The organism is Cupriavidus sp. SIMBA_020, assembly GCF_046535395.1.
Classification (GTDB): Bacteria; Pseudomonadota; Gammaproteobacteria; order Burkholderiales; family Burkholderiaceae; genus Cupriavidus; species Cupriavidus campinensis.
The window spans coordinates 1-87,707 of record NZ_JAWRWU010000019.1; the positions used below are offsets into that span (position 1 = coordinate 1).

At 67.1% G+C, this 87,707-nt stretch carries 75 protein-coding genes; 38 read left to right on the plus strand and 37 right to left on the minus strand.

Going from position 1 to position 87,707, the window contains the following annotated elements:
- Window positions 1-154: 154 nt before the first annotated feature.
- The gene (locus tag SB751_RS25755) at window positions 155-958 is read right to left on the minus strand and encodes a response regulator transcription factor (protein ID WP_410748696.1); all 804 of its coding nucleotides are present in this window, start codon (window positions 956-958) and stop codon (window positions 155-157) included.
- Between the two features lie 176 nt (window positions 959-1,134).
- On the opposite strand from SB751_RS25755, the gene SB751_RS25760 reads away from it, so the two are divergent.
- A complete protein-coding gene (locus SB751_RS25760) occupies window positions 1,135-1,866 on the plus strand; it encodes a response regulator transcription factor (protein WP_144202763.1) in 732 nt (243 codons plus the stop codon).
- Between the two features lie 45 nt (window positions 1,867-1,911).
- On the opposite strand, the gene SB751_RS25765 is transcribed toward SB751_RS25760, so the two are convergent.
- Together SB751_RS25765 and SB751_RS25770 are read right to left on the minus strand one after the other, a co-directional pair.
- Window positions 1,912-2,913, minus strand: a complete 1,002-nt coding sequence (locus tag SB751_RS25765; protein WP_144202765.1) for a Bug family tripartite tricarboxylate transporter substrate binding protein — start codon at window positions 2,911-2,913, stop codon at window positions 1,912-1,914.
- A 126-nt stretch (window positions 2,914-3,039) separates the two neighbouring features.
- Window positions 3,040-3,303, minus strand: coding sequence for a hypothetical protein (locus tag SB751_RS25770; protein WP_177219853.1), 264 nt, complete (start codon window positions 3,301-3,303; stop codon window positions 3,040-3,042).
- Window positions 3,304-3,545: 242 nt separating this feature from the next.
- Between SB751_RS25770 and SB751_RS25775 the strand changes: the two genes are divergently transcribed.
- The gene (locus tag SB751_RS25775) at window positions 3,546-4,847 is read left to right on the plus strand and encodes a M20/M25/M40 family metallo-hydrolase (protein WP_211943540.1); all 1,302 of its coding nucleotides are present in this window, start codon (window positions 3,546-3,548) and stop codon (window positions 4,845-4,847) included.
- A gap of 91 nt (window positions 4,848-4,938) precedes the next feature.
- On the opposite strand, the gene SB751_RS25780 is transcribed toward SB751_RS25775, so the two are convergent.
- Window positions 4,939-6,174, minus strand: coding sequence for an MFS transporter (locus SB751_RS25780; RefSeq protein WP_144202775.1), 1,236 nt, complete (start codon window positions 6,172-6,174; stop codon window positions 4,939-4,941).
- Between the two features lie 192 nt (window positions 6,175-6,366).
- Here SB751_RS25780 and SB751_RS25785 point away from each other — a divergent pair, with 192 nt between their 5' ends.
- Window positions 6,367-7,185, plus strand: coding sequence for an AraC family transcriptional regulator (locus SB751_RS25785; RefSeq protein WP_144202895.1), 819 nt, complete (start codon window positions 6,367-6,369; stop codon window positions 7,183-7,185).
- A 45-nt stretch (window positions 7,186-7,230) separates the two neighbouring features.
- Here the strand turns inward: SB751_RS25785 and SB751_RS25790 are convergent, their stop codons facing one another.
- The 8 genes from SB751_RS25790 to SB751_RS25825 all read right to left on the minus strand — a co-directional run bounded on the left by SB751_RS25790 (window position 7,231) and on the right by SB751_RS25825 (window position 16,127).
- Window positions 7,231-8,490 carry a M20 aminoacylase family protein gene (locus SB751_RS25790; RefSeq protein WP_144202778.1) on the minus strand — a complete coding sequence of 420 codons (1,260 nt, stop codon included), beginning with the start codon at window positions 8,488-8,490 and terminating at the stop codon, window positions 7,231-7,233.
- Window positions 8,491-8,717: 227 nt separating this feature from the next.
- A complete protein-coding gene (locus tag SB751_RS25795; protein WP_092291174.1) occupies window positions 8,718-9,566 on the minus strand; it encodes a fumarylacetoacetate hydrolase family protein in 849 nt (282 codons plus the stop codon).
- Window positions 9,567-9,708: 142 nt separating this feature from the next.
- Complete coding sequence (locus SB751_RS25800) at window positions 9,709-10,494, minus strand: MBL fold metallo-hydrolase (protein WP_144202783.1); 786 nt, start codon at window positions 10,492-10,494, stop codon at window positions 9,709-9,711.
- A gap of 94 nt (window positions 10,495-10,588) precedes the next feature.
- Entirely contained in the window at window positions 10,589-11,254 is a 666-nt protein-coding gene (locus SB751_RS25805) for a glutathione peroxidase (RefSeq protein ID WP_377732642.1), read from the minus strand.
- A gap of 97 nt (window positions 11,255-11,351) precedes the next feature.
- Window positions 11,352-12,842, minus strand: a complete 1,491-nt coding sequence (locus tag SB751_RS25810) for an MDR family MFS transporter (RefSeq protein ID WP_410748708.1) — start codon at window positions 12,840-12,842, stop codon at window positions 11,352-11,354.
- A 251-nt stretch (window positions 12,843-13,093) separates the two neighbouring features.
- Window positions 13,094-13,534 carry a CBS domain-containing protein gene (locus SB751_RS25815; protein WP_144202789.1) on the minus strand — a complete coding sequence of 147 codons (441 nt, stop codon included), beginning with the start codon at window positions 13,532-13,534 and terminating at the stop codon, window positions 13,094-13,096.
- A gap of 210 nt (window positions 13,535-13,744) precedes the next feature.
- Window positions 13,745-15,187: an ATP-dependent RNA helicase DbpA gene (gene dbpA / locus SB751_RS25820; RefSeq protein WP_144202791.1), complete on the minus strand. Its 1,443-nt coding sequence runs from the start codon at window positions 15,185-15,187 to the stop codon at window positions 13,745-13,747.
- Between the two features lie 64 nt (window positions 15,188-15,251).
- Window positions 15,252-16,127, minus strand: coding sequence for a DUF72 domain-containing protein (locus tag SB751_RS25825; protein ID WP_144202794.1), 876 nt, complete (start codon window positions 16,125-16,127; stop codon window positions 15,252-15,254).
- A 192-nt stretch (window positions 16,128-16,319) separates the two neighbouring features.
- On the opposite strand from SB751_RS25825, the gene SB751_RS25830 reads away from it, so the two are divergent.
- Genes SB751_RS25830 through SB751_RS25840 form a run of 3 tightly spaced genes read left to right on the plus strand, consistent with a single transcriptional unit; the run spans window position 16,320 to window position 19,025 of the window.
- Window positions 16,320-16,772 carry a DUF3375 family protein gene (locus SB751_RS25830; protein WP_211943543.1) on the plus strand — a complete coding sequence of 151 codons (453 nt, stop codon included), beginning with the start codon at window positions 16,320-16,322 and terminating at the stop codon, window positions 16,770-16,772.
- Window positions 16,769-17,383 (plus strand): DUF4194 domain-containing protein, encoded by a 615-nt coding sequence (locus SB751_RS25835; protein ID WP_144202800.1) that lies wholly within the window; start codon window positions 16,769-16,771, stop codon window positions 17,381-17,383. The genes SB751_RS25830 and SB751_RS25835 overlap by 4 nt, the downstream gene beginning before the upstream one ends.
- A 10-nt stretch (window positions 17,384-17,393) precedes the next feature.
- On the plus strand, window positions 17,394-19,025 hold the full coding sequence (locus SB751_RS25840; RefSeq protein ID WP_186296980.1) for an ATP-binding protein: 1,632 nt from the start codon (window positions 17,394-17,396) through the stop codon (window positions 19,023-19,025).
- 20 nt (window positions 19,026-19,045) lie between these two features.
- Here SB751_RS25840 and SB751_RS25845 read toward each other — a convergent pair whose 3' ends face one another.
- The 4 genes from SB751_RS25845 to dnaA all read right to left on the minus strand — a co-directional run bounded on the left by SB751_RS25845 (window position 19,046) and on the right by dnaA (window position 25,459).
- Complete coding sequence (locus SB751_RS25845) at window positions 19,046-19,378, minus strand: nucleotide pyrophosphohydrolase (protein WP_144202805.1); 333 nt, start codon at window positions 19,376-19,378, stop codon at window positions 19,046-19,048.
- A gap of 100 nt (window positions 19,379-19,478) precedes the next feature.
- Window positions 19,479-22,004: a DNA topoisomerase (ATP-hydrolyzing) subunit B gene (gene gyrB, locus SB751_RS25850; protein WP_144202807.1), complete on the minus strand. Its 2,526-nt coding sequence runs from the start codon at window positions 22,002-22,004 to the stop codon at window positions 19,479-19,481.
- A gap of 212 nt (window positions 22,005-22,216) precedes the next feature.
- Window positions 22,217-23,332 (minus strand): DNA polymerase III subunit beta, encoded by a 1,116-nt coding sequence (gene dnaN / locus SB751_RS25855; RefSeq protein WP_092291124.1) that lies wholly within the window; start codon window positions 23,330-23,332, stop codon window positions 22,217-22,219.
- A 366-nt stretch (window positions 23,333-23,698) separates the two neighbouring features.
- Window positions 23,699-25,459 (minus strand): chromosomal replication initiator protein DnaA, encoded by a 1,761-nt coding sequence (dnaA, locus tag SB751_RS25860; protein WP_410748697.1) that lies wholly within the window; start codon window positions 25,457-25,459, stop codon window positions 23,699-23,701.
- A gap of 816 nt (window positions 25,460-26,275) precedes the next feature.
- Here dnaA and rpmH point away from each other — a divergent pair.
- The 10 genes from rpmH to SB751_RS25910 all read left to right on the plus strand — a co-directional run bounded on the left by rpmH (window position 26,276) and on the right by SB751_RS25910 (window position 34,345).
- Entirely contained in the window at window positions 26,276-26,410 is a 135-nt protein-coding gene (gene rpmH, locus SB751_RS25865; RefSeq protein WP_008650850.1) for a 50S ribosomal protein L34, read from the plus strand.
- Window positions 26,411-26,553: 143 nt separating this feature from the next.
- Complete coding sequence (gene rnpA / locus SB751_RS25870) at window positions 26,554-26,991, plus strand: ribonuclease P protein component (protein ID WP_144202816.1); 438 nt, start codon at window positions 26,554-26,556, stop codon at window positions 26,989-26,991.
- Window positions 26,992-26,999: 8 nt separating this feature from the next.
- A complete protein-coding gene (gene yidD, locus SB751_RS25875) occupies window positions 27,000-27,299 on the plus strand; it encodes a membrane protein insertion efficiency factor YidD (RefSeq protein ID WP_092291108.1) in 300 nt (99 codons plus the stop codon).
- A gap of 22 nt (window positions 27,300-27,321) precedes the next feature.
- Entirely contained in the window at window positions 27,322-29,001 is a 1,680-nt protein-coding gene (gene yidC / locus SB751_RS25880) for a membrane protein insertase YidC (RefSeq protein WP_144202820.1), read from the plus strand.
- A gap of 122 nt (window positions 29,002-29,123) precedes the next feature.
- Complete coding sequence (tam, locus tag SB751_RS25885; protein WP_144202823.1) at window positions 29,124-29,894, plus strand: trans-aconitate 2-methyltransferase; 771 nt, start codon at window positions 29,124-29,126, stop codon at window positions 29,892-29,894.
- Between the two features lie 115 nt (window positions 29,895-30,009).
- Window positions 30,010-30,807 carry a CHAD domain-containing protein gene (locus SB751_RS25890; protein ID WP_211943545.1) on the plus strand — a complete coding sequence of 266 codons (798 nt, stop codon included), beginning with the start codon at window positions 30,010-30,012 and terminating at the stop codon, window positions 30,805-30,807.
- Between the two features lie 46 nt (window positions 30,808-30,853).
- Window positions 30,854-32,281 carry a tRNA uridine-5-carboxymethylaminomethyl(34) synthesis GTPase MnmE gene (gene mnmE / locus SB751_RS25895; RefSeq protein WP_144202829.1) on the plus strand — a complete coding sequence of 476 codons (1,428 nt, stop codon included), beginning with the start codon at window positions 30,854-30,856 and terminating at the stop codon, window positions 32,279-32,281.
- A gap of 39 nt (window positions 32,282-32,320) precedes the next feature.
- Window positions 32,321-32,944, plus strand: coding sequence for a TetR/AcrR family transcriptional regulator (locus SB751_RS25900; protein WP_250024945.1), 624 nt, complete (start codon window positions 32,321-32,323; stop codon window positions 32,942-32,944).
- 33 nt (window positions 32,945-32,977) lie between these two features.
- Complete coding sequence (locus SB751_RS25905; protein WP_144202835.1) at window positions 32,978-33,544, plus strand: OB-fold putative lipoprotein; 567 nt, start codon at window positions 32,978-32,980, stop codon at window positions 33,542-33,544.
- A 195-nt stretch (window positions 33,545-33,739) separates the two neighbouring features.
- Complete coding sequence (locus tag SB751_RS25910) at window positions 33,740-34,345, plus strand: Sbal_3080 family lipoprotein (RefSeq protein WP_144202839.1); 606 nt, start codon at window positions 33,740-33,742, stop codon at window positions 34,343-34,345.
- Window positions 34,346-34,379: 34 nt separating this feature from the next.
- Here the strand turns inward: SB751_RS25910 and SB751_RS25915 are convergent, their stop codons facing one another.
- The 4 genes from SB751_RS25915 to SB751_RS25930 form a co-directional block, all read right to left on the minus strand.
- Window positions 34,380-36,392 carry a methyl-accepting chemotaxis protein gene (locus tag SB751_RS25915; RefSeq protein ID WP_244844846.1) on the minus strand — a complete coding sequence of 671 codons (2,013 nt, stop codon included), beginning with the start codon at window positions 36,390-36,392 and terminating at the stop codon, window positions 34,380-34,382.
- A gap of 184 nt (window positions 36,393-36,576) precedes the next feature.
- Window positions 36,577-37,551 (minus strand): M14 family metallopeptidase, encoded by a 975-nt coding sequence (locus SB751_RS25920; RefSeq protein WP_144202841.1) that lies wholly within the window; start codon window positions 37,549-37,551, stop codon window positions 36,577-36,579.
- A 24-nt stretch (window positions 37,552-37,575) separates the two neighbouring features.
- Window positions 37,576-38,556, minus strand: a complete 981-nt coding sequence (locus tag SB751_RS25925; RefSeq protein WP_144202844.1) for a Bug family tripartite tricarboxylate transporter substrate binding protein — start codon at window positions 38,554-38,556, stop codon at window positions 37,576-37,578.
- A gap of 198 nt (window positions 38,557-38,754) precedes the next feature.
- On the minus strand, window positions 38,755-39,699 hold the full coding sequence (locus SB751_RS25930) for a LysR family transcriptional regulator (RefSeq protein ID WP_144202847.1): 945 nt from the start codon (window positions 39,697-39,699) through the stop codon (window positions 38,755-38,757).
- A 76-nt stretch (window positions 39,700-39,775) separates the two neighbouring features.
- On the opposite strand from SB751_RS25930, the gene SB751_RS25935 reads away from it, so the two are divergent.
- Window positions 39,776-40,576 carry a MerR family transcriptional regulator gene (locus SB751_RS25935; RefSeq protein WP_144202850.1) on the plus strand — a complete coding sequence of 267 codons (801 nt, stop codon included), beginning with the start codon at window positions 39,776-39,778 and terminating at the stop codon, window positions 40,574-40,576.
- On the opposite strand, the gene SB751_RS25940 is transcribed toward SB751_RS25935, so the two are convergent.
- The 4 genes from SB751_RS25940 to SB751_RS25955 are packed head-to-tail and all read right to left on the minus strand — an operon-like array spanning window position 40,573 to window position 44,911.
- Window positions 40,573-41,445, minus strand: a complete 873-nt coding sequence (locus SB751_RS25940) for a metal-dependent hydrolase (protein WP_144202852.1) — start codon at window positions 41,443-41,445, stop codon at window positions 40,573-40,575. The two genes, SB751_RS25935 and SB751_RS25940, sit on opposite strands and share 4 nt — an antisense overlap.
- The gene (locus SB751_RS25945) at window positions 41,442-42,437 is read right to left on the minus strand and encodes an alpha/beta fold hydrolase (RefSeq protein WP_144202855.1); all 996 of its coding nucleotides are present in this window, start codon (window positions 42,435-42,437) and stop codon (window positions 41,442-41,444) included. Before SB751_RS25945 ends, SB751_RS25940 begins: the two co-directional genes overlap by 4 nt.
- Window positions 42,434-43,327: an SDR family NAD(P)-dependent oxidoreductase gene (locus SB751_RS25950; RefSeq protein WP_144202858.1), complete on the minus strand. Its 894-nt coding sequence runs from the start codon at window positions 43,325-43,327 to the stop codon at window positions 42,434-42,436. Before SB751_RS25950 ends, SB751_RS25945 begins: the two co-directional genes overlap by 4 nt.
- Before the next feature lie 30 nt (window positions 43,328-43,357).
- Complete coding sequence (locus SB751_RS25955) at window positions 43,358-44,911, minus strand: flavin-containing monooxygenase (protein WP_410748698.1); 1,554 nt, start codon at window positions 44,909-44,911, stop codon at window positions 43,358-43,360.
- A gap of 316 nt (window positions 44,912-45,227) precedes the next feature.
- On the opposite strand from SB751_RS25955, the gene SB751_RS25960 reads away from it, so the two are divergent.
- The 7 genes from SB751_RS25960 (at window position 45,228) to SB751_RS25990 (ending at window position 53,678) form a co-directional block, all read left to right on the plus strand.
- Complete coding sequence (locus SB751_RS25960; protein ID WP_313817790.1) at window positions 45,228-45,854, plus strand: hypothetical protein; 627 nt, start codon at window positions 45,228-45,230, stop codon at window positions 45,852-45,854.
- Window positions 45,855-45,865: 11 nt separating this feature from the next.
- The gene (locus SB751_RS25965) at window positions 45,866-47,461 is read left to right on the plus strand and encodes a GMC family oxidoreductase (RefSeq protein WP_144202864.1); all 1,596 of its coding nucleotides are present in this window, start codon (window positions 45,866-45,868) and stop codon (window positions 47,459-47,461) included.
- A 332-nt stretch (window positions 47,462-47,793) separates the two neighbouring features.
- Entirely contained in the window at window positions 47,794-48,735 is a 942-nt protein-coding gene (locus tag SB751_RS25970; protein ID WP_144202867.1) for a TetR/AcrR family transcriptional regulator, read from the plus strand.
- A 202-nt stretch (window positions 48,736-48,937) separates the two neighbouring features.
- On the plus strand, window positions 48,938-49,852 hold the full coding sequence (locus SB751_RS25975) for a DUF1571 domain-containing protein (protein ID WP_144202870.1): 915 nt from the start codon (window positions 48,938-48,940) through the stop codon (window positions 49,850-49,852).
- 228 nt (window positions 49,853-50,080) lie between these two features.
- Window positions 50,081-51,460 (plus strand): DUF2957 domain-containing protein, encoded by a 1,380-nt coding sequence (locus SB751_RS25980; protein WP_144202873.1) that lies wholly within the window; start codon window positions 50,081-50,083, stop codon window positions 51,458-51,460.
- Window positions 51,461-51,501: 41 nt separating this feature from the next.
- Window positions 51,502-52,806 carry a DUF2957 domain-containing protein gene (locus tag SB751_RS25985; RefSeq protein ID WP_410748699.1) on the plus strand — a complete coding sequence of 435 codons (1,305 nt, stop codon included), beginning with the start codon at window positions 51,502-51,504 and terminating at the stop codon, window positions 52,804-52,806.
- 38 nt (window positions 52,807-52,844) lie between these two features.
- The gene (locus SB751_RS25990) at window positions 52,845-53,678 is read left to right on the plus strand and encodes an OmpW/AlkL family protein (protein ID WP_377732640.1); all 834 of its coding nucleotides are present in this window, start codon (window positions 52,845-52,847) and stop codon (window positions 53,676-53,678) included.
- A 69-nt stretch (window positions 53,679-53,747) separates the two neighbouring features.
- Here the strand turns inward: SB751_RS25990 and SB751_RS25995 are convergent, their stop codons facing one another.
- The 3 genes from SB751_RS25995 to SB751_RS26005 are packed head-to-tail and all read right to left on the minus strand — an operon-like array spanning window position 53,748 to window position 59,596.
- Window positions 53,748-55,226 carry an efflux transporter outer membrane subunit gene (locus SB751_RS25995; protein ID WP_144202882.1) on the minus strand — a complete coding sequence of 493 codons (1,479 nt, stop codon included), beginning with the start codon at window positions 55,224-55,226 and terminating at the stop codon, window positions 53,748-53,750.
- A gap of 1 nt (window position 55,227) precedes the next feature.
- A complete protein-coding gene (locus tag SB751_RS26000; RefSeq protein ID WP_144202885.1) occupies window positions 55,228-58,383 on the minus strand; it encodes an efflux RND transporter permease subunit in 3,156 nt (1,051 codons plus the stop codon).
- A 46-nt stretch (window positions 58,384-58,429) separates the two neighbouring features.
- Window positions 58,430-59,596, minus strand: a complete 1,167-nt coding sequence (locus SB751_RS26005; protein WP_211943549.1) for an efflux RND transporter periplasmic adaptor subunit — start codon at window positions 59,594-59,596, stop codon at window positions 58,430-58,432.
- 502 nt (window positions 59,597-60,098) lie between these two features.
- On the opposite strand from SB751_RS26005, the gene SB751_RS26010 reads away from it, so the two are divergent.
- The gene (locus tag SB751_RS26010; protein WP_144202890.1) at window positions 60,099-60,815 is read left to right on the plus strand and encodes a TetR family transcriptional regulator; all 717 of its coding nucleotides are present in this window, start codon (window positions 60,099-60,101) and stop codon (window positions 60,813-60,815) included.
- Between the two features lie 15 nt (window positions 60,816-60,830).
- On the opposite strand, the gene SB751_RS26015 is transcribed toward SB751_RS26010, so the two are convergent.
- The gene (locus tag SB751_RS26015; protein WP_250025377.1) at window positions 60,831-61,952 is read right to left on the minus strand and encodes an ABC transporter substrate-binding protein; all 1,122 of its coding nucleotides are present in this window, start codon (window positions 61,950-61,952) and stop codon (window positions 60,831-60,833) included.
- A 189-nt stretch (window positions 61,953-62,141) separates the two neighbouring features.
- Between SB751_RS26015 and SB751_RS26020 the strand changes: the two genes are divergently transcribed.
- The 11 genes from SB751_RS26020 to SB751_RS26070 all read left to right on the plus strand — a co-directional run bounded on the left by SB751_RS26020 (window position 62,142) and on the right by SB751_RS26070 (window position 73,787).
- A complete protein-coding gene (locus SB751_RS26020; protein ID WP_092291052.1) occupies window positions 62,142-62,816 on the plus strand; it encodes a response regulator in 675 nt (224 codons plus the stop codon).
- A gap of 1 nt (window position 62,817) precedes the next feature.
- Complete coding sequence (locus SB751_RS26025; RefSeq protein ID WP_144202892.1) at window positions 62,818-64,293, plus strand: sensor histidine kinase; 1,476 nt, start codon at window positions 62,818-62,820, stop codon at window positions 64,291-64,293.
- Between the two features lie 113 nt (window positions 64,294-64,406).
- Window positions 64,407-66,854: a type VI secretion system Vgr family protein gene (locus SB751_RS26030; protein WP_410748700.1), complete on the plus strand. Its 2,448-nt coding sequence runs from the start codon at window positions 64,407-64,409 to the stop codon at window positions 66,852-66,854.
- A 10-nt stretch (window positions 66,855-66,864) separates the two neighbouring features.
- Entirely contained in the window at window positions 66,865-67,437 is a 573-nt protein-coding gene (locus tag SB751_RS26035; RefSeq protein WP_211943551.1) for a hypothetical protein, read from the plus strand.
- Between the two features lie 11 nt (window positions 67,438-67,448).
- Entirely contained in the window at window positions 67,449-69,341 is a 1,893-nt protein-coding gene (locus SB751_RS26040) for a DUF3274 domain-containing protein (protein ID WP_410748701.1), read from the plus strand.
- Entirely contained in the window at window positions 69,341-70,021 is a 681-nt protein-coding gene (locus SB751_RS26045) for a hypothetical protein (protein WP_410748702.1), read from the plus strand. Before SB751_RS26040 ends, SB751_RS26045 begins: the two co-directional genes overlap by 1 nt.
- Before the next feature lie 8 nt (window positions 70,022-70,029).
- Complete coding sequence (locus SB751_RS26050) at window positions 70,030-70,728, plus strand: hypothetical protein (RefSeq protein ID WP_211944322.1); 699 nt, start codon at window positions 70,030-70,032, stop codon at window positions 70,726-70,728.
- A gap of 8 nt (window positions 70,729-70,736) precedes the next feature.
- On the plus strand, window positions 70,737-71,432 hold the full coding sequence (locus tag SB751_RS26055) for a hypothetical protein (RefSeq protein WP_410748703.1): 696 nt from the start codon (window positions 70,737-70,739) through the stop codon (window positions 71,430-71,432).
- Window positions 71,433-71,440: 8 nt separating this feature from the next.
- On the plus strand, window positions 71,441-72,124 hold the full coding sequence (locus SB751_RS26060) for a hypothetical protein (RefSeq protein WP_211944150.1): 684 nt from the start codon (window positions 71,441-71,443) through the stop codon (window positions 72,122-72,124).
- Window positions 72,121-72,381 (plus strand): PAAR domain-containing protein, encoded by a 261-nt coding sequence (locus tag SB751_RS26065; RefSeq protein WP_250024935.1) that lies wholly within the window; start codon window positions 72,121-72,123, stop codon window positions 72,379-72,381. The genes SB751_RS26060 and SB751_RS26065 overlap by 4 nt, the downstream gene beginning before the upstream one ends.
- The gene (locus SB751_RS26070) at window positions 72,378-73,787 is read left to right on the plus strand and encodes a hypothetical protein (RefSeq protein ID WP_250024934.1); all 1,410 of its coding nucleotides are present in this window, start codon (window positions 72,378-72,380) and stop codon (window positions 73,785-73,787) included. The genes SB751_RS26065 and SB751_RS26070 overlap by 4 nt, the downstream gene beginning before the upstream one ends.
- An 18-nt stretch (window positions 73,788-73,805) precedes the next feature.
- Here the strand turns inward: SB751_RS26070 and SB751_RS26075 are convergent, their stop codons facing one another.
- The 4 genes from SB751_RS26075 to SB751_RS26090 all read right to left on the minus strand — a co-directional run bounded on the left by SB751_RS26075 (window position 73,806) and on the right by SB751_RS26090 (window position 76,381).
- Entirely contained in the window at window positions 73,806-74,633 is an 828-nt protein-coding gene (locus SB751_RS26075) for a ChaN family lipoprotein (RefSeq protein ID WP_410748704.1), read from the minus strand.
- Window positions 74,630-74,983: a DUF2149 domain-containing protein gene (locus tag SB751_RS26080; protein WP_211944153.1), complete on the minus strand. Its 354-nt coding sequence runs from the start codon at window positions 74,981-74,983 to the stop codon at window positions 74,630-74,632. Before SB751_RS26080 ends, SB751_RS26075 begins: the two co-directional genes overlap by 4 nt.
- Window positions 74,980-75,480: a MotA/TolQ/ExbB proton channel family protein gene (locus tag SB751_RS26085; RefSeq protein WP_410748705.1), complete on the minus strand. Its 501-nt coding sequence runs from the start codon at window positions 75,478-75,480 to the stop codon at window positions 74,980-74,982. Before SB751_RS26085 ends, SB751_RS26080 begins: the two co-directional genes overlap by 4 nt.
- 124 nt (window positions 75,481-75,604) lie before the next feature.
- Window positions 75,605-76,381, minus strand: a complete 777-nt coding sequence (locus SB751_RS26090; RefSeq protein ID WP_410748706.1) for an NAD(P)H-dependent oxidoreductase — start codon at window positions 76,379-76,381, stop codon at window positions 75,605-75,607.
- 98 nt (window positions 76,382-76,479) lie between these two features.
- Between SB751_RS26090 and SB751_RS26095 the strand changes: the two genes are divergently transcribed.
- Window positions 76,480-77,379, plus strand: a complete 900-nt coding sequence (locus tag SB751_RS26095) for a LysR family transcriptional regulator (RefSeq protein WP_410748707.1) — start codon at window positions 76,480-76,482, stop codon at window positions 77,377-77,379.
- A 5-nt stretch (window positions 77,380-77,384) separates the two neighbouring features.
- On the opposite strand, the gene SB751_RS26100 is transcribed toward SB751_RS26095, so the two are convergent.
- From SB751_RS26100 to SB751_RS26120, 5 genes are all read right to left on the minus strand, one after another.
- Complete coding sequence (locus tag SB751_RS26100) at window positions 77,385-80,618, minus strand: efflux RND transporter permease subunit (RefSeq protein ID WP_211944156.1); 3,234 nt, start codon at window positions 80,616-80,618, stop codon at window positions 77,385-77,387.
- Between the two features lie 3 nt (window positions 80,619-80,621).
- Entirely contained in the window at window positions 80,622-81,866 is a 1,245-nt protein-coding gene (locus SB751_RS26105) for an efflux RND transporter periplasmic adaptor subunit (protein ID WP_211944157.1), read from the minus strand.
- Between the two features lie 272 nt (window positions 81,867-82,138).
- Window positions 82,139-82,783, minus strand: coding sequence for an MOSC domain-containing protein (locus tag SB751_RS26110; RefSeq protein ID WP_211944158.1), 645 nt, complete (start codon window positions 82,781-82,783; stop codon window positions 82,139-82,141).
- Window positions 82,784-82,860: 77 nt separating this feature from the next.
- A complete protein-coding gene (locus SB751_RS26115; RefSeq protein ID WP_144203606.1) occupies window positions 82,861-84,021 on the minus strand; it encodes an MFS transporter in 1,161 nt (386 codons plus the stop codon).
- Window positions 84,022-84,157: 136 nt separating this feature from the next.
- Window positions 84,158-85,171, minus strand: coding sequence for a D-2-hydroxyacid dehydrogenase family protein (locus SB751_RS26120; RefSeq protein ID WP_092291026.1), 1,014 nt, complete (start codon window positions 85,169-85,171; stop codon window positions 84,158-84,160).
- A gap of 569 nt (window positions 85,172-85,740) precedes the next feature.
- Between SB751_RS26120 and SB751_RS26125 the strand changes: the two genes are divergently transcribed.
- Entirely contained in the window at window positions 85,741-87,597 is a 1,857-nt protein-coding gene (locus SB751_RS26125) for a phosphoenolpyruvate carboxykinase (GTP) (RefSeq protein ID WP_144203608.1), read from the plus strand.
- Window positions 87,598-87,707: the final 110 nt, after the last annotated feature.

Consider the following 87,707-nt stretch of genomic DNA (forward strand, 5'->3'; position numbering starts at 1 on the left):
CAGCCAGATACTGCCTTACCAGCTTGAGCTTGAACCGCTCATCGTACTTCGCCATGAAAAACACCCCAAAGGTTGGATGGGTGTCCAACTTTTGGGGTGCAGTTCATTCGGGTGCCTTTTTGTTTTTCAGGGCGGCGGGTAATGCCTGCCGTCATCAGGGATTGGGGCCCAGCGCCGGCTGCCGCCCCGCTGCACGGCGCCTGCGCGTGCCGCCAGTTGGCGCCGCATCGGGCTTGGGTGCCGGCCCCGCCGAGGCATCGCCGCCGAGCAACTCCAGCCGGTAGCCATGCGTGTACAGCGGGACGATGCGCACACCGTTGTCGGGCCAGAGCCCCAGCTTGTTCCGCACGCGCGAGATGTGGGTGTCGATGGTGCGGGACATCGGCGGGATGTCGCGCCCCCAGACTGCCACGACCATGTGTTCGCGCGGCACCACCCGGCCGGCGTTGCGGAACAGCAGCAGGGCGAGGTCGAATTCCTTGGGCGTCAGCGCCACCTTCTGGCCGTGGCACGTCGAGGCCCGGGTGGCCAGGTGGAAGGCGAAGCAGCCCCAGGCCATGCTGCCGTCGCGCGACTGACGCAGGTCCGGGTACGCGCGGCGCAGCAGCGCCTCGATCCGCGCGGCCAGTTCCTGCGGGCGGATCGGCTTGACCATGTAGTCGTCCGCGCCCGCTGCCAGCGTCGCCACGATGTCCCGCTCGTTGTCCAGCCCGGTCAGGAACATCACCGGCACGCGGGCGTCCAGATGGGCGCGCACCCACGCCAGTACCTCGCGCCCACTGACCTGGGGCGCGTGCCAGTCCAGCAGCAGCAGGTCGAACGTGACCTTGCGCAGCGTCAACAGCATGCGCCGGCCATCGTCGAACGTCACGCACTCGTGGCCGGCGGCCGTCACGATCTCCCGAATCCGCGCGGCGTGCCCGGCGTCTGGCTCCAGCGAAGCAATCCTCAATCCCATCGTCGTTGCGCGCCCCCGAGGCGCATCCGTTGTCTGCCATCCGAGCATTAGAGGCCGGGACGCGTCGCAACCCTATAAGACGATGCTCATTTTTAGTCGGCAACAAATGTTTACTTCGTGCCGGCGGGCGCGCGGCCTACCATGGCCGCATCGAGACAAGCCGAGGGAGGCCCATCGTGAAGATCGCCGCGCTGGCGGACAACCCGTCCCGCGCCGGGATGCTCAGGCACGCGCTGCACCGGGGCGGGCATGTCGTGCGCTGCTTCGGGTGTGGAAAGTCGATGACGGACGCGGTGCGGGATACCCGCTACGACGTGCTGCTGCTGGACCGCGCCAGTTCCATCGCCGCCGCGACGGCCGCGTGCGACGTGCTGAAATGGGTGCGCGACACGCTCGGGCAAGGCGTGCCGGTGATGATGCTGGGCCGGGGCGACGACGAGGCACAGGTGGCGGCCTGCCTGGCGGCCGGCGCCGATGCCTACGTGGGCGAGGCGGGGCGCGGGGCCGAGCTGCTGGCGCGCGTGGAGGCGCTGGCGCGGCGCGCGGCGGTGCCGGGGATGCTGGCTGGCACCGTGGCGCCGGCGGGCTTCGGCGACATGCCCGAGCAACTCGTCACCGGCGTGTACCGCTTCGTCACGGCCGAGCGCCAGGCCTGGGTGGGCGGCGTGCCGGTGGCGCTGGCGCCCAAGGAATTCGCGCTGGCCCTGCTGCTGTTCCGCAACCTGGGCACGCTGGTATTGCGCGAGGCAATGATCCGGCATGTCTGGCCGGATGCAGGGGTCCACACGCACGCGCGCACCGTGGACAGCCACCTCTCGCGCGTGCGGACCAAGCTGGCGCTATGGCCCCGCAACGGCGTGATGCTGCGGGCAATCCACCGGCTGGGCAGCCGGCTGGACCTGGTGTAGCCGATGATGGACCGCAGGGACTCCGGCGGCCAATCAGTCGGCCAATCAGTCGGCCTTGATCCCGGCTTCCTTGACGATACGCGCGTTGTCTTCCGATTCCGCGCGGATGGCGGTGGCGAACTGCGCGGCGGTGCCGCCGGTGGGCACCTCGCCGCCCTTGAGCAGGCGCTCGCGCACCTCCGGCTCGCCCAGCGCCTTGTTCAGCTCGGCATTGAGCCGGTTGATGATGGCCGGCGGCGTCTTGCCCGGGGCGAAGATGCCGAACGTCGAGGTCAGGTTGGCCTTGGGATAGCCGAGTTCGGCGAAGGTCGGCACGGCGGGCAGGCTCTCCAGGCGCTTGGGCGCGCCCACGGCCAGCGCGCGCAGGCGGCCCGCCTGCATGTGCTGGGTCAGCATGGGGCTGGCGTTGGTGCTCATCACCTCGAACTGCGCGCCGAGCGCGTCGTTCATCTGCTGGCCGGCGCCCTTGTAGGGGATCAGCGTGATGTCGGCCTTGGACTTCGCCTTGACCTGCTCGAGCATCACGTGGCCGACCGTGCCCAGGCCCGAGGTAGCCCAGCGGACCGAACCCGGCTTGGCCTTGGCCTGCGCGAGGAGGTCCGGGAAGGCCTTGCCGGCGAAGCCCGAGGTGGCCACCACGAGCACCGGCGAGTACATGACGCTCATGACCGGCGCCACATCGTGCTCCGGGTCGTAGTTGACGCGGCCCACGTGCGGGTTCAGCGTCAGCGGGCTGGTGGAAGCGAAGCCGATGGTGTAGCCATCCGGCGCGGCCTTGGCCACGGCGTCGATGCCGATGCTGCCGCCGGCGCCGGCCTTGTTCTCCACCACCACGGACGTGCCCATCTGCACGGACAGCTTCTCGCCCAGCGCACGGGCCACGGCATCGCTGATGCCGCCGGTCGGGTAGGCCACGATCACGCGGATCGGGCGGCTCGGGTAGGCGTCCGCGGCATGGGCGGAGGAAACGAAGGACGGGGCCGCAAGCGTGGCGACGGTGAAGACGGACAGGGCCGCCAGCAGCGGCTTGGAAATGGCAGGAACCATGGTGGGGATGGGGCGGGAGGGTTGCTGATGGATAGGCGCTATCTTAGCCGAACGGCCCCGGCGGCCGAACCTCCGGCTTGCCGTTCCATCCCTTCCGGGCCGTCCAACCAACGCGGCGAAGCTGTTTCAGCGCACGAGCGGGTGTTCCGGCACCCACGAAACGAACAGTTCGTTGGCGCGGTCGTACAGCCGCCACGCCGTACCGCACTCGCGGCAGGTGAAGGACAGCATGCTGAACGGCACGCCGGCCGCGCTGGCGCTGACGTGGGGCGCCGTGTTGCGCAGGGCCAGGCAGGCGTGCGGCTCGCGGCGGCGCGGGTCCTCGGCCAGGGCCAGACAATGGGCGCAGGCGGGGCGGGTGGGTACCGGCAGGGGCGGGGCGGCTGGCATGGCGGGATGACCGGAAAACGGGGGCACGGCGGACTTCATGCCCGCCATGATGCCGCAAAACGCCGGCGTTGGCCCCATCTGGCCGTGTTAGGGCGGCGGCTGGGCTATGTCGCGCCATGTCTGCTGCGTGCGCGCGACAGGCTGGCGTTTTCACGCGGCATCGCGTTTGGCGCACTTTACGCGGCGGCGCCATGCGCTCAAGATTTCCGATCCCACATTGCCATCACAAGGAACCTGACTGCATGCCATCCGTTCGTCGCCCCCGCTTCCCTGCCCTGCGCGCCCTCCCGTTCGCGCTGGCACTCGCCGCCGCCGGCGCCGCCACCGCCCACGCCGCCCCGGTGGAGCCGGCCTACCAGCTGGCCCAGCAGGAGAAGCCCGCGCTGATCGCCACGCTCAAGGACCTGGTGTCGATCGAATCCGGCAGCAAGGACATCGAGGGCCTCGACCGCATCGCCGCGCTGATCCGGGACCGGCTGGCCGCACTCGGCGGCGACGCCAAACTGGTCGAGCCGACCGAGATCTACCGGATGGAAGACACGCCGGAGAAGGTCGGCAAGATGGTCATGGCCCAGTTCAAGGGCACCGGACGCCGCAATATCATGCTGATCGCCCACATGGACACCGTGTACCTGCGCGGCATGCTCGCCCAGCAGCCGTTCCGCGTGGACGGCGACCGCGCCTACGGGCTGGGCATTGCCGACGACAAGAATGGCGTGGCCGTGATCCTCCACACGGTGGCCATCCTGCAAAAGATGAAGTTCAAGGACTACGGCACGTTGACGGTGCTGATCAACGGCGACGAGGAAATCAGCTCGCCGGGCGCCCGCGCCATGCTGACCAAGCTCGGGGCGCAGCAGGACGCCGTGTTCTCTTGCGAGGCCACGCGCGTCACGGGTGACCGCCTGTCGCTGGCGACGAGCGGCATCGGTGCGATTTCGCTGAAAGTCGAGGGCAAGGCGTCGCACGCGGGCAGCGCGCCGGAGCTGGGCCGCAACGCGTTGTACGAGCTGTCGCACCAGATCCTGCAGATGCGCGATCTGTCCAACCCGGACACCGGGCTCAAGGTCAACTGGACGATCTCCAGCGCGGGCACCAACCGCAACGTGATTCCGGCCGTGGCCACGGCGCAGGCCGATGTGCGCGTGCTCCGCACCGCCGACTACGACGGCCTGGAGCGCACGCTGCAGGAGCGGATCAAGCAGAAGCTGATTCCGGACACCAGGGTCGAGGTCAAGTTCGAGCGCCGCCGGCCGCCGCTGGAGGTCACCCAGGCAGCGCGCACGCTGGCAGCCCATGCGCAGGGTATTTATTCGGAAATCGGCGAGAAGCTGATGGTGTACGACACCGCCGAAGGCGGCGGCACCGACGCGGCGTTCGCGGCGGCGGGCACCAAGGCGCCGGTGATCGAGCGATTCGGGCTGCGCGGCTTTGGCGCGCATTCGAACGATGCCGAGTATGTGGACCTGAACTCGGTCACGCCACGTCTGTACCTGCTGACGCGGATGATCATGGATGTGTCGCAGGACAAGGCAGGGAAGTAGCCGTTCTACGAGGGGGCGGCAACTTTACGCGCCGACCCTCTCCCCCGGCCCCTCTCCCGCAGGCGGGCGAGGGGAGCAAATCCACGGCAGGCTAGGCCGCGGCAGTCACCGTCTTCTTCCCTCCGCCGAGGTCCGGCAGGAACACCGCCAGCAGGCCGAGCAGCGGCAGGAAGGCGCAGACGTCGTACACGGTCTTGATGCCGTGCGTATCGGCCAGGGTGCCGAGCACGGCGGCGCCGATGCCGCCCATGCCGAAGGCGAAGCCGAAGAACAGGCCGGACACCATGCCGACCTTGCCCGGAATCAGCTCCTGGGCGAACACGAGGATGGCCGAGAACGCCGAGGCCAGGATGAAGCCGATCACGAACGACAGCACGCCAGTCCAGAACAGGTTGGCGTGCGGCAGCATCAGCGTGAACGGCGCCACGCCGAGGATGGACGCCCAGATCACGCGCTTGCGGCCGATGCGGTCGCCAATCGGGCCGCCGAGGATGGTGCCGGCTGCCACGGCGAACAGGAACACGAACAGGTAGATCTGCGAGGTCTGGCGGGTCAGCCCGAACTTATCCATGAGATAGAACGTGTAGTACGTGTTCAGGCTCGCCATGTAGAAGTACTTCGAGAAGATCAGCAGCAGCAGCACCGCGATGGCGCGGACCACGGTGCGGGTCGGCAGCGGCTTGGCCGCCGTGCCGGCGCCCTTCTTCTTGGCCGCGCGCTCGGCCAGGTGGCGGCCGTACCAGCCGCCAATCTGCCAGAGCACGGCAATCGCCAGCAGCGCGGCCAGCGAGAACCACGCCACGCTGCCCTGCTGGTGGACGATCCACGCCGCCAGCAGCGGCCCCATGGCGCTACCGCCGTTGCCACCCACCTGGAAGATCGACTGGGCCAGCCCGTGCTGGCCGCCCGAGGCCATGCGCGCCACGCGCGACGACTCCGGATGGAAGATCGACGAGCCGGTACCCACCAGCGCCGCCGCCACCAGCAGCACGCCATAGGTTGGCGCCACGGACAGCAGCAGCAACCCACACAGCGTAAAGCCCATGCCGATGGCCAGCGAATGTGGCTTCGGATGCTTGTCTGTATACAGGCCGACGATTGGTTGCAGCAGCGACGCGGTGATCTGGTACGTCAGCGTCAGCAGGCCGATCTGGGTGAAGCTCAGGTTGAAGCCGCCCTTGAGCATCGGATAGATGGCCAGGATCAGCGACTGGATCATGTCGTTGAGGAAGTGCGCGAAGCTGATCGCGTACAGCACGCGGAAGCGCGTGCCTTCCTCGCGGTGCGCCACTTCGGCGGCGGGGGCGGAATTGACGGTTGTGCTCATCGTGCGGGGCGCATTGGCCGGTCGTCTGGTTAAAAGTATGACGATCGCATCGTAAATGGCAAATTTGCGCCTGTCCTGCGAGAATGGGGCCGGAACCTTGGAGAAAAGGACATGCCGCCCACCCCTCGCAGCCGGAAAGCGGCGCCGCCGCCGGTTGAGTGGATCGACCGCACCACGCCGGGCGCCCGGCGCCTGCCGGCCGATGCCCCGCACGACCCCGATGCCGACGCCCGCGCCGACACCTACGCGGCAGCGCCAGCCTACCTCCGCTTCGACCGCGGCCCGATGCCGGTGACCGCCATGGCCGCCGACTACGCCCCGGGCCACGTCACCAAGCCGCACCAGCATCCGCACGCGCAGTTGATCCACGCGATGCACGGCGTGATGGTGGTCTCCACGGCGGACGGCCAGTGGATCGTGCCGCCCACGCGCGGCATGTGGATGCCGGGCGGCACGGTGCACTGGATCCGCATGGTGGGCCGGGTTCAGATGCGCACCGCCTATATCCGCCCGGACGCCGCGCCGGACCTGCCCACCCGCTGCACGGTGCTCGGCGTCACGGCGCTGCTGCGCGAGCTGATCCTGGCCGCCATCGACATCCCCCTGCCCTATGCGCCGGATTCGCGCGACGGCCGGCTGATGCGGCTGCTGCTGGATGAGGTGCTGCTGGTGCCGACCCTGCCGCTGCACCTGCCGCGCCCCAGCGATGCCGGCCTGCGGCGGATCTGCGATGCGATTGTCGAAAGCCCGGATACCGACCTGACACTGGCCGACTGGGGACATTCTCTTGCGGTGGATCCGAAGACGATCCAGCGGCGGTTCGCGCGCGAGACCGGCATGACCTTCGGCCAATGGCGCCAGCAGGCACGGCTGCTGGCCGCGCTGGAGCGTCTGGCGGCGGGGGCGAAGGTGGTGGATGTGGCGCTGGACATGGGCTATGGCAGCCCGAGCGCCTTTGCGACGATGTTCCGGCGCCAGTTCGGCGTGCCGCCCAGCGCCTTCTTCCGATAACTGCCCGACGTCCGATTGGGGGCTCAGGCAGTGCTCAGGCCCCGCTCAGGCTCCGTCCAGGTAACGCTCGGCCAGTCGGGTCCAGTACGCCGCGCCCACGGTCAGATTCTGGTCGTTGAAGTCGTAGCCGGCGTTGTGCAGCAGCGGCTGGTTGGCGCCGTTGCCCATCCGCACGAAGCAGCCCGGGCGCTGTTGCAGGAAGTAGGCGAAGTCCTCGCTGCCCGCAATCCGGTGGAAATTCGGCACCGCGCGCTCCGGCCCCACCAGTTCCTCGGCCACCTGGCGCGCGAATTCGGTTTCGGCCTCGCTGTTCACCAGCACCGGGTAGCCGCGCACGTAGTCGATATCGACCGTGGCGCCGTAGCCCTCGGCATGCGACGCGGCCAGCTGGCGGATGCGCGCCTCCATCGACGCCCGCACCTCGGGGTTGAACGACCGCACGCTGATTTCCATGCGCGCGCTGTCCGGAATCACGTTCGGGGCGTGGCCGGCGTGCAGCGTGCCGATGGTGACCACGGCGGTCTCGTTCGGATCCACATTGCGCGCGACCACCGATTGCAGCGCCATCACCAGGCTGCCGGCCACCAGGATCGGGTCGATCGACTGGTGCGGGCGCGCCGCGTGGCCGCCCTTGCCCCGGATCGTGATGGCAACCGTGTCGCAGGCCGCCATGAACGGGCCAGACCGGAACATGAACGTGCCGGCTTCCACGCCCGGATGGTTGTGCAGGCCGAAGATGGCATCGCAGGGAAACCGCTCGAACAGGCCGTCGGCCAGCATCCGCTCCGCCCCGCCGCCCGCGCCGATTTCCTCGGCCGGCTGGAAGATCAGGTGGATGGTGCCGTTGAAGCGGCGGGTCCGCGCCAGCTGGCGGGCGGCGCCCAGCAGCATGGTGGTGTGGCCGTCGTGGCCGCACGCGTGCATCTTGCCCTCATGGACGCTGGCGTAGGGCAAACCCGAGCGCTCGTGGATGGGCAGCGCGTCCATATCGGCGCGAATGCCCACGCTCCGCTTGCCCGTGCCGGCGCGCAGCGTGCCCACCACCCCGGTGCCGCCCACCCCGCGCGTGACCTGATAGCCCCACCCCTCCAGGCGGGACGCCACCAGTTCGGCGGTGCGGATCTCGTTGAAGGCCAGTTCGGGGTGCTGGTGGATGCTGCGCCGGATGTCCTGCAGCTCGTCGTGACAGTCGAGCGTGTCGTGCAGCGTGCAGTAGGAGCGCGTGGGGGATTCGGTGGAGCCGTTCGCGAGCTTGACCGCGACGGTCTTCAATATCGATTCTATTTCGGGGGCATGTTCAGACATGGCGTTGCTCTTGTGGCTTGCATGTATGAACAGTATTTCACGCAGGGTCGAAGGGTAAAACCCAGATTGCGGATTTCGTGCGTATGCGCCCTAAACCGTGCCAAAACTGTTGCCCTTAGGGGACGCTTTGTGTGGAACTGCGACCCTTTGTATGAAGACGTTTCAGCGGGGAACCCGAAAGTCCCCCTTTTTCTGGCAACGATGTCGGACATGGGCCGACGCCCGACTCAGCGCTCGCCGTATGGCACGACCTGCTGGGTCTGCTCGCCGAGGCCGGCGATACCGAGGCGCATGGTGTCGCCCGCGCGCAGGTAGCGCGGCGGCTTGAACCCCATGCCCACACCCGGCGGCGTGCCGGTGGCGATCAGGTCGCCGGGCAGCAGGGTCATGAAGCGGCTGACATAGCTGACCACGGTGGCGACGTCGAAAACCATGGTCGCGGTGCTGCCTTTCTGCATGCGCTGGCCGTTCACGTCCAACCACATCGCCAGGTTCTGGGGTTCGGGCACCTCGTCGCGCGTGACCAGCCAGGGGCCGACCGGGCAGAAGGTGTCGCAGCCCTTGCCCTTGTCCCAGGTGCCGCCCCGCTCGATCTGGAACTCGCGCTCGGACACATCGTTGACCACGCAGTAGCCGGCCACGTGCTCGAGCGCCTGGGCCTTCGACACATTGCGCGCGGTGGTGCCGATGACCACGCCCAGTTCCACTTCCCAGTCGGATTTTTCCGAACCGAACGGCAGCATCACGGCGTCGTTGGGGCCGTTCAGCGAGGAATTGGCCTTCAGGAAGACGATCGGCTCCGCCGGCAGCGGCATGCCGGCTTCGGCGGCATGGTCGGCGTAGTTCAGGCCGATGGCGATGATCTTGCCGATGCCGGTCCAGGGCACACCGTGGCGGGCGCCCTCCACCAGCGGCAGCGTGGCGGGGTCGATCGCGGCCAGCCGGGCCAGCGCGGCGGGCGCCAGTTCATCCGGGCCGATGTTGCCGATCACGGCAGACAGGTCGCGCACGCGGCCATCACGATCCACGACGCCCGGGCGCTCTGCACCGGGCTGTCCTACGCGTACTAGTTTCATGGTGATTTCCTTGGTTTCTGGCCAGCCGTGGGAAGGGGGACGGCAAGGAAACCGAGGATAGCCGGAATTTGACCGGCGTGTCCTGTGCAGCAACGCAGACATCCACGGGCGGCGATGTACCGCCCGGGTCACCGGGCCTGCCCTACGCCAGCGCGCCGGCCGGCACGCGATAGTGCGAGCTGTCGAGCAGGTCGAGCCCGCATTCGAGCTGCCCCACCCAGTCGATGAAGCGCTTCACCATCGCCCGGCCCCGGAAGGACGGCCCGTGCTGCGGCACGATCCATTCGATATCCATGGTCCGCGCCATCTCGGCCCAGAGCCGGCACGCCCGGTTACCGCTCATATAGCGGCGATGGAACGGCAGCATGCGCGGGAGATGAGCGTCGAAATCCTCCACCACTGCGCCGGCCTCGGCCGACGTGGTCATGGCCGCGCCCAGATCGCCCGAGAACAGGATCTTGCTGATGGGATCGTAGAAGTGGAAATTGCCCTCCGAATGGAGGAAATGGGCCGGGACGGCAACCAGCTGGCTCGCCCCAAGCGGCACGACCATGCCGGCATCCGGAATGCCGACCACGCGGCCGGCCATCTTCCCGGCCTGGCAGATATGGGGCAGGAAGCGCGCCCAGACCTGCGAGATCAGCACCTTGCTGTCCGACGCCGTCAGCCAGCGGCCCACCGACGCCACGATGTCCGGGTCGGCATGCGAGGCCAGCACGTAGTCGAGCCGCTTGGGCGGAAAGTGGCGGCTGATCGCCATATACAGCTCGCCGTAGGTCAGCGGGCCGCCGGGGTCGATCAACGCCCCGTGGCCGTGGTTGACCACCAGGAACTGGTTGGACTGCACGACTTCCCCGTCGCCATCGTCCACCAGGTCGGTGAACACCATGCAGACATGCTCGCTCGATTCATATAGCGCGATAGCCATCGCGACCCCCTTTCGCTCGTTTTTGTTTTGAATCGGCGAAAGTACCAGCGGGGCCGGTTCGACCTTTGACGGGGATCAAAGGTCGGTCATGCGGTCAGCGCGTGCTGAGCAGCTTCTCGATCGTGGCGACGAACTGCTTGTCGTCCGGCTTGACCATGCTGTTGTAGCTGCCAACGACCTGACCCTTGCGGTCGATCAGGTATTTATAGAAGTTCCACTTCGGCGCCGTGCCGGTTTCCTTGGCCAGCAGTTCGTACATCGGGTTGGCATCGCTGCCGCGCACGTGGGACTTGCCCAGCATCGGGAATTTGACGCCGTAGGTGTTGTAGCAGAAGTCGGAAATTTCCTTGGAGGAACCGGGCTCCTGCGAGAAATCGTTCGACGGGAAGCCCAGCACGACCAGGCCGCGCTCCCGATACTTGGCGTAGAGCGCCTCAAGGCCCTCGTACTGCGGCGTGAACCCGCAGTAGCTGGCGGTATTGACCACCAGCACGACCTTGCCGGCGTACTGGCACAGGTTCTGGGGCGACTCGTCCTGCAGGCGCGGGAACTTGAAGTTGAGCGCCGCCGGGCAACTGCCGGCCTGACCGGTTGAAGCGGCGGCAGTGGGGGTCGACTTCTCGGCGGCGTGGGCTGCGCGCGGCAGCAGGCTGGCCGTGGCGGCGGCCATCGCGGACACCGCAAGGGCGGCGAGCAGCGCGCGGCGCTGGAGCGTCAGGGTGGCCGTGCGCGGGTGGCGCATCCGGGTCGGGGGGACCATGCGGGTCATGACGGGCGACTCCATATTGGGGCGTGAAAGGTAGCCTCCGCAGTCTACGCCTTCGTCGGGTTCACTGCACTCCGCGCTGCACGATGGGTCAGTCCATCACCGCCGTCGCGGCGTGCTCGGTCACGCTGGCGCGCAGCTCCAGGTCCGGCATGCGCCGCACGATCAGTAGCGCCACCACCGCCGCCACCGCGCCCGCCGCGAAAATCAGTTGGAAGCCCGACTCCACGCCGGCGGACAGCACCTGCCGCACGGCCGGCGACAGATGCGCCATCGCCTCGCTGCCGTGGCGCAGCGCGCCAAGGTCCAGCGCCTGGGTCACCCCGGCGCGGCCCATCGCCTCGCGGAACTCCAGGGCCAGCAGCGTGCCGGCCAGCGCGCCGCCAATCGCGCTGCCGAGCGAGCGCACCACCAGCAGCGCGCCGGTGCCTGCCCCCATGTCGCGGCGCTCGAGCGCGTTCTGTACCGAAATCAGCGTGCCGACCATCGCCATGCCCAGCCCCACGCCGCCCACCGTCATGGCGAGCAGGACGGCGGCCGTGGGCACGTCCGGCGTGGCAGCGGCCAGCGCGCTCAGGCCGATGGCGGCGGCCACGAAGCCGGCGCTGAGAATGCCGCGCATGCGTCCCATGCGCGGCGCCAGCCAGGCCACCACGAGGTTGCCGGCCACGGTAGACAGCAGGAACGGCACCACCAGCAGGCCGGACATCGACGCATCGGCGTTGCGCGCCAGCTGGAAATGCAGCGGCAGCGCGAAGATGCACAGGAAGATATTGAGCGCGGCCAGCGCCGAGGCGCCCACGCCCATCACATAGGCACGGTTGCGGAACAGGCGCGGGGGCAGCATCGGGTCCGCCGCGCGGCGCTCCTGCCAGGCCAGCAGCGCCAGCGCGCCGGCCGTGAGGGCCAGCAGCGCGCCGGTTTCCGGGGAAATCCAGTCGAAGGCATCGCCGGCCCAGCTCATGGCGAGCAGGAAGGCGATGATGGCCACCGCCAGCAGCAGCGCGCCCAGCCAGTCCACGCGTGGCCGGCCGCCGCGCGGGCGCAGCGTGGCCAGGCCCCGGTAGCACATCGCCATGGCCAGCGCGCCAACCGGCACGTTGATCCAGAACAGCCAGCGCCAGGACAGGTGATCGGACACCCAGCCGCCCACCAGCGGCCCGGCGATGGAGGCCATCGCCCAGACCATCGCCAGATAGCCCTGGTAGCGCCCGCGCTGGCGGGGGGCCACCACGTCCGCAATGGCCGCCTGGGCCAGCGACATCAGCCCGCCGCCGCCCACGCCCTGCAACGCCCGGAACAGGATCAGCTGCGTCAGGGACTGCGCCATCGCGCACGCCACGGAGGCGAGGATGAACAGCGTAATGGCCACCATCAGCAGGCGCCGCCGCCCGAAGCTATCGGACAGCTTGCCGTACAGCGGCGTGGTGACGGTGGAGACGATCAGGTAGGCGGTGACGATCCACGACAGGTGGCCGAATCCGTTGAGATCATTCGCAATGGCGGGCACGGCGGGGATGACCACGGTCTGGTCCAGCGCCGCGAGCAGGATACATAACACGATGCCGCCGATCACCCGCATGATGGCGCGGTGATCGTGGACGATGGGCGGATGTTCGGGAACGGAGGCGGTAGCCTCCACGGCGGATTGCGGCGAGGTGGGCGACGACATGTGGCTACGGCGGGATGGAGGCTGTGGGGACCATCCCTGCGTCGGAAATGGCCTAATTCAGTATCCGCATAATTATATGCGTAAGCCTTCGTTGACGTAGCAATGAATTTTGGCAGGAAGTGGCCACGGCGCCACATCGAGCGTCCGTGGCCTGTTGGTCGCTAGCGCGACCCGCCGGTGATGTAGTGTTCGAGTTGCTCGATCACGAAACGCTGTTCGCTGATGATGTTGTTCACGAGGTCGCCGATCGACAGCATGCCGAGCAGCTCGTCTCCTTCCATCACGGGCAGGTGGCGCAGGCGATGCCGCGTCATCAGGCTCATGCAATCGTCCGTGGTCTGGTCCGCCCGCACATAAATCACCGCCGTGGTCATGATCTCCCGCACCAGGGTTTCGCGCGACGTACGTTGCATCAGGATCACTTTTCGGGCGTAGTCGCGTTCGCTGAGGATGCCCTGGATCTTGCCGTGCTCCATCACCAGCAACGCGCCGACGCTTTTCTCCGCCATCAGTTGCAGCGCGGCGTAGACCGTCGCTGAAGGAGGAATGCTGAAGATCGCCTGATTTGGCTTCGCTTCCAGAACCTGCCGTGCGGTTTTCATAGACCGACTCCTTGTTGCTGCTGTCTGGGGAAATCGTTGCGCCCGCGCGGCTGCGCGTCTTTCACCCCCGAATGCGCCGCCGGCCTGCTCTTTCAGATTAGCAAAGGATAGTCGGCGCTTACAGGGTGACTTTCACGAATCTTTGTAAGCAATCCGACATCGCTGATTGTTATTTCCTGCGCACAATTCCCCCGATAACAAAGTCGCGCGTTACTCCGTCAGCATCCGCACCCGCACCTTGCGGTTCTTGACCTTGCCATCGTTGAGCCGTTTGACCGCCTCCTTGCCGATGGCGCGATCCACGGCGATGTACGTCGACATCTCCATCACGTTGATCTTGCCCACCTGATCCTTGGTGAAGCCGGCCTCGCCGGTCAGCGCGCCAAGGATGTCGCCGGCGCGGATCTTTTCCTTGCGGCCACCAAGCATCTGGAGCGTCACCATCGGCGGCAGCAGGCGCTCCTTGCTCGTGGGCACCAGCTCGGTCAGCGGGTGCCATTCGAACTCGCCGCCCTGATGCTGCTCCAGGTTCCCCACGCGCCCCATCTCATCCATGCTGACCAGGCTGAAGGCCCAGCCTTCGGCATCCGCGCGGCCCGTGCGGCCGATGCGGTGCACATGCACCTCGGGGTCTGGCGTAACGTCGACATTGATCACGGCTTCCAGCTGGGCGATGTCGAGCCCGCGCGCCGCCACGTCCGTGGCCACCAGGACCGAGCAGCTGCGGTTCGCAAACTGCACCAGCACCTGATCGCGGTCACGCTGTTCCAGATCGCCATGCAGCGCCAGTGCCTCGAAGCCCTGCGCGCGTAGTAATTCGACGAGATCGCGGCATCGTGCCTTGGTGTTGCAGAAGGCGAGCGTGCTGGCAGGCCGGAAGTGGTCCAGCAGGCGGCCCACGGCTTGCAGGCGGTCGCCCTCCTCCACCTCGTAAAAACGTTGGCGAATCTTGCTGGCGCCGTGCGTCTCGGCCAGCTTGATCTCGCGCGGCTTGTTCAGGAACTGCTGGCTCAGCTTGACGATGCCGGGCGGGTACGTGGCCGAGAACAGCAGCGTCTGGCGGTCTTTCGGGCAGTGATTGGCGACGAAGGCGATGTCGTCGAAGAAACCCATGTCGAGCATGCGGTCCGCTTCGTCCAGCACCAGCGTGTTGATGCCACGCAGGTCCAGGCTGCCGCGCTCGATGTGATCGAGAATGCGCCCCGGGGTGCCCACAACGATATGCGCGCCATGGATAAGGCTGTCGACTTGTGGCCGCATGGGCGAACCGCCGCACAGCGTCAGCACCTTGATGTTCTCTTCCGCGCGCGCCAGGCGGCGGATTTCCTGCGTCACCTGGTCGGCCAGTTCGCGCGTGGGGCAGAGCACCAGCGCCTGCACGTCGAAGCGGCGTGCGTCGAGCCGATGCAGCAGTGCCAGGCCGAAGGCAGCGGTCTTGCCGCTGCCGGTCTTGGCCTGCGCGATCAGGTCCTGGCCAGCCAGCGCCAGCGGCAGGCTGGCGGCCTGGATCGGCGTCATGGTGTCGTAGCCGAGCTGCGCCAGCGTGGCGAGCATTGCAGGCGACAGCGCCAGATCGGAGAACGGCGCGCCGGCCGGCGTCCTGGCGGGGGTGGCGGGGGCGGCGGCGGAGTTGGGGGTTGGGCTCGAAGTCATGCCGGATTATAGCGGTGGGGGTGCGGTGGGGGTGCGGCGGGGGTGGCGCGGAAACCGGGGTCGGTCAGGCGGCCTTGCGCGCGGCGGGCTTCTTCACCGGCACGTCCTCGGTGGGCGCCCATCCCAGCCGCTCGAGCAGGGCCTGCGCCGCCGCCGGCGCGTGCTCCTTGGCCCCGTTGATGAAGAACAGAAACAGTTCCTTGGGCTTCGGGCGGGCACCCGCCTGTTCATCCACGCGCGGCAGGTCGTCTGGCACGCTGCCGCCAGCCCAGGCGGTGGCGCGCGCGGCCCACACGTCGAGATCCTTCGGCGCATAGCCGGTCTTGAGCTTCGCCTGCGCGTTCATCAGCCGCGCATAGGCAAAGTCCGCGGTCGGGTCCGCGAACGACGGAAACTTTGGCGAATCTGTGAACACGGTCGCCGCCTTGAACTTGCGCGCGAGCTTCAGGTAGTCGTCGCACATAAAGCTCTCGTGCCGCACCTCAAGCACGTGCCGCAGTTTCACGCCTTCGACGGCATCGGGCAGCAGACTCAGGAATGCCTCGAAGTCATCGGCAACGAACTGCTTGGTTGGGGCGAATTGCCAGACGATGGGGCCGAGTTTCTCGCCCAATTCGGCAATGCCGCTATCAATGAAACGGGCGATGGAATCGCCCGACTCGGCCAGGATGCGCCGGTTGGTGGCGAAGCGCGACGCCTTGACCGAGAACACGAAGCCATCCGGCGTGGCATTGCGCCAGTTGGCAAATGACGTACGCTTTTGTGTCCCGTGATAGGTGCTGTTGATCTCGATGGCAGTCAGGTGACGGCTTGCATACTCAAGCTCGCGCACCTGCGCGAGACCGGGCGGGTAGAAATTGTCGCGCCACGGTGCAAAACTCCATCCGCCGATGCCGATGTGGATATTCCCCACCGCCTTGCCCTGCTTGCGCACCGCCATGACCACCTCCGCTCATCACGCAAAATGCGATGCATACCAGTCTAGCGCGCGGCTGCGTGTCCGGCCAACGCCACGTTTTCGTCGCATGACGATTCATGGCGGGAATGTTGCTTCCTGAATGTTGCGACCGAAGGCACACTAGAACCGATTCCAGCCCCGATTCCTGCCGCCTCACTACCCGGAGGGCCCGCCTTGCGCTTCGACCCCGACACGCTCCCGGCCATTCTGCAAAGCATCGAGGCGCGCGCGCGCGCACTGCGCGACACCCCGCCGGCCGGCCTGTTTTCGTCGATCGACGAGACGGCGGCCCGCATTGATCTGCCCATGGAACGGGTGCTGTATCAGCCGCCACCGGCCGCCGCCCTAAGTAAGAGCCTTCTCAAACGACGGGTGGAAGCCGCACTCCGCGGTCAGCCGCAAGTCTCGCTGCACGCCCTCTGCGGCGACCACCCGCTCGAGCACGGCCTCGCGGAGTTGCTGACCTATCTGCAATTGACTGGCGATACTTTCCATTGCGTCGTCGATAACGCGGCAATGGAGACCGTCACCTGGCATGCGCGCGGCATGGGCGGCGAGCCATTGACGCGCGGCGCGCAAATGCCGCGTGTCCTCTTTGTGAGAAATGGATCAGGAGCGGGATCATGAGCGCGCCCGATCCCCATGCGCTGTCGCCCCTTGTGGTGCCGTTGCTCAAAGGGGTGGTGTGCCGCGAGGACGCGCCCACCGTATGGCAGGCACTCTTGGCACAGCAGGCAGCCGTGCGGGCCTACGTGGCCGTGCTAGGCCTTGCCCTGTTCATCGACGAGGACGATGGATTCGCATTTCTACGAGTGCCATCGGCGCCAGCACCCGATGCCACGGTGCCCCCTTTGATCGCCAGACGCCCACTGTCCTATGCCGTCAGCCTCACGCTGGCGTTGTTGCGCAAGGTGCTCGCCGAGTTCGACGTGGCGGGCCTTCGCGGCCCACTGATTCTGACGCGCGAAGATATCGCTGAATTGCTACGCACGTTCCTGCCTTCGGGCAGCAATGAGGCCAAGCTCATCGACATGGTCGACTCGCATGTCAGCAAGATCGTCGAACTCGGCTTCCTCCGGCGCGTGGGGCAATCGGAAACCCCTTCGTACGAAGTCCGCCGCGTGCTGAAAGCCTTTGTCGATGCCCAATGGCTGGCCGATTTCGATGCGCGGCTGGCCACCTATCAGACACAACTGCGCGGCACCTCCACCGAGCGCACGCGAGGCGTCGATGGATAGGGCACCCACCATGGCACCGGAGACGGTGGCCCCGGACCTCGAGGCCACCACGACGGATGCGGGATTCCGCCTGATGCGGCTCGAAGTCCTGAACTGGGGGCCGTTTCGGCAGGGTGTGTCGTCGATGCGCCCCGACGGCCAACATGCCGTGTTGACGGGCGACCTCGGACCCGGCACGACCGCCCTGGTCGAAGCTTTGAGAATGCTCCTACTCCCGGAGCCGGACCCCGCCATCCCGCCGCGTACGGCAGATCGACCGGCGATGCTGCTCGGCGTATTCCACAATGCCGCGTTCGACAGAACGGTCACCCTTGCCCAGATATTCCCAAGCGCGGCGGATCACTCGCTGCCTGCGCGGCTGTTCGTCGCCGCGCCGCATGAATTGAGCATTGGCGGCGATCTTTCTCACTTCGACGGCGACCTCATCGCCCTCCGCAAAACGCTGCGCACAGTCGGCGCCGAATCATTCGACACCTTCGCCCGCTATCACGCATGGTTCCGGCGTTGCTTCGCCATCGGCGATCCGCTACCCGTGGACGCCCTGCGCGCCTGCCGTGACGCGCTGGACGGTTACTTTGCCGGCCTCAAGCTCGCGCTGCTGGAGGGGCGGCTCGGGCAACTGGCCGACGACTGGGCGCGACACGACCGCCGCGTGCTGGATGAGGTGGAACGCCACGCCGCGCTGCGCGCCCAGGCGCTGCACCTGCGGCATAGCATTTCCGCGAGCGGCGGCGAGCGGATCGCGCAGCTCGACTTCGATATCGAGCAACTCGAACGCGTACGCGACACTCGCCGGCAACGCGCCACGCTGTACGCAACGCTGATTGCGTCGATCAACGAGACACCCGCCGCCACCGACGCCGACTTCCTCGCCCAACGCGACCGGCTGGCCGCGCGCCGAGCCCATGCGCCGTCGGCGGCGCTCTCGCAACTCTCCGCTTTTTCGGACTTCCACGAGATCGACTGGCGCACGCCGGCGCGCGACGCCGCGCGGCTTGGGGAGGAGAAGCAACGACTCCAGAACGCGTCGGACATCCTCCAGCAACTGGCCGATGGATTGGAGGAATTACGAGGAACGATCCGGTCATGCGAGCAATCGCTCGATGCCTGCCGCGACGCCCGCACGGCGGCGCAGACGGCAATGGCCATCGCCGAAGCGGAGCGCCAGCAGGCCGAAGACTTGCTCGCCGCGTCCAAACTCGCCATGCAGTCGGCCAGCCTCGATATGCTCGACGCGCTGCGCGCCGAAGCGTTCGGGCAGCACGCCCCCACCGTGGAATCATGCGACCCCTGCCGCGAGAGCATGCGACGCTGGCTCCAGGCCCGTATCGACGCGGACGCAAGCGACTGGGCGCTTCTGGACGAACAGCTACGCGACGGTCCATCCGCGCTCATATCCACACAGGCCGCGCGGCCCCACCGCTTCCACCTCGCCGTGCTGGATGAATCATTTTGGCGAGGCGAAGACGCCACGGCCAAAGTCTGGCTTCAACGGCTAGGCGCCGCCAACATGCAGTGCCTGATCGTCACGCCGATGGAGAAGATTCCTATCGTCGAGCCGTTCGTGGCCAGCGTGACGTTTGTGCGGGATGAGGGAGACGCCACCGCGCGAGTCTGGCGCGTGGGAATTGAGAACCTGTAGGTCGCGGGCTCGATCAGCCGCTACGCCTCCCCCGCAGGCGGGGGATATTTCATCGCGTTCATTTCCATCTTCGCCCGCACGGCGGCATCCAGATCCACGCCCAGCGCTGTCACAAGCTGTGTGAGGTAAATCGTAATATCCGCCAGTTCCTGCTCCACGTGCGCCCGCTCCGCTGTCGCCATGACATTCCGGGATTCCTCTTCCGTGTGCCACTGGAAGATTTCCACGAGTTCGGACACCTCGACGCTCAGCGCCATGGCAAGGTTCTTGGGGCTGTGATACTTGCCCCAGCCACGCTGCTCGCCAAAGGCGGCGGCGGCCAGCTGGAGATTCTTGATGTCGATGAGAGGCATGGACAGTCTCACTTCAATGAAAAAGGGTTACGGCCTGGCAAGCCGTAACCCCATTTGATGACTAGCGTTTTTGCGATCTCGCTAGGAGCGGCGCACACCCTCAAACATCAATATTCCGCGCCACCAACGCATTCGATTCAATGAAATGACGACGCGGTTCCACTTCGTCGCCCATGAGCGTGGTGAAGATCTGGTCGGCCGCGATGGCGTCTTCGATCTGCACGCGCAGGAGGCGGCGCTGGGTCACGTCGAGCGTGGTTTCGAACAGCTGCTCGGGGTTCATCTCGCCCAGGCCCTTGTAGCGCTGGCGGGACACGCCGCGTTCCGCTTCGGAGAGCAGCCATTGCATGGCCTGGTGGAAGTCAGACACGGTCTGGTCGCGCAGGCGTTCGCCTTCGCCGCGCTTGACCTTGGTGCCTTCCGGGATCAGGCCCTGGAAGGTCGTGGCGGCGCGGGCGAGTGCGGCGTAGTCGGCGCCATGGACGAAGTCCGCGTCCAGGTGCGACAGCCGCACGTTGCCATGGTGCCGGCGCGCGATCATCAGGCGGTGCTTGTCGGTTTTTTCGTCGAATTGCGCATACACGTCCGCGGTGCCGTCGTCGTTCACGGCGGCGCCCAGCAGCGTCTTGGCGTGCATCTCGGCCAGCTTGGCCTTCAGCGCCACGGCCGAGGCTTCCGCCGCTGCCGCGTTGTCGAGGTCCAGCACCACGCCGTCGGCGATGGCGCGCAGCGCGTCCGGATCGACGATCCGGGACAGGCGGCCGATCACGCCTTCGGCCAGCTGGTACTGGCGTGCCAGCTCGGTCAGGGCGTCGCCCGTGATCTCGCTGCCGTCCGGGCGCGTCAGGGACGCCTTCTCCATCGCCAGCTTCAGCAGGTAGGCGTTGAGTTCGTTGTCGTCCTTGATGTACCGCTCTTCCTTGCCGTGCTTGATCTTGTACAGCGGCGGCTGGGCGATGTACACATAGCCGCGCTCGATGATGTCCGGCATCTGGCGATAGAAGAACGTCAGCAGCAGCGTGCGGATGTGCGAGCCGTCCACGTCCGCATCGGTCATGATGATGATGCGGTGGTAGCGCAGCTTTTCGAGGTTGTAGTCGTCCTTGCCGATGCCGGTGCCGAGCGCGGTGATCAGCGTCAGCACTTCCTGGCTGGACAGCATCTTGTCGAAGCGCGCGCGCTCCACGTTCAGGATCTTGCCCTTCAGCGGCAGGATTGCCTGGAACTTGCGGTCGCGGCCCTGCTTGGCCGAGCCGCCTGCGGAGTCACCCTCCACCAGGAACAGTTCGGACAGCGCCGGATCGCGCTCCTGGCAGTCAGCCAGCTTGCCCGGCAGGCCCATGCCGTCGAAGGCGCCCTTGCGGCGCGTCATCTCGCGGGCCTTGCGGGCCGCCTCGCGCGCGCGCGCGGCGTCCACGATCTTGCCGCAGATGATCTTGGCGTCGCTCGGCGTTTCCAGCAGGAAGTCGGTCAGCGCCTTGCTCACCAGCTCCTCCACGGGCAGGCGCACTTCGGACGACACCAGCTTGTCCTTGGTCTGCGAGCTGAACTTCGGCTCGGGCACCTTCACGGACAGCACGCAGGACAGGCCCTCGCGCATGTCGTCGCCGGACGTCTCGATCTTGGCCTTCTTGGCGATCTCGTTTTCTTCGATGTACTTGTTGATGACCCGCGTCATCGCCGCGCGCAGACCGGTCAGGTGGGTACCCCCATCGCGCTGCGGAATGTTATTCGTGAAGCACAATACCTGCTCGTTGTAGCCATCGTTCCATTGCATGGCCACTTCCACCGTGATGCCTTCCTTCTCGGCATTCGCGTAGAAGATGGTCGGATGCAGGACGGTCTTGGCGCGATTGATGTATTCGACGAAGCCCTTCACGCCGCCCGAGTAGGCAAAATCCTCTTCCTTGCCCGTGCGCTGGTCGGTCAGGCGGATATGTACGCCGTTGTTCAGGAACGAGAGTTCGCGGATGCGCTTGGACAGTACCTCGTAGTGGAACTCCACGTTGGTGAAGATTTCCTCGTCGGCCAGGAAGTGCACCTCGGTGCCGCGCTTGTCTGTCGCGCCGATGACCTTCATCGGCGAGACTTCCACGGGGTTGCCGTCCGGACCGGTCACGGTCTCCACCACGCGGTTCTGTACCGCGCCCTTGGCGAACTCGATCAGGTTGACCTGGCCGTCGCGGCGCACGGTCAGGCGCAGCCACTTGGACAGCGCGTTCACGCAAGACACGCCCACGCCGTGCAGGCCGCCGGATACCTTGTAGCTGTTCTGGTTGAACTTGCCGCCCGCATGCAGCTCGGTCATGGCGATTTCCGCCGCGCTGCGCTTCGGCTCGTGCTTGTCGTCGAACTTCACCGCGGGCGGAATGCCACGGCCGTTGTCGACGATCGAGATCGAGTTGTCGCTGTGGATCGTGACCTGGATTTCGGTGCAATAACCGGCCAGCGCTTCGTCGATGGAGTTGTCGAGCACCTCGAACACGAGGTGGTGCAGGCCAGTACCGTCGGAGGTGTCGCCGATATACATGCCCGGGCGCTTGCGTACCGCCTCCAGGCCTTCCAGGATCTGGATCGAAGAGGCTCCGTAAGAGTTTTCCTGCTGCGGATTTTGCTGGTCGGTCATGTTTTCCTACTCACGATACTCACGGCAAATGCGGAATCCGGTCCCGGCGCCGGGCTGGCGCGGGGTCTGGGGTCCGCAATGGCGGGTTACTTAAAAACGGCAAAAGGGGCGGATCGTTGGGATCCTGCCCCTGCTGCGGTGTGTGCCCGGTTTGTCTTCTGGACAGTCCACGGCCATCCCCGCGCGGGCGGGCATGGCCGGAGTCCCGGTCATCAGATCCGCATCGGCATGACGACGTACTTGAAGTTGTCGTCTTCCGGCACGGTAATCAGGGCGCTCGAATTGGAGTCGCCCAGGCTGACCTGCACCTGCTCGCTCTTCAGGTTGGCCAGCACGTCGAGCAGATAGGTCACGTTGAAGCCGATATCGAGCGCGTCGCCCGAGTAATCGAGTTCGAGTTCTTCCTGCGCCTCTTCCTGATCGGCGTTGGTCGAGCTGATCTTCAGCATGTGCGTATCGAGGATACAGCGCACGCCCTTGAACTTGTCCGTGGTCAGGATGGCGGTACGTTGCAGCGCCTGCTGCAGCTTCACGCGGTCGATCGCGAACGCGTTCTTGTAGCCCTTGGGGATCACGCGCTGGAAGTCCGGGAACTTGCCCTCCACCAGCTTGCTGATCAGTTCGATGTTCGCGAACGTGAACTTGACCTGGTTGGCGGCCAGTTGCACCTGCACGGGATCGTCGTTGTCTTCGAGCAGCCGCTGCAGTTCCAGGATGGTCTTGCGCGGGATGATCACTTCCTGCCGCGCGCCGCCGCCGGTGGCCTCGGTCTCGAGTTCCACGCCGCAGTACGCCAGGCGGTGCCCGTCGGTGGCCACGGCCATCACCTTCTTGCCATCCACCACGAGCAGCATGCCGTTCAGGTAATAGCGGATGTCCTGCTGCGCCATGGCGAAGTGGACCATCGCCAGCAGGTGCTTGAACGTCTTCTGCGGCAGGCTCACGCTCGCGTTGAACTCCGCGGCTTCGGCCACGGTCGGGAATTCCTCGGCGGCCAGCGTCTGGAGCGCGAAGCGGCTCTTGCCCGATTGCACCGTCATGCGCTTGTCGTTCAGCGACAGCGCCACGTCGCCGTCAGGCATCGCGCGCAGGATGTCCAGCAGCTTGCGCGCCGCCACGGTAGTGGCCACGCTGTCGCTGCCAACGCCGCATTCGGCGTGGGTGGTGATCTGGATCTCGATGTCCGTCGAGAGGAAGGAAACGTTCGAGCCGGACTTGCGAATCAGCAGGTTGGCCAGGATCGGGAGGGTGTGGCGGCGCTCCACGATGCCGCTCACGATTTGCAGCGGACGCAGCAGATTGTCTCGCGAGGTTTTGACCAATTGCATTGAATTTATCCTTCGTCGTTTGTCGTCAGCGACCGCAGGTTGCGCGCAACCCCAAATTCACTTAGGAATCAAGGAGTTAATTGTGCATTGTACCAAGGATAAGCCGCTGCGGTGAAGCGGGCCGGCTCCGGCGCGGAGGACGGTTGTGCCCAAAAAGCCACGCTCCGTCATTTCTTCCCGCCAAGCCGCCCCGACTCACCGCAAAGCCTTATCTGAGGCCGATTTCCCGCGATCCAAGCGTTTCGTTCAGTCGCCCGTTTGCCGCCGGGCGCGCACCCTGTAGTATGCCAGCCCGGCAAGGCTAACCTTCAAAATCATAAAACGGGGCCAGGCGGCGCAGGATTCACCTGCGTCACCTGCCAGGCATCATCCCTTGAGCGTCTGTTCCAGCACGTGCAGCTCGTGGTTCAGCTGCGCGTCCTTGCTCCGCTCGTCGGCGATCTTGCGCACGGCGTGCAGCACCGTGGTGTGGTCGCGTCCGCCGAACAGCTCGCCGATCTCCGGCAGGCTCTTCTGCGTCAGCTCCTTGGCCAGGTACATGGCGATCTGGCGCGGCCGGGCGATATTGGCGGGCCGCTTCTTCGAATACATGTCCGCGACCTTGATGTTGTAGAAGTCGGCACAGGTCTTCTGGATGTTCTCCACCGAGATCTGGCGGTTCTGCACGGTCAGCAGGTCCTTCAGCGCCTCACGCGTGACATCGATCGTGATGTCCTTGCCGTGGAAGTTGCTGAACGCCAGGATCTTGCGCAGCGCGCCTTCCAGCTCGCGCACGTTGGAGCGCAGGTGCTTGGCGACGAAGAACGCCACTTCCTCGGGCACGCTCACGTTCTCGGCGGCGGCCTTCTTCATCAGGATGGCCACGCGCATTTCGAGCTCGGGCGGCTCGATGGCCACGGTCAGCCCCGAGTCGAAGCGCGAGATCAGCCGGTCGTCAATGCCGGTGATTTCCTTCGGATACGTGTCGCTGGTGATGATCACCTGTGCGCGGTTGGCGATCAGGGCCTCGAACGCGTAGAAGAACTCTTCCTGCGTGCGGTTCTTGCCGGAGAAGAACTGGATATCGTCGATCAGCAGCAGGTCCAGCGAGTGGTAATACCGCTTGAACTCGTCGAACGCCTTGCGCTGGTACGCCTTCACCACATCGGACACGTACTGTTCCGCGTGGATGTAGCGGATCCGCGCGCGCGGGTTCTCCATCAGCATGAAATTGCCGATCGCATGGATCAAGTGGGTCTTGCCCAGGCCCACGCCGCCATAGAGATAGAGCGGGTTGTACGACTTGCCCGGGTTGTTGGCCACCTGGATCGCGGCGGCGCGCGCCAGCTGGTTGGCCTTGCCGGTGACGAAGTTGTCGAACGTCAGGATCGGGTTCAGGCGCGAGCGCTCGTGCACCGTGTCGCTGGGCTGGGCGCCGCCCATCGGCTGCGGCTGGCCCGGGTGGGACTGGTGCTGCGGGTGCTGTTGATGTTGTTGATGCTGCGGGTGCTGCTGGCCATGCTGCGGATGCTGGGGCTGCACGCGGTACGAACGCGCGCTGGCTTCGGACGGGTCCATCTGGGCCACGTCGATGTCAGCCATGTCCGCGCCGTGGCCGCCGGCATTGCCCTGCAGCGGATGGCCGGTGTGCGGCGCCTGCGGCCGCGCCGGGTAGCCGCCTTGCGGGTTCAGGGCGGCCATGCCGGGATAGCCGCTCGGTGCGCCGGGGTTCTGATAGTCGGGATAGCCTGCCGCCTGCGGCGCATGGGAAGCGCCGTGTTGCGCACCCGGATAGCCGGTGCCGGGCGCGCCCATCGGCGTACCCATTGCAGCGTGCGCGCCGGCGTTGTCGCCCATCTGGGCCGTGGCCTGCTGGGTATAGGCGGCCGCGCGCCCCGAGGCAGCGGGGTCAAGGACGAAGTGAACGCTAACCTGCGCTTCCCAGTACTCGCAGGCGAGGGCCGTGATGCGGCCCGAGAATTGGCTCTTGACCCAGTCGAGCTTGAAGCGGTTGGGCGCGGCAATCCGCAGCGCATGCGCCTCCTCGTCGAAGGCGACGGGCGCCAACGGCTTGATCCAGGTCTTGAACTGTTGCGGCGTCAGTTCGCGCTCGAGTTGCGCGGCTGCCGCCTGCCAGAAATCTTGCATGTGTTCTTGTTAAGTGATCGCGCCAGCCCGCAGCGCGTCACGAGTATCGGGGTGCCCGCCAATCCGTCCGGCTTCCCGCCACGCGGCCCCTCGGGGGCCAGCACGACGCGGCAATGCCACCCCATCGGCGTGCGGCAAGCATCGCCCGATCAAGCGGTATACCAAGGCAGGAAGTCCGGGTTGTGCGTGCGCCACGCGGCCCGTGTAGTGTTTGGACCGGGATTGTACCCCCCGCCTCAAGTTATCCACAAAGGATAACCCTGTGGACAAGTTGTGAAAATTCAGTGGATTGCTGTGCACAACCTATAAGGGACTGCGGCCCGGGAAGGGGCCTGGGCGGCTGATAATCCATCGGAAACAAAGAGTTGGACATCTTTGCTACTGCATATAGGTGACCCCGGATACCCACAGGCTTACCCACCGGGCTTTGTGGACAATGGGGCACCGCCGCATGCGCCTGCCATTGTGGCGGCGTCGGCGGCACTGGCCATCGGTTGCCTTGACAGTTCGCGCGAATATCGGTTAAATGGCGGGTTCTGCGATGCGGCAGGGGATCACGTATGCGCATCGCCGGGTCTGGCCCGTACCGCCACGTGTAAACATGTGCGGCATCAGGCAAGCGGCCTGATCCCCCGCCAGCGCCTCGGCCTCCGGCCAGGCCAGCGGCGGCCGGCAGCAAGACAGAACCAGAATCGTCGGCAGACCGCAGCAAACCCGATCGGAATTGCGGCGGCCCCATGCGAACCATACGCGGCGGCCAAGGCGCCCCGGCATCGGCCGGCGCCCGGAAAGCCCGGATCAACCAGAGAGTGCAACATGAAACGTACCTACCAACCTTCCGTTACCCGCCGCAAGCGTACCCATGGTTTCCGCGTGCGCATGAAGACCCGTGGCGGCCGCGCCGTCATCAACGCTCGCCGCGCCAAGGGCCGCAAGCGCCTGGCCATCTGAGCGCCGGGCGACCGGCCCGGACGGCAGAGCGCCGCGATGGCCCGCCATCGCACCGCCCACTGACCGTCCCCGCCACCGCCTCGCACTCAGGTCAGCCAGGGGCAGCCGCCGCAAGCCCAGCGATCCCGCTAGCTTTGCACAGCGTGTCTACCCATGCCTTTCCCAAAGCCGCGAGGCTCACAAAGACGGATGAATTTTCATCCGTTTTTGCTTTGCGGCCACGGCGTCGCAGCGCACACTTCGTGCTGTACGTGCGAGCCAACGGCCAGGCGCAGGCCCGGCTGGGCATCGTCGTCGGCAAGAAGTTCGCGCCGCGCGCCGCCGAGCGCAACCTCGTGAAGCGTATGGCGCGGGAACTGTTCCGGGGCCAGCAAGCCCAACTCGCGGGCCGCGACATCCTGTTGCGGCTGCAGGCCAAGTTTCCGCGCGCGGACTTCGCCAGCCGGACGGCCGTCCGGCGGGCGTGCCTTGCGGAGATTGCCGGCCTGCTCGAGGTGGCGGCCAGGCCCTTGCCCACCGCCCCGCCCGCCGTCGATACGGCCGGCCCGGCGGCGCCTGCCACGCCCAACGCGCCTGCCTGATATCCACCATGAAGCGAATCCTGCTTGCCCTGCTGCGCATCTACAAGATCGCATTGAGTCCATACCTGGGCTCGCGGTGCCGCTTCCTGCCCACCTGCTCCGAGTACGCCCGTGACGCCATCGTGCTGCACGGGCCGGCCCGGGGCAGCTGGATGGCCGCGTGCAGGCTCTGCCGCTGCCATCCTTTCACGCAGGGCGGGTATGATCCCGTGCCCGACCCCACGAAACACGGGAATGCCGCCGCGGCGACTCCTGCCTCCGCCGCGCCAGGCCGCCCGCCTGTCACGGTCCGGCTCCCGAGACCCTGATTTCCTCCGACCATAGCGAGACATGGATATCAAACGCACCATCCTGTGGGTCATCTTCTCGATGTCCCTCGTGCTGCTCTACGACAACTGGCAGCGCGCCAACGGCCACGCGTCGATGTTCTTCCCGAGCGCCAACACGCAGCAGGCCGCCCCGGCCGGCGGCGCGAGCGGCGCCGCGGCGCAGGGCGACGTGCCCAAGGCGAACGCATCGGCCACCCCGGGTGCCTCGGCGCCGGGCACGGTGCCGGCTGCCCCGCAGGCCGCCGCCCAGCCCACGGGCGAGAAGGTGGTGGTCACCACCGACGACCTGCGTGCCGAGATCGACACGGCCGGCGGCATCCTGTCCCGCCTGGAGATGCTCAAGCACCACGAGAAGGACGGCAAGCCGGTCGTGCTGTTCGAACGTGATGCCAACCGCACCTACATGGCGCGTTCGGGCCTGATCGGCGGCGACCTGCCCAACCACACCACGGTGTTCACGGTTGCGCCGGGTCCGCGTACGCTGGACGGCAAGGACAAGCTCGAAGTGGTGCTGACCGCCGAGAAGAACGGCGTGAAGTTCGTGAAGACTTACATCTTCCACAAGGGCAGCTATGTGGTGGATGCGCGCTTCGACGTGACCAACGCCGGCACGGCGCCTGTCTCGCCGACGCTGTACCTGGAACTGGCGCGCGACGGCAGCAAGGTCGAGCAGTCGCAGTTCTACAGCACCTTCACTGGCCCGGCCATCTACACCGATGCCGACAAGTATCACAAGCTGAGCTTCGAGGACATCGCCAAGGGCAAGGCCACCGTGCCGGCTGCCACCACCAACGGCTGGGTGGCGATGGTGCAGCATTACTTTGCCTCCGCCTGGATTCCGCAGGCCGGCAAGCAGCACAGCTTCTACGCCGAGCAGATCGATCCGAACCTGTACCGCGTGGGCATCCAGCAGCCGCTGGGCCAGATCGCGCCGGGCGCTTCGGTGACCACCGATGCCCGCCTGTTCGCCGGTCCGCAGGAAGAGCGCATGCTCGAGCAGATCACGCCGGGCCTGGAGCTGGTGAAGGACTACGGCTGGCTGACCATCCTCGCCAAGCCGCTGTTCTGGCTGCTCGAGAAGCTGCATGGCGTGCTGGCCAACTGGGGCTGGTCGATCATCGCGCTGACGGTGCTGATCAAGCTGGTGTTCTTCCCGCTGTCCGCGGCGAGCTACAAGTCCATGGGCAAGATGAAGGACCTGCAGCCGCGCATGACCGCCATCCGCGAGCGCCACAAGGGCGATCCGCAGAAGATGAACCAGGAAATGATGGCGCTGTACAAGACCGAGAAGGTCAATCCGCTGGGCGGCTGCCTGCCCATCGTGATCCAGATCCCGGTGTTCATCGCGCTGTACTGGGTGCTGCTCTCGTCCGTGGAAATGCGCGGCGCGCCGTGGCTGGGCTGGATCCACGACCTGTCGGTGCCGGATCCGTTCTACATCCTGCCGGTGGTGATGGCCGTGTCGATGTTCGTGCAGACCAAGCTGAACCCGACCCCGCCGGACCCCGTGCAGGCCAAGGTCATGATGATCATGCCGCTGGTGTTCTCGTTCATGTTCTTCTTCTTCCCGGCCGGCCTGGTGCTGTACTGGGTAGTGAACAACATCCTGTCGATCGCCCAGCAATGGCAGATCAACCGGATGCTCGGCAAGGGCAAGGCGGCGGCGGTGGCCAAGGGCTGATCGCGCTGACATTCGCCTGAGACGAATCTGAAAGTAAGCCCGGCCTCGCGCCGGGCTTCTTTTTTGGTGCGGCGGCGGCGTATGCTTGTGCCCTGATCCAGCCACGACGAAGAGGACGCGAGATGACATGGTCGGCCAGCCAGTACGTACAGTTCGAGGATGAACGCACGCGCCCGGTGCGTGACCTCGTGCAGGCGATTCCCACCCGTGAGGCGCGGCGCGTGGTCGACATCGGCTGCGGGCCGGGCAATTCGACCGAGGTGCTCGCGGCGCGCTATGCCGATGCCCAGGTCACCGGCCTGGACAGCGATGCCGACATGGTGACGGCCGCGCGCAAGCGCCTGCCGGACATCGACTTCGCCCTCGCCGACGCCACCACCTGGACCGACGCCGGCCCCTATGACGTGATCCTCGCCAACGCGGTGTTCCAGTGGGTGCCCGATCACGCCACGCTGTTTCCGTCGCTGGTGAGCAAGCTCGCGCCGGGCGGCAGCCTGGCCGTGCAGATGCCGGACAACCTCGACGAACCGCCGCACCTGCTGATGCGCGAGACGGCCTTGAACGGGCCGTGGTCGCCCAAGCTCACGGCGGCGGCCCAGGCGCGCACGCCGCTGGCGTCCGAGCGCTGGTATTACGAACTGCTCAAGCCGCATTGCTCGCGTGTGGATATCTGGCGCACCATCTACCAGCATCCGCTCAAGGGCGGCCCCGCCGCCGTGGTGGAGTGGTTCAAGGGCAGCGGCCTGCGGCCGTTCCTGGCGCCGCTGGACGCCGCCGAGCAGGCCGAATACCTGCGCCAGTACGAAGCCGCGCTGGCCAGGGTCTTCCCGGCGATGGCCGACGGCACGGTGCTGCTGCCGTTCCCGCGCGTGTTCATCGTCGCCACGCGCTAGCATTGCTCCCCCGAGCGCCCTTGTGCGGCGCAGCGGTCACAACGCCTGCAGCAACGCGTGCGCTGTCGCCTACACTGCAATGACCTGTCATTGTCGTGGAGGTCAGAGGTTGCCAATGCCTGCCGCTCCCGCCCTGCACCGGAACATGCGTCCGGCCCAGGCCTTCGTGGATCTGGCCACCCAGGGCCTCAGCGCCGTGGAGGATGGGCTGGAACTGGTCTTGCACCGCGATCAGGCGGAGGACGTCCACGCGCTGCGCGTGGCCTTGCGACACCTGCGCGCCGTCGCCTGGGCTTTCGGGCCGATCCAGCCCGCGCGCGTCAAGGCACGCTGGAAGCAGGCGCTGCGCGATGTGGCGGACGCCGCCAGCGACGTACGCGACTGGGACGTGTTCGTCACCGAGACGCTGGCCCCGGCACTGGCCGACCAGCCCGGCGATCCCGTGCTGGTGGCGCTGATCGAGACCGTGCAGGCACGCCGGGCGACCGCGCGGGAAGCCATGGTTACACGATTGTCACGGTATCGGCAGGCGCCGTTGCCTACACTCCACCGAGACCTGCTGCACCTTGCCGGGCGCAAGTCGCGCGGCAAGCTGGGCGCGTTCGCCCGCAAGCGCATCCGCAAGGCGCGCAACCGGGTGCGCGCCCTCACCCGCACGGCGCGCGACGGCCGAACCGACCACGTACACAAGCTCCGCATCGGCAACAAGCGGTTGCGCTATGCCATCGAGGCGCTGTCCGATGTCCTGCCGAAGCGCTATCGCAAGCGGCTGCGCAAGCAACTCGAGGCGCGGCAGGGGGAGTTGGGCGCCGTGATCGACGCCTCGGTGGCGCGCCGGCTGATGGCGGAATGCCTCGGGGTATCGACGGCCGACTCGATAACCGAAGCGACTGCCAACCCCACCCCGCCCTGACCGCAGGCATGCGCCGCGCCCATCCCGTTCTGCGACAATAGTGCCCATGACTGCTCCCCAGCTTCCTATCGCCGCCATCGCTACCGCACCGGGCCGGGGCGGCATTGGCGTCGTGCGCGTCTCCGGCCCCGATGTGGGCACCGTGATGCGCGCGGTCTGCGGCCAGACGCTCAAGCCGCGCCATGCCACTTACCTGCCCTTCCTCGATGCGCGCGGCGGCGTGATCGACCACGGCCTCGCGCTGTACTTCCCTGCGCCGAACTCGTACACCGGCGAAGAGGTGCTCGAGCTGCAGGGCCACGGCGGTCCGGTGGTCATGCAGATGCTGCTGTCGCGCTGCCTGGAATCCGGGCGCGAGATCGGCCTGCGCGTGGCCGAGCCCGGCGAGTTCACCCGGCGCGCCTTCCTGAACGACAAGCTCGACCTTGCCCAGGCCGAAGCGGTGGCCGACCTCATCGAGGCCAGCACCGAAGCCGCGGCGCGCTCCGCCGCACGCTCCATGGAAGGCGAATTCTCGAAGGCCATCCACGCGCTGGTCGAAAAGGTCATCCACCTGCGCATGCTGGTGGAGGCCACGCTGGACTTCCCCGAGGAGGAGATCGATTTCCTGGAAGCCTCCGACGCGCGCGGCCAGCTGGCCCGCATCCGCAGCGACCTCGCGGGCGTGCTGAAGCAGGCGCGCCAGGGCGCGCTGCTGCGCGAGGGGCTGTCGGTGGTGCTCGCCGGGCAGCCGAACGTCGGCAAGTCGTCGCTGCTCAACGCACTGGCCGGCGCCGAGCTGGCCATCGTCACGCCGATTGCCGGCACCACGCGCGACCGCGTGCGCGAGACGATCCAGATCGACGGCATTCCGCTCCACATCATCGACACCGCCGGCCTGCGCGAGGATGCCGCCGACGAGGTTGAGCGCATCGGCATCGAGCGCACCTGGGAGGCCATCGGGCGCGCCGACATCGTGCTGCATCTGGTGGATGCGCCCGACTACATCGAGCATGGCCTGTCCGAGGTTGACGATCACATCGACGACCAGCTCAGCGGCCGCCTGCCGCCGGGCGCGCCCATCGTGCGCGTGGTGAACAAGATCGACATGGCGCCCGCCGCCGGCGAGATGATGTTCGGCGGCAACCGCCCGCACGTGGTGGCCGCCAACGGGCCGAATCCGACCGAGATCTGGATTTCGGCGCGCACGGGCGCGGGCATCGACCTCATGCGCCGCGAGCTGCTGCGGCTGATCGGCTGGCAGTCCGGCAGCGAAGGCACCTTCCTCGCGCGCGAGCGGCACCTCACCGCGCTGCGCAGCGCCCAGTCCCACCTCGACGTGGCCACGGAGCGCGCGCAGCAGCAGGCCCAGGCGCTCGACCTGTTCGCCGAGGAACTGCGGCTGGCGCAGGACCACCTCAACAGCATCACCGGCGAGTTCACGAGCGACGACCTGCTGGGGACCATCTTCACGCGGTTTTGTATCGGGAAGTAGGCCCTGCCCGGCCCGCACATCCCTGAACCGGAGTTACACATGCCCCGCGTCTCCAAGGCGGAAGCCGAACGGCACCGCGCCACTATCGAGCAGGTCTCCTCGCGGCTGTTTCGCGAGCAGGGGTTTCATGGCATCAGCGTGGCGGACCTCATGGGTGCGGCCGGGCTGACGCATGGCGGGTTCTATGGCCATTTCGCGTCAAAGGACGCGCTGGCGGCCATCGCCTGCACGCGGGCGTTCGAGGAATCGGGCGCGCGCTGGCGCAAGCGGGTGGAGGAATCCCCCGACAAGGCCACGGCCCTCGCCGCGCTGATCGAGAACTACCTGTCGGCGCGCAACCGCAACGCCGCCGGCACCGGCTGCGCGGCGGCGGCGCTGGCCAATGACGTCGCCCGCGAAGGCGAGGAGAAGCCCGTGCGCGCGGCCTTTGTCGACGGTATCCGGGACCTGCTCGAGATCCTCGAGGGCGTGCAGCCGGGCGATGACCCGGCGGCGCGGCGCGCGGCGGCCATCGCGCAGATGTCGACGATGGTCGGCGCGCTCGTGCTGTCGCGTGCCACGCTGGGTACCGGGCTGTCCAACGAGGTGCTGGCGGCGGCCAAGGCGCAGCTGCTGGCGCAGGTTGGAGACGCCGATGGGGTGTCGCGCGGGCCGACGGGGTAAACTGCCGCTTTTCCTCCTCAGCCCCCCTCCAAGATGTCCCGTCTCCGGCAAACCCTTCTCATCATCGTCTTCGTGGCGATCATTGGCATCCTGTGGTTTGTCGGCAATGACACCGGCGAGATCGTGCCGACCGGGCCCGCTCCCACCGACACAGCCGAAGTGGCGCCGGCCAGCGTGCCGCGCGGCATTCCGCACGATGGCACGCTCGATCCGATCAGCATCGACGAGAACCGTCCCGCCGACCGGCTGCCCGAGTACGCGGCGGCCGCCCTGCTCGACGACTACCGCGACAACGCCGGGGCGGCCGACGACCGCTATCGGGGCAAATACTTCATCGTGGAAGGCGTGGCCAGCGGCATTCGCCGCGAAGGGGCGGAAGTGTTCCTGGAGATCCGCACCGATGCGCCGGGCCAGGTGGTCCGCGCCGTGCTGCTGCCGGAACAGATCTGCGGCCCGGCCGGGCGCCGGTGCGAGGTGGAAGCGCGCGCCACCATGGTCCGGCGCGGCCAGAAGGTGGCCGTGGAATGCACCGGCGCCGGGCTGGCCGAGGGCGGCACCCCGCTGCTGAACGAGTGCCTGGTACGTGGCGGCGCCAACTAGATCCCCACCGGGCGGCCCCCAAGGCCGCTTTTCCGCCCGACAGCACGGCTGGGCCGATTTTCCCCCTCTGTTCCCCGCATTGACCGCCGCGCCGCACGCCTACAGTACGCAGGCATGCTGCCGGCACTGCGCCCCTCGCTTGTTGTTGTGAGCCCGGGCGGCCGGCGCCCTCGCCGACGCGATCCAGGACACACCATGAAGAGAGCAACCCTTGCCGCCGCGCTGGCCCTGCTGGCCACCGGCTGTTCCACCTACCAGGCCGTCACCCCGGTCGACCGGCCGGTCATGAACGACCCCATCGCCGGCTACCAGTCCGGTGCCTTTGGCGGCCCGGCGGAATTCCGCGTCGATGGCAACCAGGTGATCGGCGCCGATGGCGCGCTGTTCTGCATCATCACCAACCAGGTGAACGGCAATGCCTATGTGGAAGACTTCGCGGCCTCGCTGCGCGCGCGCAACTTCGAGGTGAAGATGCTGCCGCCGTACGCGTCGATCGCCTCGTGCCCGATGACGGCCACCTACACGGCCCAGCGCCAGACCTACCTGACGCCGTTCCTGACCTCGGCGGACATCACCATCTACCGCAACGGCGAGCGCGTGGGCAAGGCGCTGTTCAACGCCAACCGCAGCGCGGGCGGCGTGAACCTGAGCCACCTGATCCCCCCGGCGTCCAAGATCGAGGAACTGGTCGACCAGCTCTTCCCCGGCCTGAAGCCCCAGCCGCAGCCGGCCCAGGCGGCTCCCGCCCCGGCACCGGCGCCGGCGCCCGAGGCAGCCCCGGCACCGGCACCCGCCGCCTGACCGTCCCCGGTCAGGCCAGCGTCCAGCCCAGCCATCAAGCCAGCCGGAACACCTCCACCGCCTGGCGCAGCTCCTGCGCCTGGTGATGCAGGCTCTCGGCGGCGGCGGCGGCCTCTTCCACCAGCGCGGCGTTCTGCTGCGTGGTGGTGTCCATCTCCGCCACGGCGCCGCTGACCTGCGCCAGCCCCTGCGCCTGCTCGCGGGAGGCCACGCTGATGTCGCTCATCAGCGCCGCCATGCCTTCCACGCGCCGCACCATGTCGTCGATGGCGGAGCCGGCCTGCTGCACGGCCTCGTTGCCGGACTTCAGGTCCGTCACGGTCCGCTCGATCAGTCCCTTGATTTCGCCTGCCGCGTTGGCGCTGCGCTGCGCCAGGCTGCGCACCTCGCCGGCCACCACGGCAAAGCCGCGCCCGTGCTCGCCCGCCCGGGCCGCTTCCACGGCGGCGTTCAGCGCCAGGATATTGGTCTGGAAGGCGATGCCGTCGATCATGCCGATGATGTCCACCACCTGCTGCGCGTTGCGGTGGATCTCGGCCATCGTATCCACCACCTTGCCCACCGTCATCCCGCCCGCGCGGGCCGCCTCGGCGGCGCTGGCCACAGCGGCGTTGGCGTCGTGCGCGTTGTCGGCGTTCTGCTTCACGGTGGCGGAGAGCTGTTCGATGCTGGCCACGGTGCGCTCCAGGCTGCCCGCCTGCGAGGCCGTGCGCGACGACAGGTCCGCGTTGCCGCTGGCGATCTGGCTCGTGCTGCCGGCGATGGCCGCCACGCTGCCGCGCACCTTGTCCACGATGCCGGTCAGCCCCTGCCCCACGCCGTCGATGGCGCGCATCAGCTGGCCGATCTCGTCATTGCGCGGGCTGTCCAGGCGGGCGGTCAGGTCACCCTCGGCCAGCCGGGAAGCCGCGCCGGCCGCGTGCGTCAGCGGCTGGCTGACCATGCGGCGCAGCAGCCACCAGAACGCAGCGGACACCGCCAGCGCCACCAGCAGGCCGGCGGCCAGGAAGCGGTTACGGCTCGCCACCAGTTCGCCGCGCAGGGAATCCATCGGCACCGTGCCGGCGATCACCCACTGCCACTCGGGGTAGGTCGCGAACGCGGTCAGGCGCTCGGCGGTGGCACCATTGCCGTCATTGCCCATGGCCACCGTGTGCACCATCGAGCCTTCCTTGGCGGCGATCATGTCGCGCACCCAGGGCTTGCCGTCCGCATCCTTGGCGTCGATCCGCACCGAGCCCTCGCCGCCAGCGCGGTCCACCAGCGCCTTGCCCTGGTCCGCGCCCGGCCGGGCATCGAACACCATGAAGTGGCCGTCGCTGCCGATGGCCTTGCGGCGGATGCGGTTCTTCAGCATCGCCAGTTCGGCCTCGACGTTCACGCCCACGTACAGCGCGCCGACGATTTTGCCGCCAGCGTCGCGCACCGGTTCGTACTTGCTCATATAGGGCTTGCCGAACAGCCAGGTCAGCGCGCGGTAGGACTTGCCCGCCGCCACGGCCGTGTAGGCGGCGCCGGCGCGGTCCAGCAGCGTGCCGATGGCGCGTTGGCCGTCCTGCTTCTTGAGCGAGGTGGTCACGCGGATGTAGTCGTCGCCGGTGCGCGCGAACACCGTCGCCACCACGCCGCCGGTGGTGGCGAGGAAGCGGTCGGGTACGTCGAAGCTGTTATTGAGCACGAGGTCGCCGCTGCGGAACGTCGGCGTGGCCTTGCCGGCCACTTCCACGGTCTGCGCCGGGTCCACGCTGTACGGGCCGGGCAGCACGGCCGCGAAGCTCAGCATGAAGCGGTCGGCTTCCTGGAGGATGGTGTCGTCGAGCTGGCCGACCAGTTCGCTGAGGGTCTGGCTTTCGGCATAGATGGCCTCGCGGGCCTGGTCCTCGAGCTGGCGCATGCTGCTCAGGGACAGCGCCAGCGCATAGGCGCCGAACGCGACGATCTGGACGACCAGCACCACCAGCGCGATGCGGGTGCCGATGCTCCAGCTGCCGGCCAGCGCGCGCGCGCGGCCGGCCGACGCGGGTCGGGAGAGTGAGAGAGAAGTCAAAGGGGGCGCTCCGTGGCTATTCCACGCACCTTTATGGCGCGCGGGCAACGCCCGCTCTGACGGCAGGTCGTCACAGCGTCAATAACGGATCGCGCACCCCCCGGCTTGAATGGACTGAACGCTTACTCTAATAGGTCACACTACGATGCAACGGGTTGCATAGGCTCGATGTGGACCTCTCTGCTCAAACGTCCAGTCGGCCAAGTCGTACAACGGTCACACCCGGCCGAAGCTGGCGCAGCGACGGCATTACCAGCACGCAATGATCGTACGGCGTGGTCACCGGCTCGCCATCGCGCCAGCCGATCACGGTGCCGGCACGGTCGAAGGTTTCCAGCCCGGTGTATGGGCCGGCGAAGCGGAAGTCCATGCTGGCCGCCACCACGGGCTCGGTCACGCGCACCACGCGCTGCGCTGCCGGCAGCGGGCGCAGCCAGCCGGCCGGCAGGTCCGCTTCCTCGACAATGCCCGCGTGCAGCAGGAAGCGCGCCGTGCAGTCGCGCGCCACATCCACGGCGGCGGCTTCCCAGTGCTGGCCGCACTCCACCAGCAGCGCGTTGCGCGCGCTGGCCGGGTCGCCGAAATCGGCGTAGTCGCGCATGCGGCGGCCCTCGGGGTGGCCTTCATCGACGATGATGTCCGCCGGGGCGCCAAGCGCCTTCGCCAGCGCGATGCCCTTGTCGAGCGGACCCGAGACGATCAGCGGCCGGCTTTTCTCGTGCATCGAGTGCAGGTCGAGCAGCAGGTCCACGGTGTCGATCACGGGGCGCATGGCGCGGGCGCGTCGCAATTCGCTGGAATCGCGCGTGGTGTCGTCGAGCACGGCGGCGGTCCAGACGCGGTTGAAGTCCTGGTCGACGAAGCGCGAGGCATCGGGCCGGGCGGCGTCGAAGGTGGCGTAGGCGTCCACATTGGCGAACGCCAGCGTCAGGCGCCCCCGGCGCGGACGCAGGCCGTGGTCGAGCAGGCCGGCCACGGCGATGGCGCCGCAGACCTCGTTGCCGTGCGTCAGCGCGTTGACCATCACATGCGGCCCCGGCAGGCCGGAATCGAAGGTGTGGACGTAGGCGATGCCGGTGTTGCCGGCGGCGTAGGGACGGATATCGGGAAAGCTGACCTCCACCGGATAGGCGGCGAAGGCGGGAGGCGTCTGCGTCATGGCAATAGTCTGATTTTTCGCGCGTTATTCGCGGATATCGGCGGTCTGCACGATGGTGCGGTAGCGGGCCGTCTCGCGCTTGATGAAGGTGCCGAACTGGGCCGGGTTGGCCGGCGCCACTTCCACGCCGGCTTCGGCCAGCTTCTTGCGGACGTCCGGCTGGGCCAGCACGGCCTGCATCTCGGTGTTCAGGCGGTCCACCACCGGGCGCGGTGTGGCGGCGGGCGCCATCAGACCGAACCAGACGCCCATGTCCACGCCCTTGAGCGACGGCGTCTCGGCCAGCGCCGGCACATTCGGCGCCACGCTGGCGCGCTTGCCCTCGGTCACCCCATAGGCGCGCACGCGGCCGGCCTGGATATGGGGCAGCGCCGACGACAGCACCATCACGGCGAGGTCGATCTGGCCGCCCAGCAGGTCCGTGGCCATTGCGGAGGCGCCCTTGTACGGCACGTGCGTGATGTTGACCTTGCCCTGCTGCTTGATCAGCTCGCCCGCCAGGTTCAGCGGCGTGCCCACGCCCGAGGAAGCGTAAGACAGCTTGCCCGGCTGCGACCTGGCCAGCGCCATCAGCTCGCCCGCGTCCTTGGCCGGCAGTTGCAGCTTGCCGACCAGCACCATCGGCTGCGTGCCGACGAAGGTGATCGGCGCGAGGTCGCGCTCGCCGTCATAGCGCACGGCCGCGTTGGTCAGGCGGGCGATGGAGACCTCGCTGCCCGAGCCCAGCAGCAGCGTGTAGCCGTCCGCCTCCGCCTTGACCACCTTCGACGCGCCGATCGTGCCGCCGGCGCCGCCGAGGTTCTCGATCACCACGCTCTGGCCGAGCCGCTTGCCCAGCTCCGGCGCCACGGTGCGCGCGACCAGATCGACGCTGCCCCCGGCGGTGTAGCCCACCACCAGCGTGATGGGCTTGGTGGGATAGGCACCCGCCGCATGGGCGACAGTGGTGGCCAGGGCACAACAGCTCAGGGAGGCGGCAGCGGCCGCGCGCAGCAGGGTCTTCATGGTGATTTCTCTTCCGGCAGGTGTGGGTGTTGTCCGGCGATGGTAGTGAGCGCCAGGCGCGCCGGCATGCGGCTTTGGCAATGCGGGTTGCCATTTCGGCAATGGGCCGGAATGGTGCAGGGAAGCGCACAAATGTGGGTCAAAAATCGGCCGGATTCGGTCCCGATTCTGCGCCCGAATCGGCGGCTAGTACGCGTCCTAATCCGCGCGCTGCGAGGCTGCCCGCCAGAACGCCTCCGCCAGCGCGCGCATCGGCGCCCGGGGCCGGTAGAGGCGGATGTCGAGGGCCAGGTCGGAGGCGTCGCCGCCGTCCAGATCGGCCCGCACCAGACGGCCCGTGTGGAGATCGTCGGCAATCAGCCGGGCAGGCAGCCAGGCCAGTCCCATCGACTGGCGCACCATCTCATGCACCGATTCGGCGAAATCGCTCACGGCGATCACATCGAGCCGCGCAGCCAGCTTCCGGCGGGCGATTTCCTGGTTGACCATGCGGCCCATGGTCAGCGTCTCGGCGTAGGCGATCATCGGCACGGGCGCGGGGCGCGTGGCGGTCTTGGTCCGATGCAGGCGATAGGCCGGGCCGCCGCGCGCGTCGGCGGCGGCCACGCAGACCAGCCGCTCCACGCCCACCGGGTGGAAGGTGTAGCGCGCGTCGTCCAGCATCACCGGCAGGTCGTGCGGGCTGTAGCAGAGCAGGAAATCGACGTCGCCTTCGGTGAACAGCGCCAGCGCATCGTGCGTAGCATGGGTGGAGATGCGCGTGCGGAAGCCGGCGCCGGCGGGGTCGTCGCGCAGCGCGTGGCGCAAGCCGGCCAGCCACGCCGGCACCATCGAGCGGGCCAGCGTCTTGCCGGTGGCGATGGTCAGCGTGCTGGCATCGGCGCGATGCGCGGCCCGCAGCGACAGGCGCGCTTCGTCGAGCGTGCGCAGCGCGGCTTCGGCGGCTTCGAGGAACTGGCGGCCCTCGGCGGTCAGCCGCACGGGAAACGCGCTGCGGTCGATCAGCGGCGCGCCGGCCCAGACCTCCAGCGCCTGCATGCGCCGGCCAAACGCCGGCGGCGTGACATTGCGCAACTCGGCCGCGCGCGCCAGGCTGCCGGCCTGCGCCAGGCAGACGAAGTCTTCGAGCCAACGGATGTGCATGGGGGGCGGCGGGCGGGGCAGGCGATGGCGCATTGTAGCGTCGCGCGGTTGGCCGACTCGGTTAGAATTTTCCCCCATGGCCACCGAACCGCGCGGCGCCAAGCCGCCCTATCCCGAATACACGATCGATGAACTGGCGCGCGCGGCCGGCACCACGGTGCGCAATATCCGCTCGTACCAGGATCGCGGCCTGATCGATCCGCCCGAGCGGCGCGGCCGGGTCGGCATCTACACGCAAACCCATCTCGGGCGCCTTCGCCTGATCCATCACCTGCTGGCGCGCGGCTACACGCTCGCCAACATCATGGAGCTGCTCAAGGCCATCGTCGAAGGCCACGACCTGCGCTCCATCCTCGGCCTGGAGACGGCCATCAGCAGCCCGTGGAACAGCGAGGCGCCGCACCACTATTCCTACCTCGCGCTGGCCCGGCTGTTCGGCCGCGCGGTGTCGCGCCCGGCGCTGGCCAAGGCCATCGCGCTGGGGCTGCTGGAGCCGGACGGCTTCGGCTACCTCGCGCGCAGCCCGCGCGCGCTGATGGCCGGGGCGGAGATCGCCCGGGCCGGCTTTGGGCTGGAAGACGTGCTGGACATCATCGAGCATTCCCGCAGCCACTTCCAGGCCGTGTCCGACCGCATCGTCGGCATGGTCGTGCGCGAGCTGGACCGCTTTGGCGAGGGACAGCTCCCGCCGCCGGCCGAGGTGCCCCGGCTGGTGGACATCCTCTGGCGCATCCGCCCGCTGGCGATGGTGGCCGTGGAGACCGAGATGATGCGTGCGCTGGAGATCTCGGCCAACAAGTACCTCGGGGACCGCGTCGCCGCGATCCTCGAACACCTGCACGATCCCGCCGAACCGCCCGACGAGCCCCGCGACTAGGCCGCGCTGCGGATCGACGGCGCGCGCGTGCTGGCCCCGGCCTGCAGCGCGGTCTGCTCGATTTCCTCGATCAGCGGCCCGATCCGGTTCAGCTCGGCCCGGTTGTCCTCGTCCCATGGATGGAAACCCGGCCGGAAGTAGTCGAACCATTCCGGGATCATCTTGCGCAGCACGCCCGGCGCGCCCCACAGGAAGTTGACCACCCCGCCGAAGCCGAGCAGCTTGTGGCGGCAGGTCTTGTCCGCCATCACCAGCCGCACATGGAACACGAACACCAGCGCCCAGAACGTGACCGTGGTGGTCAGCATGGTGAACGCGCGCAGCAGGTAGCGATACGGGCCGGGCTTCATCACGGCGTTCCAGACGTCGTAGGCAACGGCCTTGTGCTCGGTTTCCTCGAGCGCGTGCCAGGTCCACACCTGCCGGTAACCGGGCTCGGAGCGGCCCATGTGGCGCGGGTCGGACAGCATGCCGCCGGCCAGCATCGCCGTGTAGTGCTCCAGCGCGATGGTGTGCGCCAGCTGCCACGAGTGCGGCAGGATCTTGCGCAGCAAATTCAACAGTTTTGCTACAAAGTTGTCGAGCTGGCTTGCCGGCAGGCCCGCATCGTCGAGCAGCCGGTTATAGAGGATGTGCTCGCGCGTGTGCATGGCTTCCTGGCCGATGAAGCCCGCCACGGCGCGTTTCAGCGCCGGGTCGGTGAGCTGGTCGCGGTAGTGGCGCACGCTGTCCATGAAGAAGCGCTCGCCGGCCGGGAAGAAGATCGACAGCGCGTTGATGAAATGGGTGACGTGGGGGCCGCGCTCGTGCCAGTCGCTGATGCGGGCTGGCGGGAGGTGCGGATGCACGTCGCGACGGACTGGCATCATGATGTGAGCTCCTTGGTGGCGGACGGGACGCCGGCGGCGTCCAGGAACGGCAGGAGGTCGGCCGCCACGCGCTGCGGGTCTTCCTCCATCGGGATATGGCCCAGGCCGGCGTAGCGGCGCAGGGTGGCGTTGGGCAGCCGCGCCAGGAAGGCGTCGGCGTGCGTGGGCGGAATCCAGCGGTCGCGCTCGCCCCACAGCACCAGCGTCGGCGCGCGCACGCCGGCCAGCAGGTCGGTGGCGAGGTCGGCGAAATCGAGCTTCGGCACCATCCGGCCGATGGCCTCGCGGCTGCCCTCCGCATAGAAGAAATCGACATAGCGCCGGAAGGTGGCCTCGGGCACGCGGGAGGCGTCGCCGTACACATCGCGCGTGGCCGCCCGGATGATCCACTCGGGCAGCAGGCGCGGCGCGGACCAGCGCACCAGCGCGTGGCGGAACAGATCTATATAGATAGGCAGTTGCATCGGGAACCCGGCGGCGTCGATCAGCACCAGCCGGTTGACCAGCGACGGGCGGCGCACGGCGAGGTCCCAGGCGATCAGCCCGCCCAGCGAGTTGCCGATCAGCGTGGCGCGCGAGACCTGCACGGCGGCCAGGAAGGCGTCGATGAAGTCTCGGTAGACGTGGATGTCCATCGTCACCACACGGCCGCGCGCGTCGCGCAGCGGGCCGGTCAGGCCGAACGGGGCGATGTCGAGCCGCAGCACGCGGTAGCGCTGGCGCAGCGCGGGCATCAGCCCTTCCCAGGTGTGCAGGGACGCGCCGAAACCATGGATCAGCACCAGTGGCTCGCCCTCGGGCACGCCCTCCTCGGTGTAGTGAACCAGCGCGCCCATCACCTGCACCCAGCGCGATGCCGGCAGTGCGTAGCGCCGCGCCAGCGTGGCGCGGGAGAGGCTGAAGAAGCCCACCCGCCCCTGGCCGAACCAGCGCGTAAACGCGCCCGGCGGCGCCTGCAGCGCGGCTTCCCGCGGCAACGCGGCGCGGGTCATGCGCGCTCTCCTTCGCTGGCCGCCGCCGGCGTGCCGTCCGGCATCAGCGCCTTGCGCTTGCGGCGCGTCTCGCGCACCACCAGCGACTGGTACGCCGCCGGCAGCAGGCGCGCCATGGCGTCTGCCGCGTAGGCATCGGGCCCCACCAGCACGCGCCGCTTGTTGGCGCGCACGCCATCCAGGATAATGCCGGCGGCCTTCTCGGGCGTGGTGATGAAGAACTTCTCGAACTCCTCGCGCCCCTGCTGGGCGTCGCGCACGAGCAGGCCGTTCACGCTGGGCGAGACGCGGCTGGCGCGCGCGATATTGGTCTTGATGCCGCCCGGGTGCACGGTGGTGGCCGAGACGCCGCAGTCCATCAGGTCGAGTTCCTGCCGCAGCGACTCCGTGAAGCCGCGCACCGCGTACTTGCTGGCGTTGTAGGCGCCCATGCCGGGCTGCGCGAACAGGCCGAACACGCTCGAGGTATTGACGATGTGGCCCTCGCCGCTGGCCTTGAGATGCGGCAGGAAGGCCTTCGTGCCGTGGACCACGCCCCAGAAGTTGATGCCGATGATCCAGTCGAGGTCGTCGTACTGCATGCCGTCCACGGTGCTGGACAGCGCCACGCCGGCGTTGTTGAAGATCAGGTTGACGCGGCCATGCGCGGCGGCCACGTCGTCCGCCCAGGCATGGACGGCAGCGCGGTCCGCCACATCGACGATATGTGTTGTTACCGTCACGCCAGGTGCATGGCGCGCGACCTGGGCGGCGGTTTCCGCCAGCCCCGCCTCGTTGCAATCGGATATGGCCACGTGGCAGCCTTCCTGCGCGAGCTGGATCGCCAGGCATCGGCCCATGCCCGAACCGGCGCCGGTGATGGCGGCCACCTTGTTTCGAAACACCTTCATGCGGGTCTCCTCTTCTTTTTGCGTGGGTGGCTAGACGCGGATCGCGTCGGCGTCTTCGGGCTGCGGCAGCCCGGCTGGCTGCCGCGCCGGCCAGCGCTCGTAGTCGGCCGGCTGGAAAGACTGCGTGGCGCGGCGGAACTGCCAGGTGAAGCCCGGCCACAGCGTGGTGTTCTTGCCGTTGCGCGGGTCGATGTACCAACTGGCGCAGCCGCCGGCGCTCCAGATGGCGTGGCCAAGCTTCTGCTGGATGTTGCGGTTGAACGCGGCCTGCACGGGTGGGCGCACGTCCACGGCCTGGAGGCGGGCCTGGCGCATGTGGCGCAGGGCATCGAGCACGTAGTTCACCTGTGACTCGATCATGAACACCATCGAGCTGTGGCCCAGCCCGGTGTTCGGGCCGACGATCAGGAACAGGTTCGGGAAGCCGGCCACGGTGGTGCCGAGGTAGGCCTGCGCGCCGTCGCGCCAGGCGTCGAGCAGGTCTTCGCCGTCACGGCCGACGATCACGCCGCGCGGCAGCGGGTCCGTGGCGTGGAAGCCGGTGCCGAGGATGATGCAGTCCGCCGGGCGGCGCGTGCCGTCGCGCATGACGATGGCGTCCGCCTCGACGTGGTCGATGCCGGTGGTCACCACGTCCACGTTGGGCCGCGTCAGCGCCGGGTAGTAATCGTTCGAAATCAGCACGCGCTTGCAGCCGATGGTGTAGTCCGGCGTCAGCGTGGCGCGCAGCATCGGGTCCGGCACCTGCCGCCGGAGGTGGCGGCGCGCGATGCGCTCCACCGCCTTCATCAGCTTGGGATGGAGCACGAAGCCGAGCACGCGCGATTCGAGCATCCAGTAGATCCCCGTGCGCGCCAGCGCCTGCGTGAAGGGCAGGTGGCGGAACAGCCAGCGCTCGGCGGCGGAGACCGGCCGGTCCGGCTTCGGCATGATCCACGGCGGGGTGCGCTGGTAGAGGTCGAGCTGATCGACGAGCGGCGCGATCTGCGGCACGAACTGGATTGCGCTGGCGCCGGTGCCGATCACGGCGACGCGCTTGCCGGCCAGCGGATAGTCGTGGCGCCACTGCTGCGAGTGGAACATCGCGCCCGCAAAGCTATCGAGGCCGGGAATATTGGGGATCGATGGCCGGCTCAGGCCGCCCATCCCCGACACCAGCACGCGCGCACGCACGCGCCGCCCATCGGCCATGCGCAGGCGCCAGCAGCCTGCCGGGGCGTCCCAGGTGGCCTGCTGGAGGGCTAGCCCGAGGCGCAGGTGGGGGCGCAGGCCGAAGCGGTCCGTGCAGTGTTCCAGGTAGGCGCGGATTTCCGGCTGGGTCGAGAACATGCGCGACCAGTCCGGGTTCGGGGCGAACGAGAACGAATAGAGGTGCGATTGCACGTCGCAGGCGCAGCCGGGGTAGTGGTTGTCGCGCCAGGTGCCGCCCACCGCCCCCGCCTGCTCGAAGATCAGGAAATCTTCCTCGCCGGACTGCTTGAGGCGAATGGCCATGCCCAGGCCGGCAAAGCCGCTGCCGATGATGGCGATGTCGCAGGTGACTTCGGTGCCTAGACCGGCCGGCAGATCCACGGGTGCGTTCATAAGGGGCGTTCCGGTGGGTGCGCTGGCGGCGCCGGCTGGCGGCGGCTCGTTAGCGACACCGTTGATTGTGACATTGGTCGATGTCATCATAGGTAGCGCTTGCGGGCCGGGTCAATCCGATGGCTTGAAGAATTGCTCTATTTTTGGGGGATTTCCAGCGTCTTAGCCGTCACATGAAACGGCGACGCAGCGATGGGCGCAGCAGTGGGTACGGCTGTCATCCGCGCGTTTGAAACCGAAGGGGAAGTCAAAATTATTTTCGGCCGCTTCGGCAGAATCGCAACGCAGCGACAACAAGAACAACCGGAGACACCGCATGCCCCGACCGGCGACCACCGCCCCACCCCGCGCCCAACGTCCCTCAAGATCCTCAAGGCCATCAAGGCCATCAAGGCCATCACGCCGCGCGTTCCTGCAGGTTGGTGCCGGCTTCTCGGCGGCCATCGCCTGCTCGGCGCTGTTCCCCACGCTGACCGGCTGCACGCCCGCCGATGCGCCGCCGCAGGCCGGCATGGCGTTCCTGCGTCCGGCCGATGTGACCCTGTTCCGCGCCCTGCTGCCCGCCATCGCCAGCGACCTGGCCGCGGCGGACGCCGCCACGCGCGAGACGCGGCTGGCCGCCGCCGTGAAGAACATCGACGGGACCATCGCCGCGATGGACCAGAACGGGCGCGGGGAACTGCGCAAGCTGCTCGACCTGTTGGCCAGCACGCCGCTGCGCTGGGCCGTGGCGGGCGTTCGGTCGCCGTGGGAGCAGGCCACGCCCGATGCGGTGCGCGCCTTCCTCGCACGCTGGCGCGCCAGCCGTTTCGAGACGCTCAACGCGGGCGGCGTGGTGCTGGTCAAGCTGGCCAGCGTCGCCTACTTCGTGCTGCCGGGCACCTGGGCCGCGAGCGGCTATCCCGGCCCGAATCCCGCGGTCTATCGCGCCCTCCACAGCTAAGGCTCCCGCTCATGGCCATCGACGATATTTACAGTGCCGGCATCGCGTCCGGCTGGAAGGTGCTGGACGCCGCCACGTTCACCGCGCCGCGCACGCTCGACGCCGACGTGGCGATCATCGGCACCGGCGCGGGCGGCGGCATCGCCGCCGAAATCCTCAGCGAGGCGGGCCTGCGGGTGCTGCTGCTCGAGGAAGGCGGGCTGCATACCTCGAACAGCTTCCGGGACATGGACGAGGCGCGCGCCTATCGCGATCTCTACCAGGAGGCGGCCGCCCGGGCGACGGCGGACGGCGCCATCGCCGTGCTGCAGGGCCGCTCGGTGGGCGGCAGCACCACGGTCAACTGGTCGTCCAGCTTCCGCACGCCGCCCCGCACGCTGGCGCACTGGGCCAGCGAGCACGCGGTGACAGGCCACAGCGAGGCGGACATGGCGCCGTGGTTCGCGCGCATCGAGGCCCGCCTCGGCATGGCGCCGTGGGCGATGGCGCCGAATCCGAACAACGCGGTGCTCAAGCGCGGCTGCGACCAGCTCGGCTGGGAATCGCACGTGATTCCGCGCAATGTGAAGGGCTGCTGGAACTCGGGCTATTGCGGCTTCGGCTGCCCGGTCAACGCCAAGCAGTCGATGCTGGTGTCGACGATTCCCAACGCGCTCGCCCATGGCGCCACGCTGGTGCACCGGGTGCGGGTGCGCAAGCTCGACCATGACGGCAAGGCCGTGCACGGGCTGACCGGCGAGGCCCTCGGCTTCGACGGCTATACGCCGACCGGCGTCACGCTGAGCGTGCGGGCGCGTCACGTAGTGGTGGCGGGCGGGGCCATCAACTCGCCAGCTCTTCTGCTGCGCTCGGGGGTGCCGGACCCGCACGATCTTGTCGGCCGTCGCACGTTTATTCATCCGGTGAATCTGAGCATCGCAGAAATGCCTGAGCTTATTGAACCGTACTATGGCGCGCCCCAATCCATCGCCTCGGACGAATTTCAATGGCGCAATGGCACCACTGGTCCGATGGGCTACAAGCTGGAGGTACCGCCGATGTTCCCGGGCATCAGCGCCGGCGTGCTCAACAACTTTGGCGATGCGCTGCGCCGCGAGATGGCCGCGTTGCCCCATACCAACGCCATGCTGGCGCTGTTGCGCGACGGCTTCGTGCCGGACAGCCCGGGCGGGCGGGTGCGCGTGGCCGACGATGGCAGCCCGGTGCTGGAGTACGCCCTGAGCGACTACGTCTGGGACGGCGTGCGCCGCGCCTGGCTGAGCATGGCCGAGGCCCAGTTCGCGGCCGGCGCCAAACGGGTGCGCCCGGCCCACCTGGACGCCGCCTGGTACACCAGTTGGCCGCAGGCGCGCGATGCCATCCAGACCCTGCCCCTGAAGCCGTTCCGCGCCCTGCTGTTTACCGCCCACCTGATGGGCGGCTGCGCGATGAGCGACGATCCAGCGCGCGGCGTGGTGGACAGCCAGGGCCGGCATCATCATTTGTCCAATTTGTCTGTGTTGGACGGGTCAGTGTTTCCGACCAGCATCGGGGCGAATCCCCAGTTGTCAGTTTTCGCATTGACGGCGCAAAATGTTATGTCGCTGTCAGCTCGCATCACGGCGTGATGAGACTGGCGGCGGCCCGCTCGGGGGGGCGGTAGTCGTTGGGTTGGGGATCGCGCAGCGCAGGCAAACCGCCGCCAGGCTTGGCATGACAAGGCATGGCGGGGGCGCGGCGACTGTGGCGACCCTACGGATTCGCGTAGGTTTTCTGCCTGGCGGATCGGTACTCGCGGTCTAGAGGAACTCTTCGAAAATTGCACTTGTGAAACAGTCGAGGCGGTGAAGTAGGCTTCGTACAACCGTTTCAAGCATCCGTACGCCAGCAGAGCAACGGAGCGACAGTGGTAGTGGATATTTGCAGGGGTCCACAGCAGTAATTTTGCGAGAGACACCCCATGAAGACCGGCAAAAGCACGGCAGGCGATACCAAGGCGCGGATCCTGGATGCGACCGAGAAGCTGTTCATCGAAGTGGGCTACGAAGCGACCTCCCTGCGGCAAGTCACGTCGCGGGCGATCGTCAATCTCGCAGCCGTCAACTACCACTTCCGCAGCAAGGAAATGATGATGCAGGCGGTGCTCGGCCGCCGGCTGGATCCTCTCAACACGCGGCGGCTGGCGCTCCTCGATGCCTGCGAGGCCCGCTGGCCCGGCCACGCCATCCGCTGCGAACACGTGATGGGCGCGCTGTTTGTGCCCGCGCTGCAGATGGCACGCCAGCCAGAGATCGGCGGTCCTTCCTTCCTGCGCCTGCTCGGGCGGGTGTATTCGGACACCTCGCCGTTCATCCAGTCCTACCTGATGGGGCACTACGCGCCGGTGTTCGGGCGCTTCTTCGAAGCCTTCGCCCGGGCGCTGCCGGACGTGCCACGCCAGGAACTCGGCTGGCGCCTGCATTTCGCCCTCAAGGCACTGGCCGGCGTGCTGGCCGGCGATGAACTCGGCAACCTGATGCCGGCGTTCACGCAGGGCAAGAGCATGAGCGATGCGCACGTGCTGGCCCAGTTGACGTCGATGGTGGTGGCGGCCCTCAAGGCGCCCGCGCCCGAGACGCAGGAACTGGGCGCGCTACAGGACGTGTTCGACATCGGCGATGCCCAGCAGGCCGACGAACAGGCCCATATGGAGGCCCTGGCCGCCACCGTGGAGAGCGAGGCCCACCAGGCCGCCGTTGCCACGGCCGCCGCCGTGAGCCGTGCCCGACGCGGCACGCGCACGGTACGCAACGAAGGGACCGCGCGCGCGGCCACCGCCAGCCTGGCGGTACGCCGCGAGATGTGTCCCGCCTTCCCCAGCAATCCGCTCGACGACTGGATGCGCACCCGCTCCAGGAACTAGCCGCGCGCGGCGGTCTCCACCGGGACCGCCGCCCTGGCACCGGGCGCGCGACGACCCACGTCGCGCCGGGATTGCCCTGATTCGAGATCGATTCTTTTCGCCACGCAAACCGCGAGGCGTGACGCCCTGCGCGCCACGCACGGGCGCCCTGCTGCCCGGAATTTGCCCACGCCTTGCGCAACAACAGACAAGGAGACACGCGATGAAGCCATTGCATCTGGTCGCCGCCATCGGCGCCGTCATCGGCCTGCTGGCCACGCAACACGTTGGCCTGCCGCTGGCTCGCGCCCAGACGGCGCCCCCGGCCGCCGCCCAATCCGCAGCACCGGGTACGCGCGCCGCCACGCCCTATGACGGCTTGCCCGCCGCCCAGCAGTCGGCGCTGTTCTCGAAGCAGACCGCCAGCGGCGAGCTGGCCGCGCTGCCCGATGCCCAACTGCTGGCCACCTTCGACGCCCTGCAGCCCGAGACCCTGCTGATGTGGGCGCGCGCCGAGATGAGCCGCTATCCCGAATATGAATACTGGATGACCCGCCAGGAGCGCCTCAACGGCCAGTGGCAGGACACCCCGGCGCGCATGATGATCCGCTACCGCCACCAGCCGCGCCAGCTCTATGCCAGGTGGCTGCCCAACGGCGTGCAGTCGGGGCAGGAAATCATCTACGACGAGACGCGCCGCAAGGACGAGATGTACGGCCACCTGGGCGGCATCATGGGCTTCACGTCGATGTGGATTTCGCTCGATGGCACGCTCGCCAGGTCTCAGTCGAACCATACGGTGCGCGACCTGGGCTTCCAGTTCGTGTTGTCGATGCTGGAGCGCGACGCGCGCTCGCTGCGTGCCGCCGGCCTCTCCGAGAAGTACAACCGCGCCGAGATCGTGCGCGAACAGGGGGTGCGCATGGTGGCGCTGACCTGGGACCTGCCCGAGGGCGCGCCCAAGTACTACGCCAAGAAGGTGCAGCTGATGCTGGACCTCAAGCACCCGTGGCCGCGCGTGGAAACCGCGTGGGACGCGGACGGCAACATGGTCGAGAAGATCGTGTTCGAGCGCGCGGTGAAGAAGACCTTCGACGCCTCCGCGTTCGACCCCGCCAACAGCGAATACAAGTTCTAACCGCCGCGCAGGTGCGCGCGCCGGGCGTTTGAATGTGGACGCGGGGGCCTCCGCGCACGGTTTGAACGCTGGCCCCCACGCGCTTGCACGGCAACGCTGACAGACCGGCCGCCGTTGTTTGGAACGACCGCTCTATTGACGCTCAAACGCGCCAGACGCGAGAGTCCGACCCACCGCGACAGATCCGCAGCAAGCGGACCGCCGGTCATAACAACATGGAGACAAGTCATGTCCGAGCTGCATCTTCGGCGCACGCCCGACCGCGCGCTTTGCTTCGCCGCCATCCTGGCTGGGGTAAGCCTGACGCTCACGCTGGCCGCTTGCGGCGGCGGTGGCGATGACCCGGGCACCGCCGCGCCCGCCGCCGCGCAGCAGTGCGGCGCCACCCACAGCTGCCCGGCCACCGGCCCCACGCAGAACCAGCCCGTGGCCGCGCTGTGCCCGGACACGCTCGACTACAACACCACCTACACGGGCGGCTCCGGCGCCGGTGAACTCGTGAAGATGCAGTTCGACTCCACGCAGGGCACGTACCGCATCCAGATCCTCGAATCCGCCGTGCCGAAGGCCACCAACGACATCTACCCGACGCGCGCCGGCGTGACACTGACCGGCACGATGGCGCATCCCACGCGCCCGCTGCCCACCCCGGCGCAGAACCAGTGCGCGTACGAGCTGAAGACGGCTACGGCCTCAGACGGCGTGTCGCAGGCGCTGATCGACCCGGCCAACCCGCCGATCATCTTCATCGGCAACGGCGTGGCCGGCGGCGGCATTCCCGGGGCGACGATCGAGTACGCCGGCATCGTCGGCATCGGTGCGATTCCCCGGACCACCTTCCCGATGTACCCGGTGCTGGCCTTCGCCCAGACCGAGACCGACTTCGCCAAGGTGGCCGGCACCTACAACGTACTCGGCTATCACCTCGTGCCGTCCGGCGGGGAGCTGTTCCCGGCCGGCTACTTCCTGCCCGCCACGGCGCAGACCGTGGAGACGCTCAATGCCGATGGCACCTGTCACGCATCGAGCGGCAACTGTGTGACCACGGGCCAGCCGTGGAAGCTGCGCGCGGGCACCGACGGCGCGTTCGACAGCGACAACGCCAACAGCAGCCAGCCCTACCCGCACTTCTTCGACAAGGCCTTCCTGCAGGACAACAACAGCCTCGCCAAGGGCGTGCTGGTGGTCGGCAAGCTCGCCGGCGCGCAGGTGCCGCTGCTGATCCGCGTCGGCTATGCCCGCATCGACCTGGCGGCGAACATCCTCAGCGTGGATGACGAATCGGGCCTGGCGCTGCTCTCGCCCACTACCGCCACCGCGCAGGCGGCGATGCAGGGCAGCTACATCGGCTCCGGCAGCGACTTCAAGTACCTGTCGTCGATCGTCCACGACAACCTCGTCGCGCTGATCGATCCGCAGGATTCGTCGCTCAAGCCGGTGGGCGGCTTCCAGATGGACTTCACGCAGGCCACCCAGCCCGGCGTAGTGGCCACCACCGACAACAGCGGCGTCACCGGCAAGCTGATCACCACCGGCCCGGTCTACGCGCACCTGTTCGGGCCCGCCGCGAGCCCCACGTTCCGCGTGAGCGCGCTGGCCAGCCGCTGATTCCGCACCCCACACCATAAGAAAGACCAAGGAGACGCCTCATGCCCCAACTGCCCTCCCCGCTTCCTGACTCGCTTCCCGTCGGCAACCATCGTCGCCAACCGTGGCTGGGCCGCGTTGCGCTGGTACTCGGCGCCACCGCCCTGCTCGCCGCCTGCGGTGGCGACGGGGACGGCGGCGGCGGCACCGCCACGCCGGCCGCCGCGCCGGTGCGGCTGTGCCCGAGCGCCATCGACTATTCCACGCCCTACATCGGCGGCACGGGCTCGGGCGAACTGGTCAAGGTGCAGATCGACACCACCCAGCGCACCTGGGCCGTCACCTTCCTCGATTCGTCGGTGCCGCGCACCACGGGTACGATCAAGCCGACCCGCTCTGACCCCACCGGCGGCAAGAACGTGATGACCGGCACGCTGGCGAAGGAAACTGGCCTGCCGACCGGGAAGCTCAACCAGTGCGCGTTCCAGCTGCTCGGCGCCAGCCTGGACCCGGCCCGGCCGGCGCGGCTGTTCATCGGCCAGGGCGTGATGGGCGGCACCATCCCGGGGGCGCGCATCCAGTTCAACGGCATCGCCGGCGCGGGTTCGGTGCCGGACACCACCTTCCCGTTCTTCCAGTTCATCGGCTTCGCACAGACCGAGACCGACCTGACCAAGATTGCCGGCACCTACAACGGCTCCGGCTTCCATGAGGTGCCATCGAAGAAGTTCCAGATGGTGGCGCAGGACTACCGCATGGCGCTGGCAGCCGATGGCTCGTTCACGGTGTGCGACAACAAGGCCGGCAGCACCTGCAAGCAGCGCGGCGACAAGTTCGTGCCGCAGGACAACGGCACGCTGCTCTCCACGCACTACGAGGGCGAGTTGCCGCCGACGCTGGGCGCCGTGCTGGGCCGCGCCTACCTGATCGTCGGCAAGCTGGCCGGGCACCTGGTGCCGATCATGATCCGGGTGGGCTTCGCCAATGACGACTTCACCCAGTTGCCGGTGGGCGCCGACGACGAGATCGGCATCGGCATGATGGCGCAGGCGGTCTCCGCGCCGCAGGGCACCTACAACGCCGAGTACGTGGGCGTGGACAGCAATTTCGAGTACCGCGTGACGGCGCTGGTCGATGGCGACGCGGCCATGCTCGACCCGTTCCGCGCCTCGGACGCCACCCTGGCCACGGCGCTGAAGCTCGACTTCTCCCAGACGGTACCGGGCGTGGTCACCACCACCCGCAAGGACGTCGGCGCCAGCGGGCCCAAGGGCAAGTTCATGTTCACCGGCCCGCGCGGCGTGTTCGGCTTTGTCGAGGACCGCAACGGCTCGCCCTACTTCACCGTCGGCGCGTTCGTCGAATAACGGACAGGAGACCTAAGATGACACTGCAACGCCTGTCCATGCACCGCCTGCTTGCCATCATCACCGCGCTTGTCGCGTGGGCTGCCATGCCGACCGCCCACGCCCAGAAAGCCGGGGACAATGTCGTCTCGGCCGGCTGGTTCCATATCCAGACCCATGGCACGAGCCCGCCGCTGACCACCAGCGTGGTAGATGTGCCGATCAACTACCCGCTCGGCCTGCCCTCCACGTTCACGGCGCCGGGCAGCGGCCTGTCGACGTCGAATGCCGATACGCTGGGGCTGACCTTCAGCCACTTCGTCACGGACCATATCGCCGTGACGGCCGTGGGTGGCATTCCGCCCGAGTTCAAGCTGTACGGTCACGGCGAGCTGATCCCGCCCGGGCCGGCCGGCGCGCTGGGGCGGCAGAGCCTGGGCGATCCGTCGCTGAACCCGATCATCACGCGCGCCCGCCAGTGGAGCCCTGCCGCGATGGTCCAGTACCACTTCCTGGAGCCCGGCACGCGCTTCCGGCCGTTCCTGGGCGTGGGCGTGTCGTACAACTTCTTCACCGATATCCGCGTCAATCCGGCCTTCGCGGAATCGGTCAACAACAACCTCGGCGCGGTGCTGGCGGCCGGCGCCGGCATCCCGGGGCCGACTTCGGTGCATGCCGATGCCTCGTCGTCGTGGGCGCCGGTGTTCAACGTCGGCGGCACCTACAACTTCAACGAGCACTGGGGCGTGACGGCGGCGGTGACCTACATCCCGCTGAAGAGCACCTCGACGATGACCATCAAGGCGTCCGACGGCACCACGCTGTCCACCTCGAAGACGAAGCTCGAACCGAATCCGATCATCTTCTTCCTGGCGGCGACGTACAAGTTCTGATCCGGCGATTCCAAGCAAAAAGGGCGAAGCTCGCGCTTCGCCCTTTTTGCATCTGCGTTACCGCAGTCCTTACTGTGCCGAGGTGCCCGTCGGCGGCGTGGTGGCCTGCGCCACTGCACCCGTCTCGGTCAGCCCGCCGCCCAGCGCGCGGTACAGGTCGATCGAGTTGACCAGACGCAACTGCCGCGCCTGGATCAGCGCCTGCTCGGCGGAGAACAGCTGGCGCTGCGCGTCGAGTTCGTCCAGATAGCTCGCCACGCCGCTGCGGAAGCGCAGCCGGGACAGCTCGTAGCGCGCCGATTCCGCGTCGCGCTGCTGCTGCTGGCCGGCCACCTGCTCTTCCAGCGTGCCGCGTGCCACCAGGGCGTCGGCCACTTCGCTGAAGGCCACCTGGATGGTCTTCTCGTAGTTCGCCACCTGGATGTTCTTGCGCACGTTGGCCAGGTCGAGGTTCGACAGGTTGCGGCCATAGTCGAAGATCGGCAGCACCAACTGCGGCGAGAACGACCAGACGTTGGCGCCGGAGTCGAACAGGTTGGTGAACGACGTGCTGATGTTGCCGGCACTGGCAGTCATCGTGATGCGCGGGAAGAACGCCGCCCGCGCCGCGCCGATGTTCGCATTGGCCGACAGCAGCGCCTGTTCGGCCTGGCGGATGTCCGGACGCTGCGTCAGCAGATCAGACGGCAAGCCTTCCGGGATGTCGCTGATGATGCGCTCGTCGGACAGCTGCATCGGCGCCGGCAGGTTGGCGAGCTCGCCGATCGGCTTGCCCACCAGTACTTCCAGCGCGTTCTGCGCCTGCGCGCGCTGGCGTGCCAGCTGCGCGGCGGCCACGCGGGCCTGCGCCACGAGCGATTCGTTGTCGCGCAGATCCAGAGCCGAGGTCGCCCCCGCATCGAAACGCCGCTTCGCCAGCTCGAACGTGCTCTGGCGCGCTTCCAGCGTATTGCGGGCCAGGTCGTACTGCTCGGCCGCCGCGCGCTCCGCCAGATAGGCCTTGGCCACTTCCGACACCAGCGAGATATAGGCGGCGCGATGGGCCTCTTCGGTGCTCAGGTACTGGGCCAGCGCGGCGTTCGACAGGCTGCGCACGCGCCCGAAGAAGTCCAGCTCCCACTGGGTCACCGACAGGCCCACCTGGTAGATGTTGCCCGTGAACGATTGATCGACGCCCGAGGTCGCCCCCGAGAAGCGGCCGCGCTGGAAGCTCGCGTTACCGTTCAGGGTCGGCAGCAGGTCCGCGCGCTGGATGCGGTACTGGGCGCGTGCTTCCTCGATACGCAAGGCAGCCGTGCGCAGGTCGCGGTTGTTCTCCAGCGCGGCGGCGATCAGCCCCTGCAGGCGCGGATCGGTGAAGAAATCGCGCCAGCCGATTTCCGTGGCGCGGCGGCTCTCGCCGCTCTTCACCTCGGCGGACGCATAGCCCTCCGGCGCCGCCGGGAAGCCGGCGGCCACCGGCGCGGCCGGACGGTCATAGTGCGGCGCCAGCGTGCAGCCCGTCAGCACGCCGGCCACCAGCAGCAGTGTGGTCAGTGTCTTGGTCATGTCAGTTTTTCTCCTGGGCTTCTTCCAGGCGCGCGCGTTCCCGCTCGTGCTGGCTGGCGCTGCCCTTGAAGCGGCCGCGCACCACCACGAAGAATACCGGCACCAGGAAAATCGCCAGCACCGTGGCCGTGATCATCCCACCCATCACGCCCGTACCGATGGCGCGCTGGCTGCCCGAGCCCGCGCCGGTGGCAATCGCCAGCGGCAGCACGCCCAGGATAAACGCGAACGACGTCATCAGGATCGGCCGGAAGCGCAGGTGCACCGCCTCAAGCGTCGCCTCGACCAGCCCCTTGCCCTGGGCCTGCAGGTCCTTGGCGAATTCCACGATCAGGATGGCGTTCTTCGCCGAGAGACCGATCGTCGCGATCAGGCCCACCTTGAAGTACACGTCATTGGGCATGCCGCGCAGCGTCACGCCGAGCAGCGCGCCGAGCACGCCCAGCGGTACCACCAGCAGCACCGCCACCGGGATCGACCAGCTCTCATAGAGCGCGGCCAGGCACAGGAACACGATCACCAGCGACAGCGTGTAGAGAATCGGCTCCTGCGAGCCGGCCAGGCGCTCTTCGTACGACTGGCCCGACCACTCGAAGCCGAAGCCCGGCGGCAGCTTGGCGAAGTTCTCCTCCATCACGCGCATGGCCTCGCCCGTGGACTTGCCCGGCGCGGCCTGGCCGGCCAGCTTGACGGCCGGCATGCCGTTGTAGCGCTCCAGGCGCGGCGAACCCATGATCCACTGCGAAGTGGCGAACGAGGCAAAGGCCACCATGTCGCCATTGGCGTTGCGCACGCGCAGCTTGGTCAGGTCGTCCGGCAGTTGCCGGTCGGCGCCCTCTGCCTGCACGATCACCCGGCGCACGCGGCCTTCGTAGATGAAGTCGTTCACATACGAGGAACCGAAGGCAACGGTCAGCGTGTTGTTGATGTCTGCCACCGTCACGCCCAGCGCCCGCGCCTTTTCGCGATCGATGTCGATGCGCAGCTGCGGTGCGTCTTCCTGGCCCTCCGGGCGCACGCCCTGGAGCACCGGATTCTGCGCCGCCATGCCGAGCATCTGGTTACGCGCTTCCATCAGCTTGGCGTGGCCCTGCCCTGTGCGGTCCTGCAGGCGGAAGTCGAAGCCCGACGAATTGCCGAGTTCCGAGATCGCCGGCGGGTTCAGCGGGAAGATGATCGCGTCCTTGATGAACGACAGCGCGCCGAACGCGCGGCCCACCAGCGCCTGCGCGGTCTGGTCCGCGCCAGTACGCTCCTTCCAGTCCTTGAGCCGCACGAAGGCGATACCGCCGTTCTGGCCCCGGCCGAAGAACGAGAAGCCCGCCACCGTGATCATCTGGTCGACGACCTTCGATTCCTTCTGCAGGTAGTAGTCCTCGATCTGCTTGAGCACGCCGATGGTGCGCTCCTGCGTGGCGCCCTGCGGCAGCTGCACGACCGTGATCATGTAGCCCTGGTCCTCATCGGGCAGGAACGACGACGGCAGGCGCTGGAACAGCAGCACCACGCCGGCGATGATCAGCGCGTAGATGATCAGGTAGCGGCCCGAGCGCTTCAGGATGCGCGCGACGATGCCCTGGTAACCGGTGGACGCCGTGGCGAACGTGCGGTTGAACCAGCCGAAGAAGCCCTTCTTCTCCTCGTGATGGCCGGCCTCGACCGGCTTGAGCAGCGTGGCGCACAGCGCCGGGGTCAGCGTCAGCGCCAGCACGGCCGAGAACGCCATCGAGGCAATCAGCGACAGCGAGAACTGGCGGTAGATGTTGCCGACGGAGCCCGAGAAGAACGCCATCGGGATGAACACGGCGGTCAGCACCAGCGTGATGCCGACGATGGCGCCGGTGATCTGGCCCATGGCCTTGCGGGTGGCCTGGCGGGGCGAGAGCCCCTCCTCGCTCATGATCCGCTCGACGTTCTCCACGACCACGATGGCATCGTCCACCAGGATACCGATGGCCAGCACCATGCCGAACATCGTCAGCACGTTGATGGAGAAGCCGAAGGCGAGCATCGCCCCGAACGTGCCGAGCAGCGCCACCGGCACCACCAGGGTCGGGATCAGCGTGGCGCGGAAGTTCTGGAGGAACAGGTACATCACCAGGAACACCAGCACCACGGCCTCGAGCAGCGTCTTGACCACTTCCTCGATCGAGATCTTCACGAAGGCGGAGGTGTCGTACGGCACGCTGAACTCGTAGTCCGGCGGGAAGTAGCGTTGCAGCTCTTCCATCTTCGCGCGCACGGCGGTGGCCGTGGCCAGCGCGTTACCCGTGGGCGCGAGCTTGATGGCGATGGCCGACGCCGGCTTGCCGTTGATGCGCGCCAGCGTGGAGTAGTCCGCGCCGCCCAGTTCCACGCGGCCCACGTCCTTGATGCGCACCGACGACCCGTCCGGGTTCGTGCGCAGCAGGATGTTGGCGAACTGCTCCGGCGTGGTCAGCCGGCTTTCCGTGCTGACCGTGGCGTTCAGCTCGGTGCCCCGGGGCGACGGCGTGCCGCCCAGCTCGCCCACGGCGACCTGGATGTTCTGCTCGGAGACCGCGGCGGTCACGTCCAGCGGCGTCAGGTTGTAGCCGGTCAGCTTGGCCGGGTCCAGCCAGATGCGCATGGCGTACTCGGTACCGAACAGGTCGGCCGAGCCCACGCCGGGCACGCGGCGGATGGAGTCCACCACCTGCGCGGAGACGAAGTTACCGAGCGCGATCGCATCCGTGTTGCCGGACTTGGACGAGACCGTGATGAACATCATGTAGTTGTTGCCGGCCTTGTCCACCTTCACGCCCTGCTGGCGCACCTCCGCCGGCAGGCGCGCTTCCACGCGCTTGAGGCGGTTCTGCACCTCCACGGAGTTCAGGTCGACGTTCGAGCCCGGCGCGAACGCGATGTTGATCGACGCCAGCCCGGACGCCTCGCTTTGCGACTCGTAGTACAGCAGGTTCGGCGCGCCGTTGAGTTCCTGCTCGATCACGGACACCACCGAGTCCTCGATGGTCTTGGCGGACGCACCGGGGTAAGTCGTGGTCACCGAAATGATCGGGGGGGCGATGTTGGGGTACTGGGCGATCGGCAGCTGCAGGATCGCCAGCACCCCGCCGAGCGCGATGATCAGCGCGAGCACCCACGCGAACACCGGCCGGTCGATAAAAAACTTGGCCATGAATCTGGCTCCCTAGTTATTGCTTGATGGGGCGATGGGCGCGGGTTCAGCCCTGGGTGGCCGGGGTCGACGCAGTCTTCGGCGCCTGGAACGGCACGGCCTTGGCGGGCGCGCCCGGCTGCACCTTCTGCAGCCCTTCCACGATCACCTTCTCGCCGCCCTTCAGGCCTTCGGTGATGATCCAGCGGTCGTCGATCGCCTGCGGTGCCTTGACCGGCACCACGGCCACCTTGCCGTCGGCACCCACCACCATCACGCTGGCGCCCTGGGCCGTGCGGATCAGCGCGCGCTGCGGCACGGTCAGGGCGTTCTCGTCCACGCCCTGCTCGATCTTCACGCGCACGAAGGTGCCCGAGAGCAGTTCGCGCTTGGCGTTCGGGAACTCCGCGCGCAGCGTGATCGAGCCGGTGGTCGGGTCCACGGTCATGTCGGTAAACAGCAGCTTGCCGGTCTGGCCGTACTCGCGGTCGCCCGCCTCGGGGAACAGGTGCACGCGTGCACCGCCATTCACACCCTTGACCTGGCCGGTCTCGATAGCCCGGCGCAGGCGCGCCACTTCGGCGGCAGGTTGCGTGAACGTCACCCAGATCGGGTCGACCTGCTCCACCACCGTCAGCTTGGTGGCTTCGCCCTTGCCGACCAGCGCGCCTTCGGTGACCAGCGCGCGGCCCACGCGGCCGGAGATCGGCGCAGTGACCGTGGTGTAGCCCAGGTTGATCTGGGCCGTGGTCACGGCAGCCTTGGCAGCGGCGATGTCGGCGTTGGCCTGGCCGGCAGCGGCCACGGCATCGTCGAACTCCTGCTTGCTGACCGCGTTGGCGGCCACCAGCGGCTTGTAGCGCTCGGCCTTCTGGCGGGCGGAGACGGCATTGGCCTCGGCCCGTTCCAGTTGCGCCTTGGCGGACGCCAGTTGCGCCTGGTACGGGGCCGGATCGATGCGGAACAGCACCTGGCCAGCCTTCACTTCGCCGCCTTCGGTGTAGTTGCGGGACAGCACGATGCCTTCCACGCGGGCGCGCACTTCGGCGGTCCGCACGCCTTCCAGGCGGCCCGGCAATTCATTGATGACGGCAACGGCGGACGGTGTGACGGTAACCACACCCACTTCCGCCGGCGGCATGGCGCCGCCCTGCGGAGCCTTCTGGCCGCAGGCAGACAACGCCAGGACCGCCACGGCGGCGGCAACGCAATGGATACGTTGGGACTTCCTCATCGATAACCCCATGATGATGTTTGAGATCTGCCGCACTGGCCGCATGTGACCACCGGACGGGCGCGCCTCCTGTGGTGGCGAGTGCGGGAAAAACGCAATACGCACCGCAAGCCGGCCCCCTTGAGGGGGCGCATGGCTAACGGCGTTGGTGCGGTACAACTGGCAGGTTGGAGCCCGGGGCACCGGCCGCGACGTCACTTTGCGTGCAGGGCGTCACTGGATCTTGGGCTGGCCGGCGATCGAGCAAGCGCGTAGTATATATACATTCAAGCATGTATGTTAAGTCCCACCCGCAAACAGCGCCTTTTACAACACTTAGAAGCGCGGCCCTTTTGAGGCGATCTTGACGATTTGCGTCAACAGTGAGCACGAATATTGCGGGCAGGTTAGGATGCGCCCCGCTGATTGGCGGTGTCGCCATGAATAATGAGAGGATGTCGTCACAATTATGTGGCACAACGGAGACCTGGGCGGCTAAGCGTCCGCTGGCAGGAAAGAGGAAATGGTCAGACGTACCAAGGAAGAAGCGCAGGAAACCCGCAACCGGATCCTGGATGCCGCCGAGGCGGTGTTCCACGCCCGTGGCGTGGCGCGCCCGTCACTTGCCGATATTGCCGAGGCTGCCGGCGTCACGCGCGGCGCCATCTATTGGCACTTCAAGAACAAGAGCGATGTCTTCGCGGCCATGTGCGACCGCGTGAACCTGCCCGTGGAGGCGCTGATCGCCCCCGAGCGGCGGGCGCTGCGCGAAGATCCGCTCAACAGCATCCGCGACATCTGCGCCTTCGTGTTCAAGCAGACCGTGGTGAACCCGCAGTGGCGCCGCGTGTTCGAGATCATCTTCCACAAGTGCGAGATGGTGCAGGACAACGGCGCGATCTTCGAACGCCAGCGCCAGTCCCACAAGGAAGGGCTGGTCAAGATGCACGAGCACCTGCGCATGGCTGTGGAATGCGGCCAGTTGCCGGCGGACCTCGACATCCCGCTGGCCGTGAATGCCTTCCACGCGGCGATTGGCGGCGTGCTGGCGCACTGGCTGTTCTCGCCCGAGGATTTCGAACTCAACAACGAAGCCGAGCGGCTGGCCGACGCCATGATCGACATGCTGCGCTTCTCCACCGCACTCCGGCGCGGCTACGTGCCGCGCCCGATGGCGCCGATCGACGCCGAGATGGCCACGCTCTGCGCGTCGTCCACCCCGCAGGCCCTGGCGGACTGAGCCCACGCCCCAGCGCTATCCCCGCAGCGCCTCGCGCCAGCGCGCCAGGAACGCCCGCTTGCGCAGGGCGTCCTGCGCGGCCAGCAGGCCGGGGCCCACGCTGATCGGCTTGAGCGCATAGCCCAGCCGCTCCGCCAGCGTCTGGGCCGTGTAGGCGCTGTCGGTATCGGTGCGGATCGTATAAAGCTGGGAAGTGGACTTGCCGAGCTGCGCCTGCCCCTCGCGCGACAGCACGAAGTCCAGCCACAGCCGCGCCGCGTTGGGCCGCGGCGCCTGCCGGGCGATGAACGCCACGCGGGACATCACCAGCGTGTAGTCGCGCGGCGCGATCACCCCGATGCTCGCGCCGCGCTCCATCAGCGACAGCGCGTACGACCCCAGCAGGTTGTAGCCCAGCACCAGTTCCCCGCTGGCGATGCCTTCGATCATGTCCGCCGTCGAGGCCGACAGCTTCACGCCGGCGCGGCCCAGCGCCTGCGCCAGATACCAGAACTCGCTGCCCATGCGCGCGTCCTGCTGCGCCAGCAGGTAGCCCACGCCCGAACGCTCCACGTCATAGGTCACGATGCGCCCGCGCCACTGCGGCCCGCGCTCCTGCAGCAGCCGCGCCAGCCCGCTGCGGCTGCCGGGCACGTGCGCGCCATCGAAATGCTTGCGGTTGTAGACGATCACGGCCGGCTCGAAGGTCGTGCCCCAGGCTTCGTCACGCCAGACCGCCCAACTCGGCAGGCCGCCGCGCTCGGGCGAGTTGTAGCGCTGGGCATAGCCATCGTTGACGAGCTTGATCTGGAGGTCCATCGCCGTGCTCCACAGCACATCGGCAAAGGCCGCGTCGCGCGGCGCGCGCGTAGTGCCCAGCGCCGCACTCTCGGCCAGGAAGCGATCGTTCAGCTCCACCGTGTTCAGGTCCGCGTAGCGCACGCGCACGCCGGGATAACGCGCTTCGAAGGCCGCGATCAGCGGCTGCACCACCTCAAGATCCGTGGACGCGTAGACCGCCACCGCGCCCTCCCGCTGGGCCCGTTCGATGATGCCGGCGTACTCGGGCGGATAGCCGGCCGGCACGCGCGGCGCGGCGTGGGCCAGCGCGGGCAGGGCGGCCAGCGCGGCCCCCGCGCGCAGCAGGTGCCGGCGCACCGGCGATGCGGGCGACGCGGGCGCGGAGGATGGCGTCGGCAGGGACGATGTCAGGACGCGATTCGGCAAGGCGGAACGGAGGGCGATGAGGGACAGGCCGCCGACACCGGCGGGCAGGGCGGAGGTATTATAGGCGCCCTCGGGACGCGCCCGCGCCCTCGATTCCCGATCCGGCGGAGGAGGTCCGGCATGCGTATCCTGCTGGTAGAAGATGAGGTGGAACTGGCCCGCTGGGTGGCCCGCGCGCTGGAGCAGGGCGGCTTCGTCATCGAGCACGTGGCGGACGGCCTGCAGGCCGAAGCCCGGCTGATGGCCGAGGAATACGACGCCGTGGTGCTCGACCTGCGCCTGCCCGGCAAGGACGGCCTGGCCGTGCTCAAGGCCATGCGCGGCCGCGACGACCGCACGCCGGTGCTGATCCTGACCGCCCAGGACACCCTCGACGAACGCGTGCGCGGCCTGAACCTTGGCGCCGACGATTACCTGCCCAAGCCGTTCGCCATCGCCGAACTGGAGGCGCGCATCCTCGCGCTGATCCGCCGCAGCCGCGGCCGCGCCCATCCCCGCCTGCAATGCGGCACGCTGGTATTCGATGGCGAGACGCGCAGCTTCACGCTCGGCGGCGCCCCGCTGGCGCTCACGCCGCGCGAATCCACGCTGCTCGGTGCACTGCTGGCCCGCAGCGGCCAGCCGCTGACCAAGGCGCAACTGCTCGACAAGGTCTTTTCGCTCGATGCCGACGTGAGTCCGGACGCCATCGAGGTGCTGGTCTACCGCCTGCGCAAGAAGCTGACCGGCCATGGCGTGACCATCGTCACGCTGCGCGGCTTCGGCTATCTGCTGGAACCCGAGGCCGAGGCCTGACATGAAGCGCCGCCGCCCGCGCACGCCAACGCCGGCGCGGCCCTGGCTGCGCGGCAGCCTGCGCCGCCAGTTGCTGATCCTTCTCGTGCCGGCGCTGGCGCTGATGATGGCGGTCGATTCCTGGTTCACCTACGGCACGCTGCGCCACGCCGCCAATACCGCCTACGACCGCTCGCTGTACGGCTCCGTGCGCACCATCGACAACGCCATCGGCATGGCCGGCGAGAGCGTGCAGCTGACGCTGCCGGACGCCGCAATGGAGATGTTCGAGACCGCCGCGCAGACGCACGTGTTCTACCGGGTGTCGATGGAGCGGGCAGGGCGCGTCGAGACCGTGACCGGCTACGACGACCTGCCGCTGCCAACCGGCACCCTCGTCAACAACCAGACCCGCTTCTACGACGCCACCTATCGCGGCGAGCCGGTGCGCATTGCCGCGATGGCGCGACCGGTCTACCGGCCCGACGCGCGCATCCGCGTGATCATCCAGGTGGCCGAGACCGCCGAACCGCGTTCGGCGCTGATCGCCAATGTCTGGCGCAGCGCGCTGCTGCGCGACCTGGCGCTGATCGTGCTGTCGGCCCTGATTCTCGTAGGCGGCGTGACCTATGTGCTGCGGCCGCTGCAACGCGTGCGCGACGATGTGCGCGCGCGGTCGCCCGAAGACCTGACGCCGCTCGAATTCGACCGCGTGCCGGTGGAGGTGCGCCCGCTGGTAGACGCGGTGAACCTGCACGTCTCGCGCTCCGAGGCCATGGCGCAGTCGCAGGCGCAGTTCATCGCCGATGCCGCGCACCAGCTGCGCACGCCGCTGGCCATCCTCAAGACGCAGGCCGAGTTCGCCCAGCGGCAGCTGGCGGCCCGCCACAGCGAGGCCGGGCGCGAGGCGGCTGGCGAAGCGGTGGGCGGCATCGTCACGCAACTGGAGCAAGCCGCGCGGCTGACGAACCAGCTACTGGCGCTGGCGCGTGCTCGGCAGCCAGTGCGCGAGGGCGGCGGGCCGGCCGAATTCGTGGCCGAGATCGACGCGGTGACCGTGGCGGAACAGGTGGCGCTCGACTACCTGCCGCTGGCGCGCGGCAAGCAGCAGGACTTCGGCTGGGAACGGCCGGCGGGCCTGACCCTGCCGGTGCGCGCCGACGCCGCGTTACTGCGCGAGGCACTGGCCAACCTGGTGCACAACGCGATCCAGTACTCGGGGCGCGGCAGCCGCATCACGCTATCCGCCGCACGCGTGGGCAGCGACGCGCTGCTGGCGGTGGAGGACGACGGCCCCGGCATTCCCGAAGCCGAACGCGAGAAGGTGTTCGCGCGCTTCTATCGACGGGTGGAAAACACTGAGCCAGGATCGGGGCTCGGCCTCGCCATCTCGCGGGAGATGGCCGCACGCTTCGGCGGCACCGTGGTGCTGCGCGAAGGCGTGCAGGGCAGGGGGGTGCGGGCGGAGTTGAGATTGCCGATGGCTGACGCCGCGTAGATGCGCTTCGACAGCGATTTTTCGAACTAGTACGATTGTGGTGCCCAGTTCGACGCTTCTAGCATGGCCCATACGCAGCTTTTCCGGGCTGCGCGGGCAACGGAGCGAGAACCATGGCGCGGCAGTCGTACTTCCTGAGAGTTCCCGGCGCGACAACCGCGGCAGGGTTGTCGGTGGTGTCGTTCGAGGCGGTGGAGCGATTGGGCGAGCCCTACGAGGTCATCGTCCACCTGACGCATCCGGTTGAACTGGACCGTGCCGACTACCTCGGAAAGCCGGCCACGTTCCTGATCGCCCCCACCGATGAGGCCGAGCCGCGCACCTTTGCCGGCTGCATCACCCGCTTCTCCAAGACGGCGCAAACACAGGACTTTCACGCCTACGAGATGGTGGTGGAACCGCTGGTCGCCCGGCTTCGGCTCACCCGCTCCACCCGCATCTACCAGCAAAAGACCGCGCCGCAGATTATCGAGGCGATCCTGCGGCGGCATGAACTGGTCGGGCATCAGTTTTCCTTCCGGCTTCGACGCCAATATCCCCAGCACGCGTTCCGCTTCCAGTATCAGATGTCCGATTGGGAATACATCCGCCTGCTGATGGAGCAGGAGGGGTTGTATTCCTATTTCCTTCCCGGCAAGTTCGGCGAGATGGTGGTGTTTGGCGATGACATTGACCATTACCTTTACAAGCCTGAATTGCGGGTGCCGTATCGCGAGACGGCGGGATTGGAGGCTGGTGTCGAAGCGGTCATCGGCCTTCGTACTATTGCGAAAACCGTCCCCGCATCGTTTCTTGTGGCGGACTACAACCCCGATCTGGCGTGGGAGCCCTTGAAGGGCGAAGCCAATGTTGCGCGCAAAGACAAGACCACCTACGGCCAGCCGTATGTCTTCGGCACCCATCACCTGGATTTCGAAGGCGCCAAATGGGAAGCCCAGCTTCGGCATGAGGCGGCGATGGCTTCCCAGGTGGTCTATGAAGGCGAGAGCAATGTGCTGGAACTGCGTCCGGCGCGAATCCTGCGGATGGATCTTGCGCTGGCGGATGCGCCGAATGGGCAGGTCATCACCGAGGTGATCCACACCGGCGCGCGCGATGCGGCGTATCGGAATACCTTCAAATCGATCCCGTCGGATCGACGGTTCCGGCTGCCGCTGGACGAGGCCAACTGGCCGAAGATCCAGGGCACGCTGAGTGCGCGCATTACCTCGCCAAGCCGGTATCCATACGCTTATCTGACGCAGCAGGGCTATTACACGGTTCGCTTTGACTTCGATTTCGAGGACTGGCCCGGCGGCGGCGAGTGCGTGCCGCTGCGATTGGCCAAGCCGTTTGCCGGGGCGCTGCAAACAGGATTTCACTTTCCGCTGATCGACGGCACCGAAGCGGCTATCGCATTTCGGGACGGTAATCCCAATAAGCCGTATATCGCCCACGTCCACCATAACAGCCGCCAGACCGACCTGATTACTAATCAGGACCGCTGGCTGTCTCGCAACGTTATCCGCACGCAGAGCGACAACAAACTCGAATTCGAGGATTGGGAGGGACAGGAGCATGTGAAGCTGTCCACCGAGCATTCAGGCAAATCGCAGCTGACGCTCGGCCATATGGTGGATGGGAAGTGGAAGCGGCGGGGGGAAGGGTTCGAACTCAGAACGTCCGGTCGGGGGGCGATACGGGGAGGAAAGGGGCTGTTCATCACCGCCGATGACCAGCCAAAGGCGAACGGCCAGCAATTGGACATGCGGGCGGCACTCGGCCAACTCCAGCTAGCACTCGCCCAGGCTGAAGACTTGGCAAATGCCGCGCGCCTCGCCAACGCCGAGATCGCCGACCTGCGCGCGGAAAACCGGTGGCTCAAGGAAAGCATGGCCGAACTGAAGGAAGCCGTGATGGTCCTGTCCGCGCCTGCGGGCATTGCGGCCGTCACGCCGGAGCGTATCGAGATCGCGGCCGGAAAGGACGTCAGTATCGCAACCTCGGCCGGCTTCAACCTCAGCGCCCTCGCAAACGTGGCGGTCGCGGCAAGCGGCGTGCTGTCGCTCTTTGCCCACAAGCTCGGCATCAAGCTCCTTGCCGCACGCGGCAAGGTCTCGATCCAGGCCCAGTCCGATGCGATGGAGCTTGTGTCCGACAAGGATATGAAGCTCACCAGCGCCGACGGGACGCTGACCGCCAACGCGGCCAACGGCGTGGTCATCAGCGGCGGCGGCAGCGCCTACATCAAGGTGCACGGCGATGACGTCGAAATCGGCGGCGCCGGCAACCTCATCCTGAAGCTCATCGAAGTGATGAAGTTCGATCCTGGCTCGCTGTCATTGCCGCTGCCCAGGTTCGGGCAAATGGTCAGCCGCAATGATGAACGATTCATCCTGACCGACCAGTTGACCGGGCGGGCGCTTGCCGGGCAGCGATACAAGATCCGACTCGCGAATGGCCGCGAAATCGAGGGGCTGACCAACGCGGCAGGCGAAACCACCGTGGCGAGGGAGGAGGCCGCGCAGGGGATGACGCTGTTACCCCCGTGCGACGGGAGCGCGACCGAAGAATCGAAATAGTAGTCTGCCCATGCGAGGACGCCTGATTTTGGTCTGGATATCACTGAGCATTGCCATGCATGGCTGCGGCAGCCACCACGACATTAACCCGCAAGCACTGCGGGACGAAGCGCTATCACTGATGACCAGCAGCGAAGTGAACCGGTACGCCAGAGCGGAAGCCTTGCTGGACAGTGCTTTGCGCGAGGATACGACACACGTGCCGTCCTTGCTGACGCGTTTCGCCTTGCGCGCGGTGCGGCAGGACTTTGCCGGCGCGCTGGCCGATGTCAACGCCGCCATCACCATACGCGGCAGGGCGCCGATGTTGTCCACGTTGCGCTGCTTGCTACGGGAGCGTCTGGGGGCCGACGCACCGCAGGCCTGCTACGCCGACGTCCTCGACTTGTACCGCGATGCGGGCATCGAATGTGCGGTGAACCTCAACTGCGTGCTGGCGGCATCGATGGCGTCCACGCAGGACGCTGCCACGTTGAGGGACCGCTATCTGTCCGGCGCGCTGTCGCCATCCGATCTCTCCGATGCGGAAGTCGTGCTTCGCGACTTCGACCGGAAAACGTACCTGCATTCCATCCTGCCATGAGCCCTGACCCGATGAACACCACAGCAACGTCACCGCAACCCGCACCGCAGCCGGATGAAGGACCGGCTGGCGGCAAACCTCGAACGGCAACACGCATTGTCCCCATGCAGCTTGACGCGCATGGGCAGCCGTACTGGGAGTCTTACCTCACCCCGGAGAGCTTCGAAGTACGGGCCGAGGCGCAGATTCCTCCGCACCTGCCGGGGGTGATCATCTTCGTGCATGGGGTGAATTCGGAAGGGGAGTGGTACGACGCGGCGGAGGCGGCGTTGTGTGAGGGGTTGAATCAGCGGTTGAATCGCGAGGACATCGAGCCAAACGAATACAGGTCACCTCAGGCCGACGGGAAACAGCTTCCTAGGGAATTGACCAAACTGGGGAATTCTCCGGTTGTCCGCTTCTTCTGGGGTTATCGCCCCGAGGACGGCAAGGAATCAGCACATAGGATTCCCCTACGAAACATCGGAGGCTTTGACTTCTGGGCGCCTGAGTGCATCCGGTCTGGCGGACCCTGGTTCTGGGGCGGTGGCCCATTCCAGAACGGCACCAACAACCTCCAGCAACTCTGGAGTAACTCGGGATTCCGCCGCCACGTCTTCGGCGTCGATATGCAGGCGCTCAATACGGAGACCGAGCGCCAGCTACAGGATGCGCCGCCCCGCACCTACTACGCCCATGCCGCGCACCGACTGGCCAGGCTCATCGACAGGATTCGCCGGCATTCGCCCGACGATACTGTCACGGTTTGCTCGCACAGCCAGGGAACGATGATTGCGATGGCGGCCACCGCGCTATGCGAGACACGTGCACCGGACGCGCTAATGGTCATGAACTCGCCATTCGCCCTAGACGACAAGATCACGGACGCCCTGACCTGCGGCAGTGAGCGGCCCACCGAGCGCGCGCGCATCAATACCTTCCGCAACATCGCCAACCGCATCAGGCAGGACAAGCGCGCGCTCACCGACGCGCAAATCATGCGGCTGCAAGTAGGCGCCACCGAGGACATGAACTTCTGGCGCCCCGATCTTGCGAATCATTTCGGGGTCCCCGAACGGGATAACCACGGGCGCCTGTACGTGTACTTCAGCCCGCACGATCGGGTGATGGGCTGCACCGCCTTGCAGAGCATCGGATGGCAAGGGGTAAGCCACGCGCTACTGGAAGAGCTTGGCGACACGGTTAAGCAGCGGATGCTCGCCCGCGGCACGCCTTGTGGCGATGCGCCGGGCGAGAAGAAGTTCGGCTCACTGCCGCCGATTGCCGACCCACCCCCTGGGGTCAAGCCGGACGATTTCTGGGACGGCAATCGCGGCGTGCTGGGCGGCATGATGAAGCTGTGGGCGGTGCCGAACAAGAATCAGATGGTGATGGTCAATGCGGAGGCCGTGGCGAGGCCGCTGACGGCGGAGGAGATGACCTACTTCGACGACCCAAAGCACCTGGCCCGAGATTGGGGGGAATTCGATCCCGACAAGGGCAAGTATCGGGATGAGACCTACCCCTATCTCGCGTCGATCTACCAGCCCGAGGCGTATCACGACGAACCGGACATCTACCACGATGGTCGACCGAACCACCGGATCGAAACGGCGGACGAAATGCGGAAGCGCATCGAACAGCACCAGCCCGAACCGACCGATCACAGCTCCTTGCCCGGACACGCCGAATTCATGAAGCGGGTGGTCGCCTATGACTTGCCCATCGGCTTCTGCAACGCATTCAAGGATGTCCGGTTCTGGACACAACTGATGCAGGAAGCCGACTGGACCTCGCTACGCGATGCCTACTTCATTACAGGAGATCTGGCGCCGCCTGCAGTGCCAGCCCTCATCGACGGCGAGACCGTGGCCGATGAGGTCAGTCGCGCTCAGGCCGAACGAATCAAACGGAGAGAGTTTTGATGCGCTATCCCCTGTTGTCACTGGCTTTGGCCTGCCTGATTCTCGGCTGTACCTATGATCCCTACAAGAAGGGTAGGCCGCCCGTCATCGATTATGACGTCCCGCCTCAAGTCATCTATCGCATCGATGACCACCGTTTCGTGACGCTCGAGAACTATCGCGATTGCCATCATGGCGTGACCTACTACAACGACACGAAGCAAGGCATCCGCCAAAGGCTCGGCCGCGAAGGCATAGAGAACTACCAAGGCAGGCTGATCAATGCGGACCCAACCGGTCAGAACATCGTAATACCGTCATCGGCGCCGCCCCGGACGGCTTGCAGTGACCGAGGCTGTACCACGTCATTGCTCTATTCGACCGATGGCGGCAAGACTTTCTTTGGAGCCCGTTATATGAACAGCTTCAACCCCTTTAAGGACTCCGCCAAATATACGATCGCAGCCACTGCGGATTCTCTCTACATAATGAAGCAGTATCAATATGACGCCTCGGTAAGCAAGTACCCACTGCACGAGAGTGTGGACCTCAGAAAGCCATATCCCCCCGGTTTTCAGAACGAGAGCGGTTGGGCTTCCAAAAGGCAACTGATGCCCCGGGGCCTGCGCTCCCCCTCCGGCCAGGAGCGCTTCACCTGTGATCCGTCCATCCGCCCTGCCAACGTGCCGGCTCCGAAATGAACCGTCCCATGCGTTATCCCCTCTTGCTGCTCGTGGCAGCCAGCCTCCTTGCCGGCTGCGCCCATGATCCCTATCCCTACAGGAACGGTGGCCCGCCCGTCATTGATTATGACGTCCCGCCTCAAGTCATCTACCGCATTGACGACCACCGTTTCGTGACGCTGGAGAACTATCGCGACTGCCACCATGGGGTCACGTACTACAACGACGCGAAGCAGGGCATCCGACAAAGGCTTGGCCGGGCCGGCATCGAGAACTTTCAGGGCAGGCTCATCAATGCCGATCCAACCGGTCAGAACATCGTCATACCTTCTTCCGCGCCGCCTGATATTGGTTGCAGTGATCGGGGATGCACCACCTCGCTGCTGTACTCCACCGACGGCGGCCGAACCTTTCACGGCTACGCATACATGAACAGTTTCAATCCCTTCAAGGAATCGAGGCGGTTCACCATTGCCGTCACACAAGATGCTCTCTATGTCGTCAAGGCAAACATGTTTCGCCTCGACAGCGACCGGAATCCATACATAGAGAAGGCACCGCTCTATCCGACGGCAGATCTCTCCGCTCTCGACCGCTCAAAGGGGCAATGGGCATTCGGCGACAAAGCCCGCCCTCTCCCCCAAGGCCTCCGTTCTCCCTCCGGCCAGGAGCGCTTCACCTGTGATCCGTCCATCCGCCCTGCCAACGTGCCGGCTCCGAAATGAACCGTCCCATGCGTTATCCCCTCTTGTTGCTTGCAGCCGCCCTGCTGGCCGGCTGCGCCCATGATCCCTATCCCTACAGGAACGGTGGCCCGCCCGTCATCGATTATGACGTCCCGCCTCAAGTCATCTATCGCATCGATGACCACCGTTTCGTGACGCTCGAGAACTATCGCGATTGCCATCATGGCGTGACCTACTACAACGACACGAAGCAAGGCATCCGCCAAAGGCTCGGCCGCGAAGGCATAGAGAACTACCAAGGCAGGCTGATCAATGCGGACCCAACCGGTCAGAACATCGTAATACCGTCATCGGCGCCGCCCCGGACGGCTTGCAGTGACCGAGGCTGTACAACCTCGCTTCTGTACTCCACCGATAGCGGCCGAACCTTTCACGGCTACGCATACATGAACAGTTTCAATCCCTTCAAGGAATCGAGGCGGTTCACCATTGCCGTCACACAAGATGCTCTCTATGTCGTCAAGGCAAACATGTTTCGCCTCGACAGCGACCGGAATCCATACATAGAGAAGGCACCGCTCTATCCGACGGCAGATCTCTCCGCTCTCGACCGCTCAAAGGGGCAATGGGCATTCGGCGACAAAGCCCGCCCTCTCCCCCAAGGCCTCCGCTCCCCCTCCGGCCAGGAGCGTTTCACCTGCGACCCGTCCATCCGCCCTGCCAACGTGCCGGCTCCGAAATGAACCGTCCCATGCGTTATCCCCTCTTGTTGCTTGCAGCCGCCCTGCTGGCCGGCTGCGCCCATGATCCCTATCCCTACAGGAACGGTGGCCCGCCCGTCATTAATTATGACGTCCCGCCTCAAGTCATCTATCGCATCGATGACCACCGTTTCGTGACGCTCGAGAACTATCGCGATTGCCATCATGGCGTGACCTACTACAACGACACGAAGCAAGGCATCCGCCAAAGGCTCGGCCGCGAAGGCATAGAGAACTACCAAGGCAGGCTGATCAATGCGGACCCAACCGGTCAGAACATCGTAATACCGTCATCGGCGCCGCCCCGGACGGCTTGCAGTGACCGAGGCTGTACAACCTCGCTTCTGTACTCCACCGATAGCGGCCGAACCTTCCACGGCGTCGCATACATGAGAAGCTTCAACCCATTCAGGGATACGGCGAAATATACGATCGCAGTGACTACAGACAGGTACTACGTGGCGGAGCGGATACAAAACGACAGCTACGTCATAGAGAGCGCACTCAGACCGGGAATCGATCTGGACAAGCCGTATCCTCCCGGCGTTCGAGGCAGCAGCTTTGCCGCCTCGAAGCGGCCCGGCTATCTAAGCGGCCTCCGCTCCCCCTCCGGCCAGGAGCGTTTCACCTGCGATCCGTCCATCCGCCCCGCCAATCTTCCCGCGCCAAAATGAAACAGCCCGTTTGCCTTGGTGATGACACCAGCCACGGCGGCAAGGTCAAGACCGCCTCGTCCTCGTTTTCGTTGAATGGCGGTCGCAGGGCCGCGTTGGTGGGCGATCTCGTATCGTGCCCGTTGCACGGCGACAACCCCATCGTCGAAGGTGGCAAGGGATTTTCCGATCTCGGTCGCCCTCTTGCCGTCGGCGGCTGCCGCACTCAGTGTGGCAGCGTCCTGATCGCCAGCCACCCGGGAGTGACCATCACATGACATTGAAATGGCGTATGGCCGAGGTGCATGAAGCGCCGCCGACCGCACCGATTCCGGTCTGGATCTATGTCTTCCTGTATGGGGTCATCGAGATAGCGGCCATCATCGTGACGGTATCCGCGTGGCCCCAGGGGGAACCAACCATGACGCCGCGGTTCTGGTGCAACGTCCTGTTGCTGCCGCTGCTGATCTGGATTGCCTTTTGCGGCGCGCTCTACAGCAGCACGTATGAGGAGGAGCATTACGCGGGCCTCTGGTGGAACTTCCTGTTGCGCGAGCGCACCGCATCCTGGAAAAACTGGGCGCGCGCCCATCTGGTACTGCTGGACAGCATGGCCCTCACGCCCGAGGACGAACTGGCGGAGCGGATGCTGGGGCTGGAGGGTACGCCTCCCCAGCATCCGGACAAGGCGCTGACGTTATCCGGCATCGCGCCGGCCGCGGGACGAACGCGGCTCGAGCAGGTGCTCGAGCGCATGCTGGCAACGCTGGCGCCTTCGCTGATGCGGCTGTCCAACGCAGACACGTTCGAAGTCATGCTGATCACCGACACGGAAGCCGACACCGTCGACGTTTTGCGGGCCTGGCGCAAGCTGTCGCTACCCGGCACGCCCAAGGTCAGATGGCTGGCGCATGCCGACGACTCGCCCATGATCGAAGAGTGGTTCGAAACCGGACCTCCAGCCAACTATTGGCTGGTGCTGGCCTGTCAGCTCCACAGCGGACCGGACGCCGGCACGCCGTCCTGTTCGGAGGCCGCCGCCGCGCTGCTCTTGTCGACGTCCGCAGTCCTCCAACGATCCCGTCAAACGCTCAAACCCCAGGCGTACCTGTTCAGGCCGATTCATGCCGAGTCCGATGCGATGGAGGACGCCCTGTCCACGCTACTCATGGCGGGACAGGTGCCGTCGGCCAAGGTCCGGCACTACTGGCACAGCAGGCTGGGCAAGGCGACGCGGCACGCGGGCAAGACCGCATTGGAAGAGGCCGGTTTGCAGGTGGCCACCCATGATCTCGACCACGCCATGGGCAAGCCGGGGCCCATCAATGGATGGCTGCTTTATGCGCTGGCAGCACGCATGGTCCGGCATGGGCAGGGCGTGCAGTTGGTGGCGACGGCCCATCGCCATGGCGCCGTGCTCGGTATTGTCGGCGCTCATCCGGGAGCGCATGCGAGCGAACCTTGCGAGAGCGCCTATCTCGCCTCCGGCGTCTGGGCACTGGCAGTGACCGCGCTGGTCATCCTGATCACCATAATGAAATCACGCAGCACGGATGGCGGGTCTGAGGCCTGGTACTGGCTACTCCTGGCCGGCTTTCTCCTGACCATTCCAACGCGGGTCGCCATCAATGCGTGGGCGCGAAAGCGGGCGACAGAGCGCTTTGACAGCTTCTACTTCAACTGACCACTTTCTTGCGGCGACCTACCGCGGCTTCACCACGGCCTCCTTGCACGGATCCTTCCTGTCGACCGGCGCCACGCGTACCACCTCGTCGAAGCCTTCCCCGCCGCTGCCATCCTCCAGATAGCCCACGCTGAGCACTTTCGCGGCGTCGGCGCGGATCCAGCGGGGCACGCCGAGGTCGCGCCGTACGTGGCCGTTGCCGGCGATCAGGACGGCGCCGCGGCCGGCGTAGGGGGCCAGCGTGCGGGCCATCACGGCATCGCGGGCGGCCTGGGCGTTGAGCATGCCGGGCAGCATCGCCTTGGGGAAGTTGCCGCAATGGCCGGCATCGAGCGTCGCGGTCTGCGCGGCCACGACTTCCATCGGCAGCGGCTTGTCCAGCCCCAGCGCGGCCTGCTGGTCCTGCGGGAAGACCGCGCCCAGCCCGCCGCGCACGATCTTCGCGGCATCTGCGCGCGAGAGGTTCGCGGCCAGCAGCGGCAGGTCATATTGGAGCGCCAGCGCCACCACAGGCCGGTACAGCGGCCACTGCCAGCCGGCTGCGCTGCCGGCCTGGGCGATCAGATAGTCGGCATCGCCCGGTCGTTCCTTGCGGGCGCGGTCGATGTCGGCCTGCCGTTCGCGGTCGAACTGTTCCATTGCCACCGCCGGCCGCCAGCCAGCTTCCACCGCACGGGTCAGCGCCTGGAGCCGGGCCGCCTGCGCCGTGGCATTGTCGTGGACCTCGCCCAGCAGCACGTACTGGCGGCTGGGGAAGGTGGCGCCGATGGCCTCCGGCGACGGCGGTTGCGTCGCGCAGCCGGCCAGCATCGCCAGCGCCATGCCGAGTATCGTCGCGCGCATCATGGCTTCGCTCCTGTCGGGACCTCTTGGGACATCTGGGACATCTGGAACTCCGGCACGTAGACCATCGAGCCATCCTTGAGCCGGTAGGCCACGCCGGCCTTGATGCCGTCGCCGCTGCCCACCTGCCCGCTGGCCTGATAGCGCACGATTTTCTCGCCCTGCCGCGACACGATTTCCATATTGGGCTTGCCCGGGTTGGTGATGACCGTCACGTCGTCGTGCGTGAACGGGTTCATGGGATTCTGGGCGATGGCCACCAGCAGGGCGGCAATCACCACCAGGAATACATCGATCAGGTTGACGACCGAGAGGATCGGGTCGTCGGCCTCGCTTTCGTCCAGGAATCTCATCGGGCCGCCTCGCGCGCCTGGCCGAGCCAGACCAGTTCCTCGGCCAGCCAGCGGCGGCGCACATTGACCACCCAGAAGGTAATGCTCGCCGCGATCAGCGCCAGGATCACCGCCGAGAACGCGATGGTCAGGTTCTCGCCCACATTGGCGAGGTTGCCGCCGGACAGGCTTTTCAGCGCCGGCCCCATCGGGATCATGGTGGCCACCAGCCCGAGCATCGGCGCCACGCGGGTGGCGATGCGCAGGCGCTCCAGCAGCCGGTGCGCGGCCACATCCAGCGCGTCCGGGTGGCTGACCCCGTGGGTCTGGGCCCAGGCCACCAGCAGATAGCCGCGCCCGGATTCGATCCCATGCCGGCGGCGCAGCCACGCCTGCATGGCGAACTGGCCCAGCGCCCAGAACGCGTAGAGGAACAGCAGGCCGATCATGGCCAGCGTGGGGTACAGGAATAGCTGGCCGATGTCATACATCAGCGTTTCGAGGACGGTGGGCGTCATAAATATCGTCGCGATGAATAATGAAGCGATAAATCTACATACGTTGATTCTTCATGGCGATGACCATCCAATGATCGCCGCTGCCAAGCCACGCATAGTACCGGCAGCGGCGCCAAGCTCCACCCTATTCCCTGTGCGCCGCGAAGCCCGTGCGGCCAGGCGCGATGTCATCGCGCAGCGTCAGGGCTGGAATCTCGTATTGCCCCGAGTTCTGCGGACGATAGGGAATCGGCGCGGTATCGAACAGCGCGTCGAGCCGCGCGCCCAGTGCCTCGCGGATCGACGCAAAACGCGCGTCGTCCATCTTGCTGCTGCGATAGGAGACAAACGGCGGCAGCACGTCGAAGCCGGGGTAGTACAGCACGCCGTGCTGGATCGGGAACAGCAAGTCGTCGATGGGGCCGTTGATGCCGCGCGCGCTGTAGTGCGAGTCCCAGCCGCCCGTGGTCACCACCAGCATCGCCCGCTTGCCCTGCATCGAGCCTTCGCCGTAGCGGTCACCCCAGCGTGCGTCCGAATGCTCGCCCACGCCGTAGGCGAAGCCATAGGCATACACGCGCTCGACCCAGCCTTTCATGATGGCCGGCATGGAGAACCACCACAGCGGGAACTGGAAGACCACGGCGTCGGCCCAGCGCAGCTTGTCCTGCTCGGCGGCGATGTCGGGGCTTTGCCAGCCGCCCGCGAAGGCGCGCTTCGAGTCGAGCGAGGGATGGAACGGCGTGCCGGCCTGGTGCTCTAGCGTGTCGCCGGCGTCCAGTTGCGGCTTCCAGCCCATGGCGTAGAGGTCCGAGACCTGCACCGTGTGGCCGTTGGCCGCGAGCCGCTGCATCGCAAAATCCTTGAGGGCACCGTTCAGCGAGGTCGGTTCGGGGTGGGCGTAGACAATCAGCACGTTCATGGCGGGTCTCCTGATGGGAAGAGAAGGGAAGGGATGTCCCAAGGATGGCCGGCCGTCCGGTATATTGGAAATGAATTTCCAATATCTTCGGTATTACGATGAATAATCTCCGGCGCCTGGACCTGAACCTGCTGCTGACGCTCGACGTGCTGCTGGCCGAGCACAACGTCACGCGCGCAGCAGAGCGGCTGCATTACTCGCAGCCCTCAGTGAGCGTGCATCTGGCCAAGCTGCGCGAGATCTTCGGCGATCCACTGCTGCTGCCCGGGCCGCGCGGCATGCGGCCCACGGCCCGCGCCGAGTCCTTGCGCGAGCCGCTGCGGCAGGCGCTGGCGGCGCTGGAAGCCGCCGTGGCCCCATCCAGCCCATTCGACCCCACGCAGGCGGACCACACCTGGCGCGTGGCCGCCACCGACTATGGAGAATCGACCATCGTGCTGCCTGCGCTCGCCACCTTGCGCGCGGCGGCGCCGGGCACGCGGCTGGCGGTGCTGGACATGGTGCCGGCCAGCATCGCCCGGCAGGCGGAGCAGGGCGAGATCGACCTCGCCTTCCACACCTCCGATGGCGCGCCGCCCGGCCTGCGGCGCCGCGCGCTGTTCACCGAGCGCTACGTGCTGGTGGGCCGCGCCGGCCATCCGCGCCTGAAGCGGCGGCCCACGCTGGCGCAGTTTGCCGAGCTGGAACATGTGATGGTGTCGCCCGATGGCGGCGGCTTCATCGGCGTGACGGACACCGCGCTGGCAGCGGCCGGCGCCACGCGCCGCGTGGTGTTATCGGTGCCGCACTTCCTGTTCGTGCGCGCGGTGCTGGAGCGCACGGACCTCGTGGCGATGTTGCCCGAGCGGCTGGTGCGCGACATGGAAACGCTGGAGGTGGTGCAGGCGCCGGTGGAGGTGCCGGGCTATGAAATGTCAATGCTGTGGCACGAGCGCGCCCACCGTGACCCCGCGCACCAGTGGCTGCGCGAGTGCATCGCGCAAGCCACCAGTGTCTAGCGGCGTCAGTGCGTGACCGCCGCCGGCTCGCGTTGCGCGAGCGGGTTGCCTTCCGAATCGATCTGTAGCGGCCCCGTGCCGGAGAACCGGTCGAGCGCGAGGTAGATCACCGGCGTGATGAACAGCGTGATGACCTGCGAGAACAGCAGGCCGCCCACCACGGCCAAGCCCAGCGGCTGGCGCAGTTCGGCACCGGCCCCCAGGCCCAGCGCCAGCGGCAGCGCGCCCATCACGGCCGCGAACGTGGTCATCATGATCGGCCGGAAGCGTAGCAGGCAGGCCTGCCGGATCGCCTTGGCCGGCGCCATGCCGTGGTCGCGCTGCGCCGCGAGCGCAAAGTCGATCATCATGATCGCGTTCTTCTTGACGATGCCAATCAGCATCAGCACGCCAATCGTCGCGATCAGCGACAACTCCACGTTGAACAGGAACAGCGTCAGCAACGCGCCGATGGCCGCCGACGGCAGCCCGGCCAGAATCGTCAGCGGGTGGATGTAGCTCTCGTACAGCACGCCAAGCAGCGTATAGATCACAGCGATGGCCGCCACCAGCAGCACCACCTGCGTGGCCTGCGAGGACTGAAACACCGCCGCGTCACCGCCCCAGCTGGTGAAGATGGCCGGCGGCATCTCGATTTCCTGCTTGTAACGGTCGATCTTGGCCGAGGCCTCGCCCAGCGCCGCACCCGGCGCGAGGTTGAACGACACCGTCACCGACGGCAGCTGCCCCTGGTGGTTCACGGCAATCGGCCCGACCCGGCGCTCGGTGGTGGCAAACGCCGACACCGGCACCATCTGCCCGGTCTTGCTGCGCACGTAGAGCTTGGAGAACGCGGTCTCGTCCACGCGGTCCACATCGGCCGCGGTCAGGATCACGTAGTAGTTGTCGATCGGCGTGTAGATCGTCGAGACCTGCCGCTCGCCAAAGGCCGTGTACAGCGCCGTGCGCACGTCCTGCATCTGCACGCCGAGCGCGTTGGCCTTGTCCCGGTCGATGGTGAGCTGCGCTTCCAGGCCCGATTGCTGGGAATCGCTGGTCACATCGCGGAAGATCGGCTCGGCGCGCATCTTGGCCATGATCTTGTCGCTGTATTCCTGGAGCTGGCCCGCCTTCACGCTCTGGAGCGTGTACTGGTAGCGGCTCTTGCTCTGGCGGCCGCCCAGCCGCAGGTTCTGCACCGGCGAGAAATACACCGCCAGCCCCGGCACGCCGGACACATCCTTGCGCAGCGACTCCACCACCTGCGGCATCTTGGGCCGCTCGCCCAGCGGCTTCAGTTCCACGAACATCCGGCCCGTGTTGATGGCGGGCGAGGGCCCGCCGCCAATCGACGCCACCACGCTCTTCACCGCCGGATTGGCGCGAATCCGCTCGGCGGCGTCGCGCAGGCGGTCGGCCATGGCATCGAACGAGATGTCCTGCGGCCCTTCGGCATTGACCTGGATCTGGCCGATGTCTTCCTCGGGGAAGAAGCCTTTCGGAATCTTGACGAACAGCACGGCGGTCAGCACGAAGGTGAGCCCCGCCACGCCGAGCACGAAACGCCGGTGCGCCAGGCACCAGTCCAGGCCGCGGGCGTACTTGTGGAGCGTCCACTCGAAGAGGTCCTCGAACCACTGCGTGCTGCGCATGCCGATGGTCTGCTTCTGCTGCACGCGCGGCGCGGCGGCGCTGGCTCCGCCGGGCGCGTGGTCGCCATGGTCGCCATGGTCGCCATGGTCGCCATAGGCGTGCTGGGACTCGTCCACCGGCACGTTCTCGGCCGAGAGAAAGCGCGCGCAGAGCATGGGGATCAGCGTCAGCGACACCAGCGCCGACACCAGGATAGACAGCGACACCACCGCCGCGAACTCGTGGAACAGCAGCCCGATCACGCCCGGCATGAAGAAGATCGGGATAAACACGGCCACCAGCGAGATCGAGATCGACAGGATCGTGAAGCCCATCTCGCGCGAACCCACCAGCGCGGCCTTGAGCGGCGGCACGCCTTCCTCGATGTGCCGCACGATGTTCTCGAGCATCACGATGGCGTCGTCCACCACCAGCCCCACGGCCAGCGTGATGGCCAGCAGGGAGACGTTGTCCAGGCTGTAGCCGAACGCCTTCATCAGCGCCACCGTGCCGATCAGCGAGATCGGCAGGGACACCGTGGGAATCAGCGTGGCGGCGGCGCGGCGCAGGAACAGGAAGATCACCAGCACCACCAGCGCCACGGTCAGCGCCAGCGTGAACTGCACGTCATGGATCGATTCGCGGATGGAGCGCGAGCGGTCGTTCACCACGTTCACGCTGACCGAGCCTGGCATCTGCTGGATCAGGCGGGGCAGGGCGGCCTTGATGGCATCCACCACGGCCACGGTGTTGGCATCCGGCTGGCGCAGCACGGCCAGCACGATGGAGCGCTCGTTGTTGAGCCAGCTGCCGGTCTTGAGGGTCTCGACGCTGTCTTCCACGTCGGCCACGTCCGAGAGCCGCACCACGGCGCCGCTCGGCTGGCTGGCCACGATGATGTTGCGGAACGCCTCGGCGCTGGTCATCTGCCGGTTGGCCTGGATGGTCAGCGTCTGGCGCGCGCCGTCCAGCGTGCCGACCGGCGTGTTGGCGTTGGCGCGGTTCAGCGCGGTGGCCAGCTCGTCGAGCGTCAGCCCGCGCGCCGCCAGCGCGTCCGGGTGGGCCCGCACGCGCACCGAGAAGCGCTTCTGGCCGAAGACCTGCACCTGCGCCACGCCGGGCAGGGTGGCCAGCGTCGGGGAGATCAGGTTGTCGCCGAACGCGTTCAGCTCCGCCAGGCTCATGGCGGGTGAGTTGATCGCCAGCAGCAGCACCGGCGCATCGGCCGGGTTCACCTTGCGGTAGGACGGCGGCACGGTCATCTCGATCGGCAGCGAACGCTGGGCGCGGAACAGCGCCGCCTGCACGTCCACGGCCGCATCGTCGATGTTGCGGTCGCTGTTGAACTCGATCGTGATGCTGGAATTACCCAGCGTGTTGGACGAACTGATGACGGTGACGCCCGGAATCGTGGCGAACTGCTTCTCCAGCTGCGTGGCCACCGAGGCGGCCATGGTCTCGGGGCTCGCCCCGGGCAGCGTCGCCGTGACCTGGATCACCGGCGAGTTGAAGCTGGGCAGCGCTGCGATGGGAATCGTCGGATACAGCACGATGCCCGTCACGATGACGGCCAGGCACAGCAGCACCGTCATGACGGGCCGGCGGATACAGAGTTCGGACAGCGTCATGGTCTAGTGCTTCTCTGCCACGCCCGCGGGGGCAGCGGGGGCGGCAGGGGATGAGGCGTCGCGCGGGCGGGCCTCGCGCACCAGCGCGCCGGGGCGCAGGTTCTGCGCGCCCTCGGTCACCACGCGGGCGCCCGGCTGCACGCCCTCGATCACGGCGGCGGCGGCGGTGGTGGCCACCACGGTCACCGGCACGCGCACCACGGTGCTGTCCGGCTTCACGGTATAGACGAAACGGCCTTCCGGGCCGGTGATGACGGCCTGCGGCGGCACGCTGAGGGCGCCCTTGAGCACCTGCACCGTAGCGCTGACGTTGGCGTAGGTGCCCGGCCAGAGCCGCTGCGCCTGATTGTCGAACATCGCCTTCACGCGGATGCTGCCGTACTGCGGGTCCACGGTGTTGTCGACGAAGGTGATCTTGCCGGTCACGGGCGCCTTGTTGCCGTCGTTGGGCACGGCGGTCACCTCGACCGGGCCGGCATGCAGCGCCTCGCGCAGCGCGGCGAGCTGGCGCTCGGGCAGGGTGAAGCTGACGGTGACCGGCGAGATCTGCGCCACGGTCACCATCGGCGTGGCCGTGGCGGGGGTGACGAGCGAGCCCGGGAAGACGTTGATCACGCCGGTGCGGCCGCCAATCGTCGCGCGGATGGTGCCGTAGCTGATGGCCACGCGGCTGGCCTCGATCGCCGCCTGGTCGGCGCGGATGGTGGCCTCGAAGCCGTCCAGCTTGGCCTGGGCCGTATCCACGGCACTCTTGGAGACAAAATTGCGCGCCAGCAGCTCCTGGCTGCGCGAGAGCGTGCGGCGCGCATCGGCCAGGTCGGCCTGGTCGCGCATCAGTTGGGCGCGGGCCTTCGCCAGGTTGGCCTCGTCCATGCGGGTGTCGAGCGTGAACAGCAGGTCGCCCGGCTTCACGGTCTGGCCTTCCTTGATATGCACGGCCTGCACGGTGCTGGACACCTGCGGCCGCACCTCCACGGTCTGCATGGCGGTGACCGTGCCGTTGGCGGTCACCTCCAGCGGCACGTCGCCCTGCTGGACGATGGCCGTGGCCACCGTCGTGGCAACGGGGCCCTTGGGTGTGGGCTTGGGCGCGAACCACGTCTTGTAGCCAAACCAGCCTGCCCCGGCAATGACGATAACCGCCACGATGGCGATCCAGGGCGAAGTGCGGCCGCGCCCCGTGCTGGTGGACGCGCTCCAGTTGCCATCGACGAAGCCCTTGGGCTGGTCGATCCCGTCTGTTTTCATGTGAGGACCCTCAAACACCGCATGGCGCGCGCCCGCTCCCCGGCACCGGCTTCTTGGAACCGGTTTGCCCGCGCAAACCACTACTAGTACCGCGCCTTGGCCGTCGAGGCCAGCGCGTCGTATTACAACCTGTTACAGCGCCAGGGGGATGGGTGGGCCGGAGGAGGGAGGATCTGGCCCGAAGACGCTTGTATCTGACTTAAAACATTAGCAGAAAAGCACGATCGGGCCACTCGGGACTAACGCCTGAGGGGGGCAGAACGTCGATTTCGTTACGGATTGGGGGGCCGATTGATGTTTTCCACCGACACTTCGCGCGGCCCCGGGATCACCACGGCGGCATCCCCGGCCCGGATCACCCCCGGCGTGGCCACGCTCAGGTACACGCCCGAATAGCCGCTGCGCACCATGTCGCGCACCGCGTGGGCATAGCCGAGGATGGCGTTGAGCTTGTAGCAGGGCTGGCGCGGCGCGCGCACCACCAGTTCCACCTCGCCCACGCGCAGCTGGTCGCCAATCCACAGGGACGACTCCAGCAGCCCCTGCAGGGTCAGGTTCTCGCCCATGGCGCCGAAGGCCAGCGGGCGCTCGGCCTCCTCCACGCCGGCCTCGCGGCGCCGTGCGTTCCACCAGGTGTAATGCTCGATCGGGTAGGCGTAGACCGCCCGGTCCCGCCCGCCGTGGACGGTCAGGTCGGCCTGCTCGTCGCCCGCCAGCCCGCGCAGGTGCACGCCGACGGCAATCGGATGGTGCAGCGTACTGAGCGGATGCTTGCGGATGGCGGAGAGCACCACGGCTTCGGTGCCGGCCCCGGCCACCACCAGCGGCAGGCGGATGCCGACATTGACGGCCAGCACACGGCCGGTGGCGCCACCGCCCGAGGCGGCTGGGTTGGGACGGGGATCGGTCTCGGCCACGGTACGCCCTCCTTGCGTGTGCGGGGCCGCGCGGGCTCGTGGTCCCGCGCTGCTTTGGGAGACTGCTACGACATCTGCTACGCGCTGCGCGGTGTCCAGTGGCAGCCAAGCGCCCGCGCCCGCTGCGAAATCGCCAGTCCGAGCGCGATCAGCAGCGCCGCACCCCAGTGCAGCGCATCGGGCCCGGCCACGGTGTAGATGGCGGCCCCAGCCATGGCGCCCAGCGCCTGGCCCAGGTAGATCGAAGAGGAATTGAGCGAGATGGACGCCGCGGCCTGGTCCGGCCCCAGCAGCACCAGCCGGGCCTGCTGGGCGCTGTTGGTGGCAAACCCACCCACGCCCCAGAGCATGAACAGCGCCACCAGCGCCCCGACATGCCAGCCGGCCAGCGGCCACAGCAGCATGGCGGCCAGCGAGGTGGTCAGCGCCACCTGCACGATGCGGCTCGGCGTCACGCGGTCCATGCGCGCGGCGGCCATCACGTTGCCGGTCACGCCGCAGATCCCGTAGGCCAGGAACATCAGGCTCAGCGCGCCGCCGCTAATGCCGAAGCGGTCCCGCATCAGCGGGGCGATGTAGGTAAACATCGTGAACATACCGGCCGACTGGATCATGGTGGTGGTCACCACCAGCATGATCGGCTTGTGGCGCAGCACGGCGGCCCACGCCTTGCGGCCCACCGGCGCCACCTGGAGCCCGGCCGGCAGCGCGCGCCAGACCGCCATCGACACCAGCAGCGACAGCCCGCCCACCAGCCCCATGCTGACGCGCCAGCCCAGCGTGCTGGAGATGAAGGTGCCCAGCGGCACGCCCACCACGCTGGCCACGCTCCAGCCCAGGAAGACAAAGCTGATGGCCCGCCCGCGCGTGCGGGCATCCACCAGCAGCGGCAGCGTGGCAGCGGCCTGCGGGGTATAGATGGCGGCGCCGATGGCGGTGACAAAGCGGATTGCCATCAGCATGGCGAAGCTGGGCGCCAGCGCGGCAGCCAGGTGCATCGCCCCGTAGATCAGCAACGCCCCGGCCAGCAGCAGGCGGCGGTCGATGCGGGACCCGAGCGTGGCGAACAGCGGCGCGCCCACGCAGGTGGCGATGGCGAACACCGAGATCAGCTGGCCAGCCGTGGCGGCGCTGAGCGCGAAATCGGCGGCAATGTCGTTGAGCATGCCGGTGACGATCATCGCGCCGGTGCCGATGACGAAGTTGCCGACGCACAGCGCCAGGAGCCTGGGATCCATGAAATGTGAGGGGATGGGGCGACAGATTGCCCCGAGTGTAGCGGCTTTGGCGCAATCCGGACCGGCGCCAATGTGGGGAAGGAGACGCTCGTGGAGCGTCTCCCGGGGGCGGCGACCCCCGGCCGTACTGTCTAATCTAGCGCGACAGGGTGGGCGTCAGCGCCTTGGGGTTGGCCACGCTCTCGTGGTTGCCGTCCAGCACATCGAGAATGTTCTGGAACGCGGTGCGGAAGTACAGCTCGTAGCTGTCGCGCTCCACATAGCCCAGGTGCGGCGTGCAGATGCAGTTCTCCATGCGCAGCAGCGCGTGGCCCTGCAGGATCGGCTCGGACTCGAATACGTCCACGGCCGCCATGCCGGGGCGGCCGCGGTTCAGCGCGGCGACCAGCGCGCCATCCTCGATCAGCTCGGCCCGGCTGGTGTTGACGAACAGCGCCGTGGGCTTCATGCGCTGCAGGTCGGCCAGCTTGACGATGCCGCGCGTCTCGTCGTTCAGGCGCAGGTGGAGCGACAGCACGTCGCTCTCGGCAAACAGCTGCTCGGCGGACGCGGCCACGTTCAGGCCGTCCTCGCGCGCAGCCTGCTGGGAGGCCTCGCGGCCCCAGACCAGCACGTTCATGCCGAACGCCCGGCCGTACCCGGCCAGCAGCCGGCCGATCTTGCCGTAGCCCCAGACGCCCAGCGTCTGCCCGCGCAGCACCTGCCCGAGGCCGAAGTTGGGCGGCATCGTCGTCGATTTGAGCCCCGACTGCTGCCAGGCGCCGTGCTTCAGGCTGGCCACGTACTGGGGAATACGGCGCTGGGCCGCCATGATCAGCGCCCAGGTCAGCTCGGCCGGGGCCACGGGCGAGCCCACCCCCTGCAGCACCGCCACGCCGCGGTCGGTGCAGGCGTCGATATCCACATGGCCGCCGGCACGACCGGTCTGGCTGATGATCTTCAGGCGCGGCAGCTTTTCAAGTAACTGACGCGTCACACGGGTGCGCTCGCGGATCAGGACCACGGCTTCCACATCGGAGAGGCGCGCGGCCAGCTGGCCCACACCCTTGACGGTGTTGTTGAACACCTTGACGTCGTGGCCTTCCAGCAGGGCGAAGCACGGCAGCTTGCGCACCGCGTCCTGGTAATCGTCGAGAACGGCAATCTTCATCGGTGACTCTTTGGCTTGAGGAGCGACATCGGGGCGGCGGCTTGGTGCGCACGGCAACAGAATCAGCGCGCGCCCGACAGTATTGTGGGCCGACCTGACGCAACATTGAATCCAGACATGGCTCGTTCCGCATCCGTGTGCGCCCTTGCCGACCCGCCAAAACGGGGCGCCAGATGCCTCGGCACAATGTTGCGCAGCAAAAAACAGGCGGAGTTTGCGGTGGTATCCTTGCCCGCTCCTGCGACGCGGCAGGCCGGATGCGACGGTAGAGCCACGCTCCCGCCCACCGCCCCGCGCCGCCGGACAAAGCCCCACCGGCCCCTGCCGCCCGCCATATGCGGGCGAAGCGCAACTGTAGCGCAGCCGCAGGGACCGCTGCGACCCCTGGGCGGATTTGCTTGTTGCGTAGTTGTAACGGGATGTGACGATTGCGTGTCCGAGTGCCCCATATCGAACATGGCGCACAGGACATCTCATTTCCGCACGCTATGGACGGCGCCGCCCCGGGAGCCTGACGCGGTACCCGGCAGGGCTTTGCCAAGGTTTCTTTCTCGCTTTGGAGTTGCTGTATGAACCACCCCACAATGCAAGGCACCCCGGCACTGAACGTACCGGCCTGGGTCAAGAACCAGAAACTGGTCGCATGGGTTACCGACATCGCCACACTGACCAAACCGGACAGCATCTACTGGTGCGACGGTTCCCAGGAGGAGTACGACCGCCTGTGTGAACAGATGGTCGCTGCCGGTACCATGCGCCGCCTGAATCCCGCCAAGCGCAAGAACTCATTCCTGGCCCTGTCCGATCCGTCCGATGTGGCGCGCGTGGAGGATCGCACCTTCATCTGCTCCGAGAAGAAAGAAGACGCCGGCCCGACCAACAACTGGACCGCGCCGCGCGAGATGCGCCAGACGCTGTCCGGCCTGTTCGACGGCTGCATGCGCGGCCGCACGCTGTACGTGGTGCCGTTCTCGATGGGCCCACTGGGCTCGCCGATCGCCCATATCGGCGTGGAACTGTCCGATTCCCCGTACGTGGCCGTCAACATGCGCATCATGACCCGCATGGGTCGCGCCGTGTATGACGTGCTGGGCGCCGACGGCGAGTTCGTGCCGTGCGTGCACACGGTTGGCAAGCCGCTCGCCGCCGGCGAGAAGGATGTGCCGTGGCCGTGCAACCCCACCAAGTACATCGTCCACTTCCCCGAGACCCGCGAGATCTGGTCGTTCGGCTCCGGCTACGGCGGCAACGCGCTGCTGGGCAAGAAGTGCTTTGCACTGCGTATTGCCTCGACCATGGGCCGCGACGAAGGCTGGCTGGCCGAGCACATGCTGATCCTCGGCGTGACCTCGCCCGAGGGCAAGAAGTACCACGTGGCCGCCGCGTTCCCGTCGGCCTGCGGCAAGACCAACTTCGCCATGCTGATCCCGCCCAAGGGCCTCGAGGGCTGGAAGGTCACCACCATCGGCGACGATATCGCCTGGATCAAGCCGGGCCAGGACGGCCGTCTCTACGCCATCAACCCGGAAGCGGGCTACTTTGGCGTGGCCCCGGGCACGAGCGAGAAGACCAACTACAACGCCATGGCCACGCTCAAGGAGAACGTGATCTTCACCAACGTGGCGCTGACCGATGACGGCGACGTGTGGTGGGAAGGCATGACCAAGGAAGCCCCGGCGCACCTGATCGACTGGCAGGGCAAGGACTGGACGCCGGCCATCGCCCGCGAAACCGGCGCCAAGGCCGCCCACCCGAACGCGCGCTTCACGGCGCCGGCCTCGCAGTGCCCGTCGATCGACGAAAACTGGGATAACCCGGCCGGCGTGGCCATCGATGCCTTCATCTTCGGCGGCCGCCGCAGCACCACGGTGCCGCTGGTGACCGAGGCCCGCAGCTGGACCGAAGGCGTCTACATGGCCGCCACGATGGGCTCCGAAACCACCGCCGCGGCCGCTGGCCAGCAGGGCGTGGTGCGCCGCGACCCGTTCGCCATGCTGCCGTTCTGCGGCTACAACATGAGCGACTACTTCGGCCACTGGCTGGCACTGGGCAAGAAGCTCGAAGCCGCCGGCGCCAGGCTGCCGAAGTTCTACTGCGTGAACTGGTTCCGCAAGGACGCCGACGGCAACTTCGTGTGGCCGGGCTTTGGCGAGAACATGCGCGTCCTGTCGTGGATGATCGACCGCGTGGAAGGCCGCGGCCAGGGCGCCGAGCACGTCTTCGGCACCTCGCCCCGCTACGCGGACCTGAACTGGAACGGCGTGGACTTCTCGGAAGCGCAGTTCCAGCAAGTCACCTCGATCGACCACGCCGCCTGGCAGCAGGAACTGGCGCTGCACGACGAACTGTTCACCCAGCTGCAGCACAACCTGCCGCAGGATTTGGTGGAAACGAAGGACAAGCTGGCCAAGCGGCTGGCAGCCTGAGGGTTCGGGTTGGAATGAAGAAGGGCGCCGCAAGTGAACTGCACCCCAAAAGTTGGACACCCGTTCAACCTTTGGGGTGTTTTTCATGGCGAAGTACAACGAGGCGTTCA

Coding starts and splice junctions, on each gene's coding strand:
- SB751_RS25755 (WP_410748696.1), bottom strand. CDS start 958: ATGGGATTGAGGATTGCTTCGCTGGAGCCAGACGCCGGGCACGCCGCG.
- SB751_RS25765 (WP_144202765.1), bottom strand. CDS start 2,913: ATGGTTCCTGCCATTTCCAAGCCGCTGCTGGCGGCCCTGTCCGTCTTC.
- SB751_RS25770 (WP_177219853.1), bottom strand. CDS start 3,303: ATGCCAGCCGCCCCGCCCCTGCCGGTACCCACCCGCCCCGCCTGCGCC.
- SB751_RS25775 (WP_211943540.1), top strand. CDS start 3,546: ATGCCATCCGTTCGTCGCCCCCGCTTCCCTGCCCTGCGCGCCCTCCCG.
- SB751_RS25780 (WP_144202775.1), bottom strand. CDS start 6,174: ATGAGCACAACCGTCAATTCCGCCCCCGCCGCCGAAGTGGCGCACCGC.
- SB751_RS25790 (WP_144202778.1), bottom strand. CDS start 8,490: ATGTCTGAACATGCCCCCGAAATAGAATCGATATTGAAGACCGTCGCG.
- SB751_RS25795 (WP_092291174.1), bottom strand. CDS start 9,566: ATGAAACTAGTACGCGTAGGACAGCCCGGTGCAGAGCGCCCGGGCGTC.
- SB751_RS25800 (WP_144202783.1), bottom strand. CDS start 10,494: ATGGCTATCGCGCTATATGAATCGAGCGAGCATGTCTGCATGGTGTTC.
- SB751_RS25805 (WP_377732642.1), bottom strand. CDS start 11,254: ATGGTCCCCCCGACCCGGATGCGCCACCCGCGCACGGCCACCCTGACG.
- SB751_RS25810 (WP_410748708.1), bottom strand. CDS start 12,842: ATGCGGGTGATCGGCGGCATCGTGTTATGTATCCTGCTCGCGGCGCTG.
- SB751_RS25815 (WP_144202789.1), bottom strand. CDS start 13,534: ATGAAAACCGCACGGCAGGTTCTGGAAGCGAAGCCAAATCAGGCGATC.
- dbpA (WP_144202791.1), bottom strand. CDS start 15,187: ATGACTTCGAGCCCAACCCCCAACTCCGCCGCCGCCCCCGCCACCCCC.
- SB751_RS25825 (WP_144202794.1), bottom strand. CDS start 16,127: ATGGCGGTGCGCAAGCAGGGCAAGGCGGTGGGGAATATCCACATCGGC.
- SB751_RS25835 (WP_144202800.1), top strand. CDS start 16,769: ATGAGCGCGCCCGATCCCCATGCGCTGTCGCCCCTTGTGGTGCCGTTG.
- SB751_RS25840 (WP_186296980.1), top strand. CDS start 17,394: ATGGCACCGGAGACGGTGGCCCCGGACCTCGAGGCCACCACGACGGAT.
- SB751_RS25845 (WP_144202805.1), bottom strand. CDS start 19,378: ATGCCTCTCATCGACATCAAGAATCTCCAGCTGGCCGCCGCCGCCTTT.
- gyrB (WP_144202807.1), bottom strand. CDS start 22,004: ATGACCGACCAGCAAAATCCGCAGCAGGAAAACTCTTACGGAGCCTCT.
- dnaN (WP_092291124.1), bottom strand. CDS start 23,332: ATGCAATTGGTCAAAACCTCGCGAGACAATCTGCTGCGTCCGCTGCAA.
- dnaA (WP_410748697.1), bottom strand. CDS start 25,459: ATGCAAGATTTCTGGCAGGCGGCAGCCGCGCAACTCGAGCGCGAACTG.
- rpmH (WP_008650850.1), top strand. CDS start 26,276: ATGAAACGTACCTACCAACCTTCCGTTACCCGCCGCAAGCGTACCCAT.
- yidD (WP_092291108.1), top strand. CDS start 27,000: ATGAAGCGAATCCTGCTTGCCCTGCTGCGCATCTACAAGATCGCATTG.
- yidC (WP_144202820.1), top strand. CDS start 27,322: ATGGATATCAAACGCACCATCCTGTGGGTCATCTTCTCGATGTCCCTC.
- tam (WP_144202823.1), top strand. CDS start 29,124: ATGACATGGTCGGCCAGCCAGTACGTACAGTTCGAGGATGAACGCACG.
- SB751_RS25890 (WP_211943545.1), top strand. CDS start 30,010: ATGCCTGCCGCTCCCGCCCTGCACCGGAACATGCGTCCGGCCCAGGCC.
- mnmE (WP_144202829.1), top strand. CDS start 30,854: ATGACTGCTCCCCAGCTTCCTATCGCCGCCATCGCTACCGCACCGGGC.
- SB751_RS25900 (WP_250024945.1), top strand. CDS start 32,321: ATGCCCCGCGTCTCCAAGGCGGAAGCCGAACGGCACCGCGCCACTATC.
- SB751_RS25905 (WP_144202835.1), top strand. CDS start 32,978: ATGTCCCGTCTCCGGCAAACCCTTCTCATCATCGTCTTCGTGGCGATC.
- SB751_RS25910 (WP_144202839.1), top strand. CDS start 33,740: ATGAAGAGAGCAACCCTTGCCGCCGCGCTGGCCCTGCTGGCCACCGGC.
- SB751_RS25920 (WP_144202841.1), bottom strand. CDS start 37,551: ATGACGCAGACGCCTCCCGCCTTCGCCGCCTATCCGGTGGAGGTCAGC.
- SB751_RS25925 (WP_144202844.1), bottom strand. CDS start 38,556: ATGAAGACCCTGCTGCGCGCGGCCGCTGCCGCCTCCCTGAGCTGTTGT.
- SB751_RS25930 (WP_144202847.1), bottom strand. CDS start 39,699: ATGCACATCCGTTGGCTCGAAGACTTCGTCTGCCTGGCGCAGGCCGGC.
- SB751_RS25935 (WP_144202850.1), top strand. CDS start 39,776: ATGGCCACCGAACCGCGCGGCGCCAAGCCGCCCTATCCCGAATACACG.
- SB751_RS25940 (WP_144202852.1), bottom strand. CDS start 41,445: ATGATGCCAGTCCGTCGCGACGTGCATCCGCACCTCCCGCCAGCCCGC.
- SB751_RS25945 (WP_144202855.1), bottom strand. CDS start 42,437: ATGACCCGCGCCGCGTTGCCGCGGGAAGCCGCGCTGCAGGCGCCGCCG.
- SB751_RS25950 (WP_144202858.1), bottom strand. CDS start 43,327: ATGAAGGTGTTTCGAAACAAGGTGGCCGCCATCACCGGCGCCGGTTCG.
- SB751_RS25955 (WP_410748698.1), bottom strand. CDS start 44,911: ATGAACGCACCCGTGGATCTGCCGGCCGGTCTAGGCACCGAAGTCACC.
- SB751_RS25960 (WP_313817790.1), top strand. CDS start 45,228: ATGCCCCGACCGGCGACCACCGCCCCACCCCGCGCCCAACGTCCCTCA.
- SB751_RS25965 (WP_144202864.1), top strand. CDS start 45,866: ATGGCCATCGACGATATTTACAGTGCCGGCATCGCGTCCGGCTGGAAG.
- SB751_RS25970 (WP_144202867.1), top strand. CDS start 47,794: ATGAAGACCGGCAAAAGCACGGCAGGCGATACCAAGGCGCGGATCCTG.
- SB751_RS25975 (WP_144202870.1), top strand. CDS start 48,938: ATGAAGCCATTGCATCTGGTCGCCGCCATCGGCGCCGTCATCGGCCTG.
- SB751_RS25980 (WP_144202873.1), top strand. CDS start 50,081: ATGTCCGAGCTGCATCTTCGGCGCACGCCCGACCGCGCGCTTTGCTTC.
- SB751_RS25985 (WP_410748699.1), top strand. CDS start 51,502: ATGCCCCAACTGCCCTCCCCGCTTCCTGACTCGCTTCCCGTCGGCAAC.
- SB751_RS25990 (WP_377732640.1), top strand. CDS start 52,845: ATGCACCGCCTGCTTGCCATCATCACCGCGCTTGTCGCGTGGGCTGCC.
- SB751_RS25995 (WP_144202882.1), bottom strand. CDS start 55,226: ATGACCAAGACACTGACCACACTGCTGCTGGTGGCCGGCGTGCTGACG.
- SB751_RS26000 (WP_144202885.1), bottom strand. CDS start 58,383: ATGGCCAAGTTTTTTATCGACCGGCCGGTGTTCGCGTGGGTGCTCGCG.
- SB751_RS26005 (WP_211943549.1), bottom strand. CDS start 59,596: ATGAGGAAGTCCCAACGTATCCATTGCGTTGCCGCCGCCGTGGCGGTC.
- SB751_RS26010 (WP_144202890.1), top strand. CDS start 60,099: ATGGTCAGACGTACCAAGGAAGAAGCGCAGGAAACCCGCAACCGGATC.
- SB751_RS26020 (WP_092291052.1), top strand. CDS start 62,142: ATGCGTATCCTGCTGGTAGAAGATGAGGTGGAACTGGCCCGCTGGGTG.
- SB751_RS26025 (WP_144202892.1), top strand. CDS start 62,818: ATGAAGCGCCGCCGCCCGCGCACGCCAACGCCGGCGCGGCCCTGGCTG.
- SB751_RS26030 (WP_410748700.1), top strand. CDS start 64,407: ATGGCGCGGCAGTCGTACTTCCTGAGAGTTCCCGGCGCGACAACCGCG.
- SB751_RS26035 (WP_211943551.1), top strand. CDS start 66,865: ATGCGAGGACGCCTGATTTTGGTCTGGATATCACTGAGCATTGCCATG.
- SB751_RS26040 (WP_410748701.1), top strand. CDS start 67,449: ATGAACACCACAGCAACGTCACCGCAACCCGCACCGCAGCCGGATGAA.
- SB751_RS26045 (WP_410748702.1), top strand. CDS start 69,341: ATGCGCTATCCCCTGTTGTCACTGGCTTTGGCCTGCCTGATTCTCGGC.
- SB751_RS26050 (WP_211944322.1), top strand. CDS start 70,030: ATGCGTTATCCCCTCTTGCTGCTCGTGGCAGCCAGCCTCCTTGCCGGC.
- SB751_RS26055 (WP_410748703.1), top strand. CDS start 70,737: ATGCGTTATCCCCTCTTGTTGCTTGCAGCCGCCCTGCTGGCCGGCTGC.
- SB751_RS26060 (WP_211944150.1), top strand. CDS start 71,441: ATGCGTTATCCCCTCTTGTTGCTTGCAGCCGCCCTGCTGGCCGGCTGC.
- SB751_RS26065 (WP_250024935.1), top strand. CDS start 72,121: ATGAAACAGCCCGTTTGCCTTGGTGATGACACCAGCCACGGCGGCAAG.
- SB751_RS26070 (WP_250024934.1), top strand. CDS start 72,378: ATGACATTGAAATGGCGTATGGCCGAGGTGCATGAAGCGCCGCCGACC.
- SB751_RS26075 (WP_410748704.1), bottom strand. CDS start 74,633: ATGATGCGCGCGACGATACTCGGCATGGCGCTGGCGATGCTGGCCGGC.
- SB751_RS26080 (WP_211944153.1), bottom strand. CDS start 74,983: ATGAGATTCCTGGACGAAAGCGAGGCCGACGACCCGATCCTCTCGGTC.
- SB751_RS26085 (WP_410748705.1), bottom strand. CDS start 75,480: ATGACGCCCACCGTCCTCGAAACGCTGATGTATGACATCGGCCAGCTA.
- SB751_RS26090 (WP_410748706.1), bottom strand. CDS start 76,381: ATGAACGTGCTGATTGTCTACGCCCACCCCGAACCGACCTCGCTGAAC.
- SB751_RS26095 (WP_410748707.1), top strand. CDS start 76,480: ATGAATAATCTCCGGCGCCTGGACCTGAACCTGCTGCTGACGCTCGAC.
- SB751_RS26100 (WP_211944156.1), bottom strand. CDS start 80,618: ATGACGCTGTCCGAACTCTGTATCCGCCGGCCCGTCATGACGGTGCTG.
- SB751_RS26105 (WP_211944157.1), bottom strand. CDS start 81,866: ATGAAAACAGACGGGATCGACCAGCCCAAGGGCTTCGTCGATGGCAAC.
- SB751_RS26115 (WP_144203606.1), bottom strand. CDS start 84,021: ATGGATCCCAGGCTCCTGGCGCTGTGCGTCGGCAACTTCGTCATCGGC.
- SB751_RS26120 (WP_092291026.1), bottom strand. CDS start 85,171: ATGAAGATTGCCGTTCTCGACGATTACCAGGACGCGGTGCGCAAGCTG.
- SB751_RS26125 (WP_144203608.1), top strand. CDS start 85,741: ATGAACCACCCCACAATGCAAGGCACCCCGGCACTGAACGTACCGGCC.